Here is a 115,343-nt window from a genome sequence, read left to right as displayed (position 1 = left end):
TGTTGTCGGTGGGGCTAACTCAGCTGGTCAAGGGGCGATGTTTTTCTCTCGTTATGCCAGTAAGGTGACGATGCTCGTGCGCGGCAGTGCTTTGAATAAGGGGATGTCGCAATATTTAGTGGATCAGATCGATAGCACAGAAAATATTGAAGTCTGCGTGCGGACGAGTGTCATTGAGGTAAAAGGCGCGGATCGGCTTGAAGCGCTGGTTATCCAAAATAACGACACGGGTGAAACAGAAACTGTATCGGCCGCAGCTCTTTTTGCTTTTATTGGTGCCAAACCGCATACGGATTTTGTTGCCAATATTGTGGAGCGAAATCGGGTGGGCTTCATTTTGACTGGATCAGATTTAACGCGTAACGGCCGTCGCCCTCAAAACTGGCGGCTGAAACGAGACCCCTTTTTGCTGGAGACCAATGTGCCAGGCATTTTTGCAGTGGGTGATGTGCGGCAAGGGGCTATCCGGCGGGTGGCTTCGGCGGTGGGACAAGGTTCAACGGCCGTTAGTTTTGTCCACCAATATTTAAAAACTGTCTAGCTTTCCTATCATTCTAATTATTTGAAACGGTGAAGGTGGGGGAAAACGTCCATTTTTCCTACCTTTTCTCACTTTGCCAACCCATCCTCCAAATCCATCAAGCCCTTCCCAATTGAAATGTGAAAGACCTCTGAGGTTTAACAAATCTCAGAGGTCTAGATTATGCCGATGAGCCAACAAATTTAGAGGAGCTGGCTGACCAAAAAGCCGAGAATGTTGGTGTAGCCGCGCTGCACAAAGCTGGGCCAGCCATCACCCGGTACCAGTGGCGGGAACGACGATGCGCTTTCTTCGTTGAAGCGATTATTCATGCCCGTACCGTCCCACAAAATATCGGCCGTAGGAATCCCCAAATCACGCACGAACGGGTCAGCATCGTAGCCGTTGTTTTCGTAGATGTTGTCGTGTACCCAATTATTTTCGGGTAATGGGCCAACGTCTACTTCGTTGGTGTCAAACGCCCCTGTGCTAGTGAGGCTAAAGACGGCCACGCCCGTGGTTTTGTTGTTGCGAATTTCGTTGTTGTATACCTCGGCATTGTCTGTGGCTAGTAGCAGAATGCCCACGCCGGAGGGGGCAATGCCAGCAATGGCTCCGGGCGGCGCGAAGTTTTCATGGTTGTTGTCTTCCACGATGTTGTCGTAGACGAGAGTGTTGGCCGAAATTTTAGAGGTGAGTTGGGGCAGTAGCACCACAAAGATGCCAACGGTGTTATCGTAAGCGTGGTTGCTGTAAATTTCGCCATTGATGGTGTTTTCTAGCTCGATGCCCAGCACGTTGCCATACACCACGCTGTCGCGCACGATGACGTTTTCGCACTGCCCAGCATACACGCCTGCATCGTCCACGCCGGTGACTTCCACGCGCTCAATCAGCACGTCGGTGCTACGAACAGGGTAAACGCCGTAGGTACCCACGTTTTCGGCAAAAATATCGTGGAAGTGTACGCCAGTGACGCCCTCCACCAGAACGCCATTATCCGTGTAGTTGCGAACGTGTAGGTTGCCCACGGTGAAGTTATTGCCAGAGGCGATGACGGCTTCAGTAAGTTTGCCTTCGCCGTCAAAAATGGGCCACTCGCCCGCCTCGTTGGGGATGCCGCGCAGGGTGATGTTGTTGATATCTACGACGACGCGCTCGTGGTAGATGCCGTAGGGTATTTCGATGATGTCACCAGGGCGGGCGCGATCGACGGCCGTTTGCACACTTTCCCCTTCCTGCACCACAATTGTCATCGGTTCACGGTCACCTAAATCAATGCCTGTATTGCCACCTACGTTATGCGCCGCTACCTCAGCGCGTGCCGGGTTTTCAGTTGGAGAAATGACCGGGAGGCCGGAGGGAACGGCCGTTGGTACAGCAGGTATCCCACTCTCATCCGTCAGGGCATACAGGAAGGCCACCAAATCGAGCCGTTCCTGGTCCGTCAGGTCAAATCCTTGCACAAAAACGTCCACATTTTCTTGCCCGTGCAGGCGGCCGCCGCCGTCGGCGTAAAAATCAACCACATCCTCCAATGTTTCTAGTGAGCCGTTGTGCATGTATGGGGCCGTCAGGGCAATGTTCCGCAGTGATGGCACCTTGAACGCGCCCGTTGCGCCATCTTCCGAGATGGCAGCACGTCCTGGATCCTCACTTGGCACACCCACCACGCGGAAGGTGTCATTGGCAAAGGTGGGGGCGGTGTGACACTCAAAGCAGCGCGTCGCGCCAGAGCGGAACAGCGCCAGGCCGCGTCGCTGGCTTGGGGTCAGGGCGTCCACGTTGCCCGCTGCATACTGGTCGAACGGGCTGTTGTTGGTGATGAGGGTGCGCTGAAACGCCGCCAGCGCGTTTTCGATGTTGATCAGCGTCACGCCATCTTCAAAAGCGGCGTCGAACATGGTGGCATAGTCGCTGATCGCTGCTACTTCAGCCACCAGCGCGTCCGTGTCTATCACCCCCATCTCATCCGGGTGGGTAAGAGGAATTTCGGATTGGGCTTCGAGAGAGTCGAGACGGCCGTCCCAAAACAGATTTTGCGCGTAGCCAACGTTCCACAAGCCAGGCGTGTTGCGGCTAAGAACTGTTCCATCGGCACCAATGGCTAATTCCAGGCCGTCCGCAAAGCCCAAATCTGGCTGGTGGCAGGTGGCGCAGGCAATGTCGTTGTTTTCTGAGAGGATTGGATCGAAGAAGAGCAGATAGCCCAGTTCGGCTTTGGCATCGGTGGTGGGATTTGCGGCCGTTTCATTCAAAGCCGGAAATTCCCGCTGTAGCCCAGTGTACGACGGCTGCACGCTGCTGGCGCCCGCACCGTGATTATCCCCAACATTGGGGTCAGCTTTGGCAGGGATGGCAGATGCGACCAAAAAAATGATCAGCAGCACGCCAATCAGCACACCAAAAATACGAACGATCCATTTTAGAGCAGTGGACATGGGATTCTCCTCTTCACCGATGGTTTTAGTTTGCTAGTTATTAGCGAATTGTACCAGCAATTATCCCCCAATAACCAACGTGTTGTGAATGAACCCCGCTTATACGAAATCCGGTGGGTCTAGTTTGCTACATATTTTGATGCGTTTGTTGTGCAGAGTTGTTTCTCTGTTGTTCTCTTAGCAGTTGAACACAGACCAGCAGAGGTGGTTCCGCAATCGTTGGTCATCAAGCACGAGTTCGCGGATCGCCTTCGGAAGCTGGTCGCGCTGCCATTGGCATTCGAGGCGCCCTGCGCTTTCACCCTCCTCTTCCGGCACAGCAGCGCGAGCGGCCTTGATCGCATAGGCGGCTGCGCCAAGCTCATGCGCTGCGACGTGTGCGACGGCTGCAGCCTGACCAGCAGCGTACGCAGCATACCGTGCTGATCCACTCAGGCCTCTGGCTGCGGCGTTTGCATGAAAAGCTGCTCTGCGAGCCTGGGTCATTGTGATCTCGCCACGTACCCAGGCGCGAGTCTGTTCAACCGCTTGCCTCGGTCGTGTATCTTCAGGCTGAACGGACTCAAAGAAGGTAAGTACATGCTCGGCGCACAATGCCGCCCACAGGGCAAGGAGCTGGTGATCCGAATCGGTTAGGGTCCCGCCCCGGCGGATTGTCACGAACCGAGGGTCGCGGCGTTTTGGGAGGATCATGCTTATCACTCCTTCCGTTTGCCTAGCAATTATTTGAGGGTTTGCAGATAGGCAATGACAGCATCCAGTTCTTCACCAGTGAGCTGCTTGCTAAGGGAGGCTGGCATCAGGTTTTCGTACCCTTCCACCAAATAGGCTTCGGGCTGCATCACCGAGGTGAGCAAGTAAGTGTAAGCATCTTGCCCGTCAACGCGTGTTTCGGCAAGGCTAGCGATGCCCGCTAGTGAAGGGCCAACGATGATTGTGTCTTGAGAGGTGCTGTGGCAGGCACCACAATCGCGGGAAAAAACCTGCTTGCCCAGTTGGGCTTGTGGGCTCAGGGTAGGCAAGAAGGGTGGAGCAGACTCGGCTTCACCACCGCAAGCAACTAAAACCAGCAGGCAGAGAATGAGGAAATGTTTGAGGCGAACTGACATTTGGGGAGATGTAATTGAGTAATTAAGCAATTTGCTCACTATTTACACAATCACCTAATTGCTTTTTACGGACCGAACATGTCTAGCACAGGGGCATAGAAACAACGGCAGCCGTCAGGGTGGGAACAACCCTCCAGGGGAAGTTCGGGGGTCTCGTCAAATTCGTAGGCTCCTTCGGCAGCGCGACAGGCGGGGCAGCAATCCCGGTTGGCCATGATGCGAACGCGGGTTGCCAGCCCGTTTTTGATATTTTCCAACGCCTTCTTTTGCTCGGCGCGTTTGGTTGCAATTGCGTCCATGAATGGTTCCTCTAGCAGTAGGTCAATTTTACAAAATTGACTTACAAAGTTGGTATGTGACGCAGGGATTTTACGGGTAAGCGGCAGGGATGGCAAGGTGAAAAATGAACTTTACGAAATGAGAGCAGCGGGGGTGGCGCGGCGGCGAGTGGCGATGAGACGGCCGCTTCCGATCTGCTCTACGTAATGGGTCATTCGCTCGCAGGTGGCAACGAGGTTGTCAAAGGTGGGTTCGTCCAGCAGCAGTAGACGACTGTCTACCAGAGCGCGGACGCTAGCATGGTAGGGCGTATCGGCAAAGAGGGCGTACTCGCCAAAATGCTCGCCTGGCCCCAGCTTGCCAATGATCCGCTCCGTGCCATCTTCTATCACAAACACCTCAACTTCCCCCTCGGCGATGATGTAAAGGTGGCTACGGGGTGCGCCTTGCTCCACAAATTGCTCGGCGGTGGCCACCCGGCGTGGCTGTAGGCGGGCATCTACCGAGGCTAGTTCCTGCGGACTGAGGCTGCTGAAGAGCGGCATCTGCCGCAGCAGGCTGCGGGCCTGTGCGCCAGAGCTGACCTGCTGGGCCAGTGTCGTGTCGGCACGAAGCAGCGGATCGAAGTTGTCACGGTCAATGACCAGAGCCGTAACTGGGGTGAGGGCGCGGTAGGTAAACTGGTAGTCGCCGGTGCCTGCCAAAGCCGCATTGCCAAAGTAGCCGCCCACCGACAAGGTTGCCATCTGCACACCGTCGTGCAATACGCCGACTTCTCCTTCTTCAATAAGGTAAAAATGGGATGCTTCTCGTCCAGCGGTAGCGATGGTTTGGTTGGGGCGGGCTTTCCAGCGGCGCAGCACTTTGAGCAGTTCGCCAATGCCATCCTGGTCGAAGCCGGCAAAGATTTCTGCCTGGCGGATGAGTTCGCTGCGCTTGTCGCGGGCCAGGATGAAACCCTGGGCTAGCTGGGCTCCCCACTCCGTTTCGGCGAGGACGTGGCGGGCCAACGTTTCGGCATCTAGCCAATCGAGGCTGTCGTAGGCGGCTTGCCCGGCTTTGCGGGTGAAGGGGGTGCCAGCCAGATCATCAAGGCGGTCTACGGCCAGGAGAAGGGCGCGTTGGGCGTGCTGCCCAAGCTCCAAAATGGTGGCATCGGGGTCGAGGGCACCCAGCGCGGCCATCTGGGTTTGGATGACTCCCAACCGCCGCTGGCCAAATATGGTTTCGTAGCTGGTGAAAAGGGCATACATGAACTGATTGAAGCTGCTAATGAGCCGCTGCCGCTCGCTGAAGATGCCGGGTTCGCTGGATTCATCAATTTCGGCGCGGGTAAACTGGGCCAGCGTACCCAGCAGCAAATAGAGCAGGGCAGCGTAGAGCCAGACGGTGATGAGGGTGAAGTCTAGCTGGGGGTAAAGCTGCAGCCAGGGGGTGATGAGGATGGCAAGGCTGAACAACGCCCAGGGGATGGCAAAACGAGAGCGGGCAAAGTTGATGAGTAGGGGAGCCATCAGTGCCAGACCCAACGTAGTGCCTAAACAGATGATGGCGGTGGCAAGCCAGCGGCCGTTTCCCGCCAAATCTTCTACGCCTAAAAAGTAAGTCATCCCAGTGTAGGTGCCAATGCCTAGCAGGGCAAAAAGCGCCATCAGCAGCCTGTCGTTGGCAGCGAGGAAGCCAGGATTGATGGTGAACCAGGCAACGATGCCTGCGGCAAAAATTGCGCTTGCAGTGGCAATGAGGGCCAAATCGCGGCCAAACGTGCTGGGGCTAATCCAGGCGAGGGCAAGGGTGAGGGGAACGGCCGTTAACGCCCATACTGCCCACTGAAAGCGAGACCCAGGTAGCTGCCGCGCCACGCCGATTAGGGTCGCCGCCGTGCCGATATGCAGTAGCCAGGTAAAAATGCCCTGCCACAGGTTAATTTGCGTGGGCGTGAGCCAATTCAGCAGGAAGAAAACCAGTGGTGCGCCAAGAATAATGGGCAGGCCAAGCAACAGGGCGAGCACATCTGTGCGAGCAAGTAGCTGGCGGCGGGCTAGCCATTCCAACCCTGCCTGAATGCGGCTCCAGCCATACAAACCGAGATAGTAAAGGGCGGGGAGGATAAATACGGCCGTCATTAACCCCACAGCTAATTTGCCCCACCATTGGCCATTGTCCCACAGGCCCAGGAAGAAGCCGCGCAGGTATCCTTCCCAAAAAGTAAAGGCCAGCCAAAGTGCAAATATGGAGTAGATCAGCGCCAAGATACCAAAAAGTAAGAAGATGCGTTCTGGGCGCGAAAGCGATTGCCAAAATTTTTGGAGCGAGCCTGTTTCGCGCAAGCGGGGCCACGCTTCGTGGCGCAAAAATTGGAAGGCGCGGTCACGAAGGCCGGGCATTTCCAGCCAATCCATCAGCATAAAGTAGCCATCTAGCTCTAGCAGCGGGTTCAAATTTACAAGCACGCTGAGGTAGGCTAAAAAACCAACCTGAAAAAGAAATGTAGCCACCAGGGATTGTTGCAAGCCGTTGTCGTAGGCAGTAATTGCCATCAGCAAAATACCCATTAGCCCGCCAACTATCAGGCCGGAATATGGTCCAGCCCAGGAAACTTTGATGCGATCCAGCCGGGGCGAGAGCCAGGTGTCGCGGGTGTCTACAAAAAAGGCAGGCAGCCCCCAGTAGAGTAAAAAACCACCCCGATCCAGCTCGCGTCCGACGTGCTTGGTCATCAGGCCATGAGCAATTTCGTGTAGGCCAATGACAATCAGGTTGGCAATGATGAGGGTGACGACGCCGATGCCGCTACCAGTGATATTGAAGTTGCCGCCAAAATAACTAAGCCCAAAGAAAAATGCGCCAACCAATATTAATAAAAAGAGCAACGTTTGGCCGACGGGCCAAAAGAGTGGTTTGAGACGTTGGTAAAGTGGGGTAAAGAAATCGTCCAGGCCAGAGGTGGCGATTTCGGTATAGAGGAAGCTTTGCAGCAGTTTTTGCCCGCGGCTGGCGGGGGTGCGGGCGGCAAGTTCAGCTTCGATCTGATCGTACACTTTCACGTTGGGAGCTTGCAGGAAACGGCCGTCTTTCAATTCACCAATTAAGCTGTTGAGGTGACCAATGGGCAGGGTTTTGTAGCGTTTGAGGCTGTAAAAGAGCAGGTCTTTAATGGATTTACGGCCGTTCATTTGCCACCAAAGCGCATAATCCTCTTCACCCAGGCGCAAATATGATTTTGTTTCTGGCTCTTTGATGACGTAATAAATCTCTGAGCGAGATTGCAGCCGAGAAACGACAATGCGTGGATTGCGGAGTGGTTTGTAAGCGGTTGGATTGGTTGCTTCTTCCAGTGACTGCCAAAATTGCTCAGTGGGCATAACGTAAGTTTAGCATGTCTGGAAGGTCTGGTGAAGGGGGAAGTTGTGGCAAAAAAAGTTGAGTATAATTAATATGCGGTAGTAAAAGTGAAAAGGAGAAAATAAGATGGGATTCCTAAAAAAATTATTTGGTGGCGGTGAGCCAAAGAAGTACGTGGATAAGCAAGGTGTCTATTTTTATGTGGCTTGCGACAATTGTGGTTCCCGCGTGAAGGTGCGTGCCGACAAGCAGCATGATTTACAAAACACGGGTAGCGGCTATGAATGGCATAAAACCATTGTAGACAATCGCTGTTTTCGGCGGATTCGCACGGTAGTTCAGCTAAATGGTAATTATCAGATGACAAGCCACGAGATTACGGGCGGCCGTTTTATGACGCAAGAGGAGTTTGATGCAGCAGAAGCCGCTGCTGCCGCTGAGAACTAGATTATCCTACTTGGGCATTTAGAGGCTGTGTGAACTGTAGAATTTGTGTTAGCGCTTCCACTTTCACTGGCTTGCTGATGTAATCATCCATGCCGTTGGCTAAATAAGTTTCCCGGTCGCCAGCTAGCGCGTTGGCCGTAACAGCCACAATGTATGGCTGTGAATGAGGGGGCCAGGTTTCTCGTATTTTTCGGGTGGCCTGAATGCCGTCCATTTCTGGCATCTGTATATCCATCAGGATGAGATCGTACTGCTGATGGGCAAGTGCCTGAACTGCCTCTAACCCATTGTTGACCAAATCTGCCGAGTAGCCGAGGCGCTCTAGCATACGCAGCAGCACTTTCTGATTGATTACATTGTCTTCGGCCAACAAAATACGGAGTGGGTGGTTTGCTCCCAGTTGCTCATCGAACATGGGTTGCTTGTTGCCTCGGGCAGCTAAACGGCCGTGCTTTTCAAAAGTAGCTAGCAGCGCGTGAAGTTGCTGATGCAGCCCATTGAGGTGGTATGGCCGGCTTAGACAGTTCCTTTTAGGAATAGGATATGGTTTGCCAAAGGGTGTTAGCAGCAAAATAGGCAGGTTGGGTACGGCCGTTTGCATCCTTTGAAAAAATAGTTCAGGCTTTTGATCCATAAAAGTTGAATCCAAAATGAATATATCAAATGCTGGCCTTTGTTCTAAAATGGTGTTGAGCTCCTGAACATTGTTGGCACAGGCGACGGTTGCACCCCAGCTAATGAGTTGGCGACTTAAAACAAGGCGACTAGTTAGATTGGGATGAGCAATTAAAATGTGTTTATCCGAAAATGATTGAATTGACGTTACGGTTGCAGCCGAGTAAGAGGCCAAATTATTTGGTGTGATGGTGAAGTAGAAAGAGCTTCCTTTTCCCAGCTTGCTTTCTGCCCAAATTTCACCACCCATCATAGTGACTAGCTGTTTGCTAATTGCCAGCCCCAGACCTGTTCCCCCAAATTTTCGTGTTGTAGAAGAATCTACCTGGTTAAACGCTTCAAACAAATGGGCGATTTTTTCTTTTGGAATGCCAATGCCTGTATCGCGCACCATAAATTGAAGCTGATCACCGAAGGCAGTTTTTGTGACTCCCGCCCAAAGATTGATCTCGCCTTCGTGGGTAAATTTTACGCTGTTGTTTAGCAAGTTCAACAAAATTTGGCGCAGACGGGTGACATCACTTTGAATGATGGTTGGTACATCCGGCTCGATGTAGGTGTTGATGTGCAGGTTTTTTGCTGTTGCCTGGGCTGCTATCAGATCAATTGCTTCTTCAACACAATCTCGCAGAATGAAGGGCTGATTTTCCAATTCTAGCTTGCCAGAATCAATTTTGGAGAAGTCAAGTATATCGTTGATGATGGCGAGCAGCCCGTTGCCGCTGGAACGGGCTGTTTGTACATAGTCTTCTTGCTCATTAGAGAGAGAGGTGTCTAGCAGAAGGCTGGTCATGCCAATGACGGCATTAAGTGGTGTGCGTATCTCATGGCTCATGCTGGCCAAAAATTCAGATTTCACTCTGGCGGCCTCTTCTGCTGCAACTTTGGCGGTTTGGAGCTCTATTTCAGACTGTTTGCGCTGGGTGATGTCGTTAGCCACGCAGACGATGCTAGGTTGGTTGTTATTTTCTGTGTCGGGCATGATGCTGGTGGAAACGGCCGTATAAATCACATCGCCCGTTTTTGTGACAAACTTGATCTCCTTATCTCGCAGAGCAAATAAAGAGGAATCTAGCGCGGTTGGCATCTGCCAACTTGCACGATCTTCAGGTGCAGTGACAATTTGTAAAGGCTGCCCTAATAAATCTGCTTCTTCGTAGCCCAATATATCGGTTACAGCTTTGTTTATTTTTTCGATGCGTGTGTCTGGGGTGATAACAAAAAGCATATCCTGCATTGAGGCAATGATGTTGTCCACATATGTTTTAGACACTGTGGTGCGACGGAGCGTTTGCAGGGCATCATTTAACAAGGAATAACCGCGATCTATGCTGCCTACGGCCGTATACAGCAAAATCCCGGCTACAGTCACCGTAAAGAAAAGAATAGAAAAATCAGAAATCCGTGATGGTGGTGGAATGTAATTGGAAGTGATGCCAACCTGTTCCAAATAATACATTACCAGGAGGGTCATCAGGGTCAAGGCAAGGAAGCGTATTAGGGCTCTTTTTCCTAAAATGAGGCCTGATGTAATGAGCAACAAAATAAATGCAGCACCGTTGTTGTCCAGAATTCCCCCATACAACCAAGCATTTACAACCAGCCCTTGATAATAATTTGCCAGCATAAAATAGCCAGCAACTTTGAACCTGTTGGTATGCAGCAAAAATAAGGAAATAGAGCTTAAAGTGGCAACAACTATAAAAATGGTGACTGATTTTATCCAGTCATAAGGAAACAGGTATATAAACAGCGCACAGATAAGAAAGGCACTGACGACCAGAATGAGATTCATGGTCCAGGTAAGGTGCGCTGCCCGCGTTTTTTCTGAATCTGCGTATTGTGGTTTTTGCAAGAATATTCTAAATATCGTTTGCAGCATGTCTCGCTCCCATCCTACAAAAGTTAGCTACTAAACTTTTGCCCAGATGAGGTCTTGAAGTAGTTTTAGAGGCGGTGTCTACTGTCCAGATAAGTTAGAGGGGTATGTACACACAGCCTTTGTAAATATTAGATGATTGCTGTGCGTTAAGATATAGTCCATTCTCACTAGATGCGTGGGTTAATGATTTTCTTTTTAGGGCATGATGATTAATGGTTCTTTTACTCAAAGTGAGCTAGTCGAACGCCGTTGAGCGTTACCAGCAAGGATGCACCCATGTCGGCCAGAACCGCCAGCCACATTGTGCCGAAGCCAAACAAAACGGCAACCAAAAAGGCAGCCTTTAGCCCTAAGCTGAGGGCGATGTTGGTACGCACGGTGGCCATCGCTGCCCGGCTGAGGTGAATGGCGTAGGGGAGCTTGTTCAAATCGTCGTGCATTAGGGCAATGTCGGCCGTTTCCATTGCTTGGTCGGTGCCTGCTGCGCCCATGGCAATGCCTACTGTAGCGGAGGCCAGGGCTGGGGCGTCATTGATTCCGTCGCCCAGCATGGCCACACGGCCGTATTCCCCCCGCAACTGTTCAATTTTCTCCACCTTTTCTTCGGGCAGCAGGCTGGCAAATACGCGCTGGATGCCCGTTTGCCCGGCAATATTTTGGGCTGTTGCTTCATTGTCTCCCGTAAGCATGGCGGTTTGGATGTTGAGATTGTGCAGGTGGGCAACGGCCGTAGCTGCCTCCTCTCGTACCTGATCAGCCACCGTCAGATAGCCCAAATAGTGATCATTGACCGTGACCAACATAGCCGTCAAGCCATCGGCTTCGGCAGCGGAGATGTCGGCGCAGTGGGCATCGTGGGGCAGCGTACCGAAGGCGCGATGGTTGCCAATCATCACCTGCTGCCCTGCCACCGTGCCAGAGATGCCTGCGCCAATCTGCGCCTGCACATTTTTAGCAGGCGGGTACAAGTTTTGTACCTGATGCGACCCAGCAGCTTGCGCCACTGCTTGTGCCAGCGGATGCTCGCTAGATTGCTCAACGGCGTGGGTTAAGCCAAGCAAATCAATACATGGTGGGCAGCCGTTGCCTTCACAGTTGATTGATTGAAAGTGGGTGATAGCTGGTTTGCCCTGCGTGAGCGTCCCTGTTTTATCAAAGGCCACCAATTTGACCTGGCTGAGCGCTTCCAAATACGCACCGCCTTTGATAAGCACGCCATTTTTGGCAGCGTTGCTTAAGGCACTCACCAAACTCACAGGGATGCTAATGACTAGGGCGCAGGGGCAGGCAACTACCAGCAACGCCAGGGCGCGGTAGAGCCAGCCATTGGTGGGTGTGGCAGCATCAATAAACGGCTGCTGCCAAATGAGCGGCGGCAAAATTGCCACCAGCAGTGCAAGGATAACGACAGCGGGCGTGTAAACGCGGGCAAAGCGATCAATGAACCGCTGGGCAGGGGCACGGCGTTCTTGCGCTTCCTCGACCAGACGGATGAGGCGGCTGATGGTGCTGTCTTCGGCCAGATGGGTTACTTCCAGGTGCAGCGCGCCCGCACCGTTGATGCTGCTGGCGAATATATTGTCTCCCTGGTGCACGGCAACTGGGGCACTCTCGCCAGTGATCGTGGCCTGGTTCATTGTGGAGTTGCCGCTGAGGATACGGCCGTCTACCGGCACACGTTCTCCGGGTTTCACCACTACCGTTTCACCTAGCTTTAATTCAGCCACTGGCACTCGCTGTGGCTCATTTTCGTCACGCAACACGGTAGCGATTTGGGGCGTAACGCTCATTAGACTGCGTATGCTGTTGCGGGCGCGTACGGCCGTAAACCCTTCCAGTGCCTCGCCAATGGCAAACAACACCATCACCAACCCTGCTTCGGTGTAGGCGCCAATGAACAGTGCACCAACGGCAGCGATGGTCATCAGGGCGTTGATGGTGAGTTCGTGGTTGATGCGTAAGGAACGCCAGCCGCTGCGGGCGATGGGCACACCTGCCAGCACCAGCGCCGCCACCGAGGTGACGTTGAGCAGGGGATGCTCCCAGCCAAGCATGGGCAGCAGTTCATTAAAAAGCAGGCCGGGCAAAATGAGCAAGGCGCCCACCAGTGCCAGCGTTGTTTCTTGCCGCTGGCGCATAAATTGCCAAAAGTTGAGCGGAACGGCCGTTTCTGACCTAGTTTCCGGGGCAGCCACATCGTAGCCTAGCTCTTGAATGCGGCCAATGATTTGTTGGGGAACGGCCGTACCCACCACGCGCAAAGTTTCAGTTGTGAAGTTTAACTGGCAGCTTTCTACACCAGCCAGCTTGGCGACACCATTTTCCACCGTTTGGGCGCAGCTAGCGCAATCCATACCCGTGACGCGGTATGTTTGTTGGTTGCTCATTGAGGTTGACTCCTTTTAATAGTGGCTGATTGCTAGTGGTTAGTTATTTGTTGCTAATACTAACCTAAGTTGCTACCTTAACAGTCAAAAATGGTGAAGTCCATGAAAGCCAAGTAAAGTGGGTTTGAACCACCAAACCATTTTTACGAGGACAATCATGGACGAACAAATTGTAGCGATTTACACGCTGGTTAACGACCTTTTGCTTGGTTTAGGTCATCATGAAAACAGTCAATGCCGCATGAACGATTCCGAGGTCATCACCACAGCAATCGTGGCTGCTCTGTTTTTTAGCGGCAATTATGAACTTGCCCGTGCCTTCTTGCATCAAGGCGGCTACATACCAACCATGTTGAGCAAAAGTCGGTATTCACGTCGTCTGCATCGAGTGAGCCATTACATCGTGACCTTTATCGAGATGTTGGGCGCCCACTGGAAAGGGGTCAGTAGCGATTCGATTTACGTGATCGATACCTTTCCTATTGTGGTGTGTGACAATTGGCGCATTCGCCGCTGTCGTCTCTATCGAGAAGAGAAGTATCGCGGCAAGATTGCGAGCAAACGCCGCTACTTCTATGGACTCAAACTACATTTGATGGTCACCAGTCAGGGTCAACCAGTTGAGTTCTTCCTAACACCGGGTTCTGAAAGCGATGTGACTCACCTGCGCTCCTTTCAGTTTGACCTACCGACGGGTTCAGAAATCTATGCGGACAAAATCTACAATGATTACACCATGGAAGACTTAATCAATGAGACAAGACAGGTGAAACTATGTCCTGTACGCAAGAAAAACAGCAAACGGCCGTATCCACCGTGGCGCGCTTATTGGATAAAACTGCATCGCAAGATTGTGGAGACGACAGGGTCATCCATTGCACGCAGGATGCCGAGGAGCATTCATGCAGTCACAGCCGCAGGCTTTGAGCTGAAAATCGCATTATTTGTTCTGGCTGAGAGTGTCAGCCATATTTTTAAGGTAGCAACTTGAGTTAATACTAATTACCAGCTACTAACCACCAGCCACCATTATGTTACACCTTAAAGTCGGGTTGAAGGTCAAGAGGGGGTTTGGTAATCGGTGACCCGAAACGGTAATCGGTTTACCGATTACTGATTACCGTTCACTTTCCAGGGCGAGGAAGAGGCGTGCCAAAATGAAGGCGCTGTCGCCTGTGGCGATGAGGAGGTAGCCTTCGTCGTTGTGGAAAAACCGGGGAGCGGCGTTGGTATGCAGGTCGCAGCTGGCTTCTAGCTGGGTGAGCTGACGCAGGGCATCGCCAATGGCTGGGTCGCTGCTGACAACGAGAATGTGGTAGGCGTCACCCTCTTGCCAAATGTGGACGTGCTGGCCGCGCAGAGTGTTGAGTAGCTGATGACCAACGGCCGTATTCAACACACAGCCGCCATAATGCCCTAGCCAATCCAGCAGGGTGCTGGGTGGGGTTTGCGCCGCTGGGTGGGCGCAGAGCCGCGCCAGGAGCGCACTAATTTCATCTTGTGGCAAGGCGCTGTGCCGCGATTGCACATCTTGCAAAAAAAGATCGAGTTCGTGTCGCAACACCAATAGTTCGGTGAGCTGCTTTTCCAGGGCAATAAACCGATTCTCCGCTAGCTGGCTTAGCGTTTGGCTGTCAATCTTGCCCTCGTCCCAGCCTGCTAGCAGGGTGCGAATGTCTGCGAGCGAAAAACCTAGCCTCTGGGCGCGCTGGATGAGGTGGAGGCGTTCGGCCGTTTCTGGTTTGTATAGTCGGTAGCCTGCGGGGGAACGGCCGTTTGGCTGCAACAGACCCTCTTTTTCATAGTAGCGCAGGGCGGACGGGCGCGTTTGTGTCAGGTTGGCAAGCTGACCAATCGTGAGCATTGAATTTTTGGGCATAAGAGGATGATAACACGATCACACTCCACAGACATGAATGTTGATTTTAGATATATCTAAATATTTATTGACAGAGAGCTAAAAAGCATTATAATTGCGATTTATATATAACTGGAGGATACAATAAATATGTATTATCGTAATTTGTTTCGCTTCCTCACACTGCTCACTATTTTGCTGGTGGGGGCTGCTTGCAGCGGCGCAGAAGAGCCGCCCCAAAATGAGCCAGAAGTGGCAAACGAAACGGCCGAAAATTTGCCCGATGCCGGGGCCGGTGTTAGGGAAGATGGCGCGTTTCGCATCGTGGCAACCACTACTCAGGCAATGGACATAGCCCAAATTCTAACCGCAGGTGTAGACGGTGTTGAAATAATTGGCCTGATGGGCGCCGGTGTTGATCCCCATCTTTACCAGCCCACAGAGTCCGACATTGCGGCCATGAACGAAGCAGACATGGTTGTCTACAGCGGACTCCATCTGGAAGGCCAATTTGACGCCGTTTTCGAGGCGCTTGGTCAGCAGGGCGTATTCATTTATGCCATGAGCGATCCCGTTAAAAATGGGGGATTTACCATTGGTGGCTTTGATTTGTCGGAGGAGCTGGTGAATGTAGACGACCCTCATTACTGGTTCGATCCGCGCAATTGGGAGTTGACCGTTACTGATCTTGCGGATGAGCTGGCCGAGATTGATCCCGACAATGCAGCCACCTATGCGGCAAACGCCGAAGCATACACAGAACAGTTAGCCATCCTGTATGAATGGGCAGACACGGGGATGAAATCTGTGGCTGGCGGGCAGCGTTACCTGGTGACCTCGCACGATGCCTTTCAATATTTTGGCGCCGCCTTTGGCTGGCGCATGGCCGCCATTCAGGGGTTGAGTACGGAAGATGAAGCTGGCGTGGGCGATATTCAGGGCGTTGTTGACTTTATTATTGAGAATGAGATTCCCGTCGTTTTTGTAGAAAGCAGCATTCCGCCAGACACCATTGAGGCAGTGATTGAAGCGGTTAAAGCAGAAGATGAAACGGTGCGTATTGGCGTCCGAGAGATGTATTCTGACGCGATGGGGGAGCCGGGTACCTTTGGCGGCACCTACATCGGCATGATTGCCGAAAATGTTTACACGATTTTGCAATCCTACCAATGTGAAGGGGCTGAGGTGACCATTCCAGACTGGCCAGAAAGCTTAACGCCGACACCGCCTGATGAATTATTAAATGTAGACTGTAGTACGGGGTAACGAGGTAACTGAGTAATTGAGTAATTAAAGCAGTCAATTACCCAATTACTGATTACCCAATTACTGCACAAATATTAAGGAACGGCCGTTATGACCCAAAACGAAGCACAACAACCAGACAGTACCACCACAACCGCCCTGGTAATTGACGATCTCACCGTAGCCTACAATAGCAAGCCTGCCATTTGGGACGTTGACCTGGAAGTGCCGGAAGGGGTGCTCATGGCCATCGTAGGGCCAAATGGTGCCGGCAAAAGCACCCTTATCAAAGCAGCGCTCAAATTGATTCCCCGCGCTGCCGGTACGGTACGGTTTTACGGGCTGCCTTATGAAAAAGCCCGCTCTTTTGTCGGGTACGTGCCGCAGCGGGGCACCGTCGATTGGGACTTTCCCACGTCGGTGATTGATGTCGTGACGATGGGGCTCTATGGCAAATTGGGTTGGTTCCGGCGACCCGGCCGTCGTGAACATGAGCTGGCCATGCACGCCTTGGAACAGGTTGGCCTGCAAGATTTTGCCAATCGGCAAATCAGCCAGCTTTCTGGCGGACAGCAGCAGCGCACTTTTTTGGCAAGGGCATTGGTGCAAGATGCCCAAATTTACTTTATGGATGAGCCATTTGCGGCCGTTGATGCCGTCACCGAACGCGCCATCATCGCCATCATGCGCGAACTGCGGGCGCGAGGCAAAACCGTCCTGGTGGTGCATCACGATTTGCAAACGGTTGAAGAATATTTCGACTGGGTGACGCTGCTGAATGTGGAAGTGGTTGCCAGCGGCCCGGTGGGCACCACCTTTACGGCCGAAAAGCTGCGGCAAACCTACGGCGGTCGGGTCTCTTATTTGCACGAAGACAAGGCCGAACTGCTGCTGGAGGGTGAATGATGAGTCGTCATCTTTCCGTAGAAGACCGGCGGGTCTGGCTGCTGATTGGCGCGATTACGATTCTGGCGCTGCTGTTTTTGCCTTTTAGCCAACTCGTTCTGCAAGTGAATTACGATTACACCTTACGAACGGTTGCTTTAGGCGGTGCTTTGTTGGGGATTGTCAGCGGAGTGCTTGGCTGTTTTGCTGTCTTGCGCCAGCAAAGCCTGATGGGCGACGCGCTTTCTCATGCAGCGCTGCCGGGCGTGGCGATCGCCTTTTTAGTGGCTGGGCGGGAGCTAGGTTTTTTGTTGATTGGGGCGGGCATTGCCAGTTGGTTGGGCGTGCAATTTATTCAGTCTGTCACCAAAACCACCCGCATCAAGCAAGATACGGCGATGGGTGTGGTGCTGGCAGCCTGGTTTGCCGCCGGTATTGCGCTGCTGGCCTACATCCAGGCCAGGCCAGACGCCAGCCAGGCGGGTTTAGACACCTTTATTTTTGGGCAGGCGGCTGCCATTATTGAACGGGATGTGCGGCTGATTGCCGTGGTGGGAGCAGCTTCCTTTGTGGTGCTGGGGCTGTTTTGGAAGGAGTTCAAACTGGTCACCTTTGATGTTGAGTTTGCTGGTGCCAATGGGTTTAGGGTGAATCTGTTCAACATTTTGCTCTCTACGTTAATTGTCATAGCCATTGTGCTAGGCTTGCAATTAGCGGGGGTCATTTTGATGGTAGGCATGTTGATTGCACCCGGGATCGCAGCCCGCCAGTGGACAAATAAGCTAACGCAAATGGTGATTTTAGCGGCCGTTTTTGGCGCATTTGCGGGCGGTACAGGGGCGATTCTTAGCGCAGTTGATACCGATATACCCACGGGGCCGATGATTATCGTCGTTGCCTTTTTGTTGGTGGTGCTTTCCATTGCCTTTGCGCCCGGGCGTGGTCTGGCCTGGACATTGCTGCGTCAGCGCGGCGACCGCAGACGTTTTGCCGCTCAAACGGTGCTAAACGATCTGTTTCATTATGCCTATGATCATGGTTCTCTGGAAACGGCCGTTCCTGAAGAGTTCCTCTTAGGCGTTAGTGGCACAGTGGCTAAAGCGGGGCTGGATCAATTGCAAAGCCAGGGTTATGTGCAAAACATGGGCGACAAATGGCAGCTAACGCCCCACGGGACAGAGGTTGCTTCCCAAACCGCGCAAAATGCCTTGTTGTGGGACATTTACCGTCAATATAGCGATGAGCTGAATTTGCCGTTGATTGCTGAAGACCGCCAGCGAAATATCCGGGAACTTTTGCCTGCAGCAGCCGTTGCCCAGCTAGAGCAAAAGCTAGGGGAGGGCATCACCTAATGGTTCAGCTAGAACAACTTTTTATCACCTTGCTATTAAACTTTTTTTCGCGGGAGGAAATAAACAGTTTTCTACGCGACCCACAAAATACAGCCACCATTATTGGCAGCCTCATTGCCATATCTGGCGCATTGTTGGGCACTTTCTTGCTGCTGCGCGGCATGTCGCTCACCAGCGACGCCATTAGCCACACCGTACTGCTGGGCATTGTGGTGGCTTTTTTGGTTTTAACTTCGCTGTTCCAGCGGGAGCCTGATTTATCGTCGCCCTGGTTGATTATTGGCGCAGCAGCGGCAGGCGTGATCACCGTCGTTTTAACCGAAGCCATTTACCGTTCTGGATTAGTGAAGCAAGATGCCGCCTTGGGTTTGGCCTTTCCCCTGCTGTTTGCCGTGGCCGTGATTTTAATTTCCCGCGTTGTGGATGATGTCCATTTGGATGAAGATGCCGTCATGGTGGGCGAAATCGGCGTTGCCTGGGCAAACACAAACAGCCACTGCCTGGAGAATTGCGAGACAGTTATCATCACTCAAGATGATCCTCGCGCTGAGATTGCCCGACAATGCACCAACTGCCGCGATCTAGCCATTAGCCCGCGTGATGAAAGGGCAGAGTTTACCGAAATTTGCGCCAACTGTGGCAGCTACAGTCCAGCACAAGCCTGGCAGGCCGGGTTATTAGAAAATGAGCCGGTGCTTATCTTCTGGCCTAAATCGATCACCGTTATGGCGCTTATCACCTTCTTAACGATTTTGTTTGTGGTTCTTTTTTATAAAGAGTTGAAGCTCTCAACCTTTGATTCAGCGCTAGCGGCAGCGTTGGGCTTTCGGCCGACGTTGTTGAATTATGCCTTGATGGTGGTTGTGAGCCTGGTTGCAGTGGGTGCTTTTGATGCGGTCGGGTCAATTTTAGTGATTGCCTTTTTCATTATTCCCCCGGCGGCCGCTTATTTGCTCACCGATAATTTGGCGCGGATGCTGCTGTACAGCTCCGCTATCGGCGCGGCGGGGGCTTATTTTGGCTACGATCTGGCACGCGGTACTATCTTGGGCGTATTGCAAGTGGATGATCTGCTGGCAGCCTTAAATCGTTTGTTTAACCTGGGTTTGTTGGAACGCTGGGATTCATCCATTTCGGCCTCGATGGTGTTGATGATTTTCTTCTTTTTCCTGGCGGCCTGGGTGTTTTCGCCTAAATATGGCCTGGTCTCCACTTTGATTCGGCGCAGTCACCAGCGGCGCAGCTTTGATAATCAGGTTGTTCTTGGTCATATTCACAACCACACGGGAACGGCCGTTGAAACCGAAGAATTAACTATCTCTACTTTGTACCGCCACTTTCGCTGGTCGCCCGGCAAAACTAAACGCATTCTGAGCCACTTGCAGACGCGTAACTTTGTTCATGTCAAAGCAGATAAGGTTTATCTGACGGCCAAGGGTAGGAATCAAGTTAGAACGTTCCGCGAAACAAAGTTGGCCAGGGAAACGACTATACCCTGAAATTCGATCTGGCGATTCCGGAAGCATAAACAATGTCTTTGTACGAGAAGCCTAGGGAAAAAGCGCGGTTGGTTAAACAGCATCGCAATATGCTAAAAATTGCACGGCCGTTTTTCGCTGAAATGTTCAATGAAGAGGCAGCAGTAGTTATTAGTGAAATTGATGCCGAACTTGAACGGCTCATCCCCGAAATTCCCTACATTGGCAGCAAAAACAATGCGCTCACCGACACGATGGAGCAGATGACAACGTTGTTAGCCATCTATTACGTTCTTAAGCGACATGGCTATTCAACAGAAGAGATTGGCTCGCTGGCGCAAAGAATGGGGCGAGCCTGGACAGAGCAGTTTCCCCGGTTGGCGCGGCGGTTAATTGGCCGTTTTTATATGTCAGTTTGGAATCGCAAACGAGCGGCAAAAAAAGCGGCCGTATCGCAAGAGCGTCGTTATGCAGGTGATTTTGTAACAGAGGTGGTGGCGGGAGACGGCCGTACCTACGATTGGGGCGTTAACTACATCGAATGTGGCATTGTCAAATTCTTTCGTCAGCAAGGTGCCGAGGAGTTTGCGCCCTATATGTGCGAAATTGATAATTTGCTCTTCCCTGCCATTGGCATCGAGCTAATCCGCACAGGAACCATTGCCAACGGCCAAACCCACTGCGATTTTCGCTTCAAGAAATAAACTTGGCCTTCTGCACCCAAACAGCATATACTGGCATATTGTGCCTGTGATACGCTACAGGCAAGATGACCATCGGGCTGAGAATGTGACTTGGCTCTAACCGTCAAGGAGCATTTCAGTGAGCTTTACCCAATTTTCGCTTGATCCCCGCCTGGAAGCAGGCATTAAAGAGATGGGCTTTACCGAGCCTACACCCATTCAACAGCAAGCCATTCCTCATGTTTTGGCCGAATCTGATCTGCTTGGTTTGGCACAAACGGGTACAGGGAAAACGGCCGCATTCATGCTGCCCATCCTCCAACGCCTCACCCGTGGCCCGCTGCGCCAGGTACGCGCCCTGATTGTGGCGCCGACCCGCGAATTGGCTGAACAGATTCACCAAACAGCCGTTGATCTAGGCAAATTCACCAAAGTCCGCAGTGCCACTGTGTATGGGGGTGTTGGCAAAAAAGCACAAATTGATGCCCTGCAACGCGGCGTAGAAATTGTGGTTGCCTGCCCTGGTCGCCTGCTCGATTTGGCCGGCGACAAATTGATCGATCTCTCCAAAGTCGAAGTGCTGGTTTTGGATGAGGCAGACCGCATGTGCGACATGGGCTTCTTGCCAGACATTCGTCGCATTCTCAAGCTAGTGCCACAGCGGCAGCAAACCCTCTTTTTCTCGGCCACCATGCCCGACGATATTCGGGAACTCGCCGACGACATTTTGAACGATCCCATCACCGTGCAAATTGGCATGATTGCGCCTGCCAAAACGGTTTCCCATGCCCTGTACCCAGTGCCCCAAGGGATGAAGAAAAAGCTGCTGTTTACCATGCTGGACGGGATGGCAACCGGGCGGGTGCTGGTATTTACGCGCACCAAGCGACGCGCCCGATTTTTGGCGCGTGATTTGGCAAAAAAGGGGTTCAAGGCAGAAGCGTTGCAGGGCAATATGTCCCAAAATCGGCGGCAGAAGGCGATGGACGGTTTTCGCAACGGCAAATATGACATTTTGGTGGCGACGGATATTGCAGCCAGGGGCATAGACGTGGCGGAGATATCGCATGTGATCAACTTCGACATGCCCGATACGGTAGATGCTTACACACACAGAATCGGTCGTACCGGACGTGCGGCCTTAGAGGGAGATGCTTTCACCTTTGCCACTGATGATGACGCGGCTATGGTACGAGATATTGAGCGAGCCTTGAAGCTGCGGCTGGCGCGACGCCGCTGGCCAGATTTTGATTACGGTAACTTCGACCCAGAAAAAGCAGTCCGGCCATCGCAAAACAAAAAACCTGAGCGGGCCAGCGGGGGCAAATCGCACGGCAATTATTCACGCCGTTCAGGGGAGAAGCGCGGCTCGGCCAGGCGACGACGGGGTGGCCAACGTCGGAACCGAGGTGGCACAAGATAATCTATAGCCAGTGTAAGCCGTACTGTCGGAACAAGATGAGTACCAGAGCCAATAAGATAAAATCCAGCAGTAGGATAAGAAAATCGAAGAAGCCAAATTGGTCGGGGATTGTCAATATGATATTTACCAACAGAACCGTTAGTACAGCAAAGCGATACCAGTTCGCTTGCTTTTGTACAGCCCAACCACACCAGAGAAATACTGCTGCATTCCCTAGCATCAAAATACCGATAATCAGAAATGTAAGAGCGTCGCGTGCCCCATTGTTAAAGAACCCTGTCATTGTCCAGATAGCAAATCCCAGCCAAACGGCTGCATTTAACCAAAAAAGCCACTTACTGAACTGAGTTAGTTTGTCTGTCTGCATGATGGATTACTTTTTGAGAGCCAAATACGCCATGCCGAGGAACATTTTTTGCACACCTTGCCCGGTGCTGGCGCTAGTGGTGAGGTAGGGTGCTTTGATGGACGCGGCAAAGCGTTTGGCTTCGCTCGTGTCGTAATTGGGCTGTAAATCTATCTTGTTGCCAACCACCAAAAAGCGCTGGTTGGGCACTACAGCGATGATTTCCTCGTACCAGCCCTGCAAATGCGTTAATGATTCTGGATTGGTGATGTCGTGGACGAGTGCGGCCGTTCGGCTGCCGCGATAAAGTCCTGTACGTACCGACTGGAAATGGATCTGCCCCGCCATGTCCCAAATGGATAGCTTGATGATGTGCCCTTTAATCTCGACGGTTTTGGTTTGAAAATCCACCCCAATGGTGGCCACGCGGGATTGCTCGAAGCGCCCCTCACAATATTGGCGAATGAGTGAAGTTTTGCCTACATTGCCATCCCCCGCCACGACAATTTTCACCAATGGTACTGTCTTATTCATAGCCAACTATCGCTTCCACTTGCCCAGGAAATGCTCATGCGGAAACAAAAGTTCGCTGGGGTCAACTGGTGGATTCTTGAGCATTTTTCGGTTGGCTTTTTCAAAAAGGCGGTGTAGCTGCTCTAAAAAGTCTAGCTGCTTATTGGCTGGTTCGGCCGTGAAAATTGCCATTAGTGTGGTCATCTCGCCAGGCACAAAGCACAGCCAGCGGCCACCCTCGATGGCAGTTGCCTGCATCCCACCGCCAAAAATCTCTTCTGTTGCTGAGCGAAATGAGGAGAGCATGGGGACAAACAGTGCGGGATCAACTTCAAATTTGCCCAACGTACTCAGGGGCATCCCGGAGTTGTTTTCATAGATGGCATACCCTTTGGCTTTAGCGGCGTGCTGCTGCCGAATGAGGACGCTTTCACCTTCTTGAAACGCATCACCCAATTCGCTTTGCCCTTGATCTGTTTCGATGAGTGTTTCCACAGCGCGTATTTCGCGCTGGTAGTGGGTATATAGCTTTTGGAACTGCTGCCGATTGATGTTGCCAGTGGCGAAATCATCGGCTAATTTGCTGATTTTGTCTTGCAGCTTGTCTAAAAATTGTTGAGCGGCCGTTTGCCCAGATGTGACGGTTTCGGGGTGGGGTGTGGGAGACGGCCGTTCTGCAACGGCAGCTTGGGTTTGGGGAACGGCCGTTTTTTCACGCACCGGTGGTTGGGTTGGGGGCGGCAAAGGTTTTTTTTCTTGCGGTGAAGGTGTGCCATTCAGCACCCGTTTTAACCAATCTAACATAGTTTCCATACGCTCCAGTAGTATCACAGTACTATGAGTATAGCAGGCAACGGCCAAAGCGGGCAGTTAAATTGGCGTAAAACAAAGCGTTAGCTAATTGACAGGGTCATACCAGATATTCATCTGGAACCGGATGATGGCCTTCCCACACAACCTGACGAAAATAGTGGGGATCGGTATTGCCCTCTGTGTTGATAAAGAGCACAACAGAATCTTCGTCTAACTGGAGCTGTTGTTTTAGTGATCGGTACGCCTCGTGCTGCATGATAAAGGTTAGGCTACCCAGCGTGACGGCTCCTGATTCGCCAGAAATGATGATTGGATCCCCCTGTAACGGCACGCCGTAGATTCGCATTCCCTTGGCTGCTACATAATCGGGGGAAGTCAAAAAAAAGTCGGCGCAATCCCACAGGGTTTGCCAAGCGAGTGGGCTAGGTTCCCCACAGGCTAAGCCCGCCATGATGGTTTGCAGGTCGCCATCAATAGTATGTGGCTGTCCGTCCCCCATTTGGGCGGAATAATAAAGGCAAGCGGCCGTCGCTGGCTCCACCACAACAGAAATAGGTGCTTCTAAACCAAATAGCCGATGATAAAAGCCCAATGTGGCAGCAGCAAAAGCCCCCACGCCAGCTTGTACAAACACGTGCGTGGGCTTCACGATGCCCTGCGCTGCAAATTGTTCCTGCGTTTCTGCCAGCAAGGTGGTATAGCCTTGCATGACCCAAGCGGGGATTTCTTCATACCCCGGCCAGGAAGTATCAGAGATGACTTGCCAGCCGTTTGCCTGTGCGTCTGCGTTGCACTGACGCACAGCATCGTCATAGTTACCTTGAACCACGCGTACTTCTGCGCCGTATTCGGTAATAGCGTCTACCCGTGCCTGCGAGGTATCTTTGTGAACGTAAATGACGCAGGGAAAGCGCAATTTTTTGGTCGCCCAGGCAAGACCTTTGCCGTGGTTGCCGTCAGTTGCACTGGTGAAGGTAATTTCCCCCAGCTTGTCTCTGACAGTGTCAGACATCAACTCTTTGTAGGAAAGTTCAGCAACGCCAAGCCGCTTGCGAATAAATTGGTAGATGGCAAATGATCCACCTAACGATTTGAAAGCATTGAGCCCCATTCTTTGCGATTCGTCTTTGACCCAAATACTGTCCACACCCAAATAATTTGCTAAGTTTGGTAGGCTTTTGAGCGGGGTTATTTTGTAGCCAGGAATTTGGGCATGGAAACGGCGGGTTGCTTTGGAAATACCTGGTGGAAGGAGTTGAGAAACGGCCGTACTCTCTGCCGTTTGCCGTGCATGCTTATTTGCCACCCAGGAGATTGGCTCTAATTCACTCATAATTCAGTGATCAGTATTCAGCAGTTCAGTAATCAGTGAGCTAGAAAACGACCCACTGATTACCGTTTACTGATTACTCGTCTTTAACTGTAGCCGTCGGCAAAAATATCAATCATCAAATAGGGATCGCCTAGTGGGTAGAGGATGGGGCAGGTACAGCCATTATCTACATACTCACGCACTTTGGCTTTTACCTCTTCTGGTGAGCCACTGGCGGTACACATTTGCACCACATCGTCTGGTACCAGGTGCATTGCGCCTTCAATCTCTTCTTCGGTGGCCGGCCAGGTGAGTACCTGGTGGATTTCATCCAGTAGTTCCTGGCTCACGCCACTGGCTTTCATCAGGTGCGGCTGCTGACCCAGGTATTGCGTCATCATCTTGCGCGCCCCGTCCAGTGCTTTTTTGCGATCATTGTCTACCGAGCAAATCATCAGTTGGGGCCGATCAATATCGTCGATAGAGCGGCCTGCTTTCTTAGCTCCACGCTCCAGCGCATCCATGGCTCGCAGATTGTAGTCTGGATGCACTAAATAGTTGAGGCAGGCACCATCAGCCACCTCGCCAGTCAGTTCCATCATTTTCATACCCGTGGCGCCGATATAGATGGGGACGTTGCGTGGGGTTTTACGGCCGTGTACCACATCGAGCTGAATCCCATCTACATGATGAAAATCGCCAAAGTGGGTTACGGTTTCCATGTTGAGCAGCTTGCGTAAAACTTCAACCGTTTCCCGCATGGCGGAAAGCGGTTTGCGCCGATTGATACCCACCTTGCTGGCCAGCGGATCCCACCAGGCACCAATGCCGCAAATGATCCGGTCTTCTGCCAGATCGTCCAATGTTAGAAAAGTAGCCGCCAATAGTCCAATATTGCGTGTCCAATTGTTGGTGACGCCGCTGGCAATCTTCAACGTGGTGGTGTGGGCGGCAAAGGCCGCCATGGGCACAATGGCATCCCGCACCAGACGGCTTTCGGCTTGCCATACGGCTTCAAAGCCTTTGGATTCGGCATATTTACACAGTTCAATACCTTCACGAATGTCGTGGGCATCTTGCAAATAAAGTGCTACGCGGTCTTTTGACATGAGTTTCTCCTTACTTACTGTTTACTGGAATGACCGTTCACGCGCTTCTTCAAGCCGCGTCTCGGAATTCGCATAGGCAATTTGTGGCGACGAACACCATCATACTGGTAGAGTGCATTGGCTACCGCACCGGCTGTTGGCACCAAGCCAATTTCGCCCACGCCTTTGGCACCGTAAGGACCGTAGGGGTCAGGCACTTCCACGCCAATGATCTCCATTTCTGGCATCTCTTTGGCGCGGAGGATGCCGCAGTCGCGCAGGCGGGTGGTTTTGGGACGGCCGTCTACCATCACCAGCTCTTCACTAATCGCATAACCCAGTCCCATGTGGATAGAGCCTTCTAGCTGGCCTTCAAACAGGGTGGGGTTGAAGATTTTACCAGCATCGTGAGCGGCGGTGATTTTTTGGATACGGCCGTCATCATCCAGCGTTACAAGCTGCGTGGCATAGCTGTAAGAATAATGCGTATAAACCTTCTCCACCATTGCCCCAGGCTTCGTTGTCCAATCAACGCAAAAATGACCCTCATAGCTGCGCCCAACCAGTTCATCGAGTGAATGGGTCTGCAAATCTTCCTTTAGCTGCTGGCAGGCATCAATAAGCGCATTGCCCACCAGCGAGGTGGCTCGGGAGGCAGTGGTCATGCCAGCTTCCTGCTCAGAGACGGTATCCACGCGCACCTCAATAAAATTGGGGTCAATGCCCGTTTCATTGCAGACGACCTGCTGGGCAACCGTGTTGACACCCTGTCCCATCTCCGTCCAGCCGTGGTCTACCAGCACCTTGTCTGGTGCCAAAATTTGTACCCGCGCCTTCGACTCATCGGGCATGCCGTTACCAATGCCCGTGTTTTTAATGCCGCAAGCGATGCCTTTGTATACGGTCGTATCATACTCTTCCTTCACGGCCAACAGCGTTTCGCGTGCGCCTGCGCCACCTTCGATAACTTGCCCGGTGGCGGTCATGTCACCGTCTTGCAGGGCGTTGTCGTAGCGGAACTGCCAACGGTCGAAGCCGCCCTTTTCACAAAGCTCATCAATGAGCGATTCCAGACCAAAGGCACTTTGGTTAACGCCAAAGCCGCGCATGGCACCGCAGGGCAGATTATTCGTGTAGACAGCGATAGCTTCCACATCGGTGACGGGTACGTTATAGGCACCGGTGGCGTGCCCGGCCGAGCGTTCCAGCACCTTCATGCCCACTGAGGCGTAGGCGCCGGTGTCACCCACGAATTTCACTTTGACAAAGGTGAATTTGCCATTTTCATCACAGCCAACCTTGTAATCCATCCAAATAGGATGCCGTTTGGGGTGCATGGCGATGGATTCGTCACGGGTGAGCCGTACTTTTACAGGAACCTGCATAAGATAAGCGGCCATTGCCGCGTGACCTTGCGTCGTCAAATCCTCTTTGCCGCCAAAGCCGCCACCGTTGGGCACCAGAATGACCCGCACCTTTTCTATTGGCAGTCCCAAAATCTTGGCAACCTGGTTGCGGTCATCAAAAACGCCCTGGCCGCTGGAGTAGACCTTTACGCCATCGTCCAAAGGCTCGGCCACCGTGCATTCTGGCTCCATGAAGCCATGTTCAATCATTTGGGTTTCGAAGACACCTTGGGCAATGTAGGCAGCGTTAGCCTCAGCGGCGGCCATGTCGCCCCGGCTGGTGTAGCTGCGGGAAAGCTGGTTGCCCTGCGGATGAATCTTGGGCGCATCTGGTTTAAGGGCTTCGTGCATGTCGGTGACAGGTTCCAGCACTTCGTAATCCACATTGATTTCGGCAACAGCTTTGCGGGCGATGGCATCTGTTTCGGCGACGACGAGGGCGAGTACGTCACCCACGTAGCGGGTGGTTTCGCCTTCGGCAACCATCAGCGGCCAATCTTGCTTAATCAGGCCAATTTGGCGGTCACCAGGCACATCCTGGGCGGTGAAAATGCGAATGACGCCATCCATTTTTTCGGCTGCGCTGGTGTCAATTTTGCGGACTTTGGCACGGGGATGCTCGCTGAATTTTAGCGCACCTTCTTTCATACCGGGCAGGCGGATGTCGTCTGTGTAGTGATGCTGACCTAAAACGAGATCGGCGGCGTGGTATTTGGGTTGACGGGAACCGATACGGCCGTTCCCCTCTGGCAGCTTCACCTCTTCTTCTTTGCGAATCGCTTCCGCCGCCATCTCAACCGAATCCACAATCTTTTTGTAGCCGGTGCAGCGGCACAGATTGGGTGTGAGGGCTTTTTCAATGTCGGCGCGGCTGGGTTCGGCATTTTTGTTGATCAGCACATTGGACTGCATGACAATGCCGGGGATGCAGAAGCCACACTGTACGCCGCCGCAGGAGACAAAGGAGTTGGCAAAGACTTCTTGCCGATATTCGCCTAGCCCCTCGGTGGTGGTGACAGCTTTGCCCTTGACGCGGCTCATTTTAGTAACGCAAGAAAGCACCGCTTTGTCGTCTAGCTGCACGGTGCAACAGCCACAGGCCGCCTGGGGGGCACAGCCATCTTTGGCGGAGAGAATGCCCACATCCTCACGCAAGTAGGTGAGCAGGGGCAACTCTGGATCGCCGTTGTATTCTATTACTTCGCCATTGAGTGTAAATTTCATTTATACCTCCAATTTTAGGCGAATAAATTCGCGACCACAGCTACGAAGTCGGCCTTCGCCGACTGATTTCTAGCCCGCGTTCGTGGGCTTTGTAAATGTAGATGCAGATTTATCTGCCCGAAATGAATTCCCCACTCGATGGCTGGCAGATGAGGAGGTGTCGGGGATGCACACCTCGCCCTCGCCAGTTCGCCAGCCTCATTTTGTCCACACTTCTGGCGTGACTATGTGATTTTAGCTACAGAGAACATAGAGGAGCAAGAGGTTTTTCTCTTTTCTCAATGCACCTTGTAGCGATTAAATTACGCTGGTTCAAGCCGCCGTTCACCTGCCATCATCAGCCCTAGCTCTTCGGTGGTTACTTCGTCGCTGTTGACAATGCCCATAATTTCGCCGTGGAACAGCACAACGATGCGGTCTGAGAGGGCTTTGACCTCATCTAAATCTTCTGAGATGAGCAGGGTTGCCAATCCCTTGCTTCGTTCAAGCAAAAGCTGGTTGTGAATGTATTCGATGGCGCCAATATCAACGCCGCGTGTAGGCTGGGCAGCAATGAGGAAGCGCGGCTTACGAGACAGCTCTCGCGCCAGAATCACTTTTTGGATATTGCCACCAGAGAGGTTTTTGACGGCCGTATCCTTCGTGGGCGTCTTAACGGTGAACTCTCTTATTCGCTGAGAGGCGTGCTCGGCAATCTGCTTGAATGCTAAAAAGATGCCATTGCTAAACGGCCGTCTCACATAATCTTGCAGGATGAGGTTTTCTTCGACTGAAAAATCTTTTACCACGCCATCGTGCATACGCTCTTCGGGAATGTAGGAGAGGCCGATTTTGTACAGTTCGGCAGGCAGCAAGTCGGTAACGTCTGTGTCTTCCAGGGTGATTTTGCCACTTTCAACCGCCTGTAGCCCCATGATGGTGCGGGCTAACGGCCGTTGCCCATTGCCCGATACACCGGCTACGCCCACAATTTCGCCGCTGTGAACCTCGAAGGAGATATTTTTCAGGATGGGGTTGCCGTCGTCATTATCCGCGCTCACGTTGTCAAACTTCAGCCGTACCTCGCCCCGTTCTGCGGGTGGGCGGTGTCGTTCCAGAAGCACTTCGCGGCCAACCATCATGCTGGCAAGTTGCGCTTTGTCCACGTCGGCGGTGTTCACTGTGCCCACCATACGGCCGTCGCGCAGCACCGACACACGGTCAGTTAGGGCAAAAATCTCGTGCAGCTTGTGAGAGATGAAGATGAGGGCATGGCCGTCAGCGGCCATTTGGCGCAAAATAACAAAGATGTCGTCCACTTCTTGCGGGGTGAGAACGGCCGTTGGTTCATCTAGCACCAGTAGAGCCGCACCACGATACAGCGCCTTCACAATCTCCACCCGCTGCCTTTCACCCACGGCCAGGTTGCCAATGACGGCATCGGGATCAACTTGCAAGCCATACTTTTGAGACAGGTCGCGGATGCGTTCAGAGACAATATCCAAATCCATGCGCGGCTCACGAGAAGAGGGCAGACCCAATGCTACATTCTCGGCCACCGTCATGGTGTCTACCAGCATAAAGTGCTGATGAATCATGCCAATGCCGTACTTGAGCGAATCGGTGGGCGTGTTGATCTGAATGGGCTGGCCGTTGAGCAAAATTTCGCCTTCATTTGGCTGGTAAAGGCCATACAAAATCTTCATGAGCGTGCTTTTACCCGCGCCATTTTCGCCCAAAAGCGCATGAATCTCGCCCGTTTTCACCTCGAAATTGACGCGATCATTGGCCAGCACACCAGGAAATCGCTTGGTAATGCCGCGCATTTCCAACGACTCAATCCGGGGTAAGCCGGAGGGGAGTAGGTTTTTGTTTTCGCCGTTTTTTGTACCGTTTTGATTCATGAGCTCTCTCGATTTGAAGTAATTGGATATTAGTAATCGGTAATTGGTTTGTTTTGCAGTCCAATTACTAATTACCAATCCCTAATTACGATCACGCCACACAGTCTCCACTTTCCGCTCTGTTAACACACGGCCGTTCCGAATCACGGTTCTGTTTGCTGGTTGGCGGCGCAGGGCGGAGACGGCCGAATCTGCATCCAGAATCACCAGATTGGCCGCTGCGCCCACGGCCACGCCGTAATTTTGCAAGCCCCACATGCGGGCGGCGTTGTAGCGCGGCATGTCAAAGGCTGCTTCGATTTCGTGCGGTGCGCCGAGATGGGCGAGATGGGCGGTAATCACGGCCACTTCCAGCGGATCCATCTTGCCAAAGGGGTAAAACATATTTTGCAGATCGTCTTGGCCGCAGACCACATTCACCCCCGCTTCCAGCAATTCTTTCACACGGGCAATACCTCGTGGCTTGGGGTAGCCACTGTGCCGTCCCTCCAACATGCTGTTGATTGGCGCGTTGGTAATGATATGAATGTTCGCCGCTTTCACCTTATCAATGATGCGTGCGGCCGTTGCATCATCCCAGGCAGACATGGCGCAGCAGTGCCCAGCCGTGACGCGCCCTTGCCAGCCCGTTTCAATCGTTTTCTCGGCCAGCAGCTCTAGCGATTGCCAGTAGGGATCGTCGGTTTCGTCAATGTGCATATCAACGTCCACATCATATTTTTGGGCAATCTCAAAGGCTATTTCGATGTGGCGAGCCGCATCCTCCATCGTTTTTTCGCCGTGGGGCATCCCGCCCACCAGGTCGCAGCCATTTTCCATCGCCTGCCACATCATCTCCACCGCTTCGGGATTTTGCGCCAGGCCAAGCTGCGGGAAGGCAATGAGCTGAATCTCTATCAGGTGGCGGTAGGCGTCTCGCGCTGCTGCCACACCTTTGAGAATGCTCAATTTGGCAATATGGTCAATATCCACATGGCTGCGAAGCCAGAGCGTGCCATTGGCAACGGCCGTCTCTACCACATAGCCCGACCGCCGCACAATATCTTCCACAGTGAGATCGTGCTTCACCTTCGCATAAATCTCAATCGCTTCTTCCAGCGTCCCACTTTGGTTAATTAGTCCATCCCATAGCAGCGCATTTTCCAAATGGAAATGGGACTCAATAAACGCAGGCGAAACCATCCTACCCTGGGCATCAATTTCCTGGTTGGCGGCAGGGAGTGAGTGGGGTGGAGCAACGGCCGTAATCAACCCAGCCTCAATACCCACCTCAATGGGTTCGTTTGTGCGGTCGGAACGGCCGTTGCGAATGATTAAATCCATAGTGAAAAGTGATAAGTAAAAAGTGAAAAGTGATTGACTACTTTTCACTTTTTACTCTCTTACTTGCCGTTAATTACGCGGTTCAGCCACAATCTCAATGCTGCCATCAATAATGCCTGCTTCCGCTGCTTGGGCGGCGGCCACGGCATCGGCTGGTAAGCTGTCGTCGTAAACCAACGTCTGGCCACCGTTGGCCAGCGTCAATTGCAGCACGCGGCCACCATAATCACCTGCCTGGTTCGAGGTAATCATCTCTAGCAACGTAGGCGTCCAGTTGTACAGAACGGTAGAAACCACCACATCCGGGCCTGCTGGGCTTTGGTCTGCCTGAATGCCCAGCCAGGGGATGCCCGCCTCGGCAGCCACGCCAATCGCGCCAACCACCTGCTGTGAAGAACCCGTCAGCACGTCCGCACCGGCTGAGATGTGGGTGTTAGCTGCCTCTGCCGCCAGCGCCGTATCGCCAAATGAACCGGTGAAAGAAACATTCACCTGAATATCTGGGTCAGTATCCCGCACACCAGCAACAAAACCATCAACATGCAGCTTGGCATCGCCAGCATCTACCGGGCCAACCAGGCCAATAATGCCGACTTCGGTCATATTTGCTGCCAGAACGCCCTGCACATAGCCACCTTCCTCGGCGCGTGGTTCATAGGCAAAGACGTTGGTCACGCCTTCGTCTGCGCCCGTGTTGGTGGTTGTGCCCCAGGCAAAGCTGGTTTCGGGGAAGTCGGGCGCAAGTTCAAACAAGGATGTGCCGTACTGTGCCCCGTGAGCGATTACCAGATTGTAGCCACTGTCGGCATAGTCCCGAATGGCAGCGGCCGCATCCGTCACGTTGAACATACTCTCAGAGATGGCAATTTCCACCATATCTTCGCCGTAATGCTCTTGAATTTCTACCAGCGAATCATAGATGGATTGGCTCCAAGCCAGGTCGGTGGTGGTGCTGGGCATCACCAGGGCAATGCGTACAGGCTCGATGTCCGGGTACTCCATGTCGCCCATTGCTTCATCGTCCATCGTTTCGCCTTCAATCACGGCCATCACGTCCAAACTGCCGCCAGAGATGTCCCCAGCAGCGGATTCAGCAGCGGCCACAGCGTCAGCGTCAACGCCGTCAGCATAAGTCATCACTAAGCCACCATTGGATAGTGTGAGGGCATACGCTGCACCGCCAAACTCACCTGCTAAATGCTTGTTGATCATGTCGCTGAGAACGCCATCCCAAACGTAAAGCTGGGAAGCAATCACAATGTCCGGAGCCAGCGAGCTTTGGTCAGATTGGGTACCAATCCAGGGGATGCCCTGCTCGTTGGCGACGCCAATCGCGCCCACAACTTGTTGGGCAGAGCCTGTCAGCACGTCTGCACCTGCTGAGATGTGGGTGTTGGCGGCTTCGGCGGCTAGAGCGGTGTCACCAAAGGAACCCGTGTAGGAAACGTTGACCTGGGCATCGGGGTTGGCAGCCATCACGCCTGCCACAAAGCCATCAATGTACAGTTTGGCATCACCAGCCTCCACAGGGCCAACCACGCCAACCACGCCACTTTCTGTTAAATTGCCAGCCAAAACGCCAGCGGCGTAACCACCTTCTTCGGCGCGTGCTTCATAGGCGAAGACATTGGTTAAGCCTTCACCTTGGCCAGTATCGGTGGCCGTGCCCCAGGCAAAGCTGGTTTCTGGGAAGTCGGGGGCAATCTCAAAGAGGGAGGTGCCATATTGTGTGCCGTGAGCAATCACCAGATCGTACTCCTCTTCGGCGTAGTCACGAATGGCGGCCGAGGCATCGGTAACGTTGAACATGCTCTCTGAGAAGGCAATTTCAAAGTTATCCGGGCCACCTGCTTCTGCCTGGATGCGGAGCAGCGCATCGTAAATTGCCTGGCTCCAGGCGAGGTCGGTGATGGTGCTGGGCATGACGACGGCTACACGGAATTGCTCAATGCCCTCTACGTCGGCCTCGGCGGAAACATCTTCTACGACCGTTTCAGGCTCGTCGGCTTCTTCGGTGGTGCCCTCATCAGTGGTCGTTGTATCCTCGGTATCGGCGTCTGTGTCCGCATCGCCGCCACCGCAGCTTACAACAAGCAAGCTGAGTAACAGAAACATAACAATCAGTAACCATTTTTTGCGATTCATATTCTTCTCCTTAAAGATTTGAAGCGGTTAAAACCGCGTCTACGATTTACAAAGACCGCCTTTGCGGTCTAACCCTAAGTCGGCGGAGGCCGACTTCGTAAATGTTGCAGCGAATTTATTCGCTAGACGACAAATATTTAATTTTCACCACGCGCATAAGGCTTGGTTAAAGCCTTGGGCTGCGAGGCACGCCGGAAGGGCAGAGCCAGCGCGATGATGGTTAACAAATAGGGCAGCATGACGGCCACATCAGAGGGAATGTTCAGGCCAAGTACCTGAACCCAAAGCTGTAGGGCATTAACCAGGCTAAAGAGCAAAGCCCCAACCAAAACGCCTCTGGCCCGCCAGCTGCCAAAGTAGACCAGGGCAACGGCAATAAAGCCAATGCCATTGGTCATGTTCTCTTGAAAAATATTGAGGAGCGAGATGGAGAGGGAAGCTCCAGCAACGCCCGCCAACATGCCGCCAACGGTTACGGCCGCATACCGTACCCGATTCACATTAACCCCAACAGAGTCAGCAGCTTCCGGGTTTTGCCCCACGGCGCGAATCTTCAAACCCCAGGTGGTGCGGTTGAAGACGTACCAGGTGATGGGAATGAGCGCGTAAGCACCATAGGTAAGCAGGCTGTAGCTAAAAAATATCTCACCCAGGACGGGAATATCGGCTAGACAAAAGCTGCCTAGACAAAATTCCAGGGGGAGAAAGCCGCGCACACCCTCAACAGAACCGATTAAGGTCTTAAACAGTAGGCTAGACATGCCCAGGCCAAACATATAAAGGCCAATGCCGCTAATGCCCTGCTCTGCCTGGAAAGTGATGCTGACCACGCAAAGAATTAGCCCCATCAGTGCCCCAACAACCATTGCTGCCAGCAAGCCCAGCCAGGGGCTGCCAGTTTCAAAGACGGCATAAAAGCCGAAGAAAGCCCCCATCAGCATAATGCCATCTACACCCAAATTTAGAACGCCGGATCGTTGAGAAAAGGTTTCGCCGATAGCGGCGTAGATGTAGGGGGTGGCTAAACGGATGCCGGAGTGGAGCATACCCAGGATGATGGCCATGGTGGTTAGGTCTTCGTTCATGCGCTTGCCTCCGGGGTGGAAACGGCCGTTGCCTCATCAGGTGGCGTGTCATCTGTCTCCACCCGCACCCGTCGATTGGCTCGTTTCTTGACAAAGTAGTCGGTGGTAATGACCAGCAGCACCACCAAGCCTAAGATGGCGGTAATTAGCACTTGAGGTACTTGGGTAGCTCGCTGCATCTTGTCACCACCCACGAGCAAGCCGCCAAAGAAGATGGAGGCGGGAATAATGCCCAACGGATGCAGTTTGCCAAACAGAGCTGCCACGATGCCAGAAAAGCCGTAGCCAGCCGAGACAGCCAACGGCTCAAACATGCGATGGTGCAAACCCAAAATCTCCACCGCGCCAGCCATCCCGGCCATCATACCGCTGAGCGTCATAGAAAGCACGACGGTTCGTTGGACTTGCATGCCGGCATAGCGGGAAGCGGCCGTATTCAAACCGACGGCTCGAATGCGGTAGCCAATGGTGGTGCGCCAGAGGAAGATGTAAATCAAGATTGCCATAACAATGGCGACAATCAAACCACTGTGCAGGCGAGATGGCTCCACCAAAACCGCGTACAGCTCGCCCAGGTAGCCGCTTATGCCCGCTTCTTCGGCCGATTGGGTCAGGCCGATTGATTCAGCCATGTCGGTAAAGCGGGGCATGTCAACGGTTCGGGGAAGTCTGGCTGAGTGAGGAATATTTGTGCCTGCTTCCACTTCGGCGGGATCAATCATCGGCCCCCGCAGCAGAAAAAAGCCAATCTGGATGGCAATCTGATTCATCATCACGGTGCTAAGTATTTCATTCACTTGCAACCGGGCTTTCAGGAAGCCGGGAATGGCTCCCCACAGGCCACCAGCCAACGTACCACCGAGAATCCCTAAGAGAATACCCAGAAATCCGGGAATTTGTTCGCCAATTTGAATGCCAATGAAGGCGGAGAATAAAGCACCGACAATAATTTGCCCCTCAGCCCCAATGTTGATGACCCCGCCGCGAAAGGCAATGGCAATGCCCAAACCAACCAGCATTAGAGGGATTGCCTTGACTAGCGTGTCGGCAAGCCCGTTTTTGCTGCCAAAGGCACCCACAATCATCGCCTGGTAGGCTTCTATCGGGTTTACACCTTGCAGCAGGAGGATAATAGCCCCAATAAGAAAGGCGACCAGCACTGCCAGAAGCGGCATGAGGGCGGCAAACAGCCTCTCAAAGAATTGCCGATCCAATCTTCCAATTCGCATATCTCCTCCTCAGTTGTGTAATGATCGTAAAGGTAGCTGTGGGAAACTAGAGATTTGCCAATCTCCAATCTCTAGTCTCCAATTGCGTATCTTTTAATTTAGCCCAACTCGTTCATTAAACTCGTCAATCAGGGCATCAATTTCGGCAGCTTTGGCGGGGATGCTTTCCCAGTAGCTGTCGTCGTACCATTGGGCTTGAATTTCTTCGTAGGTTTTGCCTTGTTGCTCGACCCAGGTGTAATATTTTAGGTTGTGGATGCGTTTACGGCCGTAATACGTCAACTCTTCCATGTAATCTATCGTTGTGCCTTTTAGATAACGTTGGTCGGCGATGGCGGCGTCAACGGCCGTAAATGCCCCATCCGCCTCGTTTAGCTCTTGCAAGCGACTCTGGTACATCTCCATAGAGTCAGTCGCCACTGTCACCACCACATCCTGTACTGTTAGCTCATAGTATTTGGCAAACTTAATTGCAGACAGCATATTGGCAATACCAGAAATACCCAACAAGTCTAGTTGAGCTACTAAGTCAGCAGAAATGCCCTGTTCTACCAAATATTCCTGCCCAGCAGGTTCATTAAACAATCGAATTAAAGCCATGCTGGCGGCATCATCAATGGCAATCACCATATCCGTGTTTTTCACATTATGAATCCACGGCACGTGTTTATCACCAATACCTTCAATTCGGTGTGCGCCAAAGCCATTGTTAAGCAGGGTGGGGCATTGAAGTGCTTCACTCGCACCGATTTTGCTTTGCGGGTAGAGTTTCTTTAGATAATCTCCTGTGGCAATCGTTCCAGCGGAACCAGTTGTTACCACAAAACCCCGATACTGATCGTTTGCACGCATAATGCTTTTTAACACTTCTTCAACTGCGGGTCCTGTCACCTCATGGTGCCACAAATAATTACCAAGCTGATCAAACTGGTTAAAAATCACCAAATCTTCGCCTGAATTGCTGAGTTCCCAGCATTTGTCGAAGATTTCCTTTACATTGCTTTCTGAGCCAGGGGTTTTAATGGTTTCTCCGGCTACCTGCGCCAACCAATCAAAACGCTCTTGGCTCATCCCCTCTGGTAAAATGGCAATAGATTCGCAAGCAAGCAAATTTGAATCGTACGCACCACCGCGGCAATAATTGCCGGTTGAGGGCCAGACTGCTTTTTGTGTTGTCGGGTCAAATTGGCCAGTAACCAGGGGCGGAGCCAAACAGCCAAACGCAGCCCCAACTTTGTGTGCACCTGTTGGAAACCATTTGCCAACAATTAAAACGATACGAGCATCCACGCCAGTTAGCGCTGGTGGGAGTTCTAAATAGTTGACACCACCAAAATCGCCGCCTTGAGCCTTTGGCTCATTGTGCCAGGTAATGCGGAAAAGGTTAAGTGGATTCAAATCCCAAAGGCCGACTTGATGCAATTTTTGCCGAATGGGTTCAGGCACAAGCTGCGGGTTCCGCATTTGGCGGAAGGTGGGAATGATAATATTGCGTTCTTTCGCGCGCTCAACGGTTCGCGCTAACGCTTCTTCATTGTGGGTTTGTAAATCAATCATAGTATTAAGTGATTGGGTAATTGAGTAAGTGGATAATTGATGCTCACTTACTCAATTAGATATTTTTAAGACATGGTCAAAGCCATGACGGCTTTCTGCACATGTAGACGATTTTCAGCTTCATCGTAAACCACACTGTTGGGGCCATCAATGACGCCATCTGTCACCTCAATATTTCGGTCAGCAGGCAAACAATGCATGTAAATTGCATCATCTTTGGCCATTGCCATACGTCGTTCATCGGTGATCCAATTGGAATATTTTTTGCTGATTTCAGCAGATTCAGCGTGATCTTCAGTCGTTAGCATACAGCCCCATGCCTTAGGGTAAACAATGTCGGCATCTTTAAAGCCAGCATCAAAGTCATCCAAAATTTCAAAAGAACCGTGTGAATGACGAGCATTTTCTTTAGCCTGCTCTACATATTCTGGAATGAGATTGAATTCCGGCGGATGGGTAAGACGGACATTCATGCCGAACCGAGTCATTAACAAGATGAGGCTAATTGGAACGCTCATTGGTTTTTGGTAGCTTTTAGCATAGGCATAGCTTACGTTAATTGTTTTACCCCGAGGATCGCCCTTGTGCTCAATGATGGTAAGCATATCGGCCAAGATTTGGAATGGATGGAAATGGTCGCACTGCATGTTGAGAATCGGCACGCGGCTAGCGTCAGCGACACCCCGAATGTAGTCATTGCCAACACCCCAATCACATTGGCGAATGGCAATGCCATCGTTGTAACGGCCTAAAATTTCGCCAATTTCTTTGCCAGTGTCGCCGTGGCTAATTTGGGTGGTCTTCTCATCAATGAATTGGGCGTGGCCGCCAAGTTGCGCCATACCAGCCTCAAAGCTGTTGCGGGTGCGGGTGCTGGTAAAGAAGAACAGCATGGATAATACTTTGTCACGCAAAACGGCATGAGGAACTCCCATAGCCCGTTTGCGCTTTAAATCAAGTGCGACATCGATGATTGTGTCAATTTCGCTTTTTGTCCATTCTTGGGTGGTGATCATGTCGCGTCCGCGAAGGTATGTTTGCATAATTTGTCCTCCAAATGAAAGGTTATTGTTAAATCCTTATTTAATCATCGCTGGTAGCAGTGCATAAAATTTTGTTGCTTCTACAACATCTTTAAGTGGCACATGCTCGTTAACAGCATGTGCATAAATTTCGTTACCCGGCCCAAAGCCAATACAGGGAATTCCCAATTTGCCAGCCCAATAGTTGCCGTTGGTTGAGAAGTCCCACATTCCTTGGCCAAATGGGTCTTCGGAAGACCATAGTGCTTTCATGGTATTTACGCCAGCTTGTACATAGGGATGGCTTTCTTCTAGAGCCCAAGCAGGGAAATATTGTTCATATTCATAAACGGCTCCGGTGTGGCTGGGTTCTGTGTAAACGAGTTTGCGGATTTCAAAATCATCTTTGTGTTCTTCTGGAATAATTGATTCCAAGGCGTTGCGCCAATAGGCTTTGGTCTCGCCAAAGGTTACGCGGCGGTCAATAAAGATGGTGCATTCATCGGGGACGGCGTTGGTGCTGGGGCTAACGCTGGAGATGCGGGTGACTGTGACGCGCCCTTGACCAAGAAATTCGTGCGGCACGAAATCTTTTTCCATTTTGGAAATGGCATCAATAACCGGGAGCATTTTGTAAACGGCGTTATCGCCCATGTAGTTGCTGGCGGCGTGGGCACTTTTGCCCTTGCAGGTGATTTCCATCTCAATGCGCCCTTTATGACCGCGATAAACCTTCATGTTGGTGGGTTCGCCAATCACCACGAAGTCGGGATGAACGCCTTCCCAGTCGTGGAAGGCGGCGCAGCCAACGCCATCGCACCACTCTTCTATGTTGCCGAGGACGTAGCAGGTGAAACCTTCTAATAAACCCAGGTCGCGGGCCATGGCTAAGCCATAGACCATGCCCGGGGTGCTATTTTTTTCGTCTAGTGCCCCACGCGCGTAGAGCATCCCGTCTTCTACTTTGCCTTCAAAGGGATCCCATTCCCATTGGTCTGGGTCGCCAATGCCAACGGTGTCTATGTGGGTGTCGTAGAGCAAGATTTTGGAGCCGTTGCCGATTTTCCCGACGATAGAGCCATATTTGTCTACGTAGACTTCATCATAGTTGAGCTTTCGCATTTCTTCGCCAATGCGCTTGCCGACTTCTTCGATGTCGCTGTCCATGCTGGGAATGGCAACGATTTCGCGGAAGAAACGCAAAATATCCTCTTCCGCCGCGGCTACGCGTTGGTTGAGGTGATGGATGGTATCTTTCATTTTTATCCTCGTTAACTTTTATTTTTTGTGGGAGCGCGGGGAAGCGGTTCATGGATGCGCTTTGGCTAACAGGTGAGCTTGCCCCTGATTGCACAACAATTTGTGTTGGGTTGTCGCCGGGTTCGTTGGCGTTGTGCGATTATATTTATGGAAATTTGCAGTTTACCAAATTTGTCTGACAAATTCTGTGCTTTTTTATCACACTATTGCTGCATGGACAAGCAATTTTCTAATAATTTGGTACAATGTTTGATAATGATACCTTGAAAAGGTCTGACAATTGTCATGGTTTGTTGTGATATTTGTCACAAGTTACTTGGTGTGATGGCATGATGAATGGCATAAAGTTGAGCATTGAGCAAGTTGAAGTTGCGCTGCGGGATCGAATTCGACGCAGAGTGTATTTACCGGGAGAGCAGCTACCGACGGAGCTAAGTTTGACGGCCGAATTTGGCGTAAGTCGGGCTACCGTTAGAACAGTGCTAACGCGCCTGGCCAGTGAAGGTTTGATTATTCGGCGACAGGGGGCGGGGACGTATGTGAACCAGCGCGTGGGTGAGGTAAACACATTGGGTGGGTTATTGGATTACGGCCGTCTCATTTCAGAATCCGGACATAAGCCAACAATCCAGCCAATCTCAATGTTGCAGCGGGGGGCGACGGCTGACGAGGCTTCGTGGCTGAATCTGGAGCTTGGAGAACCTGTGCTGGTGTTGGTGCGGCTCTTTTTGGCAGATGAACGGCCGTTTATTTTGGCAACCAACTTGATCCCACAGGCACTTTTTACGAGAGAGACTGATTTTTATGACGGCCGTTTATCATTGCACAGCTTTTTACAGGAATATTGCCAGCAAACCATTGCGTATGCCATTTATGAAATTAGCCCTGTACTTGCGGAAGATGAGAAAACAACCCAGCTTCTAGCCTGCCAGCCAGGGCAACCATTATTGCAGTTTGCCACCACCTTTTATAATCAGGATGATCATCCAATTGTATGGGGATACAGTACCTACGATGACACGGTTGTGAAGCTTCGTTTTATGCAGAGCTGGGTGTAACTATGGGTTTCCAGTTGGCAGAGCAGTTTGTGGAAGCAATTCGGCACAAATGCCCTGGTACTTTAGCTTCTATGAAAAATATGGATACGAAGCAGTTTGCACAATGAATTTGCCGGTTCTTGTAAACCCTCCAGATTCGCATAGCGATTAAAACTAATCCACTACAACACAGTAACAAATTGATCCAATGTCTTTTTTTCCAGTGCGTGGGTGGGAACTTGTGCGTTTTCTGCCGGATAGCCAACTACCAGGTTAATGTAGGCGCGTTCATTCTTGGGACGTTGCAAAATTTCGCCCAAAAAGCCCATGGGGCTGGGGGTGTGGGTGAGGCAAGCCAGGCCCGCATTGTGCAACGCTGCAATCAAAAAGCCAGTGGCAATGCCCACTGATTCCTGTACGTAATAATGTTTGATGCGCGAGCCATCGTCTGCCAGCCCGTAAGATTGGGCAAAAATGACGATGAGGCAGCCAGCTTGGTCAATGAATGATTTATCGGCATCGGTGCCCAGCGGCGCAAGTGCTTCCAGCCATTCATCGGAAGCGCGACCCGCATAAAAGGCGCGCTCTTCTTCTTCAGCGGCCAGCCGGATTTTGTGCTTGATCTCTGGATTGGTGACGACAGCAAAATGCCAGGGCTGCTGATTTGCCCCGCTGGGGGCGCGTCCGGCCGTTTCTAGACATTTCATGATGACATCGAGCGGTACAGGCTTATCAGCAAAGTCGCGGGTGCTGTGCCGCTGTTGCATCAGGTCAAAAAATTGTTTAGCGCGGATTTGCATTTCAGTAAGGGGATATGTTTGCATTGCGAGGGGGACAGAAGGGATTGGTTTCATGCTTTTTCTCCAGTGAAAATTATGAATTATGGTGCTCTAGATAAACTGGATTGCCACAGAACCCAGCTTGCCAAAATCGGCGCGGATGGTGTCGCCAATATTAGCCCAAACGGGGCGCACAAAGGAACCTGCCAGCAGCATTTGTCCTGGTTCCAGGGCGTACCCTAGTGTAGACAGCTTGTTGGCCAACCAGGCAACGCCATTGGCAGGATGCCCCATGACGCCACAAGAAAGCCCTGTTTCTTCGATGTCGGTATTGCGGTAAAGGATGCCCGGCACCATGCGTAAATCGAGGTCACGGGGGTGATACGGCCGTCCCCCCAACACAATTCCCGCACCAGCCCCGTTGTCTGCAATCGTGTCATAAATCTGGCGCGGCTCATCTACCCGCGTATCTATAATTTCGATGGACGGCAAAACAAATTCTGTGGCGCGCAGCACGTCTAGCAGGGTGATGCCGGGCCCTTGCAGCGGTGCACCCAAAATGAAGGCTAGCTCCAGCTCCACACGCGGCACGCAGTAGTTGGCATGTGGCACTTTTGCACCGTCTTCAATGAGAAAATGATCGTACAAAAAGCCAAAATCTGGTTCATCAATTTTCGATGATCTTCGCATAGCGATTGAAGTCAACCCCACCTTATACCCAATAAGCCTAGCACCTACAGCAACTGTACGCTTGGCTACTTCAGCAGAAATGGCGTAGGCATCTTCAAATTCAATGTGCGGAAACAGGGCAGACGGCCGTGTGGTTTGCACTTTGGTTTTGTTGGCTGCTAACAAGGCTTCCACAACCTGAGTGCGTTCAATTTCTGTGAGCATATTGCCTCCATTTGCGTGTTCTACCGCAAGGGTATGCGATTTTTGGCGATTTGCACAGAACCTAGCAAAATACCATTATGCCTACGCACGCAATTTCTGTTGCTTTTCAAACTGACAAGCCGCTGAATGAGTACGGCCGTCTCGCTCAAATTGCCGAAAATTATGGATTTGACGGGGTGACTGTTTACAACGATCTGCTTTACCAACCTGCTTGGCTACCCCTGTTAGAAATCGCCCGCGCCACCAACCAGGTGCGAATTGGTCCGGCGGCGGTGAACCCTTTTACCTGCCATCCGATCAATATTGCTGCCCACATTGCTTTGATTGATGAGATGAGCAACGGCCGTACCTACCTTGGTTTTGTGCGGGGAGCCTGGCTGGATTTTGTTGGCCTGCAGCCCCAAAACACCCTGCAGCAGCTGCGAGAGGCTATGGCCTGCGTACGCCATCTGCTGCAAAAACGGTCTGAGCCGCTGCCAGGAGACTATTTTCCACTAGCGGGTGGAGAGGTGTTCCGGTGGACGGCCGTCAATCCCGACATTCCATTTCTGCTTGGCAGTTGGGGAGTCAAAACGATAGCCAACTGCCGTCCATTCGTTGCTGAGATTAAGCTGGGCGGCACGGCCAATCCAGGGGTGGTGCGCTGGCTGCGGCAGCAGTTGGCCACCGATGGCAATGCGCCGGGTATTGTGGAGGGGGCAGTCACGATGGTGGCAGAAGATCGTGCCGAGGCATTGGCGCTAGCGCGGCGGGAAGTGGCGCTGTATCTGCCCATCGTGGCAACATTAGACCCTACGCTAGACCTTGATTTAGAATTGGTAGCACGGTTGGAAACGGCCGTCACCGAGCATAATTGGCGAACGGCCGTTTCGCTCATTTCTGATGACCTGCTAAAAACTTTTGCCTTCGCTGGTACACCAGCAGAAGTTGCCCAGCAAACGCTGGCGTTATTTGCGGCAGGAGCCAGCCGAGTTGAATTTGGCACGCCGCATGGTATAACAAACCATGAAGGGTTGCATCTGCTCGGTGAAAAAGTGTTGCCCGCCATTCAGGAAGAACTCAAATAATCTATGAACTTCAATATGAAAGATAAGGTTGCATTAATTACGGGGGGGAGTTCCGGGATTGGTGAAGCAACGGCCGTTGCGTTTGCGAATGCAGGTGCGTCTGTCGTCATTGCCAGTCGGCGCAAAACCAAAGCCCTACAAGTTGTTAAAAAAATTGAAAAAGCAGGGAATGAGGCCGTTTGGTTGCAGGTGGATGTGTCGGAGGAAACGGCCGTTCAACAGATGATCGCCGAAATTGATAGTCGTTGGGGACGGCTCGATATCGCCTTCAACAATGCTGGCAGCGGTGGTAGGGGAGGAAAAACAGCCGAAATTAGCGCCGCCGATTGGCAAAAAACATTAGATGGTTACCTCACCAGCGTCTGGTTTTGCCTGAAGTATGAAATTCCGCTCATGCAAAAAAATGGAGGCGGGGTTATTGTCAACAATGCGTCGGTAGATGGCAAACGAGCGTATCCTTTCCCCACTGGCTCAGCCTACGCAGCTGCCAAACATGGTGTCATTGGATTAACCAAGTCTGCTGCGCTGGAATACATTCAGGATGGCATTCGTATCAACGCCGTTTGCCCAGGTTGGGTCGCAACCCCGGCAATAACTCGCTGGATGGAACGCCAGCCCGAAGTTGGTAAGCAAATTATAGCGCAGGAGCCAATCGGCCGCTTAGCCCAGCCCGAAGAAATTGCAGCGGCCGTTTTGTGGCTCTGTTCAGATCAGGCATCTTACGTGGTAGGAACAGCGTTCAATGTTGATGGAGGCTACCTCGCCTGATGGAACCAGACGAATTTCAACTGTACGATCTCACCATCGAGGTAGAAGCGATTGAAGGCCACTGTACCTGCAATATGGCCATCGGCGATCGCTTTTTCTTGCGTGGTGGCAAGTTCTCCTTGCCCGATGGCACAGATTTTTGCCTGTATGCGCTGCAAGCAGCAATTCCGCTGCTGCCTGCCAAGCAGCGGCAAAACCATCCGGCGGATTGGATAGAAACAGACGCCCGCGTTGTTTGCCCAGACCCCGCCTGCCGCCTAATTATGCAAATTAGGCGAGACAAAATTCGCACCCTGCGCCACGACGACGTGAGCTCCATCCCCTGGGATGAAATTTCTTGAATTTGCCACAGAGGTCACAGAGTATTTAGAGGTTTCCTCTTTTCTCTCTGTGGCTTAAAAGTTTGGAAAATCATATGATAGAATTGCAGCAGGGTGATTTGCTATGGCAACCATCCGCAGAGACAGTAGAAAATGCGAACCTAACGCGCTTCATGCGCTGGCTGGCGGCTGAGAAAGACCTGCACTTTGGCAGCTACGACGCGCTTTGGCAATGGTCAGTAACGGAGCTAGGCGCGTTTTGGCAAGCGATTTGGGATTTTTGCGAAGTGAAAGCCTCTCGGCAGGGTGCCTTTGCCCTGGCAAACGCCCAGATGCCCGGCGCAGTTTGGTTCCCAGAGGCGCGGCTGAATTACGCCGAAAACATCTTTGCCCAAATGACCAATTCGCGCCCAGCGTTTTTGTGCGAGGATGAAGACGGCCCGTTGGTTGAATGGCGTTGGGCAGAGGTTTATCGGCAAACGGCCGTTCTCCAGCATCATCTCAAGCAGCTCGGCATTGGGCAGGGGGATCGCGTGGTTGCCTATTTGCCCAATATTCCAGAGGCAATCATTGCTTGCCTGGCGACGGTGAGTTTGGGAGCGATCTGGTCGAGTGCGTCGCCCGATTTTGGCAGTAAAGCGGTGCTGGATCGCTTTGCCCAAATTGAGCCCAAGTTGCTCATTGCCGTGGATGGGTATCGTTATAACGGACGGCCGTTCGACCGCCGCGACATTGTAAACCAACTGCAAGCTGGCTTGCCCACATTAGAAAACAGCATCGTCATTCCATTGCTCGATGACACACCATTGCCCAATACATTCGCCTGGCCAGACCTGCTGAATAGCGTGGATGAACCGCCGGAACTAACCTTTGCCCAACTGCCATTTGATTATCCACTGTGGATTTTGTACTCCTCCGGCACAACTGGCTTGCCCAAACCAATTGTGCATGGACATGGGGGGAATTTACTGGAGCACAAAAAGGCCGTCATTTTTCACAACGATTTGCGACCGGGCGACCGTTTTTTTTGGTACACCAGCACCGGTTGGATGATGTGGAATTATCAGCTAGGCGCGCTGCTGAGTGGCAGCAGCATCATCTTGTACAACGGCAGCCCATCGTACCCTATGCTAGACCGCCTGTGGGCGTTGGCCGAGCGCAGCGGCATGACCTACTTTGGTCTATCGCCTGCCTTTGTAGCCGCTTGCATGAACGCGGGCATTCAGCCCAACCAGCAGCACGATTTGAGCAAATTGCGTGGCATTGGCTCTACTGGTGCGCCGCTGCCGGTGGCAGCGTTTGAATGGCTCTACCAATATGTGCACGATGATTTTGCCCTGGAATCCCTTAGCGGTGGCACGGATTTATGTACGGCCTTTGTCGGTGGCTGCCGCATCAAGCCGGTATATGCTGGTGAAATCCAGGGAGCGTCGCTGGGGGCAAAGGTACAGGCGTGGAACGGCAGCGGCGAGCCCGTTGTGGGGGAGGTGGGCGAATTGGTCATTGCCGCGCCCATGCCCTCGATGCCAATTCGCTTCTGGAATGATCCAGATGGCGCACGTTACCAAGCCAGCTATTTTGAGACGTTCCCCAGCGCGTGGCGGCACGGCGACTGGATACAGTTTAACGAGCGGGGTGGGTGTGTGATTTACGGCCGTTCCGATGCTACCATCAACCGCAAAGGCATCCGCATGGGCACCAGCGAAATTTATGCCTGTGTAGAGGCCATTGCTGGCGTGCTGGATAGCCTGGTGGTTGATTTGGAACTGCTAGATCGTGATTCCTTCATGCCCCTGTTTGTCATTTTAGCTGAAGGCCGTACGCTAGATGACAACCTTCGGCAACAAATTGAACAGGCATTGCGAACGCAGCTTTCCCCGCGCCACGTACCAGACGCCATTTACCAGGTGCAGGAAATACCGTACACGCTCAGTAGCAAAAAGCTGGAAATTCCCGTGCGGCGCATTTTATTGGGGCATCCAGTAGAAAAAGCAGCCAATCTGGGTGCCATGCGTAATCCAGAATCAATTAATTTCTTTGTCGAGCTGGCTCAGACGTTGTCACAATAAATTTAACCGCGGAGAGCGCAGAGGACGCTGAGATTTTTCTTCCCCCTGCGTTTTCCGCGGCCTCTGCGGTTAAAATGAGCAAACGAACGATTATTGATGCTGACAAACCCTTGTCCCAGTCGCTGCTGTGGGAGATTCAGCGGGGTTATTTTTTGCAGGCTGGCATGAAAGCGTGGCAAGATGACGTGGTGCCGAGCGACATCAGCAGCAATCCGGTGATGGCGCGAACGTATAGCCATATTCTGTTTGGCTACCTGCGTGATTGTTTTGCTGCGGCACAGCGTGGCGAGTTTGCGCTCAATCCGAGTGAGCCAATCAACATCGTTGAGCTGGGGGCGGGTTCGGGGCGGCTCGCATACCACTTTTTGCAAACGTTTTTACCTCGTTACCAGCAATCCCCTTTTGCCGACCAGCCCATTCGCTACATCATGACGGACTTTGTGCCGCAGGTTTTGGATTTTTGGCGTGGACACGGCCGTTTCCAACCATTTTTTGAGTCTGGCATGTTGGATGTGGCCTTGTTTGATGTGATGGCGCGGGAACGGCCGTTCACCCTGCAGCTATCCGGCCAAACCCTCACGCCAGAAACCACTACGAACCCCGTCATTCTCATCGCCAACTACTTTTTCGACAGCATTCCGCAAGATAGCTTTGTTATTGCAGATGGGCAACTCTGCCAAAATTTGCTCACGCTCACCAGCAGCCAGCCGGAGCCAGATTTGGCCGACCCAGCCCTTTGGGAGCGCCTGGAGCTACATTACGAACCCATTCCGCTGGAAAAAGCAATGTATGCCGAGCCGCTTTACAACCAGATTTTGAATGATTATGAAGTCGTGCTGCCGGATTGTACTTTTTCATTTCCTAATGTGGGGCTGGATTGCATCCGGCATTGGCAGCGGTTTGGCAACGGCCGTCTCCTCATTCTCACCAGCGATCGGGGCTACCGCTCACTTGATGCGCTCATAAACCAGCCTGATCCGCTGCCCAATTTGCACGGCAGCTTCTCACTCATGGTCAATTATCACGCAATTAGCGAGTACGCTTCGCGTAGCGATGGAGTAGTACAACAAACAACCCACTATCAAAACAATATCCAGATACTAGCCTACGGGCTGGGGCAAATTCCACAGCAAGCGCAGGAAACACAGCTTGCCTTTGCCCAGGCAGTGGGGGAGGGTGGTAGTCCAGATGATTTTTACGCGCTGAAATCAATTGTGGAGAAGCAGTATGGGGCAATGAGTTTGCCAGAACTATTGAGCTTTTTGAGATTATCCGGGTGGGATACGGTCGTCTTCACCGATATGTTCCCTCATTTACAACAAACTTTGGAAACGGCCGATCCCACCTGGTATCCAGACATAGCCGACGCCCTGCATTGCATTTGGCAATGTTACCTACCTCTGCGCCAAGACGATCATTTGTACACAAAAATCAGCCACCTACTCGATCTGATGGGTTATGAATCGCTTTTAAATTAAATTTGGTGATTCTAAGGCAAGTACTGAAGGAACTTGCTCAGGATGGCTCAAGCGCAGCAGCTGGAAACCAATTCCAGCTAACCCAGTCATAAGTCCTGGTTCTTCAACTTGCAGCCCATTGCCACAAAGCCAGCCATATGAGTGAATACTAGCTATTGTTCCCAATGCTAGCAGTTCAATTGGCTCATCCATGTGCAGGTTTAAATATGTATTGGCGCTTATCAGAAAATCCAAACTGCCAAAATCTCCATGACACAAACAATGTCCTTGGCCAAAGCCTTCTCTTAAAGTTGTATGGAATGCTGTTTCTACCTCAACCGCAATCAATGGATCATCTGTTAGCCGCTCTTTCAAAGTAAATAACCGAGCATGTCCAATACCGGTAGCTCCATGACACCAAAAGCTAAGATATCCAGGTTCAGTTGGTGTCTGGAAATTCTGGTATATTGAGAAGTTACGCAAATCTGGCCAATTGTGAGTAGCCTCTGAGAACATTTCTCTTTCATAGCTCAGGCTTTTTTGAGCAGTCTCTTTATATTTTGGATCATTAACTGCCTTTGAAAGGCGCATCAAAGACCAAGCAATGCCAGCAACTCCATGAGAAAAACCTGTCAGCGGGCGGTCAATCATCGGATTACCCTGCTGTAGCCATGCAGGTCTGCCATCCTCTAGTAAGACGTTGTCAATTAAGTGTTGGCCACAAGAATTGGCAATGTGGAGAAGATCAGTTTGCGAAGTTACCTTGTACAAAACAAGCAAAGAAGCGATACAGCCGGCAGAGCCAGAAATGATGTCAAACTTTGTGTCTTTTTCGATATATTGTTCAAGCGAGTTTGCAATCTCCATCCCTTTCTCCAATAATTCTTTATCTTTCCAAAGGATTCCAACGTGTGCAGTGAGATAAAGCATTCCCCCAAGACCTTCAAAAGCACCAATATCATTTAAAAAATATTCATCATTATCGAAACAATAAAGAATGGTTTTAACCGTTTTTTGAGCCAAATCTGTATATGATTTGTCATTTGTTGTTTTGCCTAGATAAGCCAGAAACAATGCTATCCCTGACAGACCACTGTATAATGAAATATCTAAAGGGACAATTGTCCAATAACTACCTTCCTCCGTGTATCTTACACCTAGCCACCACACATGTTCATCATCCTCAAAAGCCATAGTCTTAAGGTGCTCTCCAATTTTAATGGCTTCACTTAAAAAAATATCTCCCTTTAACATAGATGCTGAGCCAATTTTTTCGGGATTGTAAAATGTCTTATCGTTTTCTCTACTATTAGCTCTTTCCTTAGTCTTCAGAGAGGTGCTAATTAACCAGCACTGTTTTACTAAATCTGCCTCTGAGAGATGCTTAATTTTATTCATCGCCTGTTCTAGACCCGACCTTCTAAAAAAGTCGTCTATCCTTGCATAATTGCTGGTTTCTAGGCAGGTACTCGAAGCCTTTGTAGTGAAAATAGGAATGTCAAATCGCCACAAATCAGCGTGTTCAAAAGTAACCGAAGAACGAAGGCTATCACTTTGATAAGCACCTGCCCAAAGGCGATCAAAATGTTTGTCCATTTCTACCGCATCTTGCATCAAATCGGGATGTAAGCTTTCTTGCAGTAGGAGACTATACACCCTGGTAGGCCGTAATAACATCCTGATTTCTGTATCTGCAAATTTCACTAAAGGGCCATTTTTTGCCAACAGAGCCGCTCTTTGCGTCATTAATAATCTATACATCAAGGTAAATCCCTCAATAATCTCTGAGCTGAATTGAACTGCTTCAACTGGCTTACCTTTTAGTAAAGGTTGATGTGAACCACCTAAAATGGGTCTGCGTGCCCGTGACAAATGCATGTTATCAGTATGAACTTGTTCCCAAATTGGAATCGGACTAGGAGTCAATTGTCCATCCTCCATTCCAAGACCACTGATATCCACCCCTCCAGACTGACCCTCCGTCCAGACCCGATGAGGGAGCAACCCAACAGCCATGACAGAGTCGGCCAAGAAAGAATGTGCAGGCAGATGATAAGGTGTTTTTTCGGCTTTTACAGGCGAAAAGAGCGTCTCAATATCAATAAGGACAGGATTCACCCCTTCTGCAATAATATTTTCAAAGTGAAAATCTGTAGCACCAAACGAATAAAGGAGGGCAAGATAGGCACCGAGGTGTAAATAGAATTGTTTGATTTCTCTTTTCGATTTACAAGGAAGCGCTTCAACAAATTCAACCCAGCCATAAGTTTCGCAATCAATAATCGATAATGGACGAAAAGTTGCAAAATCGTTTCGTTTGTTCAACCAAAGCAATAGTTCCTGGAATTCTTTATCAATAGCTAAAGAACGTGGCTTATACACAAGCCGTGTGCCAGATTTAAATCTGGCAAGTATAACTGAACGCCCATTCCGATGTCTGTCACCAGCACCAATATGTATTTCGTCTAAAGTATCTACTTTGTTTAAGCCAAACTGAACTTGGATGTTTTCCCAATCCTGGCATAAGTGCGTACAAAAATCCAGAACATTAACATACCATTGATAGAAAATTGTTGTGAGGGTACGGGATAGCACCGGATATTCTTCCATTAAGCATCGCAACTTTTGAGGTTGCCGGTACAGGTCAAGAAACTCCTCGAATCTTTCACGCGGCGTATCGGCTTGCAAGTCTCCTTGTAGGCGAGCCACATGAAGTTCCAATACTAAGGTGCGACTCGTTGCCCAGATCAATAATGAAGGTACATTCATCAAAAACGTTTTTACAATATTGTTTTGTTCAAATGGCATGGTGGGATATTTTCGAGATAAATTAGTAATGCCTTTTTCAAATTTGAGTAATGTATGCTGTAGAAATGGTTGGAATATTTCCAAAAACCGAGTTTCTGGCCATCGAGCGGATAGCTCAGAAGGAAAACTCACATGATCTTTGTCTGGGTCAAAGGACTCCCATATTTTTTCAATTCTTTTTACCCATTCCGGCTCATTTGAAAAACGAAGTGAAGAACGTTGAACTAAGTAGTGGAGTAGGTCTTCTTCTGCTATGCCTACCGCCTCCAAGCGCTGGCTGAATGCCCCTTCTTCTGAGAAAGGGTAAGTTTGCTTCCAGTCAGAAATTACAACATCTAAACTTGAGTCGGGGAAGCTCTCAATTTGTGAATTAGTTTTAGAGGCGTGAAAAACACGCTCAGCAAGATTCATGGCTTGAAAATAGTGAGATTTTTCATTATCAAGACTTATTACAATTTGATTGTTCATCCTTTTCCTCCATAACTGCTGTGGTGGCGTGTATACCAGGTAACCACGGTACCTGGTATAGCCTAGATCGCAGGCATAAATAATTGGTTGGCTAGTCTAGTGATAAATTTCTTGGTCTGAATAAATCACATGACGTTACAGCTAAAGATATTGCTTCCACCACCACTTCCACCGCATGACCAATCAAGGCAAGCAGACGCTGGGGTCCCGTTGCAGCTATAGGTACCAGTACCGCCAGCCACAGTGTCCAAAGCATCTTCAGGTATCTCGATCAACCCTGATGGATGAGGTGGTAAATTTTGCATTAGCTCTTCTGAGAGAGAGGCACGAAACCTTTTATCCTTCCAAGCACGAACAATTGTAGATTTTGTTAACATTTGACATTCTCCTTGTTAAATTAGTTGAGTAAGCTTTGGCGTTTATGCTCGGCAAAATTCACTCGATATCTTTGATTGATAGCACCTACCGTGGTTAGGTGTGTATCTCAAATAAATGTACGGAGCTAATTAGCTCTCCGAGCAGTAATTTATAAGGCGCAATAGTTTCCATGATATGTAGGACCACCACACATACAGCTATAGGTACATTCAAGTGTATATGCAGTAGTGCCGCCGGAAGCACCGCTTAAAACATCATCCGGTATTTCAATTAAGCCAGAGGGATGTGGTGGAAGATTTTCATGTTCTTCTTTTGAGAGAGAATTACGAAAATCCTTGTTTTTCCAAGCGCGAATAACATCTATTTGTGACATTCTGATCTCCTTTACTTAACGTGCGTGAATTGTTTAATTACTTGGCAGCCAAATACGATTTAGCTGGATATCCCATATTATTACAATGGAAAGTTCTCCATGATTTTTTCTTCCTGTTCTACTTGATCCGCAATTAGGGCGGCATAGAAACCATTTTGGGTCACAAGCTGGTGGTGTGTGCCGCGCTCTGCAATTTGCCCTCCATCTAGTACCAGGATGAGGTCAGCGTTACGGATGGTGCTGAGGCGGTGGGCAATGACGATGCGTGTGCAGGCCAGGGAACTGAGGTGTTGCTCAACCAAATTTTCGGTGGAGACGTCCAGATGGCTTGTGGCTTCATCTAGAATCAGGATGGCTGGTTGGTTGGCTAAGGCGCGAGCCAGGGATAAGCGCTGGCGCTGACCGCCCGACAGGGCATCGCCGCCTTCAGAAACCATTGTTTCGTACTGCATGGGCATTTGGACGATGTCGTCATGGATGGCGGCTAATTTTGCGGCTTGCATTGTTTCGTCTAATGACAAAGCAGGGTTGCCAAAGGCAATGTTCTGGCGAATGGAGGTGTTGAACAGGAAGGATTCTTGCAAAACAACGCCAAATTGTTGCCGAAGCGAACCATAGTTTAGTTGGTTGTGAGGCAAGCCATCGTAAAAAATTGCGCCGGATGTGGGCGTGTACAGTCCAACCAACAATTTTGCCAGGGTACTTTTACCAGAGCCAGTACGGCCGACTATGGCGACTTTTTGTCCGGGCAAAATGGTGGCGGATATGCCCTGCAAAATGAAGGGGGCGTTTTCATCGTAGCGAAAGCTGACGTTTTCGATTGAAATGTGTCCTTGTAAAATTGGCGCTATTTGCACTTGTGAAAGGTCTTGCTCTGGTTTTGCGTCTAACACATCCGCCACACGATCCAGGTGGGCAGTAACTAGCTGTAGTTGGCGGCCTGACGAGACAAGTGAACTTAGTGGAACTAGGAAGGCAACGGCCAGAGTGTTGAGGGCAAGCATGGTTCCTAAACTCATCTCGCCTGCCAAAACGTGCCGTGCGCCCACCCAGAGGAGTAGTAACGGAGAAAAGGTGCGGATATTGGTCATGATGATTTCGATAACGGCCGTTACATAATTCTGCCTGATCGTGGCATTGAGCTGCTTAAAAAAGAGGTTGGACCATTTATCAAAAGCGATGTTTTCTGCGCCCGCTGCCTTTAGCGTTTCAATACCAGAAAGCGCTTCTACTAAATAACCTTGCTCTTTTGATTGTTCGGCCAACTGCCGCTGTACCAGTCGCTGCACTGGCCTATGCGTAGCCAGAAGCATTCCGGCTTGAAGAAGGCCAATCGCTAGCACGATGATTCCAAATTGCGATGACTGAAATAGAATGATCAGCAAATAAATGAGGATAAACGAGCTATCTAGAAACAATGAAATTGTCTGGTTTGTCAATATTTCGCGGATGAGCGTATTGCTGTTCAGGCGCATGAGCAAATCGCCAGTTGAACGCTGCTGGAAAAACTGAAAAGGCAAAGAAAGAACATGCTCAAAAAAGCCCATCATCATTTGTGAATCAAGCCTAGCTTGCAAATAAACCAGGATAGTTGCTCTTAAGTAACTGGCGGTAAGCTGTGCCAACAACAATACGATGATACCCACACCCAAATAGGCCATGAGACCATCCCTTTTGAACGGCAAAATATCGTCAATTAGCAGTTTTGTTATGATGGGGATCAGCAAGCCGAGCAGTTGCAGCAATAAAGAGGCACCCAAAACCTGGGTAATAAGCCGAGGCGTGCCTGGAGATAGCAGTAAATATTTACTGTACTGTTTCCACGGGGCAGTTGTTGTTTCGGAGCGCTGTTCAAAGTGAATGCTGGGTTCAAAAGTTAAGATGACACCTGTAAATTCGGCCGAAAATTCGGCATTTGTTAAGCGGCGACGGCCTGAGCCTGGATCCACAATATCAACAAATTCAGGTGACCATTGCTCGACAACCACAAAATGGTTGAACCCCCAATGGGCGATGGCGGGTAGCGTAACGTATTGTAGAGCTTCTGGCTCTAAAGAGTATGCTTTTACACGCAAGCCATGCTGACGACCAGCACGGGCAATGGTTTGGGCTGTAAGGCCATCACGACCAACGCTGCATTGCTCCCGAATTTCAGCCACGCGTGCTTTACGGCCGTAATAACTCAAAATCATGGCCAAACAGGCTGCACCACACTCGATAGCGCTTAACTGTAACAGCACGGGTACTCTGCGCCGGTTGTATGACTGCTGCAAACCTTTAAGCCGTTCCCAACGGTTAAGCAACTGCCCATTCATTTTTTTGAAAAATAACGTAGGTATTGAGCTACGCATGGACGTTCCTATGGGAATAAGGAGATTAGCCGACGTGAGTCAACTTCTACTTGGGCAAAATACCTGCTGCCCAGAAAAGTGTCCGTTGGGTAAGATGACTGTTCTGGCAAATTAAAATCAGCTAGGGCAACGGCCGTTGGCCCAGCAACTAATTCTGCATCAACTCCGTAAACGGCCGTTGCTACCGTTGGGCTGACAACATCTGGCGAAATTGCTATAATCGTTTGTTGAATTGGCACATCATTCAATGCAGATTGAATATAAACAGCTTGCCCTTCTTGAAGCTGAGTGAGATACTGCGGTGGGAAAAATATGACCAGAACAGCGCTTTCTGGCAAGGATGTGCCTGGTGCCTCTACAATCACCGCTTGCCCAGAAACAAATATGGGGATTCTTACCAGCCACATTAGGCAAAGCGTGGTGATTAACAAACAAATCAACATCCAGAAGTATGGAAAAGCGTACGGCGATACAAATTTGGGGATGACTGATTCTTGCTGGCTTTGGACATAATGCTGCACTGCCTCAGCCCGAAAAATTGATCGTTTCCTGTTTTCCCATTCTTCCATATTTCCATTCCTAACAAAGCAGGTGATGTTCAAGATAAAACAAAAGTTGATTTGAATCTGCCCTCTGGCTGGATCATAATCATCCCTTCATTGGATCAATTTGGATCAATATATGGAAACAACCGCTTCCTTGGCCATTTTGTTACGCCAATATATGGACGAAGTAGGGTGGAGTGAGCGCCAATTAGCTGAGAGGGCGAACATCCCACGCGGTACTATTCGCAATTGGTTGCGCGGCGTCGTGAAGAAACCGCGTAACTGGCGCGACCTGATTCAAACTGCTGCCGCAATGCGGCTCGAAATTAGCCAAGTCAATCAGTTACTTGCATCCGCGAACCACCCCCCCTTTGTTGACCTTTGGCACCAAACACAAAGCGAATCAGACAAGAAATGGCTGCGTCCCTGGATGACAAAGCTACAAGAGCAGCAAACGAGAGCCCCTTTTCAGGTTATTCCCGACATACCATATTTTGTTGGGCGTGAACGTGAATTGGCTGCGTTGCGCGCTAAGCTACGGCAAGAAAGCCATACAACGCTTTATGTGCTTCACGGCATGGGTGGGGTGGGCAAAACAACATTGGCAGCACGGCTAGCATATGAATGCCGCCATCACTTTCCAGACGGTGTCCTCTGGGCGCGCGTAGACACTTCATCCGTGATGTCAATTTTAAGTCTATTTGCTGATGCATATAATGTTTCGGTTCATCAATACAGCGATGAAGCAACGCGCAGCCAGGCGGTACGCAACTTGCTGGCAGGCAAGCAAGCGCTGATTATTCTAGATAATGTGGAGCGAAGTGAGCAGGTTCGCTCTTTGCTGCCCCCAACAGGCAATTGTGCTGTGCTGTTAACCACACGCAATCGCAATCTGCGGGTTGCCAGAGGAGCGTCTCATTTCCACATACGGCCGTTGTCTACAAAACGCAAAGAAGCCCTGATACTTTTCTCTCGTATCATTGGTGATTCAGTCGTGCATACAAAAAAAGAATCATTTGGGGATATTGCTGCTTTGTTAGGGCATCTGCCCCTGGCAATTGCTATCATTGCTGGACGTTTAGCATATGAACCAGGTTGGACAACTGCGCGGATTTTGCAACAGCTCAAAGAGACAAAAAGGCGGTTAGATGCCGTTTCCGATGAAGATCAATCTATTCATGCGACATTCAAGGTTAGTTATGCTGCCCTTCCAGTTCGTTTGCAATCTTTTTTTGCGGCACTTGGCATTTTTGAGGGAGATGATTTTGATCTGGATGCTATAACGGCCGTTACCAACACTACCTTAGAGGAAGCACATACCAACGTTATACAGCTATGCAGTTTATCCTTAATGCAACACGGAAAAAATGATCGTTTCTATTTGCACCCTTTATTAAAAGATTATGCCAAATTGCAACTCAACGATCCCCATGTTCATGAGCGAGCCGTCCGGCATTTTCTGGCCTACCTACAAAAGCACAAAAATGATTACGATGCCGTTGAGCTGGAATTTCAAAATACAATAGGTGTTCTGGAACAAGCGTATGAACATGGACATTATTCATTATATGTTGAAGGTGTTCGTGATATTTCCCAATATTTATCTATTCGCGGCCTTTATGATATTGCTGCGTTCCATCTAACACGCGCCTGCCAAGTAGCTGGCAAAACCGATGATTTGCCAAATCTTGTTAAGTTAAGCAATCGTCTGGGTCAGCTAGAAATTCGTTGGGGCAATGTGCAAAAAGGGATAGAGTCGCACCAAAAAAGCCTTCAACTGGCATATACCTCAGAGGAACCGGAGCTCATTGGCGAAGCCTACAAATATTTGGGTATGGCATATCATCAGCAAGGTGAATATGAGCAAGCAGAACGATTTTGGTCTGACGGTGTAGAACTGGCGCAAAAACACCAATTGACACAACTGCATTGCACTTTACTCAACGGCTTAGGTGCCTTAGCTGTTAATGACAAGGCAGATTTTGAGCAGGCAAAACGATTATATGAAGAAGGCTTAGCGCTAGCACAACAGCTTGAGGATAAGCCGACAAGTGCGCTCATTTTGATGAATTTGGGATTTTTAGCCTTTCGTGCTGGCGACTACAAGCAAACAAAGCGATGCTACGATGAAAGTTGCGACTTAGCCAACGCAGTTGGCTTTCGTCTGTTGCAGGCAATTTTGAGCCAGAGACAAGCCCATTTGCATATGGCACACATTGGTGATTACGGTCAAGCAGGCCAAACCTTAATTGCCGGGGAGGCAATTGCTCAAGAGCTAAATAACCCGAGAGTTTTGACTTTGCTCGTAACTGCATTGGGAGAATGCTCATGGCAGCTACGTGACTTACCTCAGGCAGAGGCATATTTCTCCCGAGCACTTGAGCTGACAAAGTCAGTAGGGGATGCAGATTTACTCATTGATGTGTTGCGACACAAGGCGAACTTAGCTATCCTGCAAAACGAATTTCTGCAGGCAGGGTCCTATCTTGAGCAAGCAACTGCTTTAGCAGAGCAAGTGCGTGACCCATGGTACCATTGCCACATCCTGCTAAGTAAAGGGAGCTTATCACTTGCTCAAGAGAAGTTATCTTTTGCGGATTCCAATTGGCATATGGCACTAGAAATGGCAGAAAAATACGCTTTTAAAGCGCAAGTAGGCTTTGCCCAATTTGGCTTGGCTCTACTTGCCTTCGCCAATGGTGATAAAGATGCGATGCTGACGTATGGGCAAAACAGTCTGGCAACTTTTACGAAAATAGATCATGTGCATCAAAAAGCTGTGCAGCAGTGGCTTTCAGACCCGCGACATATTCGGTTTTTGTAACATAGACCACCGATGTTTGAATATATGGAAACCCGTTCGCAAGAACCAGAACAATGCAAATATAATAGCGAATACAATGTAGGTCTCCATAATTATCTGTTCTAAAAAAGCAAAGGATAAGGTATCTGTTTTTGTGGTTAGCCGCTGTAGAAGATCAAAAATGAGAGATGGATAGGCAAGAATGTGAGGCCACCTTAAAGCCAGTCCCTGTGTGAGAAAGTAAACGGCCGTAACCACGCTCACCAGCGTGTAACTAAAAACAGCAACAGAAATCAAGGTGGGCCAGGGTAATGCTTTTGTTGTACGGTCGTTTATCTTGTGCCACAAATGAGTTAAAATAGTGAGTCGCTGCTGATCTAGGTTTGTAACCCCCAGCAAATCGGAGATGATCCAGTAACCGTCCATCTTGAACACCGGAAGTAACGTAAATAGCGAACTGACCAGAATGGCCACAACGGCGGCGTGCAACGGTTCCCACTTTGTAACTAAGTAGAGGCCCCCGTAAGCACCACACACAATAATTTGAAAATAAAGGCCGCCCAATGCAACCACAATGCGCTGCAAACGGGGAAGACGCCAGCCGGCCGAAACGTCGCTGAAGAATACTGGCACGATCCAGTAAGCAGCTATACCAATGCCCCCTGGCTTTTCCCCGAAAGAAAGCAGAGCAGTGGCATGCCCAACCTCATGGAAAAAAAAGCCCAACAGTAGCAGGGCAAATGAGGCAAATGATGGCATGAAGCGCCACGAATCTGGTTGATTGAGAAACGCGGCAATAATGGCTGCCACACTTATGAGCAGCAAAGCCGCATTGATGGGATAAAACAACCGAGTCAGCGGTCGGCCTACTTTTTTCACAAATGCCTTTGGCAAAATTGTCCATGTAAACCAAAAGCCAGTTAACCGGGTTGTTGAAGATATTTCCTGAGATTTTATCTTCTTTACCAACTTTTCATAGGCAACAGCGACGTCTTGAGCAGCAACAGATTTGTTCTGTTGTGTGGTCATTATTGCTGCGATTTCAGCAAAAGTTAGCCCATTATTCACTGCTTGAAGCAAAGCATGGGCGCTGGCAGACAGCTTAACATATGCACCATTTTTTGTTTTTAGTGCGTATTGCTGAACATTTTCAGAGGTTGCCAAGCGAAAAGAAGTTAAAGCCTGCTCATCCTTGTCCACGAAGCATCTCCTACATTAAAATTTATAAACAGGTTGCCCATTTGTATCAATGACACAACCAGCGCCAGACAAATTTAGACGCTCTTCAAGGGATTCCACATGCAATTCATCGAGGTCAAGCAAAGCGAGGTCTTTTTGCAGTTGCAAGAGATTCATTTCTGTTTCTTTAAGGCTCTTTTTCAAGTGGGGATTCCGCTTCTGGTTCATGATTAGGTTTTCTCCTTTTAGCCTAAATACCAATATTATTGCCAATTTATCAGGTTCTGAAAATAGAAACTAGCCCCAATTTGGATCAATCACTAATGTTATGTGTGTTACGCGCTTGCTTTGGTCGGTATCTTCATCGTAAAAGGTACGCAAATACTTTAAGAAGATTTAAATCCCTTGACAGAGGTGGATTTTTTATCTACACTTACTTTATTCAATGATTAAAGTAACTTTGTTTGCTTTCAAGGAAAATAAGACTCTGTGGCTCGTTTACGAAAAGGCAACCGCGATCTAATTAAAGACATCAACCGCAGCTTGGTATTGAATCTCATCAAAAACCGAGGGCCGATCTCGCGCACAGATCTCATTCGTCAATCTAACCTGAGCGCGGGTACAATTTCCAACATCGCCAGCAGCCTCATCGCCGACGGGATTGTGCAGGAAATGGGGGAGGGTGAATCTAGCGGCGGGCGTCGCCCCGTTTTCTTGCGGCTGAACCACCGAGCCGGTTTTGTTATCGGCTTGAAGCTCATGGAAGAGGCAATTATGGTTGCCGTCACCGACCTTGACGCGAAGGTGATCTTCCATCAAGTGCTTCCTCTCAACATAGATAGCCCCTCGCCTAGCCCTGAAGATGTGTTAACGGCCGTTATCCAAGCCATTGAAAACACGCTCGCTGCATCGGCCGTTGAACGCTCGCGGGTCGTTGGCATTGGTATTGGCATGGCCGGGGTGATTGACGGCGAAAAAGGCATTTGCCATTACTCCCCTTATTTCGCCTGGCGCGATGTAGACATTGCCAGCCCTATTGCCACCCATTTTGACTTACCTGTTTACGTAGAAAATGATGTTAATACTTTGACCATTGTGGAGAGATGGTTTGGATACGGCCGTGACATTCCCCATTTCATCGTTGTCACCATCGGCCGAGGTGTTGGCGCAGGGATTGTCATGAACGGGCAATTTTATCGCGGCGCGTTTGGCGGTGCGGGCGAATTTGGTCATATCACCATGCTTGACGGCGACCCGCCCGTTACGTTGGAGCAACTGGCCTCCGACAATGCTATTTTGCATTATGCTCAGGAACTGGTTGCACAAGGAAGTGACACCGCCTTATCTTCTGTAGAAAACCTAAATTTAGCGACAATTGTACAGGCTGCTGATGAAGGCGACTTGTTAGCCCAAAATTTGCTGGCTGATGCCGGTCGTTGGCTGGGCATTGGCATATCCACGCTGGTCAACCTCCTCAATCCGCAATTAATCATTGTCGGCGGCGAGGGGGTGCAGGCCGGAAATTGGCGATTAGAACCGATGCGGGAGGCGATTCATAAGCATGGGTTTAACGGTTTGGCAAGTAGTTTGGAAATTGTTATTGAGCCGTTAGGCGATAAAACTTGGGCTAGAGGCGCGGCCAGCCTCGTTCTAGGCGAGTTATTCAAGTCCCCGGTGTTGAAATAAGGGTGTAGTTATATTTTTTTGCCCCTCTTTCTTCATTCAGTGAATTAAGTTGATTAGAGCTCGGTGATTCGCTCAGTCTCTAATCTCTGGCAAAAGGAGAAAAACCTATGGCAGGAGATAAAGGATGGAACAAATATCTTTGGGTGAGCGTGTTTCTTTTACCCAGCCTAATTGGGCTGCTGCTTTTTACAGTGATGCCCATTTTATCCTCGCTAGGGCTGACACTCTTTGAATGGGACTTGTTGACCGCGCCCAACTTTGTGGGGACGAACAATTTTAAGCGTTTGTTTGCCGATGAGGATTTCTGGCGGGCGTTAAAAAACACGCTGACCTACATTGTCTCTTACATCCCCTTTGTGATGGCCGGCTCGCTGGCGATTGCCATCATCCTCAATCAAAAGCTGAAAGGGGTGATGTTTTTCCGAGCTTCATTTTTTATCCCCGTTGTTTCTGCATGGGTAGCGATTGCCTTGCTGTGGAAATGGATTTTCAATCCCCGTTTTGGCCTTTTGAACTTTGCCCTCAGTCTGGTGGGGATTGAGGGGCCGGCATGGTTGTTCGATCCGCAGTGGGCGATGTCAGCGGTGGTGATTACGAGTGTGTGGAAAGACCTCGGCTTCTTGATGGTGATGTTTTTGGCCGGATTGCAGGGCATCCCCAATGTGTATTACGAAGCGGCCTCGATAGACGGGGCCAGCAAATGGCAAACGTTCTGGCGGATTACGCTTCCCTTGCTGTCACCAACAGCCTTTTTTGCCCTGATTATTTCGTTGATTAACTCGTTCCAAGTATTCGATCAGGTGTGGATTATGACGGAAGGGGGGCCAGCCGGAGCCACAAGTGTGTTGGTGGAATTGATTGTGAAAAATGCATTCAGCTATAGCCGGATGGGATACGCCTCGGCATTGTCTTGGATTCTTTTCTTGCTGGTTTTTGCGGTGACGGTGGTGCAAATGCGTTTGCAAAGGAAGTGGGTAGCATATGAGTGATTTAACTTTGAAACGGGAAGATGCAGCGGGTAAAAAACTGCTTTTTTACACCTTGCTGTTGGCAGCGGCTCTTATGATGTTGATCCCGTTTTTCTGGATGATTTCCACCTCATTGAAGACCGACGAATATGTGTTGTCCATTCCGCTGCAATTCATCCCGCGCCCGTTGACTTTTGATAGTTACACGCGCTTGACAGAAATTTTCCCCATGCCGCGCATGTTTTGGAACAGCCTTGTGGTCGCTGTTTTGACCACTGCTGGACAACTTATTGTTAGCGCAATGGCGGCGTATGCTTTTGCCCGAATTGAATTTCGTGGTCGCAACGCATTGTTTGTGCTTTATCTGGCAACATTGATGATCCCTTCCCAAGTAACCATCATTCCCCTGTTTATCCTGATGCGTTACTTAGGCTGGATTAACACCTATCCAGGGTTGATTATTCCCGGCGTTTTTAGTGCGTTTGGCACGTTTTTGTTGCGGCAATTTTTCCTGACCCTGCCCAAAGAGTTGGAAGAGGCTGCTTTTATTGATGGCGCGTCACGCTGGACGATTTTCTGGCGCATCATTATGCCTTTGTCACGGCCGTCTTTAGCGACGTTGGGTGTTTTTGCTTTCATGGGGTCGTGGAATGCCTTTTTGTGGCCGCTCTTTATTGTGCGGAATGAGCAGTTGATGACGTTGCCGGTTGGGTTGGCGACCTTACACGGCCGTTGGTTAACCCAATGGAATCTCGTCATGGCGGGAGCTGTTATCACCATCATTCCCATGCTGATTGTGTACCTGTTTGCCCAACGTTACTTTGTGCAAGGCGTAGTAACGACTGGACTAAAGGGGTAGGTGCTGTGATGCAAAGAGGTGCTTATGGTTAGATACGCAATTTATTGATCAAACAGTAACTGTTCAGTCCCAGAGGTGACAGTCACTTCAAAATGGCTTGGATGTTGCCATCGCCTTTGGAAAAAAGTGACTGTCACCTGAACGCTCACGTCAAACATAACTATTTTATCAAATTTCTAATGAGGAGAATGAAATGAAACAAAAATCTACTTTTCTATTTATTGTGATGATTTTATTAGTTGCATTGCTGGCTATTGGTTGTTCATCTGGGGAAACTGCCACCCCTAGTGAAGAAAGTAGCGCTGCCGAATCTGTAGCTGATACAGATGATTCAACGGCCGAGGAACCGTCAGCAGAACCGATAACAATTACTTACTTTACTTTTTCGGCCGCGCCAGACCACCTGGGTGAACTGGATCAGATGATTGCCATTTTTGAGGAGCAAAATCCGGGCATTAACGTTGAGGTTGAAACAGCCCCATTTGACGAATATTTCACCAAATTGCAAGCGCTCATTGCTGGTGGTGAAGCCCCCGATGTGTTTGAGCTGAACTATGAAAACTTTGTCACCTTTGCCGCAAAAGGGGTTTTGGCCGATTTAACACCACTGGCGGAAGCCGATGCAGATTATTCGGCCGATGTTTTTTACCCTCGCTCATTGGAGGCATTTAACTATAACGGCCGTCAACTAGCCCTCCCCGCTACCTTCTCCACCGTCGTCATGTTCTACAACAAAGATATGTTCGATGCCGCCGGTGTGGATTACCCCACAAACGACTGGTCATGGGATGATGCCGTCGCCGCCGCCGCGCCAATGACCGATGCCAATGCTGGCGTTTGGGGCTTGCATTCAGGCATTCAGTTCTGGGAATTCTATAAAAAAGCAGCGCAAAACGGCTGTGAATTCTTCAATGAAGATATGACCGAAGTGACGATTGATTCCCCCGCTTGTGTGGAAACGCTGCAAACGATGATTGACTTCATTGAAACCGACGGCGTGATGCCCAGCGATACCGATATGGCCGGTTTGTCCGATGGCGACATGTTCACCTCGCAACAAATCGCCATGACTGTAACCGGTATCTGGATGTTTGCGGCCTTTGCTGATGCGCCGTTTGAGTGGGATATTGCCGTTGAGCCGGGGATGGAAACGCAGGCTACCCATTTCTTCTCCAACGGGGTTTCTGTTTTTGCAGCCACCGAACAGCGGGAGGCGGCATGGGCATGGGCGAGATTCTTCACCTCTAGCTCCGACATGGCGAACATTCGTATTGAGTCGGGCTGGGAACTGCCGACGCTGAATAACCCGGAATATGTGGAAGGGTATTTGGCACAGACGCCGCCCAACAGTCGTCAAGTTGTTTTCGATTCGCTGAACTACGCCATTGTGCCGCCCGTGATTGAACGGCAAAACGAAATGCAAGATGCCGTGAATCAGCTTTTGGATCAGGTCAAGTTGGGTGAATTAACGCCAGAAGAAGCATTGGCTGAAGCGAAAGTACAAATCGAAGAGTTGTTACCGTAGGAAATAATGAATTGTGAATAATTAACAATGAATTGTGAAGTGAAGTGCTTTCGCAATTCACAATTCATTGTTCACAATTCGTTATTCATTATTATGAACCTTTACCAACACAGTATTCAGGTTCTTTTAGACAGCCAGGCAGAAAGTGGCGCATTTATTGCTTCACACGCTTTTCCATCTTACCAGTACAGTTGGTTTCGGGACAGCAGTTTTGTTGCTTATGCACTGTGTCGGGTAGGGCATCCTGAGAAAGCCCGCAGATATTTTCTGTGGTCAGCGCAAACGATTCAGCAATACGGCTGGAAGGCAGAGCAGGCAGTTGCCAGAATTCAGAATGGCGAGCGGCTGGGGTCTGATGAGTATTTGCATACGCGGTATACGGCCGTTGGCAAAGAAGCGGACGGCTTGTGGTGGGATTTTCAGCTTGATGGGTTTGGAACGTGGCTGTGGGCGCTGGCTGAATACGTCAAATGGACGGGAGACAACGCCATCGTTGCCAAAGTGGCCGACGAACTGCGACTGGTTCATCGTTATCTCAGCCATTTGTGGCAGCAACCTAATTATGACTGTTGGGAAGAGTTATCTCAACATCTTCATTCCTATACGTTGGCGGCTATTCATGCGGGGCTTTGTGGTGCCGCGGTTTTGCTGCCCGAACTGGAATCGCAGGTGGCGGAAACGACAGCGGATATTCGGGAGTTGATGTTGACGGTTGGGGTGGAAAACGGCCGTTTCTCCAAATCATTCACCCTCGTCCAACCACCGCAAAGTGCCCTGCAAGCGCCGCAAAACGTTTTTCACGATGCGGTAGAAACCGACCAGCTACGGCACAGTGCCGAAGCCAGCCTGATTGGCATTGCTACCCCTTACAACCTTTTCCCAGCCGATGAACCGCATCTGAAAGCCACCATCACCCAAATAGAAGCCGATTTGCACCGACCAAACGGCGGCGTTTATCGTTATTTGGGAGATACTTATTATGGCGGCGGCGAATGGGTACTTTTGGGCGCGTGGTTGGGCTGGCATTATGCGAGAAACGGCCGTATCGTCCAAGCCCAGGTGCTAAGAAACTGGGTCGAAGCGCAAGCTGATCAAAATGGCAATTTGCCAGAACAAGTTTCCGATCATCTGTTGGCTCCAGATCGTTTTGCCGAATGGTGTGAACGATGGGGGGCAATTGCCAAACCGTTGGCTTGGTCGCACGCCATGTACTTGATTTTGTGTGAGGAATTGAAAGTATATGAGCAAAACTGCTGAACTGATTCATCGCCCTTTAGGTGATCGGCATCCGTATGAAAATGCGGCCGATGAGCGCGTTCCCAGACATCCCCGCTCCCACGACACGGTAGAGATTCGGGTACTAACGCGCCCCATTGGAGCCATCCAGAAAGCGCAAGTTGCCTATTGGGACACAGACCATCCAGAACAGGTAAGGAGAAAAGAACTCACCTTCTTGGAAAGCGTAGCTAAAGAAGGTGCTTTTACCGAAGATGGTCATCTCAGCGAAGCGGCCGCTCGCGCCGGGCTGGTCGTGGGGGTGGATAGATGGCAGGCCAAACTGCCGCCTTTCCCCGCTGGAACCAAAGTCTGTTATCAGATAACGGCCGTAACTGAAAACCAATCGCTCACCAGCCCAATTTATGCCTACACAGTCCGCAAACTGGTTCCCCTCCACGAAATTGTGGGCATTTATCAGGGCGCAAATTCTGTGACGATTGTTTTGCAAAATGCAGAAGCTGGCGGCGATGGCTACCTGCATTTGCGAGTCGCCGGTGAAAGTCATGTACAGGTTGAAGCAGGCCACGGCAATTGCCCACAACTCGAAAAAAATAAACTTATTCAACTAGAAGATGCTGTGTCTACGCTCCGGTTTGGAACTGTAGGCGTTCAAGTAGAAGCCAACCCGTTCAACCTGCAACTATTTTATCAAGACAAATTACTCTTTTCCGGCATGAAAGCCCCTCAACTAATCATTGGCGATGATGAAATGGCCGAAGCAATCATTTTTTCCTTTGATAGTCCACAAGATGAGGCATTCTACGGTTTTGGCGAACGGTTCAACGCCCTCAATCAGCGCGATCAACGGCTCGATGTGCGCGTTTATGAGCAGTATAAAAATCATGGGCGGCGAACGTACCTGCCCATGCCGTTGCTTATTTCATCAAGAGGTTATGGACTGCTGGTAAACAGCCTGCGTTATTCCGTCTTCGATCTGGCTCATGACGATCCGGAACGCTGGACGCTGCAAACAGAATTAGGCGCAGAGACACAGATTACGCTCGATATTCTGCTGGGTGACGACACGCAACTGCTCGATCTCGTTGCTCGTTTGAATGCGCTGACTGGTCGCCCTGTTTTGCCCCCCAATTGGGCTTTTGGCTTATGGATGAGCAGCAATGAGTGGAACAGTCAGGCGCGTGTTGAAGAAATCATGCGGCAAAATGAACAGCACAAAATTCCAACCTCGGTTATTGTGCTGGAAGCATGGAGCGATGAGAACAGTTTCTACATTTGGAATGATGCACAATATGAGCCGAAACCAGGGTGTGAATGCTTTCAGTACGCAGATTTTGATTTCCTCTCTGATGGATTGTGGCCTGATCCCAAAGGGATGATTGAAAACCTCCACCAACAGGGCTTGCGGGTTTTGCTCTGGCAGATTCCGGTTCTCAAGATGAACGAGGATAGCCATGCTCAACTGGCGAATGACAGGGAATATATGCTGGAGCAAGGATATTGTGTGCGGCGTGAGGATGGGGAGGCTTATGAGATACGGCCGTTTTGGTTCCAAAATGGTTTGCTAATGGATTTCACTCATCCTCAAGGTGTTGAGTGGTGGATGCAGAAGCGCAAATATCTGTTGACTGAACTGGGCATTGATGGCTTCAAAACCGATGGCGGCGAGCATATTTGGGGACGCGATTTACTTTTTGCCGATGGTCGCGGCAGCGATGAAACCTGGAACGAGTATCCAAACCTTTATGCTGGTGCTTACTTCAATTTTGCTCGCAAACACAAGCCCGACGCAATCACCTTCAGTCGTGCCGGCTACACAGGAGCACAATCATTCCCCTGTCATTGGGCAGGCGATGAAAACTCAACTTGGGAAGCGTTCCGACACTCGATTTTGGCTGGGCTAAACGCGGGCATCTCCGGTGTGCCCTTTTGGGGGTGGGATTTTGCTGGCTTTAGTGGTGAAATTCCAACGGCCGAACTCTATCTACGCGCCACTGCAATGGCCACCTTCTGCCCCATCATGCAATATCATTCTGAGTACAATCATCACCGTCGGCCATCTAATGATCGCACGCCGTGGAATATCCAGGAACGCACCGGCGATACAGATGTCATTCCCACCTTTCGCTTCTTTGCCAACCTACGCATGAACCTGCTCCCCTACATCATTAGCGAAGCCTGGCTTTCTAGCCAAACCGGCATTCCCATGATGCGTGCCTTGTCGCTGGCCTTCCCCACAGATGCCCAATGCCATCAATTTCCCTACCAATACCTGTTTGGTTCCGCTTTGCTCGTTGCGCCAGTGGTTGAGGAAGGCGTGAGCCAATGGCCTGTATATCTGCCTGCCGGAGATTGGTACGACTTTTGGATGGGCGAGGATTATGCAGGCGATCAAACGCTTGACTATACCGTTCCCAAAGAGCGCATCCCCGTGTTTGTGCGCGGCGGAACCATTCTACCACTCAATTTAGATGATTCGTTTGCGCTGGGTGGCGATGTCGGCAATATAGTTGATCAGTGCCACAATCTATGTTTCAGAATTTACCCCGACCAAGCGGGCTTCGTAGAAGTATGACAACATCAAGGCTGTGGCGGGGAACCTGCATTGGCAGGAATTGTATTGCCATCTGGCACTGCTCGTAACTCCTCACACGGAACAAAGTTGACATCTTCCCACATATACCCTCGCTCATTAAATGTTTCGATGTTATCAATCCATCGCTTCTCACCATTATCGAGCAGGTAGATGTGGGGGCTGCGATGACATTTAAGAAGCACAGGGCTCGGCTCTTCAAACACAACGCGCTGAACTGTTAAAGGCAGCGTCTCGATTTGCCCCTGATTGACATTAAAAAACCACGGGGTGGTCAGGATAATGATTATTACCCAGGCGGTGTAAACGGCCGTTCCCAAACTAAACGTCCGGTACAGCCCTTCTAACCACTGGTTGGCCCTGGCTTGCCACTGCATTGCCAGCACCAGCGCCAGCAGACCAATGTTGATCACATTCCAACCAATAAAAGCCATACGATTTGGGGTCAGACGGTCATTGATCGTGCGAAAAATGATGGCTGATAGCGCGTAAAGGCTTACAACCAGCGTCAAAACCGTTACGCCTAGAACTAGCCGTCGTAGCCAGCGGTCTCGTTCAGGGGGGCTGTCTGTTGGATGCAAAATGGTTGCGCCAACCAGCAGACCCACCACGGCAAACAGCATGACGTTGTATGTGATGAGAACATCACGATTGTCGAACGGCGCACGGAAATTTGCTGGTATAAAGCCAATGTAGATGATCAATACCAGGAAGGTTAAGGGCAATAGCACCTGCATCACAGCCGAAATCAGCCGCTGAAACCCCTGGAAAGAAGATTGCTCCTTTGGCGGCAGCGTAGGATTGTAAATAATGGCTGGCGCAATCACCGAAACAATGCCAAGGCCGCCCCCAAACAGAAGCTGCATCAAACTTTCAGAAAAATCCACATTCAGCGCATCAAAAAGGTCAATGGTGATGCCAAAAAATGCAAACAGCACTCCTACGAAAATGCCACCCACTACAATGACCTCGGCAGATTTAAGCAAAAACTGAAGGCGGCTCTTTGCATCTCGGTGGCGGAATAGGAAGAAGATGCCCACGCAGACCCAGGCTAAAATTGGCAGGTGGATGAGAGCGAGGGTGAGATATTGTTCCTGAAACGGCCGTACCCCCGTGCGTCCATAAATAAAATAGACATAGCCTGCAGCAATCAGCGGAATGGTGGCGGAAACGGCCGTTATTCGCCAATTTTGCTTGTTCATATGGGCAAAATAAATAAGCAGGAAAAGTGCGGTTAGCGGCGCACCGACTAGAAACACAATTGGTAAGAAATCCTGCGGGGCATTGGGGCCACCGACGAGTTGCATCGTAAATTGCTCCTCCTGAAGCAACCACCAAAAAAGCAAGCCATTTAAAAGCGCCAGGGGAAGCACCCAGGACCATTCAACAATGAGCTGCTTGGCCTTTTTGGCAGCAAATTGCAGCCGATGGAACCAGCCCGCCAACAACAAATTGCTGGGTGCATCCTGGAAATTGGCATCAATTGCCTGCTGGAACGCCTTTTTTTGCCCAGCTTTTACAGCATCCTGATAAAGTTGTTCCAATTCTGCTGGATTTTCAGAAAGTGCCTTCACTGCGTCGTGATAAGACATAATTTCTCCTTCAATGTGTAAATTGAAAAGTGCTGCAATATGCTCAATGAACACTGTTTTTGTTAGGTCAAGAGCGGTTTGCAGAAGAAAATGGAGCAGAACGGCCGTGTTGCCATCCTGCAAAATCACCCGCACCTCATCCCGAAATAGCTGAACCATCCATATGCCATACTCTTGCCGAAAATGTGTTGGGTAAGCGTAAAGCAGCAGCCGGTAACAGCGGATGAGCCACTCCAAAATGGTGGATTGTGCCGAGACGCCGCGTTGCATTAATAGCTCACTGCTGCCTGTGCCGGATTGTCTCCCGGAATGAATTGTTTGCTGTGAGCTTGCCGAAGCTGCTCTTCTAATCGTGCCACTTCGGCCGTTAGCACCCGCTGGCCAAAATCAGTGAGCCGGTAGTAGCGGCGACGCTCATCATCTAGTTCGGGGTCTGGCCTGTCGTCTGTTTCTTGGATGAGTCCGCGTTCAAGTAGTCGCTTAATGGCACCGTACAGCGTACCGGCCATAATGCGGATACGGCCGTTCGTCCGTGCCTCAATCTCTTTAATGATGCCGTAGCCGTGCCGCTCTTTGTCGGCCAGGGCCAGCAGAATGTGGAAGACGGTAGGGGTAAGGGGAAGATGGTTTTCGGGGGTCGGTGTCGCTGAACTCATAAGCAGATGCCTCCAAAATTATAACGCGTCACTATATAGTGACGCTATATAGTTTATGAAAGCAGCAGCCAGATGTCAAGCTACACGGCTAGCAGGGTGGGGGAGATTCCTATTTCTTCTTGAAATTATTGATCAAGGCTTGTTTTCGCTCCCACAAATTTTGTGAAAGCGAAACGTGGTAAATGTGGGGGTTAATTAAGCGGCGCACGCCAGAATCTAGTCGATCAATATCGGCGCGGCGCTGCTGACGAATTTGCTCCAGCGTGGGCAGTTCGTAAACCAGATTCCCTTCTTCCCAAACAGTTGTAAGCAGCGGCTCAATGTTGGAAACGGCCGTTCCCGCCAACGAGCGGTTTATGCGTGAATCCACCGGATGTTGCAAAACGAGCGGATCCATTTCAGTGGGGTTTTCATCATCGAGCGTGAGTAAATCGGCCGTGGCCAAACCACGCTTATCATAAACGCGCCAAACGTTTTTATGGCCAGGATTTGGCGTTTTGACCGGGTTTTCTGACATTTTGATCGCAGGAACCCACTCATCCTGCTCCTGAACAGCCACCAATTTATACACACCGTCCAGCGCACCATCGCCAGCCGAGGTAATGAGACTGGTGCCAACGCCATAAACCAAGCGCTTCATAACCTTCCGGGCGTCCATGCCGCTGCGTGCTGCCTCATCCCGGATTTGCGCCAAAATTTGCAAAATTGCCAGCTCATCAAGCTGGTTAGACAGTACAATGCTCGCATCAGGGTAACCAGCCTGGTTTAGCAGCTTAGCAGACTGCACCGACAAATAAGCCAGATCGCCAGAATCCAACCGAATGCCAATCGGTTCATGCCCCTTTTGCCGCAGTTCATCAAAAACGGTGATGGCGTTGGGCAAGCCGCTTTCTAGGGTGTTGATCGTATCTACAAGCAGCAGGCAATCATCTGGATAAACGTCCGCATAGGCGCGGAAGGCGGCAAGTTCACCTTCGCCGAGGGCCATAAACAACTGCACCATGCTATGGGCGTGGGTACCTTTTGGCTCAAAGCCCAACACGCCAGAAATGCCAGTGTTGGAACTGAAATCTGCGCCACCAATTAAAGCCGCTCTGGCACCAGCGTTTACGCCACGTTCCTGCCCGCGCCGCATGCCAAATTCCAGCATGAGTTGGCCACGCCCCGCATGGTGAATGCGGGCGGCGCGGGTGGCGATGAGGGTGGGGTAGTTGAGCATGTTGAGCAAGGGCGTTTCCAAGATTTGCGCCATCGCTAGTGAGCCTTGGACGGTTGTTAATGGCACATTTGGATGAACGACTCGGCCTTCGGGAATGGCCCGCAAGGTTAAACTACTAAAATGCCCATTTTGGCGCAGCCAATCCAGAAAATCATCTTCAAAGAGGCGTTTGCCCGTTTGCCCGGTTTGATGGCGTAGAAACGTGATTTCTCTATCGCCGAAGCGGGCTTCCCGCATCCAATCAATTAGCCATTCAAGGCCAGCACTGATGCAATATCCGGCCTTGTGCGCGCCATAATCCGGGTAGCTGCGGAAAAAATGGTCAAACTGAACTGTTTTTTCGTGCAGACCCATCCGAAAATAGAGATGGGCCATGGTGAGTTGGTACATGTCGGTGAACAAGATGCCTTCGGCGATTGATTTGTCTAAGGTTTTCATGCGGGGATTATAGCATGGGGTTTCGTATTCTTAGACAACAATGCGGTAAGTCTCGTAGCTGCCTTCTTCCCCATAGAAAAACGGCCGTCCCACACGTTGGATCAACATCCGCATACCCGTATTTTGCGGCAAAACATATGCTTCCAGGAAGGTAACGCTTGCTTTTTTAGCGCGTTTCAGCAGTTGTTTTAGCAAGATTTTGCCCAAGCCCAGTCGCTGACAATTATCTACGATGCTCATTGCAAACTCTGGTAGCTGGTCGCCATGTTGCACGTAGTAGGCAAAGCCCAACGGCCGTATGCCATCTTCACGGCTATCATCCAACACGTAGGCCAGCAGCCCAAAGCCAGATTCTTCACATTGAACGGCCGTTTGCTGGGCAAACTCTGTACATAAGGCATCTGTCAGGTGGGTATTGAAGCGCAGAAAGCGGCTGTTAGCGCTCATGTTGGTGTAGATTTCACAAATTAGCTTGGCATCACAGCTGCAAATTTGGCGCAAGCGAACGGCTGTACCATCTTTTAGCAGGGCGGTCTGATTGTCGAAGCGGCGCAGAACGCGAGGCAGCCATTGTGGCGTTTGGATAATTTGAAAGATTGGCGTTGTGATTGTGGATAGCATGTCACTGTCTCCTGTTGAGTTGTGATTGATAACTGCATTGTTGCCCATCTACGTGACACAAACGTGACAAATCGCACCACTTTTGCCGAAAAATAACCGTACATATTTTATAGGTATGTACAGAATGTGCATTTTGTTGTATACTTACAGCATGAGTTCACCAAGTGAGGCTTCAAACGAAAGCGGTTTGATTTTGAGTACAGAAGTTGAGGAGATGCGAGGGATACGGCCGTTCCCCAACACATCACTCGAAACCGCCGGACAACTGGCCAATCAAGTTGCTGGTCACGCCATCTATAACCGCTACCTCAGCCAAAAGTCTGCCAACACGCTCAAGCGCCACGCCCGCGATTTGGAGCTTTTTGCCGAATATTTACTGGATGTGGGGATCATGCCAGAGCACGGTGCGGATTTTCAGACCAATCCTAAGGCGTGGCTCGGCGTGACGTGGGGCATTGTCGAAGGATTCATCGCTTGGCAACTACAGGAGGGCTATGCCGTGACAACTGTCAATGCCCGGCTGTCCACCGTGAAGGTCTACGCGCAAATGGCGGTCAAGGCTGGCACAGTTCCCCGCGAAGAAGGCATGTTGATTCAATCAGTCAAAGGGTTTTCGCGCTCTGGGGCTGCCAATGTGGATGCAAAACGGCCGCAAACCCGAATTAAGGACGTGACTTACACTTACAAACCAGATGGCCAAAAGCAAACCGTTGTAGTGAGTCGTCGCAACACAAAAAAACGCCACCCCGTCCTGCTTACCAGGCAAGATGCTCATTTGCTGCGGCAGGTGCGTAATGATTCTCCACAGGCAGTGCGCGATGCCTTGCTGGTTAGCTTGTTGCTGGACCACGGTTTACGCGCCAGCGAGTTGGCACTGCTCAAAGCGAGCGATATAAATTTAACTCGCGGCACCATTCATTTTTACCGCCCTAAAGTGAAAGGCACTGCCCACGAATGGACAACGCACAAATTAACTCAAAAAGCACATGAACTTTGTCGGGAATACCTCAACCAGCATTACCCCCCCACCCTGTTACCAGATGGCCCATTAATTTTGACCACGACAAGGCTCAAGCGTAATGGTGCGGGTGGTCAGCTTCTTCAAAAAGGGATGAACCGAGTGCGGCTAAGCGAGCGAGTGGCCTGGCTGGGTAAGCAAATTGGCTTGTCTAAGCTCTCAGCGCATGATTGCCGCCACTTTTGCGCTACGCAAATGGCCCAAATGGGTTACGGTGTGGATGAGTTGATGGCCTGGTTTGGCTGGACGAGCGCACAAACGGCCGTTCGTTACATCGCCTCGGCAGAAGTACAAAAACGTTACAAAGGATGAGCTTCATGGAATTTCCCTGGGCAGCAGAAGATGTTCCCTTTGTAGACACCAAGCAGATGATTGAAGTCGATCGCGCTATGATTGAAGATTTCCACATCGAGCTCATCCAGATGATGGAAAATGCCGGACGTAATCTGGCACATTTGGCTCGTCATCGTTTCTTAGACGGCGATCCGCGCGGCAAAACCGTTATTGTGCTGGCTGGAACGGGCGGCAACGGCGGCGGTGCGTTGGTTGCTGCTCGTCGCTTGCATAATTATGGCGCAACGGTGCAGGTATTCCTCACAAAACCAGATGAAGCCTTTACACCGGTTCCTGGCCACCAACTGGATATCTTGCGCCGCATGAACCTGCCAATTGGGTTTGTAGCTGATTTGGAAAAGCCTGTGGTGAGTGGAGTCGAAGCGGCCGTTTCCGCAGACCTCATCCTTGATGGCATCATTGGATACAGTTTGCAAGGTGCGCCACGCGGCGCTGCCACTGAACTAATTCGCTGGGCTAACCAGCAAAATGCACCTATCTTAGCCCTTGATGCACCTTCTGGTGTGGGCACAACCAGCGGTACCGTTTTCACCCCTGCCATTCAGGCCACGGCAACTATGACCCTAGCGTTGCCCAAAGCGGGCTTGCTAGCCAACGGCGTTGCCGCGCAGGTTGGCGAACTATATCTGGCAGATATCAGCGTCCCACCAGACCTTTATTCAGAACCAGCTTTGCAGCTTAATGTAGGGCAGCTTTTCGCCCAAAGTGACATCATTCGCCTTAAATAAATTGTCATATGGGTAAAGAGATGGAGCATTCACAAGAACAAGGCAATCTTTGGGGAGCACAGGCCTGGGATTGGACATATTTGTTTGAACCAATGAGCAAACCGTTGTGGACAGCCATGCTGGATTCAGCAAATGTTCAAGCTGGAACAGAATTTATTGATCTTGGCTGTGGTGGCGGGGGAGCTAGCCTATTGGCCGCGCAGCGGGGAGCGCATGTTTCAGGATTAGATGCTGCAGACGCTTTAATCCAAATTGCTCATAAACGCCTTCCCCGTGGAGATTTTCGCGTTGGCGATTTGGAGTCGCTGCCTTTTAATGACAATCGTTTTGACGTAACCTTTTCATCCCTGTCGCTAATGTTTGCCAACAATTGGGCAACTGCACTTTCTGAGATGAAGCGCGTCACTTCTTCGGGAGAACGTGTGACGATTGGTATTTGGGGAGTTCCAGAGGATTGTGAATACCGACACATTCTAAAGGCAATAGCCAACACGCTGCCATTCCTACCAACCGGCAGTGGGCCTTTTGCCCTCTCTGAACGCAATCTCCTAGAAAATATGATGATAACTGCAGGGCTAGAAATTCTAGAACGTGGTGATGTGAGTGTCCCCTTCCAATTTTCGGACTTTGAAACAATGTGGCGGACAGTAAACTCTGTAGGGCCAATGCAAGCTGCGAAGCAATTGGTAAGTGAAGAAACGTTAAAAACTGCTATTTTGCAGGCCACACAACCATTCCAAGCTGATAACGGCAATATTCTCTTTAATAATCGACTCAAATATGTGACGGCCGTTGCCTGAAGGGTTTTTACTATGAATGAATCGTCACCCGAACCGGAAACAATTACCCGCCTCCTTGATGCAGTTTATCCATCATTTGCCCTGCTGGCCGGGATGGAGCTTGATCTATTTACATCTTTGAGGGATAGCCCCCTAACTGCTAAACAACTTGCCAACCAGCTTGGTGTGCAAACCACCAAACTTAGGCCGCTGCTCTACGCGTTGGTCGTTGCAGGCTTATTAATTGTCGAAGACGATCTGTTTTCTAATACGCCCGAATCTGACCATTACTTGGTGCGTGGACAGCCCACCTACCTCGGCGGACGACAGCAGCTTACTAAAGGCAACTGGCGCAGGGTGCTCAGAACCGCAGAAACCATCCGCGCTGGCGCGCCGCAAGAAAATGTCGATTATCATCAACCGTCGCAGGCAGAAATGGTGGCATTCTTTCGCGGACTTTATCCAGGTGCTGTGGCAGATGCCTATGCGCTGATGGCGCATGTTGATTTCTCAACTTACGACACGCTGCTCGATGTTGGCGGTGGGTCGGGTGCGTTAGCAATCACGATTGCCCAGGCCAATCCTCAGCTCAAAGCCACTGTTCTGGAGCTACATTCAATCACGTCTATTACCCAAAACTTCATTGATGAAGCCAACATTGCTGACCGTGTGGCAGTCCTGGCTGGGGATGCAGTTCATGATTCGCTACCTGGATTATATGATTGTGTTGTGCTGCGCCACGTTATACAGGTTCTCTCAGAACATGAAAATCGTGCCCTTTTAAAAAATCTAGCGACTGTGCTTAAACCAGGCGGTACGATCTATCTAATTGGGTGGATGCTTGACAACTCGCGTCTATCGCCGCAAAACATAGTAGGTTACAATCTGGTGCTCTTGTCTGCCTACAAAGATGGACAAGCGTATACTGAAGAGGAACTTCATGCTTGGCTAGTTGAGGCAGGTTATGTAGGTTTCGAGCGTGTTGTGATGGCAAATGGGGCTAGCATTGTCAAGTCCACAGTGAACTCCAAATAAGTGTAAACAAAGATGAGGCAACAAAGATGAACAATTTAGAAGCAAACAAGAAAAATGCAATTGCGTTTTACAAAGCTGCCTATTTGGGCAATCCGGCAGACGCTGTAGCAAAATATGTGGGAGATGTCTACATTCAACACAACCCACTCGTTGGCGATGGAAAGCAGGCCTTTATCGACTATTTTGAGGAAATGGCTAGGGATTACCCGGAAAAAGGCATTGAGTTTGTCCGGGCAGTGGCTGAAGGCAACTTGGTAGCCCTTCACACGCACCAAACTTGGCCGGGTGATGAGCAGTACGTCACGATGGATTTTTTCCGATTTGATGATAACGGGAAAATTGTTGAGCATTGGGATGCCATGCAGAAAATACCGGAAACAACGAAAAACGGGAACACGATGTACTAAATGTCTATCGCCCAACTTTACCCAACTAGCGGCACGTTCCCGCTAAAAAATCTTTATCTTAACCACAATTTACGCCAGATTGCCCAGGAGCAAGAACGGCCGTACGTCTACGCCAACTTTGTGCAAAGTCTAGACGGCCGTATCGCCATCCCCTACTCCACCAGACCCGGACTAAAAGTGCCAGAAAACGTTGCCAACGACCGCGACTGGCGACTGTTCCAGGAGTTGGCCGCCCAGGCAGATTTGATCATCAGCAGCGGCCGTTACTTGCGAGATTGGGCAGACGGCCGTGCCCAGGAAATCTTGCGGATGGATGACCCCAACTTTGCCGATTTACGAGAGTGGCGCAAGGCACAAGGTTTGAAACCTCAACCAGACATTGCCATTATCAGCGGCAGCTTAAGCTTCCCGATTCCAGAGGTGCTGACGGCAAACGGTCGTAAAGTCATCATCTTCACCACAGCCAACCCAGACCCAGCTAGAGCTGCAGAAATCAAAGCACAGGCAGGCGATTTGTATATTGTTGGTGATGAGTCAGTTTCTGGAAAACAAATGGCGGCAAAAATGGCCGAATTAGGCTACCAAGTGGTTTATTCTGCCGCCGGACCAAAGATTTTGCATTTGTTGTTGGCCGGTGGCGTGCTCGACCGACTGTACTTGACCCAGGTTGGGCGGCTGCTGGGTGGCTCCCCGTTTTCTTCTATTTTGGAGGGGGATTTGTTAGAAACGGCCGTTAACGCCCAACTCCACACCATTTACCATGATCCCAAAGCAATGGATGGTTTGGGTCAGATTTTGCTAGCCTACAACATAGCCTGATGTGAGCCATATTTCTAGCGATAACGGCCGTTTCATTACAGCCTGCAACCAACACTCAAAACCGCCTGCACCGCTTGTGGAACACTTTCATACACGGTAACAAAACGGCCTTCATAGTAGCTTCCTTCCAGCACAATTTCCAGCGTTCCATCACCATTTAGGTCAAGAATGCCCAGCACACTGTATTGCACCGGGTCGGCCAATTCGACCGTCTCCGGGAACAATCGCATTTCCAGCGGAATTGTCACCAGTGTGCCATGCACGATTTTACGCAACAAAACTAGCGAATAATCACCAGCGTTGGCTGTGGGTAGACCGTTGCCCAGCCCGGTAAGGTGAGTGGCAGTAATGAGAACTTCGTCCAAACCGTCCCCTTCCAGGTCAATTTTTTGCAGGCTGGTCAGGTGAACCTCCGGATTGGCAAGGCTCTGGGTTTGCAGGAACTCAGCGACGGCTTGTTGGTAAATGTCCGTGTCCAGCGGCAACAGTTGTGGCTGGCGTGGTGCCGCTTCCCAGCCCACTGCAAGGGCAACCAGGCCTGATAGGTCGCTCTCCGGTGGGAATGGAACGCCAGGCGTACCACCACACGGGCCATCAAATGGCGTTGTTGGTGGTTGCCCGGTGATTGTTCCCTGGAATGTGCTGTTGGCGTAGAGTTGATACGGCCGTTCACCATCTTGCAGTGACTTCATTGCTACAAATGGGTCTACCCATTGGCCATTGTGCGAACCGCCCAGCAAAAAGCCGGTCATGCCGTCCACGATGGGATAGATTGGTTGCAAGACATCCGTCAGCGGCTCGATAGTCAAGATGAGGGTGTAATCTGCCTCGGTCAGCGTGTGAATGCGAATCAGGTAATCCTGCGCCAACGGTAATGAACCATCCCAAAAACGGCGTTCATTTTCCAACCGTTTCAGCGGCTGGCCGTCTTTTACGCCTACCATAGAGAAGTTGGCGACGTTGTTGGGTGAACTGATTTCGACGGTTGCCCACTGCCCAGCGGCAGCCCAGGCCAGATACTCAATGGATTGACCAGCAGCAAGCGTGCCGTTTATGGTGGCCGACGTTGCTCCTGGTGCGAACTGAATCCGAATTGGCTCCGATTGGGCGGGTGGTTCAGTCGGCACCGGTGTTGCTGGCGGTGGCATGGCTGTTTCTGTTTCCGTAGGTGGAACGGCCGTTGTCGGGTTTTCAGCGATAGGTGTGCTGGGAACAGGCGTTGCTTCCTCTGTTGGGAAGAAGACCGTCGGCATCGCATCCCCATCTTCAATAATTGGGACTGTACAGGCTGATAACCATAACAGTGGCAAAAATAAAATTAGCTTGTTCATCTTGTTACCCTTTTTTGGCACTCATCTGCAGCAGAAAAGTATCCATCATCATTACGTCATTTTCTTGCCAGGGAAAGGCAATCGTGTCTTCAAGAAGCCGCCCCAGTGGTGAGACAAACGCTTGCTGGGCGTTTGCTTTATGCAAAATAGCTTGACTGTCTTGTTCAGTTGTTATTGGATTTATATTCATATTCATTGATACACCTCATTTTTATTGATTGATAAAATTTCATTATTCAGACAGGCGTCCAAGCACCCGCATCAATTTATTGTTGGCCAGGGCAGCCATCTTTTGCAGGCCGGGTGCGCCAGTGATATTTAGCATGGCAATGGGGTCGGCGATGGAAACGGCCGTTTCCCCCTCATCTGTCTCATACACAATCACGTTGCAGGGCATGAGCAAGCCAATTTCCAGCTCGTTTTGCAGGGCGTGATACGCCAGGGGCGGATTGCACGCGCCTAAAATTGTGTAGCGGCGGAAGCTCACATCGAGCTTCTCCCTCAGGGTTTCCTGCACGTTGATTTCGGTTAAGACGCCAAAACCTTCTGTTTTGAGCGCGTCTGTGACGGCCTCAACTGTTTTGGCAAAGGGCAGATTAAGAACGGTACGCATACCGTATTTATTTTGGATCATGAGATACTCCAATACTTATTTGTTGGTACGAATATAGGCGAAGCTTTATTGGTGGCTTGTCCGGGTCAGGTGTTTAATAACCGCAAAAAGTGATGCAGCGCAGCTTCGTTTTCAAAACGCCAATGGGATGACCAAACGGCCGTTATATTCAATCGCTCTTGCTGGATGACATTGTCAATCCACTGTGCCTGTTCTGGGTAGCGGGGACGGCCGTTTGCATCTCGGTGTGGCTGTTCGGGAATCCGCAGAATAATTTTGCTATTCCCCGGCAAGTGGGCTGGGTAACCAAACCAAAATGTATACTCCTGCTCTGGGTGCAAGCGACGGCCGTCTGCCTGGGGTAGCCCGCGCATTGTCACTGTTTTGGGCAGCTTCATGGCGACAACAGCCGACTCATGACCAAACCGACAGGCGCACTTTGTCCCACATGCAATATCTCTGTGCCTATGGGACGGAAATCCCAGCGGTGATAAAACTCAATGGCACGGCCGTTTCTTTCCCAAACAGAAAGCCAGCAGCTTTTAAAACCAGCCGCCGGTACTGTTCCCAATGCTTGCAGCATGAGCGCAGACCCCACACCCTGTCCCGTCCACTGCGGGTACAGGTAAAGACGTGACAACTCCATTGGTGCGGGTAAGCGTATAGGGTGCGGCGGCGGCTTCTTGCTTAGACGGACTGTGCCGACGATCTTATTTCTAACTTCAGCCACCAGGAAGCGGATGTGTGGGTTGCCCATTTCCGCAATGATTTGTTGTGGATTGAAAGTCTCCGAAAGGTAATAGCGCATATCCCGTTCAGTAAAGGCTTGCTGGTGTGCGGCCAAAAATCCGCGGTGGCTGATCTCGGCAATGGCGATGGCGTCTGCACCCGTTGCTGCCCGGCGCACAGAAACGCCCATTTTTTTAATGTCAGGCGTTCCAATCCCAATCACAGGCAAAGTTTGCGGTGTTGTGTTTAAGCTATTCAACATGATGCACCCCTACTCACTAAGCTTCGCCCACCAGGGGCAAAACGATGTAGGTGTAGACAACACAGCCGACGCAAAAGTCAAAGACGGATTCGAGCAGGGCAAAGGCCATCAGGGTTGCACCCACAATAAGGCTGGCGGGTGGCGCGATGAAGTAGAGAACGGCCGTTCCTACCGCAAACAACCACCCCACCCGCGCCGCAAAAATCTTGGGCGCTTTGTCAATCTGCTTGGGCGGCCAGTTGGCCTGCCGGGTTATTTGCATTGCCACCCAGCTAAACGGACTATAAGGTAGCGTCGTAAACGCTCGGATGAAATAATCAACCACAATGGCCATGATGAAGGCAATGTTTCCGGTGAGCAGATAGAGTGCAATCATCGTTGCCATCATCAAACCAGTTAGCCGAACAACGTGACGGCTAATTCGTTGCGTAGATATTGGACAAATCAGGGTTCTCATAATAGTTTCCTTCTATACGATTTCTTTTTGCAGCCGCCACAGCCAAATATGGGTACGGATGTTGTCAACCAATCCGACGATGGCTGCAAGGGCAAACAAGATAACGCCAATCAATCGAGTGTAATCGGCCGTTTCCAGATAAAGCGGGATACGAGTTGCCGCCGCTGCGGCGAAGAGACAAAGCATGGCGCAGACAAAACTCATCACCCATGCTTGCAATCGGGCAAATTGTTGTAATTGTGATTCAGTCACTTTTTGTTTCTTAGTCATTTGAAATCTCCGTTTGGAATCGGCATGAGGCAGTGCAGACTTCGGCAAGGACTCCTTTTTGAGCTTGAATAATCTGGAACGCTGGGCTGGAGTCAGATCGAAACCAGCTAAGGCTCGCTCCGGATCCTCTCGCAGTTGTTGGCGAAATTGCCTATCAATAAACCAGCGATTTAAAACTTCATCAATTGCTTGAATTGACATGGTTAAGCTCCTTTTGTGTTATCTGCTGTAAAAATTCAAGCAACGTGTCTAAATCGGCAAAGCCGCGACGTTGCTTATCACGTACCCCCTCCAAGCTAAAGCGCCATGAGGGAGTGTCACTTTTGGCATCGTTTTCCTGCCAGCAGCGCAACAGATATGCATGATAGAGGTGTTGTTTTTTCATATGCCATGTGCCTTTCATTTCGTGATGGTGCTATACTAATTTGCGGGTGCGAAAAAAGTGCGAAAAGAAAAGAGTGGAAAAGATTTCAAAAGTCTTCTTGGCGATTTGTTCAACACCTGAGAAGAACAAGACTTTTGAAATCTAAGCTGCATATGAATGAAAACGGCCGTTTACTAATCAACCTGCTCGGCAAACCAGAAGTGTGGCTAGATGGGGAACAGCTCACCAGCTTCAGCACGGCAAAAACAGAAGCCCTGCTTTACTACTTGGCGGCAACTAGTCAAACACACAGTCGAGAAACGCTGGCCGGGCTGCTGTGGAGCGAAATGCCAGAGGCAAAGGCGCGGCGCAATCTGACCAAATCGCTGTCGGTGCTGCGCCGCCTGCTCAAGCCATTTTTGATCATTGAGCCGCAACGGGTGGGCTTTGACCAAAGTATCGCGTTTGAATTGGATGTAACTCGGCTTGAATCGGCTGCGGCACCCTCCCCAGACATCATCAAACTGTATCGCGGTGATTTTCTCGAAGGTTTCTTCGTCAAGGATGCGCTGGCCTTTGAAGAGTGGCAGTTGACTCAGCGGGAGCGGCTGCGGGAAATGGGGATTGACTTGCTGGAGACGGCCGTGCAGCAAGCAATCGATCAGCAAAATTATGCCACCGGAATTGGATACGGCCGTCAACTCCTCGCCTTAGACCCGTGGCGCGAATCGGCTCACCGTCAGCTTATGCTCCTGCTGGCGCGGAACGACCAAGCCGCCGCTGCGCTAGCGCAATACGAACAATGCCAGCAACTGTTGGCGGATGAGTTAGGCGTGGAACCCATGCCGGAAACCACCGGACTGTATCGGCGCATTCAGCAGAGCCGCACCGCCCGAACCTACCAACTGCCCGCCACCGCCACGCCGTTTGTGGGGCGCGAGGAAGAATTGGCGCAAATTGGTCAGCGGCTGGCAAGCTCAGAATGTCGTTTGCTGACGCTGGTTGGTTTGGGTGGCATGGGCAAAACGCGACTGGCGTTGGCGGTGGCGCAGCAGGTTAATCGAGAACAGGCGCGCCAATTTTTGCAGGGTGTGATTTATGTTTCGCTCACTGGCGTTGCCACCCCGGAGCTGCTCCCCACTACCCTGGCCGATGCGATGGATTTGAACTTAAACGGCCGTCAAGACCCAACAACGCAGCTAGGCCACTTCCTGCGGGACAAGGAGATGCTGCTGGTACTGGATAATTTTGAGCACCTGCTAAAAACGCCACACAGTACAAATATTCTCACTCGCCTCCTGCAAGCCGCCCCCGACATCAAATTCCTCATCACCAGCCGCCAACCCCTGCAAATTGAAGCTGAACATCGTTTTGATGTCGCTGGCCTACCGTTTCCGGTAAACAGTATTCAGTATCCAGCGAACAATGGCTCACTGATTACTGATAACCGGTCACCGATTACCAACTACCCCGCCGTTCAGCTTTTCCTGCAAACTGCTCGCCAAGTCCGTTCCCAGTTTGATTTGACACCGGAAAATGAGGCGGATGTGATCCATATTTGCCGTATGCTTTCTGGGATTCCGTTGGCAATTAAGCTGGCGGCGGCGTGGCTGCGAATATTGGACTGTGCTGAAATTGTGGTCGAGATTGAACGGGGGCTGGATTTGCTGGCCACGACCATGCGAGACTTGCCACCACGCCAGCGCAGTATGACGGCCGTTTTTGACCACAGTTGGCAGATGCTAACAAAAACTGAGCAAACTAGCCTCGCCGCGCTTTCTGTGTTTCAGGATGGCTTTACCGTTCGCGCTGCACGGGAAGTGGTAGGCGTATCCTTGCCCGTTTTGGCCGGATTAGTGGATCGTGCTCTGCTCCATCTACACAAAACGCCGAACGGCTCACGCTACCATTTACATGAACTAACCCGCCAATACGCAGCTGAAAAATTGGGGCAAAACACAGAAGCCGCTTCTGCAATTCGTACTGCCCACACAAACTATTATGCCCAGCAGATGGCCGCTCTCACGCCGCAGATGTCTGGTGAGGCGCCTCAGGAGGCCTATGCTGACATTCACCAGGAAATTGGCAATGTGCGTCAAGCATGGCAGCAAGCGATTGACCAACTCAATTTGGACAGCCTGCGCCAGATGCTAGAGCCGCTCTACCATTTTTATTCGCGGCAGGGCTGGATAACGGAGGGGCAAGAGCGGTTGGCAACGGCCGTATCCGCCATTCAAAATGGTGGGCGTGATGATAAAACGGCCGTGCAACTTATGAGCGGTCTGCTAGCTCGGCAGGGTGCGCTCATTGGGCGCGTCGGCAAGTACGAGGCTGCTGAAACCGCGCTGCGCCAGAGCAGTGAATTGGCACGAAAAGTGGCAGATCCGCATCAGTTGGCCTTTGCCCTGCTGGAATTGGGCGCGGTGCTGCGAGACCAATCCCGCTTTGCTGAAGCGGCCGAGATGTTTCAGGAATGTTTCGATATTGCGACGGAGTTAAACGGCCGTCATCTAATCGCCAGAGCCACCGAAAAGCTGGGTGTCATCACCTGGGATCAGGGCAGCCATCGGCAAGCGCAGGAAAAATTAAACGAAGCACTGTCCTTGTTTCGAGAACTAAAAGATGCGCGGCGCACTGCCAACGCCCTGAATAGCCTGGGTAATGTGCTGATGTCTGCGGGGAGCCACCAGGAGGCATTGGCCCATTATCAAGAAGCGCTCCCCATTGTCCGCCGGCTGAAAAATTGGCTCCTTTTGGATACTGTCCTCATCAATTTGGGCATGATTAGCAATGAGTTGGGCGATCAAACCCAGTCACGCCGTTATTACGAAGAAAGCCTGGCAATTTGCCGCCGCATTGGGGATGAGATTGGCGTTGCGTACTGCCTGACGGGGCTGGGGCAGGCCAACATGGGCGAAGGTGATCTCGCTACAGCACGTGACTTTTTTGAGCAAGGCCTCGCGCTAAACCGGGAGATGGGGCGCGACCGGTACGTGGGCATCAATCTGGATTTGTTGGGGGATGTGAACGTGCTGGAGGAAAAATGGTCAGCGGCGCGAGCGCATTACGAAGAAAGTTTGGCCGTCTGTGCCAAAATTGAACATCCGTGGGGTGTAGCCTCCAGCCATCTGCGGCTTGGCGATTTGGAGATAGCTCAGGGAAATGAAACGGCCGCTACGGATCATTATCAAGCAGCTTTGTCACTAGGCCAGAAGATTGAAGCGCAAGGGATTGTGTTGACGGCGTTAATCAATCTGGCAACCATTTTGTTGGGGCAAGCGGACGGGGATGATGTTGAAACGGCAGTGTTTGTCCTGAAAACTGTCCTAAAACAACCGTCAATAAGCGATTCACAGCGGCAAGCCATAACAGCTCTGTTGGCTCAGCATGATCGGGTACAGGAAGAGGTGAGCGAGGCTGGGTTGGCAACGGCCGTTGCCAAGATACTACAGCAAAAGTAACAGTTCCCATACAAGGCTTTTCAGTAATCGCTTTCAAAATGGCGGTAGGACGCGGACAAGCGCGGAAAACGCGGATTATTTACTTCTATCCGCGGCATCTACGTTAATCCGCGTCCCATTTAGTGACAACTGAAAAACGATGCAATTCCATATGATTGTGTATTACAATTGGTTTAAAATTGTCGAGGGTGGACGGCCGTCTGAAGATAAAGTCGCTGCCGTGCCTAAAACTACCAAAATTGTAACCCCAGAAAGTGAGTAAGCATGATGCTGACCAGAAAATACCTTGAGATCAATTTACCAACGCAGGCAATAAGTGAAGAAATTTGGCAGGGGGAGGCGCTGGTGAAAGCAGGTCGCTATCTGATTGCCAAAAAGCTGGTTGAGGCGGGTACTGCCGTTGTTGATCCCCTCGGTGCTGAAAATCCACTCATCTTTTCGGTTGGTCCATTTGCCGGAACAACCTTTTCCAATGCCAACCGAACGAGCGTGGGCTGCAAAAGCCCGCTCACCGGCGGCATTAAAGAGGCCAATGGCGGCGGTACTTTTGCCTATGCTCTGGGGCGGCTCGGCATTTGCGGCTTCACCCTGCATGGGCAAGCGTCCGACTGGATTGTGATCCACATCCAGAAAGATGGTCAAATTCGCTTTGAAGATGCTAGCCCTTACCTGGGCAAAGATAATTATGTGGTTGCAAACATGCTGCACCAGAAATATGGTAAAAAAGTGAGCCTGGCGCTTTGCGGCCCGGTGGGTGAATACCAGGGTTTGCTGGCGGGTGTTGCCTTTAGCGACACTGACAATCGGCCATCTCGCCTGGCGGCACGCGGAGGCGTGGGGGCTGTTATGGGCAGCAAGAAGGTGAAAGCCATTGTGGTGGATCTGCACACAATGCCCCAACTGCATGACCGTAAGAAAACGTTAACGGCCGTAAAACAGTATGCCACCTGGGTACGCGAAGATCCAATCATCCAGACAACCTACAATCCCGTTGGCACCATGGGTATGGCCGACTTTACCAACCACATCGGCGGAATCCCGGTTAACAACTTTACCAGCGGCTCTCAGCCGTTAACAAATGATCAGTTCCCGCTGGGCGGCACGTTTATAACAGAGTTGAACAATTCACGCGGGGGCAAGCAAACCCATGCCTGTATGCCCGGCTGCGTCATCCAGTGTAGTAATGTGTATGCCGACGAGAACGGCCAAGAGCTCACCTCGCCAGTGGAGTATGAAACAATCGCCCTACTGGGTACCAATTGTGGCTTAACCCATCCCGATAACCTGGCCAGAATGAACCAATGGTGCAATGAGTTGGGCATAGACACCATCGAAACCGGGGCGACGATTGGCGTTTTGATGGACGCTGGACTGGCCGATTTTGGGGACACGGCCTTTATGGAAGATGTGTTCCAGCAGATGCTGCAGGGTACGGAGAGTGGCCAACTGTATGCCCAGGGTACCTACCGGGTTGGGCAGCATTTGGGTTTTCAGCGCGTGCCTACCATTAAAAAACAGGCCATCAGCGCCTACGACCCGCGCGTCATTGAAGTGACGGGCATCTCGATGATGATGACGGCTCAGGGGGCCGATCATACGGCTGGCAATGTGCCTAAGATGAAAACCAGAGACAAGGCACTCTCTGAATTGATCGTTGTTAGCCTAGAAGCCCAGATTGCAACTGCCGCCACTGATTCGATTGGTTTGTGTGTTTTCGGCCGTTCTGTGACTAACCCCCATATTGATTTCTTGGCTAATGCCATTAACCACGCTTTAGGAACTAACCTGCAACCCACCTTTTTCCATAAAATTGGCCGGGAAACATTGCGGCTGGAGCGGGAATTTAGTCTGGCTAGTGGGTTTACGGCCGTAGACGACGATCTCCCCCAATTCTTCTACGATGAACCATTGCCCCCTTCGCAGCAGACGGCGCGGTTTAGGGGGGTAGATGTGCATGAGATGTATGAGCGACTGCCGGAAGTCGGCGCAGAGCGCGTTCCTGAAGCCTTTGGTGGGGCAACGCCATGAGCGACCAGACCGCTTAGGCTACATACGTACGGAGCAAGGTTGTGGCCGATACGGCCGTAACTGTAAACGGGCCCATCGCTGCCGGCAACAGCACAAACTGTACGGCCGTCAAAGAGAGATCATTTACGGCCGCTTCCCCCTCAATCACGCCCCAAATCTCTAAGGTTTCGCCACTGCACGTACCCTGATACGTTGATCCGGCAACTATCTCTACCCGCTCCGTTACAAAATAATCATTTTGGCACAGCAGCGAGCGTTTGACGCCATCTTCCTCAGAAATTGGCTCCGGTAGACACAGCTTGGGAGCAATCTGCTCAAAATTAATCACATCCAGCGCTTTCTCCACGTGCAGCGGTCGCGGACGGCCGTCTGCCCCCACCCGCCCCCAATCGTAAACGCGGTAAGTGGTGTTGGAATTTTGCTGAATCTCGGCAATGAGCAGCCCACCCATGATGGCGTGCAGCGAACCAGCCGGGACGCAAATGTGGTCGCCAGCCTTCACTGGCATTCTGTGAAGATGGGGTTCTAGTTGGCTTGATTCAATCGCTACGCGAAATTCTTCTTGACTAATTGCCTGGGACACTCCCAAAATAACCTCAGCCTCCGGTGCTGCCCTCAACACAACCCACATTTCGGTTTTGCCCAGTTCATTTCCCTCATTCTCCAAAGCGTAATCGTCCTGCGGGTGTACCTGCACAGAAAGTGGCCGATTGGCATCCAACAGCTTAATCAACAGCGGAAACTTCCCCCGCGCCTGCGCCCAGGCGGAGCGACTGCCAATTAAATCCAGCCCCAGTTCATCGTGGAGTTCGGTGAGAAGTTTGCCAGCGAAACGGCCGTTCGCTACCCGCGTTGTCCCATCTTCATGCCCGGCAATCTCCCAGCTCTCGGCAATCACACCCTCGACGGGCAGTTTACGTCCCAAATTCTCCAAATTACGCCCTCCCCAGATGTAATCCTTTAGCACAGGCTCAAACAGCAGCGGGTATAAATCAGTTGTCATGGTGTTTTCTCCGTAGTTCTTTTGTCACGAATATGACAAATAAAACAAATGACACGAATATTTTTCTGCAAATATTCGTGTCATTTGTCCATCACTATCTTTGCAGATTTCAACCTTGCCAGAGGCCATGTCATACCCGCGTAGGCGGGTATCCATCTTGTTCACCAGTGTGGATTCCCGCATTCGCGGGAATGACAAGCCAAAAGTGCAAACATAGTGGTCCATTCGTCCCATTCGTGTTTTGCTTTTTAGTGGATCATTGCCTTGAGACTCGCTTCATCCAAAACAGGGACACCTAACGCTTCTGCTTTGGTGAGTTTGCTGCCTGCTTTTTCACCCGCCAGCAAATAATCGGTCTTTTTGCTGACAGAGCCGGTAACTTTGCCGCCATTGGCCTGGATGAGTGTTTTGGCGTCATTGCGGGACATGGTGGGCAGCGTGCCGGTAATGACAAACGTCAGCCCGGCCAGCTTGTCGCTGCCGCTCTCATCTTCGGCTTCTTCAACTTTAAAAGGCAAGCCAGCAGCGCGGAATTTTTCCAGCAAGGCACGATGTCGCTCATCGGCAAACCAAGTTGTTACGGAAACGGCCGTTCCCGGCCCAATCCCCTCAATCTCCTCCAAACGCTCCTGGCTGGCCGCTGCCAGCGCATCAATCGAGCCAAATTCGTCCATTAGCAATCCAGCCACCACGTTGCCTACAAACCGAATGCCCAACGCCGTCAGGAAGCGCACGGGCGACTGATTTTTGCTAGCGGCCAAACCATTCAGCAAGTTATCAACCTTTTTATCTTTGAACCCTTCTAAATCCAGCAGTTCATCTCGATTGAGGTAATAAATGTCGGCCAAATCTTTGACCATTCCCACCTCGGCCAGCAGTGCGCCTGTTTTGCTGCCGAAGCCATCCACATCCATCGCCCCCCGGCTCACAAAATATTCCACGCGGCGCACCAACTGCTCTGGGCAGCTTGGATTGTCACAGTAAATGGCCACTTCACCCGGAATGCGCAGGGCAGGCTCGCCGCAAACGGGACAGTGGGTTGGCGGTTCAATTGGCTGCTCCGAGCCATCGCGCAAATCTGGCACGGGGCCAACGATGTACGGAATCACGTCCCCAGCGCGTTTCACAATCACCGTGTCGCCAATGCGAATATCTTTGCGGGCAATTTCATCATAATTGTGCAGCGTAGCGTTGCGCACGGTGACGCCGCCGATTTCAACCGGTTCCAAAACGGCCGCAGGTGCCAAAATGCCCGTTCGCCCCACATTTACCTGCACGTCCAGCAGCTTCGTGGTTTTCTCCTGCGCGGGGAACTTCATGGCCACCGCGCCGCGCGGATCTTTACCCACAAAGCCCAAGCTGTCAGCCAAAGGCCGATCATTGATCTTCACCACCACCCCATCCACTTCATAATTAATTTGGTTGCGCTTTTCAATCCACTGCTCGTAGGTGGCAGCGACGGCCTCGATATTGGCACAATATTGACTATCCGAAGTGACCGGGAAACCAAGCTGGCGCAAATAATCCAGCCGCTGCCACTGCTCATCCGGCACCTCAATGCCCTCCCAGGCGATGAGATCGTAGCAGAAGATGGTAAGCGGCCGTTCCCCGGTAATCTTGGGGTCTAGCTGCCGCAAAGAACCAGAGGCGGCGTTGCGGGGGTTCATGTAGACCTGCTTTTCCTCCACCCGCTGCCGCTCGTTGAACTGCTCAAATTTATCTAGCGGAAAGAACACTTCGCCACGCACCACCAAAAATGGCGGCACAGGCAGTTCACTGTTAGGGTCTACGGGGATGCGCTGGGGAACGGCCGTAATCGTCCGAAGATTCTGCGTAATGTTCTCCCCCACTTCGCCGTTGCCGCGCGTGGCTCCCTGGGTGAAACGGCCGTTTTCATACGTCAGCACCACCGTAAGGCCATCCAGCTTTGGCTCCGCCACATAATCCAGCTTCATCTCTGGGTCTGGCAAGTAGCGGCCAATGCGCTGCCGCCAGGCAAATAAATCTTCAGCGTTAAACGCGTTGGACAGGCTGAGAATGGGTGCCGGATGCTGCACCTTTTGGAAAGCATCCAGCGGCTCGGCCCCCGCCCGCTGCGTAGGTGAATCTGGCGTGATCAACTCTGGATTTTCCTGCTCCAGAGCCACCAGTTCATGATAAAGCGCGTCATATTCGGCATCGGTGATGACCGGGCTGTCTAAAACGTGGTAGCGGTACAGATGAAAGTTAAGTTCGTCGCGCAGTTGGGCAATTCGTTCTTGAAGTATCATACCCCAAGTTTACTCGTGGTTAGAACATTTGGACAATCTTTTCGCCAGCAAATGTTGTTTGTCTAAGTCAGTCACAAACTTTATACTCTTCTTTATGGCTGGTTATTCAAAAACTCCTCTGGTTAAAAAGCTCGGCATCAAGCCCGGCTACAAGATGTATGTTAAAAATCCGCCTCCAAATTATCGAACGCTAATCGCCCCACTGCCCGAAGCGGTAATTAGCCTCTCCCGTCTTTCAACCAACCTGGACTTCATTCACTTCTTCACCAAATCCAAAAAGGAACTAGCAACCAACATTGAAAATTATGCTGCACGGATCAAACCCAACGGCATGATTTGGGTCTCCTGGCCAAAAAAATCTTCCAAAGTACCCACAGATGTAACGGAAGATGTGATCAGAGAGGTTATTTTGCCTTTAGGCTTGGTAGATGTGAAGGTATGTGCAGTTGACGAAGTGTGGTCGGGCCTTAAGCTGGTTATTCGTCGAGAAAATCGCCCCTGATTCGGAAGGCAGAAGAAGGCAAAATAAGGAGGTTTTGATGAAAGCGGCCGTTTACGAACAATTCCAACAACCCATCACCATCCAAACTGTGCCAGACCCTGCGCCGACGCCGGATGGTGTGGTGCTGGGAGTAAAAGCCACTGGCCTATGCCGCAGCGATTGGCACGGCTGGATGGGCCACGATCCGGACATCACCGTGCCGCATGTGCCGGGGCATGAGCTGGCGGGGGTCGTCGTGGCGGTGGGTAGAGATGTAACCCGCTGGCAGGAAGGTGACCGGGTGACGCTGCCCTTTGTTTGTGGCTGCGGCCGTTGCCCCCAGTGCCAATCCGGCAATCAGCAGGTGTGCGATTTTCAGTTCCAGCCCGGATTTACCCACTGGGGTTCATTTGCTGAGTACGTCGCTATTCAATATGCGGACGTGAATTTGGTACGACTGCCGGAGGGTGTGGGGTTTGAAACGGCCGCTTCCCTTGGCTGTCGCTTTGTTACTTCATTCCGCGCTGTGGTAGATCAGGGGAAGGTGCGCGCTGGGGAGTGGGTGGCCATCCACGGCTGCGGCGGCGTGGGTCTCTCCGCCATCATGATTGCCAACGCGCTGGGAGCCAAGGTCATCGCCATTGATATTGCCGATGACAAGCTGGAGTTTGCCCGCCAGATGGGAGCCGTCGCCACCGTCAACGCCACCAAAACCCCAAAAGTGGTGAAGGAAGTCAAAATCATCAGCGACGGCGGCGCGCACCTCTCGATTGATGCGCTGGGCAGCCCCACCACCTGCTACAACTCCATTTCCAACCTGCGAAAGCGGGGTCGCCACGTGCAAATTGGCCTCATGCTGGGCGACCACGCCGCCCCCGCCATTCCTATGAGCAAAGTCATCGCCTACGAGCTAGAAATTTATGGCAGCCACGGAATGCAGGCGCACAATTACCCTGCCCTCCTGCGGATGATCGAAGCGGGCCAGCTACAGCCGCAAAAGCTCATTGGGAATATGATTAGTTTGGAGGAAACGGCCGTTGCCCTTCCCAAAATGGATCAATTTCCCACCCTCGGCATCCAAATCATCAACGAGTTTAGCAACTGAAGAAAAGCAACCATTTCCAACAATGATTTAACAAACAAAAACCTGTATACTATCTTTGCAAGCGTGCCTAATGATAATGTTAAAATTTCCCAAGCAGTTCACTTGAAACCACTAAAACCAATGAAATGAGGTACTCGTATGCAGTTTACTAAATTCCGAATCAAGAATTTTAAAGGAATTAAAAACACGGAGTTGAGGCTAGATAAAACAGATGGAAGAATTTTTACCCTTGTGGGTCTCAATGAATGTGGGAAAACTACTGTTCTTGAAGCGATTAACAGCTTCTCACCGGATTTAGAAGCAGAACCAATTTTTCAGAGCGATGTATTTCGAAAGGTCGAACATCGTGATTTAGTACCCAAACATAGAAAAGATAATTTTACCGGCAATGTTGAAATTGAAGCTCACTTTAAATTATCGGATAGAGACATACAAAGTCTTCATGACTATTTATTGAAGGAGTATGAAGTTCAATTAAACCTAGATTTATTGGGCTCAACATTTTCCGTGACAAAGGTGTTCAAATTTGAGCAATCGGACTTCATAAAGAAGCAAACCCTTTGGAATATTTCTTTATTTGTCAAGACTAGAAGGGCAAAAAGATACAAGTCGCTTTTGGATGAAGACCCTGCCTGGCAAGATGCTGTAGGGCATTTACAGACTCGCATTCCAAGTATTTGCTACTTTCCAACATTTCTATTTGAATTTCCCTTGCGTGTTTACTTATCCCACACACCTGAACAATATGAACCTCAGAATGCCTATTATCGACAAATCATCCAGGATGTTTTGGATTCATTAGATCGTGGACTAACAATAGAAGAACATATCGTTGAGCGCGTTGAAAGAATTGATGATGGCAAACCTTGGGATTTCTTTAGTTTTTGGAAAAGTGACCGGAAAGAGCAAGTTGACGCAGTAATGAGCCATTTAGGAAACGCAATTACCAAAAATGTCTTCACACGATGGAATGAGATATTTGGTTCTAGGTTTTCAAAAAACATAAACATTGAGTGGAATGTTGATAGCGCAAAGCCTAATCCTCCAATTTACTTGAGCTTTAGCATTCAGGACGGCACATCAACTTACAGCATTGCTGAAAGATCTCTAGGATTCCGATGGTTTTTCTGCTTTCTCTTGTTTACGCAATTTAGAAAATCAAGAAAGGGAAGCGGAACTTTGTTCCTGTTAGATGAGCCAGCTTCAAACTTACATGCTACTGCACAGAAACAACTTCTTGCTAGTTTTGATTCGGTAACTGAAGGCAATAACAGCTTAATATATTCAACACATTCTCATTACATGATTAATCCAAAATGGCTGGAAGGTGCATTCATTGTTCAGAATGGTGCCATTGAATACGAGAAAGAATTATCAGGAATGCACGAGTATGAATTTCATGAAACCGATATTAAAGTTTCTCTTTACCGTCAATTCGTTGGTGAGAATCCCGATAAATCAACTTATTATCAACCGATTTTGGATGCACTAGACTATATACCTAGTGTTCTAGAACACCAATCACATACTGTGATGGTTGAAGGAAAAGGAGATTATTATATCTTTTCCTACTTTAAAGAAGTCGTCTTTGAAGATGACAGTAATTTAAGATTTTTACCATCCTCAGGTGCGAACAGGCTAGGGCCACTAATTTCCTTATATTTAGGATGGGGATATTCTTTCCGAATCCTTTTAGATGATGACAAAGCTGGAAGAGAAGCTAAAGAAAAATATATGAGCGAATGGTATCTCGATTCCTCAAACGTCAGCACAATATCGGATCACCACAATACACTAAATGGCAAAAAACTTGAAAATCTTGTTTCCAAACAAGGGAAAAAAATCATTAAGGATGAATTAAATCTTCAAAGACTTACCAAAAAACGCCTCATTCGCTATTTCCAAGACAAGCATGCTCTCAATCAAAAAGTAAAATTTGATGATGCAACCGAAAACAATTTTAAGAAAGTAATAGAAAGCCTGCACAATTGCTTTGAAAATTCCGCGGAATAAGTTTCATGCTTCAAAGGGGTTCAATAATCAAAAGAGAAGCGAGATGAAGCAAAAAACAATAATTGGGGAGCATGGCTCCGTGCATTACTGGGTGGGTGGTCAAGGTGAGCCATGCGTTGTGTTCACGCACGGCGCTACGATGGATCATGGCCTCTTTGAGCATCAAATTGATTATTTTGCCCCAAATTACAAGCTGATTGTCTGGGATGTGCCCAAGCACGGCCGTTCCAGGCCGTATGAGCAATTTTCATTGAAAAATGCGGCTGATGCGTTGGTTGGCATCCTTGATGATGAAAAGGTTGAGAAGGCGCATCTTGTGGGGCAATCGATGGGTGGCTACATCAGCCAAATTATGGCACGGGATTATCCCGAAAGGGTCAAAAGTTTGGTGGCAGTAGACTCTTCCCCGATGCAGCCATCATATTATTCAGCATTAGATAAATGGCTCCTTTCAATCACATCGCCACTGTTACGCCTCTATCCATACAACAGTTTAATCAAAGCAATTGCCAAGCAGATTGCGGTTCAAGCGTCGGCGCAAAAATATGCGCTGGAAACCTTAAAACAGCTATCGAAAACTGAGATCGCAGACATCATGGGCGCAGTTTACGAAGGTGTGATTGAGTTTGGCCAAGAGGAGCGGTTACCGGTGCCTATCCTGATCATTTACGGAGAAGCAGATCGAACAGGAAAAGTCCGAACCTATTCTAAGCAATGGGCAGAACGAGAGAAACGGCCGTTGCAAATCATCCCAAACGCAGCCCACAATGCCAACATGGACAATCCCGACGCATTCAATCGAATTCTGGAGGCGTTTTTGCAACAAGTAGAGCAAGGGGAGCTACTAGCATAATATTTCGCAGCAAGTCATGCAGCACACCACTTCCCACAAAACAACACTTTGGTGTCTACACGGCCGTACACACAGCAGCTATCATTCACCCATATTCACTGAGCAATGGAGAAAATGATGCAAGCAATTTTGTTTGAAAAATATGGCTCGCCCGATGTTCTTCAACTTAAGGAAGTAGCCAAACCGACCCCCAAAGAAAATGAAGTTCTCATAAAAGTGCAGGCTGCTGGCACCAATCCGCTGGATTGGCACAAGATGCGCGGCGAACCCATCGTGGTGCGTCTGACGGATGGTTTGCTCAAGCCCAAAGATAGCCGTCTGGGAGCCGACGTGGCCGGGATGGTGGAAGCAGTGGGCAGTGCAGTGACGTCGTTCCAAATTGGAGATGCGGTATTTGGCGAACGGGGCGTAGGCGGTTTTGCCGAGTACGTTTGTGTGCCAGAGAAAGTGCTGGCACACAAGCCAGACAATCTCTCTTTTGCAGAGGCGGCAGCCGTGCCAGTGGCGGCACTCACCGCACTCCAGGCTTTGCGAGACAGCGGTCAGGTTCAGGCGGGACAAGCGGTGTTGGTCAACGGGGCATCTGGTGGCGTAGGCACGTTTATGGTGCAGTTGGCGAAGCATTTTGGGGCAGAGGTTACGGCCGTATCCTCCACCCGCAATATCGAACTCGTCCAAACGCTGGGGGCAGATCACGTCATTGATTACACGAAAGAGCAAATTGTTGGCAATGGCCGTCAATACAACATCGTTCTGGATAATGTGGGCAACCTCAAAGCGTCCCAATTCCGGCGGCTGCTCAAACCACAGGGCATTGGCGTGCTGGTTGGCTTTACCTCCCTGAGCCGGATGCTGGGCAACATAGTGGCAGGTCGCTGGTCTGCCTTTCGCGGCGGGCCAACCATCAGCCCCATGCTGGCGCATCCCAACAAAGAAGATATGGAACTGCTGCACGAGCTTTTGGCTGAAGGCGTGCTGAAACCAATCATTGATCGCACGTATACTTTGGCAGAAACGGCCGTAGCCATCCGCTACCTGGAAACTGGACGAGCGCGTGGCAAAGTTGTCGTCACTGTGGACTGATCAATCCCCTTCCTCAAACTCTCCCCAAAAAAGGGAAGGAATCTCTGGCAAATTTTGGCAAGCCGCTTACAATTTGCCCATGACAAACCAACCCGAATTTGTACCAGAATGGGCCAAAGGAATCGTTTGGTACCAGATTTTCCCGGAGCGGTTCCGCAATGGCGACCCCAGCAACGATCCCACGATTGACGACATCCAGGGCGCGTACCCACATGGCCACAACCCACAGCGGCAAATCCATCCCTGGACGGCCGACTGGTACACCCAGCAGCCTTACGAGCAGCAAACCGGCGAATCCATCTGGACCCACCTGCAGCGGCGGCGCTACGGTGGCGATTTGCAGGGCATTATTGACAGCCTTGATTATTTGGCTGATTTAGGCATCGGTGCGCTCTACCTGAATCCGGTATTCACCTCCCCCTCGCTGCACAAATACGACGGCGCGACCTACCACCACATAGACCCCACCCTGGGACCCGACCCGGCGGGTGACCGGGCGCTCATCGCCACGGAAACCCCAGATGATCCCAGCACCTGGGTGTGGACCGCCGCCGACAAATTGATGCTGGAACTGATTACGGCCGTTCACCAACGCAACATGCACATCATCATAGATGGCGTCTTTAACCACATGGGTCTCAACAGTTGGGCCTTCCGGGACGTCGTGGAAAAGCAACAGCAATCGAAATTTAAGGATTGGTTCAAAATCAAGTCGTGGGACGATCCTGAAACGGGCGAAGGATTTGCCCACCAGGGCTGGTACGATTGTTACGAACTGCCGGAGCTAAATCAGGACGAAAATGGCATCGTCAGCGGGCCAAAAGCGTACATTTTTGCCGCTACGCAACGCTGGATGGACCCCAACGGCGATGGTGATCCCAGCGACGGTATTGACGGCTGGCGGCTGGACGTGGCCTTTTGCGTCGCCCACCCTTTTTGGAAAGATTGGCGTAAGCATGTGCGTCAAATCAACCCACAAGCCTACCTGGTGGCAGAAATTTTTGAGATGCTGCACGACATACGGCCGTACCTGCAAGGGGATGAATTTGACGCGGCGATGAACTACGGCTTTGCTGTCGCCGCTGCCGAATTTTTTGTGCAGGAACAGCAGCGGCTCACCGCCAGCCAATTTGATGCGGAACTGCGCCGGATGCGCGAGATGCACCCGCCCGGCGTGCCGCATGTGATGCAAAACCTGTTTGGCAGCCACGACACTGCCCGGCTGGCCAGCCACATCGTCAACCGCGACAAAATTGTCTACCGCGATTGGAATGCGTACCATCACATGGTTAAAATCGGCGAGAGCGGCGCACAGCTCAACCTGGACGCCCCCACCTCCACCGACGTCGCCCTGCAAAAACTGTTTGTCATCTTCCAGATGACCTACCTGGGTGCGCCAATGGTTTACTACGGCGACGAGGCGGGCATGTGGGGAGCCAACGACCCTTGCTGCCGCAAACCAATGGTCTGGCCCGATCTCACCTACGAGCCAGAAGTTGTGCTGCCAGATGGGACGCAACGGGAAACGGCCGTTCCTGTCCAGTTCAATCACGATTTGCACGATCATTACCGTCGCCTCATCGCCATCCGCAACGGCTCTCCAGCCTTGCAGCGCGGCAGCTTCAACACCCTGCTCACCGACGATGCCCGCCAGCTTTTTGCCTTCCGGCGCGATTTTGTGGGCGAGCAAGTTATCGTCATCCTCAACCGCAGCAACGAAACACAAACGGTCTCGCTCGATTCAGTGACGAACGGCCGTTGGCTGGATCTGTTGAATGAGGGTGAGGTGGCGGTGGTGGACGGCCGTTTCACCACCCAAATCCCACCACTTTGGGGAAAAATTCTTTCCCCACAATCGCCAGAACCCAAAACTTTGCTATAATCCCAGCCGCCGGTAGCAGAAAAGGGCACCACGCCCGTACCCGGCAGCGCATTTAGCGCAACCAAAACTGCGGGATCCAAACCCGCCAAGTTATTAACGAACAGCATAATGCTTACCAGAACAGACCTTCGGGTCTGTTTTGCTGCTGTGTGCTGCGGGAGAATTTTTATGACTGTTTTAACGCAAACAAAAGGAAAAGAAGAGGCAGCGAGGGCGATGGCAACGGCCGTTCCCATTGCGGCCGTCATCGTGGTAGCAAGCTACATCGGGGCGCAAATGCTGTCTGACATCACCAGCTTGAAAATTGGCCTGATTGCAGGCTACGCGGTAGACATGGGCACCTTCATCTACCCCATCACCTTCACCCTGCGCGACTTGGTACATAAAACACTGGGCAAACGGAACGCCCAAGCACTGATTGTGATGGCCGCCGCTATCAACCTGTTCATGGCCGCGTACCTGGCCTGGGCCGCCAGCGTCCCCAGCGATCCAGCCTGGGGGCTGGGAGCCGAGTTCAGCGCCATTTTGGGGCCGCTGTGGCGTATCGTCATCGCTTCTATTCTAGCTGAACTGGTGAGTGAACTTGTGGACACGGAGGTATATCACTGGTTTGTCACCCGCATCACCAAGAAATACCAGTGGGCGCGGGTGCTTCTTAGCAACAGCATCAGCGTGCCAATTGACAATATTATTTTTGCCGTCGGTGCATTTGGCGCACTTCCCTTTCTGCAAGACCATTTTCTTACCCTGCCCTGGGAAATTGTGTGGCAAATTTTTGTCTTCAACCTCATTGTGAAGTACGGTATGACGCTCATCAGCCTGCCGCTGATTTATCTGTCGCCGAATAAATCGTAACCACTAACTACGTCGCAGTAATCTATGATTTGCGCCAATGTGACAGTCACTTTGGAAGTGACTGTCACATCCAGACAAGGATGGAAAGATGCCAAATTTATCCATTGCTTCACAGATTACGTTTTTGTATTATAAAGATTTGGCCGCTGCCCAACAATTTTACGAGGGTATTCTGGGGCTAGAACTGGTGGAAGACCAGGGCTGGGCCAAGATCTACTGGGTCAACGGCACCGCCTTTTTGGGATTAGTGGATGAAGCGCACGGGTCGCTAAAAACCCAGCCAGAAAACGCGGTGATGATCACCTTTGTGGTGGACGATGTGCTGAGTTGGTATGACCACCTTCGCCAGCACAATGTAACCATTTTGCGCGAGTACGGCCGTTCCGAATCCATCCAAATCGAATACTTCTTTGCTGAAGACCCAGGTGGCTACGTGCTGGAATTTGAACGCTTTTTGAAGCCTGAGTTAACGGCCGTGTTCAATCTGAAAAAGTAGCACTACCTTCAATAACGGCCAGATCTTCATCCACATCTAACTTTCCTATGTGACAGTCACTTTGAAAGTGACTGTCACATTTCGACCCTACTCCACCGTCACGCTTTTGGCCAAGTTACGTGGTTGATCCACATCGCAACCGCGCCAAACGGCGATGTGGTAGCTTAATAGCTGCATGGGGATGGTATTCAGAATGGGTTGGAGCAACTCCGATGTTTCTGGCACTTCAATCACGTAATCGGCCTCGCGGCGAATTGCCTCGTTGCCTTGCGTAGCGATGGCCAGCACTACCCCGCCCCGCGTTTTGGCCTGCTGAATGTTGCTCACCATCTTCTCATACAGGCGATCATTTGTGGCCAAAGCCACCACCGGCATCGTCTCATCAATGAGGGCAATGGGGCCATGCTTCATTTCGCCCGCTGGGTAGCCCTCGGCGTGGATGTAGCTAATTTCTTTCAGCTTCAACGCCCCCTCTAGTGCAATTGGATAATTGATCCCCCGCCCCAAAAAGAGAAAATCCTGCGCATTGTGGAAAACATTGGCTAAATTTTCGTACACCGTCTCATCTTCCAGCAGCTGCCCGGCCAAATTGGGAATGTGTGCCAGATCGTCTACCAGTCGGCACATTTTTTCTGGCGAAATTGTGCCGCGCAGTTCGCCCAAAGCACAGCCCAGCATGTACAAATCGGCCAGCGAGGTGATGAACGCTTTGGTGGAAGCCACACCAATTTCTGGCCCAGCGTGCATGGGGATGTACCCATCAGAAATCCGCATGGCTTGGCTGCCGATGACGTTGACAATTGACCAGAGCGTAGCCCCCTTCGCTTTAGCTTGTTCGCACGCCACCAGAGTATCGGCCGTTTCTCCAGATTGGGTGATGGCCAGTACGGCCGTCCGCTCATCCAAAATCGGGTCATAATAGCGAAACTCTGAACCATACTCCACCTCAACGGGAATCCGCGCCAGCGACTCAATCATAAATTTGCCAACTAACCCAGAGTAGTAGCTGGTACCGCAGGCTACAATGATGATTTTGTTGAGGCTATTAACCAATTCGGCCGTCAGGTTCATCTCTGGTAGCGAAATACTCCCCTGTTCAAAATTCACCCGCCCCCGCATCGTGTCAATGAGCGCCTGGGGCTGATCGTGAATCTCTTTTTCCATGAAATGCTTGAACTCCCCCTTCACCGCGCTCACCGGATCCCAGTTGATTTGGTGTATTTCCGGCTCGATGGGATTGCCCGCCAAATCAGTTAATTGGTAACTGTGCCGCGTGACCACTGCCAGTTGGCGGTTCTCTAAAAAGACCATGCTGCGCGTGTATTCCAAAATGGCGGGAATGTCAGAAGCAACAAACATTTCGTCCCGGCCAATGCCCAGCGTGATGCCTCCGGCGTTGCCCAGACGAGCGCAGATGATCTGGTCTGGCTGGTCTACGCTCATCACTACCACAGCGTTGGCACCTTCTAGCTGCATCAGCGTTTGGCGCACGGCCGTTTCAAATGGCAATCCACTCTCCAAATACCGCTCCACCAACTGTACAATCACTTCCGTGTCGGTCTCAGACTCAAAGTTGATGCCTTCAGCCATCAACTCCTCCCGCAAAGGCAAAAAGTTTTCTACGATGCCGTTGTGGACGACAACCACACGGCCGTTCATGCCAATATGGGGATGTGCATTCCGCTGGCTGGGCTCTCCATGCGTGGCCCAGCGCGTATGCCCAATGCCAATTTGCCCCCCTAGCGGCGACTGAGCCAGCAAACCACCCAGGTTGTTTAGCTTGCCCACGTCGCGCCGAATAGCAATACGGCCGTTTTGCTCCAAAACCGCAATCCCTGCCGAATCATACCCCCGATATTCGAGCCGCTTTAGCCCTCCATAGACCACGTCTGCTGCGTCACGCGCACCAATATAACCAACAATGCCACACATAGCGTTTAACCTCCGCTAAGCGATTTGCGCTCTGGCAAATCGCGCAGGCAGGCGGCATGGCAGCACCAAGCACGCCTGCTGGCGAACGCATCCAAATCCAATTGCCAAAGATGGAGGTGTCCCTTCGATAAATTGAAAATTGGCCAATGCCAGATGAACTGTGCAGGCAGTTACCCACCTGTTTTGACATCTTGCTCTCATTTGAAGGGATAAAGCCGCTTGCCGGGGAAAATCATGGCAATTAGCTCGACTCAGGATATGACCAACCCTGGGAGGCACCCGCTGAACTTTCGCTTTTCCGAGACAAAACCCTTTTTCCCTAATGTCACTCCTGCGAAGGCAGGAATGACAAGTAAGGTTCTGACCGTTAGCATCCACCTGAAGTGGAGAACCTCCTCCGCGTCTCCCGATTTCAGTATTCAGTAGGTCGGTAATCAGCGACCAGTAACAAAATGCTTTTTCTGATTACCGTTTACCGAAAACTGATTACTAAACCGGGTCATGCGCTATCGATCCCTGGGCAAAATATTGCCCCTATGCAATTGTGCGCGGTTTTTATCTTTTTTGATGAAAGATAGCAATAGAAATTGTGGAATTGGTTGGAAATCGGCCGTTTTCATTAACCTTTGCTAAGTCCCATGACTATTTTCTGCCTAAGCCGGGTTGACGCATGCTCAATGCGTCGCGTAAAATTAGCCAGCCTAATCATTAGGCTGTCGAACTATTTTTAATTTCAACTCGCGGGAAGATGGAGTCAACAACGGCCGTTCCCCACGCAAGAATTTCTAATTTATGGATACCAACCGTCACCAGATTGCAGTGGCAATCCTGCAAATCATACCGTCTGTCATGCGCCTGCTGGCTGCCGAACTGCGCCAGGGCAACACGCCCATGCAGCCACCCCAGCTAGGCGTGCTCACGCTGCTGGCAGAAAAGTCGCGCAACCTCAGCGAATTGGCTGAGCAGCACGCCGTTAGTTTGCCCACCATGTCTAGCACGGTCAGCAAACTGGTTGCCGCTGGCTGGATTGAACGGCAGCGCTCCCAACAAGATCGCCGGGTGGTGATGCTAGCACTGACCCCAACGGGGCAAGCCATCGTACAAGAAATTGGCCAAAAATTGGTTGCACAAGTCGCAGACCACCTCTCGGCCATATCTGACAACGACTTGAAAACATTAGAAGATGGTCTAGCCATTTTGCAAACCGTCTATGTTCCTTTTTCACTCAAAAACAGTGGGGCAACGAGCGAATTCTCACCCCCAAACACCGAAAAACTACCCTGATTCTGTAGGAGAAGAGTTATGCTTTCAAACTTTTTTGACCGGATTACGCGCCTCTCTTTGCGCTTCCGCTGGATTACGATCGCGCTAACGGCCGTTATTCTCGGTTTAGGCATCTACGCATCTACGCAGCTCAACCTGGAGTTGCTGCCTCGCGTAGAATTTCCGCAAACATTCATCATTGTGCAGTGGGGAGACAGTGAATCTTCCACCGAAGTGCTAAACGAAGTCACCATTCCTCTGGAAGACCAGCTAGCGGAAGTGGAGGGCGTTCTCAATGTTGAATCTACCACCAACAATGGCTTCGCGGTGGTGATTGTTCAGTACGATTTCGGGCTGGATCAGGAACGATTGTCGGCAGATATTGAAGCGGCCGTCACCAACGCCAATCTCCCCGAAACGGCCGAACCCGACATCTTCGACTTTAGCCTGAGCGACCTGCCTGTTGTGGTCGCCAGCGTTTCCTCAGCAGACCTCACGCTTCCAGAGCTGAAAACGCTAGTAGAAAGTGACCTGCAACCGTCGCTAACTGAGGTGAGTGACGTAAGCGAAGTGCAAATTGGCGGTGGCCAGGAGCTACCCGAAGAAGTGGTGGTGGAAGCTGAAGAAGAGACCGAGCCAGAAGAGGATGAAGATCCAGGCCGCTTGCCGATTACGGTCGTGCAAGGGGCACGACTGCTGGACGTAGAAATTGAGTACGCACAAGAGATTACGGTTGATCTGCTCCGCAGCCTAACTAGCTACGAAAATGCGGAAGAGCAGGTGCTGCTGGTGCTAAATCTGCTGCCAGAAGATTTGCTTGTTTACATCCAGCCAGAAGCACTTTCTTATTTGCCTCAGGAATATATTGAAGAGCTCGATGACGCGCTTGTTGCCGAGCTGGACACGCTAGCGGCCGAATTTGGCGGTGTGGGCCAGTACACCGTAGATGAAGCTGTCGCTGCACTGTCTGAAGGCACTGAAGAAGTAGCCGAGGCTGAACCAACCCCAGAGCCAACGGCCGTTCCAGAACCAGAACCAGCAGCAGACCCAGAACCCGTGGCCGAGTTGCCGACTGTGAAACCCGTGCCATTGCCAGAAACGTGGATTGAAGGAGCGGCACTGGCAGGCCAAGTCATCACCGATACCAGCGACATCTCCCCCGAATTTATGGCAGGAATTGCTGCCATCTCTTCAGAGGTGTTTGCCGAGCTAATGCCGGAAATGTGGCGGGCGATTGATCCCGAAGCAGTGGCAGTTGTGCTGCCTGACCTGGCCGAAACGCTAGAGCCAATGCTGGCAAATCAGCTCATCGCCATCCAAAACGCGGCCAATGGCCAAGCGCCAGAGCCAGTGGCCCTGCCAGAAAGCTGGGTAGCTGCTGCGGCCGCCAACGGCCAAGAACTCGCCACCACCGCCGACCTCAACGCGCCAGCCCTGGGGCTCATTGCCTCGGCTGCGCCGGAACTGCTGGCAGACCTGACGCCGGAAGTGGTGCTGGCCTTGCCGCCAGAGCTGCAAGCCGCGCTGCCAGCCGAGTTTGTAGAAACCCTGGATGAAGGCACGGCACAAACGCTCACCAACATTGCCATTTACGCAGCACGATATAAAGCAACGGCCGTTGCCACTGCCGACGTGCCCCAATTTGAACCCGTGCCCCTGCCTGAAACCTGGATTGCAGGTGCAGCCCAGCTTGGCCAAGTCATCACCGACACCAGCGACCTGACCACTGAATCTATGGCTGGCATCCTCAACTTTGCCCCAGAAACATTGGCTGAGCTAACGCCAGAAATGTGGCGGGCTCTGAATCCAGATGTGGCTGCCCTTGCCCTGGAAGCCGTTGGCGACACGCTTGAGCCTGAATTAGTGGCTCAACTAACCGCTATCCAAAATGCGGCCAATGGCATCGAGCCAGAGCCAGTGGCCTTGCCAGAAGCGTGGGTGGCAGCGGCTACTGAGGCGGGCTTCCCCATGGAAACCACAGCGGACATTCCGCCCACTGCGCTGGGACTAATCACAAATTTTGACCCAGAGCTTGCGGCGACCCTAACGCCAGAAATTCTGTTGGCTCTCCCGGCAGAAACGTTGGCAGCCGCGCCAGAAGCGCTGCTCAACCAGCTAGACCCGGCCATACAGCAAACCATCGCCAATATCATCATTGCCGATGCCCAGTTTAAGGCAGCAACGGCCGTTGCCAGCGAAGGTGATGGCGAACCAACTGCCGAGGCTGAGCCGGAACCAGTTGATCCTTCTCGCCTGCCTGATTTGCTCATTCAAATTACGTCCCAATTCGGCTTTCCGCTGGAGAACGTTCAGGACATCACGCCAGAAGTCATGCGGCAGATTGGCGGCTTTGGCGCACAGGCCAATCAAATATTGCAGCTACTCACCCCAGACAATCTGCGGCTGCTGCAACCAGAAGTGATTGCCTTGCTGCCCGTGGAATTCCTGGACACCCTGCCCGAAGATTTACGTGCTGAATTGGATGAGCTGGCGGCTGAATTTGGTGGCGCAGGCCAGCTTGCCATCGCCGAAGCGGAAGAAGCCGCTGCGCTGGCCGAAGGCGCACCTGCTCTCAGCGGCATTTGGCTAGAACCCACGCCTGAAGGGGAGCCACCGCTCTTTGAAAATGCGGCCGACCTGCTGAACAACTCGTTTGCGCCCGGTGCAGCCGCCTTCCTCAACTTCTTCCCCACTGCGCCCGGTGTAGAAAATCCGGCCGAATGGATGGGTGCGCTAACGCCGGAGGTGATTCAATTCCTGGCTGATAATGAAGAAGGTTTTGTGGAAAATCTGTCACCCATCGTCCTGGATCTGTTTGCGCCAGAAACGCTAACCTTCATGCTAGAAACCTACCCGGATGCGTTCGATGCGGAGCTAACGGAGCGGCTGGCTGGCATTGCGCTGGGTGACATCGAAGTGTTCGTGCCTGAAGCGTCAGTGACCCGCACCGACGGCAATCCCAGCGTGCTGGTGAGCATTTATAAAGCCGGTGACGCCAACACGGTGAACGTGGCACATGGCGTGTTTGACGCGATGGACGCCTTCACGACCTCTAATCCAAACACAAGCGTCAATCTGGTATTCGAGCAAGCCACCTTTATCGAAGATTCGATTGCTGGCGTTTCCCGCGAGGGTGCGTTGGGTGGTGTGTTTGCAGTTATTGTTATTTTGATCTTTTTAAGCGGCCGTGTGGGGCGGAAATATCAGGTGAGTTGGCAAGCGACGTTGGTAACGGCCGTTTCCATCCCCCTCTCCATCTTTACCGCCTTTTTGCTCATGAACTGGGTACCACCCACCATTGGTGAGTGGCTGCAGGGTTTGGTGCAATCAACCGGCAATGGGGTGTTGCGCTTTATTTCGCAACTTTTCCCCACAGAAGTAACGCTCAACATCATGACCCTTAGCGGGCTCACTGTGGCCATTGGCCGCGTGGTAGATGACTCGATTGTGGTGCTAGAAAACTCATATCGCTACATTCAGCGTGGGGATGATCCGAAAGCGGCCGTTATTCAAGGTACGCGTGAAGTAGCCATCGCAATCTTCTCGGCCACGGTCACCACCATGGCCGTCTTCCTGCCACTGGGTCTCATCGGCGGCATCGTCGGCTCCTTCTTCTTACCATTTGGTCTGACGGTAGCTTACGCACTTGCAGCCAGCTACATTGTCTCCATCACTGTCGTCCCGGCGCTGACCTACCTACTCATCCGCAAGGAAAACATTCCAGAGGAGCGCGAGACGACGATGCAACGTTGGTACACGCCAGCATTGGAGTGGGCACTGCAGCACCGTTTTGTCACGATGCTGATTGCCACGCTCATCTTTGTTGGGAGTTTGTTCCTGCTAACGCAGCTACCGCAGAGCTTTATCCCCGGCTTTGGTGAACCAACCATCAACGTGTCCGTTTCATTGCCACCCGGCACGGGCATGGTGGAAACAAATGAATTAGTGGAAGAGGTGGAAACGGCCGTGCGTCAGTTTGAAGATGTAGAAACGATCCAAACTGAAATTGGCAGCGGCGGCGGCTTTGAGGCCTTGTTTGGCAGCGGCATCAGCCAAAATCGAGCGAACCTCACCCTGAGCGTCAGCGAGGAGATAGTGCAAGACCTCGATGCCCTGAATGACCTGACGAATGAAGTGCGCCAGGAAGCAATTGCCATTTTGGGCGAAGACGCGGTGACAATCTCCGCGGCCTCGCAAACTGGCTTTAGCGGCTTTGCTATCATCATCACCGGGGAATCTCAGGAAGAGCTGGAAGTCCTGGTGGAGGATGTGAAAGCGGCCATTGGCTCTGTGGATGTGGATGCCGACGGCGTGCCGGATATTGCCAATGTCTCTAGCAATGTAGATGGCGTAGAGGAAGGCGATGCTTCTAACGAGGCCATTCTGCGGATAGACGGCCGTTCTGCCATTAGCTTTAGCGGTGAACTGGAAACCCAAAACACGCTGGGCGTCACCGAGGCTGCCAAGCAAGCCATCAATGAGCTGGGCAGTTTACCCGCCGGTGTAGAAGTAACCGAAGGGTTCGACTCACAACAGCAAGTTGAAGGCTTCCAATCCATGGTGACAGCCATTGGCTACTCAATTGTGATTGTGTATCTCATCATGGCCCTCACCTTCCGCAGCCTGATCCATCCCTTTACCATTCTGTTTAGCCTGCCGTTTGCTCTGGTAGGGGCAGCCATTGCCCTCTTCATCACCAACAGCGTGCTGGGCATCTCGGCCATGATTGGGCTGATGATGCTAGTGGGAATTGTGGTGACCAATGGTATTGTGCTCATGGAGTTGGTGCAGCAGCTACGCGCCAAAGGTCAAAATGTATACGACGCCCTGGTAGAAGGCGGGCGTACCCGCCTGCGCCCCATCTGGATGACAGCACTCACCGCCATTCTGGCACTAATTCCATTGGCAGCTAGCAATGAGGCAGGTGCCATCATCGCTTCAGAACTAGCCCGTGCGGTGATGGGTGGTCTGCTGGTGAGTACGGCACTGACGTTAATTGTAGTTCCTGTTGTATACAGTTTGTCGGATTGGTACTGGGGGTTCTTGGTAGACTTTGCTGAACCTTTATGGAAACCAATTGCCAACTTGCTCAAGCGATCATAGGCAATCTTCGTCAACCATTTGTAAAGCGCCGCTGTCAATTGGCAGCGGCGCTTTTTGGTAGCAAAGTATTAACACAACTACATCTCATTAGATATAGCCCGAATCGTGGATACGGGAACGGCCGTAACATTTCCATACGTCTTCGTTAAATTTTCGATGGCTATGATTGGGTTCACGCGCTTGCCTCCATTTGGATTAACTGTTTGGGAACAGCAGCTTCCTCAGGCATGAGAACGTCGGTAACGCCGCTTCCTTTTTTGAACATTGTATGCCGATTTAGCACAACGATGATTACGGCCGTCAGGGCGACGAAGAGGCTGTCCCAGGGCTGTGCATCAGGAAAGATGGGGTTCATCATCTGAAAGTGGTACAGGTAAGCGATCAACAGACTGCCTCGGGCGCTATTGAAGAGGGGGGTCAGGATAACGGAGAGAGCGATGACCCCGCCGAAATAAGGCACAGCAGACCAGGCTTCATATTGCAGTCCGCTGATAAAGAAAGCAGGGACGTGCCAAGCTGCCCAAATGATGCCCAGGATCAAACCCGCCCAGAAGGGGGAGAACTTGCGCTGTAGAAGCGGGAGTGCAAGCCCACGCCAGCCGAATTCCTCGTTCGTACCCAGTAAGAATAAGGACATCAACAGTGCTGGAAATACTTCATACCAGGGGGAAAAAGGAAAGGGATCACCGATGGTTCCATTCAGCACGGCACCAAGGTAAACGATGGCAGGAAAGCCCACGAGCAAGTACAACCACCACGCCAGAGGCATCCGCCATAAGGTAAATCGTCGGAAGAAGCTTTTCAGCCCTTGCCGGCCGTAATGTCGCCAGACCAAGAATATGCCAGCGATGCCAGGCGCCCATACCGCAAGAAGAAATACGGGCGTGCTAAATGATACAAAGATCAGCACTGCGGCGAGACTCCAGGTTAGACCAAAAGAAAGGGCTAAGAACATGCCGAGCGTTTTGGTTGTCATTGGTGTTGATTTTCTCATGTTGATATTCATTGTTATTCCTCCAATTAGGGTTATGCTTACTCGCTCTATCGGTAAGCTGCGAGTAACAGTATTGACAACATGGTGAGGAATGTTGGCTTTCACCACATCGGCTTTTTGCCCATTGTCCAACTTGCTCTTTCGGGCATTGCCCATCTGGACTATTGACCCGTTTGCCTTTTTGGACAATGTCTAATCGGGCAATGGCAATCGCCCTTAGAAAGAGTAAAATAATTGCATGATGACTCGCTTACGGACTCGTTTTAGACGGCTGCGCTGGAAATTAACTTGGAGCTACACTTGGGTAGCGGCCTTGACCTTTCTGATCATAGAAACGGTGCTGCTTTTTTTGCTGCTATTTGTGATTGGATTCAATCCCCTGCAAGGAGACATCGCGTTCTATAATGAAATCGTTGCCCCAGTTTTGGCTGACGATATACGGCCGATTACCCAAGCCCATATACGCAACCAACCCGTAGATACGGCCGCTCTGCAAGCTGATTTGGAGCAAATTTTAGGCATTGAGCCGTTGACAACCTCCCGTTCTCCGTATGAAATTGAGCAGTTTGCCTCTGTTTTTGTGCTGGATGTCCAACAGAACCTGTTGGCTTCTACACCCCAATACACGGCAGTGCCGCCAGACGGCCGTTTCTTTGATCCCACCCTCCTTACTGGTGACGACAGCCTTGTGCCCCTTGTTGCAGCCGCTTATGATGGAGACACTAGCATTGACCAGCCCTACACGCAAGAAACACCTGATGGACTTTATCTTGTCTTCGCTGAACCACTGGCAGATGAGGCTGGGCGCTTACTCGGTGTTGAGATTGCCATCATTCGCACGCCGACACCAGCGACCGTACTGCTGCTGGCGTTGAGCGTGGTCATTGGTGGCCTAACTATCTTTTCTTTGGCAGCGGCGATGATTGGCACGCTGTTTGGCTGGCGCACGGCGCGGAAGTTCAGCGGGCGGCTGGCGCATCTGTCACAAACAACGAACGCTTGGGGACAAGGCAATTTCGTCCAGCAAATCGAGGACGATGAGGCGGATGAGATCGGTGAATTGGGACAAAATCTAAATCGTGTGGCCGCCGAATTGCAGGCTTTATTAGCCGACAAACAGCAAATTGCCGTTCTGGAGGAGCGAGATCGCATGGCGCGAGAGTTGCACGATACGCTGGCGCAAGGGGTGGCTGGCTTGGTGCTACAGTTAGAAGCTGTCAAACATCTTCTTAATGAAGGCGAGGTTACTGAAACGCAGCAAATTGTCACAGAAGCCACCATGCAAGCGCGGGATGCGTTACACAAGGCTCGCGCAGCGATTGATGATTTACGGGCTGAAGCGGTGTTTGCGCCGGATTTTGTAACGGCCGTTTCCCAACGAGTCAATAATTTTAGCACCACAAACAATATAACCTGCCAATTGGATGCCCAACTACCCGACTCCCTGCTGCTGCCCCCGGCTCTCCACCTCCATGCGCGGCGTGCTTTGAAGGAGATTTTGACAAATATAGCCCAACACGCCCGAGCCACGACGGCTTCGGCAAGGCTGCGCTTGGTGGATAACTGCTTGCTAATTGAGGTGGCAGATGACGGCGTGGGTTTTGATGTGGCAACGGCCGTTCGCCCCGGACATTATGGCCTTATCGGTCTAAAAGAGCGGGCACAGCTTACTGGCGGTCACTTTGCCGTCGAGAGTTCTACGGAAGAAGGCACAACCATCCGGCTGCACTTACCCTTGGAGAACAACCATGTCTGAGACAATTCGTGTCCTGATAACCGACGATCATTTTATTGTGCGTCAGGGATTGCGGCTGATTTTGAAAACGGCTGCCGATATCGAGCTGGTGGGTGAGGCAACGAACGGAGAAGAAGCTATCCAGTTAACGGCCGCTCACCAACCCCATGTTGTCCTCATGGATTTGCGAATGCCCGTGATGGACGGCTTAACCGCTATCGAACAGCTAGGGCAACTGCACCCCAAAATCGCCGTCATCATCCTCACCACCTACAACGAAGATGAGATGATGTTGCGCGGCTTGCAATTGGGGGCGCGAGGTTATTTGCTAAAGGATACAGAGCGAGAAACGTTGCTCAACACCATTCGGGCAGCCGCGCGAGGTGAATCCCTCTTCAAACCAGATATATTGCAACGTGCCTTGTCCGTGCAAGCCACAGCAACGCCTCCTACTAAACTCACGTCTTCTTCTAGTGCCGATGAACTCACGCCGCGTGAATTGGAGGTGTTGCAAGCAGCTGCTACTGGAGAGCGTAATAAGGAGATTGCCTTCCGGCTAGGTATTTCCGCCCGGACAGTGAAGGCACATCTAACCAGTGTCTACAACAAGCTCGGTGTAGATTCACGGGCGGCAGCCATTGCCATTGCTGCCCAAAGGGGCTGGCTATAATTTTTTCCTCAGTCTCATAGCCACTTTTTGCTACATATTGCCACAAACGGGGGATATACCGTAAGATTATGCACTTATCCTTCTGACAGCTATCAAGCATAAGGCAAATTTGGAGGCGTCTTTGACTGGTGAAATTAGCTTAGTATTGCTTATTTTGGGGGCATCCATTGTGTTGTTTGCCTCTGAAAGAATCCGAGTTGATGTGGTCTCGATGATGGTGCTGCTGGCGCTGCTGCTAACAGGCTTACTCACCACGGAGGAAGCGTTTTCTGGCTTCTCGAATCCGGCAGTCATCACAGTTTGGGCAATCTATATTGTAAGTGCTAGCCTGACCTATACAGGCATTGCTGATGTAATAGGCAGATACCTTGAGCGAATCGCTGGCACCGGGGAAGCACGGCTTATCTTTGTCACAATGGCCTCGGTGGGAATCATGTCTGCCTTTATGAACAATATTGGGGCAACGGCCGTCTTATTGCCAGTAACAATTGGGTTAGGCCGAAAAGCAGGCATCCCCGCCTCTAAATTGCTCATCCCGCTGGCGTTTGGCTCGCTGCTAGGGGGCATTACTACCCTCATTGGTACGCCGCCAAACCTACTGGCCAGCGACGCGCTGCAAGAGGTTGGACTAGACCCATTTCGCCTGTTCGATTTTACAGCGATGGGCCTCATTATCTTTGGCACCAGCCTGGTATACATGACCTTCATCGGTCGCCGTTTGCTGCCCCATTACGAAGAAACGCTACACAAAGACCCGCAAGAGCTTAACCGTGAATACAAGCTCAAGGATTATCTGGCAGAGCTGCATGTGTGGCCAGAATCTCCGCTGATTGGCAAGACAATTATAGAGAGCCGCCTGGGTGAGCAGTATGACTTGACGGTGATGGGCGTGATAAGGGACGGCCGTATGCGTCTGGGTATCTTGCCCAATGCCCACATCCGTGCAGGTGATATGCTGCTGGTAAAGGGAGCCACCGAGAAAATGCTTTCCGCACCGCGCGAACTGGGCGTCACCCTGTCGCCAGAAGGCGAACTTGATGAGCATGATTGGCAAAATGAAGAAGTCTCTGTAGCGGAACTGGTGGTGAGCCAAAAAGCCCCCTTCATTGGCAAAACGCTCAAAGAGGCCAATTTCCGGGCGCGGTATGGGCTATCTGTTTTGGCCATTTGGCGCGAGGAGACATCTATTGCGGGTCGTTTGGATGCCGTTAGCCTGCGTCTGGGCGACACGCTGATGGTTCAAGGCCGCAAAGAGCGCATTGAAGAAGCTGGGAAAGACTTTTCATTTTTGCTGCTGACAGAGCATGAAGAGGAGACAAAAAGAATTAGCAAAGCACCGCTCAACCTGATCATTTTTGTGTCGATGATTACGATGGTGGGCTTGGGATGGCTGCATATTTCGGTAGCGGCCGTTTTGGGCGCAATCTTGTCTGTTGTTACAGGCTGCCTGACGATGGATGAAGCATACAAATCAATCGAGTGGAAATCGGTATACCTGATTGCAGGCATGTTGCCAATGGGCATTGCCATGGAAAAAACGGGCACGGCACTCTTCTTGTCGGAACAGATCATCAGCGTGGTAGGATCGCTAGGGCCGCGAGGTATTATGATTGGACTGTTTGTGCTGACGACGGTGCTAACGGCGTTCATGTCCAATGCGGCAGCGGCCGTTTTGGTTGCACCCATCGCCATTCAGAGTTCAGTCACTTTGGGCATTGACCCACACGCCTTTGTAATGGGCACAGCCATCGCAGCCTCAAACTCATTTGTCACCCCAATTGGGCACCAAGCGTGCGTACTGGTATACGGCCCTGGCGGCTATCGCTTTTTCGACTTTGCCAAAGTTGGTTTACCATTAACGTTTATCATTTGGATTTTAATGGTCATATTCTTGCCAATCTTCTTTCCCTTTTAGTTAGGAGCAAACGCGCAAAATAAAGTAAAATCTGCCCCATGAACTACCAAGCTTCCTTCCGATGTTTCCAGGGTTGCCCCGGCAGCTATTCCATTTACGATGTTGTCTACACCTGCCCCACCTGCGGCAGTTTGCTAGAAGTTCACCACGAGCTAGAACCGCTACGCCAACGCAGTGCCAAGCAGTGGCAAACCCTGCTAGACAAGCGAGCTGGCAGTACCCACTGGCCCTACGGCAGCGGCGTCTGGGCCATGAAAGAGTGGGTCATCCCCGACCTGGCCGATGACAATGTGGTCAGCATGTTTGAGGGTAACTCCAATTTATTTTGGGCAGAACGTTTAGGGAAGCAAATTGGCCTGTCTGACCTGTGGATTAAGCTCTGCGGCAACAGCCACACCGGCAGCTTTAAAGATTTGGGCATGACCGTCCTCGTCAGCGTCGTCAAGCAGATGATGACGATGCCAGATAGTCCGGTAACGGCCGTTGCTTGCGCCAGCACGGGGGACACCAGTGCAGCTTTGGCCGCTTACGCCGCTGCCGCAGGCATCCCGGCAATTGTCTTTTTGCCACAAAACAAGGTGAGCGCCGCCCAGCTCATCCAGCCCATCGCCAATGGCGCACACGTCCTGGCACTAGACACCGACTTCGATGGCTGTATGCAGATCGTCAAGGAATTAACGAAAGACAACAGTATCTATTTGGCCAACTCGATGAACAGCTTACGCATTGAGGGGCAGAAGACAGTGGGAATCGAAATTGTGCGTCAGTTTGATTGGGAAGTGCCGGATTGGATCATCCTGCCGGTGGGCAATCTGGGCAACATCAGTGCTACCTATAAGGGGCTCAAGCTACTGCTCGACTTGGGAATCATTAGCAAAATGCCCCGCTTGGTGGCAGCACAAGCTGCCAAAGCAAATCCGTTCTACCAAAGCTACCTCAACGGCTTTGAGGCAAAAGTCTCTCTGGCCGCTCAGGACACGCAAGCGTCGGCTATTCGCATTGGCGACCCGGTGAGCTACGAAAAGGCGGTGCAGGCCATTCAGGCAACCAACGGCATCGTGGAACAAGCCTCGGAGCATGAGTTAGCAAATGCGGCCGCTTTGGCTGATCAAACTGGGATGTATACTTGTCCGCATACGGCCGTTGCCCTCGCCACCCTCTTCAAATTAGTCAACAAAGGCATCATCCACAAAGATGACCGCACTGTCGCCATCAGCACCGCCCACGGCCTCAAATTTACTCAGTTCAAAGTGCAGTATCACGAAGGCACCCTGCCCGAAGCCGAAAGCCAATACGCCAACCCGCCCGTGAACCTGCCTGCGGATGTAGAATTGGTAAAAGACACCATCGCCCGCCGTTTAGCCATCGCCCGCTGGTAAACGGGCTGGCTACTTATGGAAGCCCCGATGGGGCTTTGCCCAACTAGCCGGGGGATTCATTCCCCGGCGAGCCCCAACCGGAGAAATCTTCATGACCAAACCATTCGAAATCGGACTCTACTCCTTTGCTGAACTCACCCCCGACCCCCAAACTGGCGAATTGATCACCCCTGCCCAGCGGCTGGATAAGCTAATAGAAACCATCGAGCTAGCCGACCAGGTAGGGCTAGACGTCTTTGGCCTGGGCGAACATCACCGCCCTGACTTTGTCTCTTCGGCTCCAGCAGTGATTTTGGCAGCCGCCGCTGCCCGCACCAAACGCATACGCCTCAGCAGCGCCGTTTCTGTGCTGAGTTCCGACGACCCGGTGCGCGTTTTTCAACGGTTTACCACGCTGGATTTGCTTTCGAACGGCCGTGCCGAAATCATGGCAGGGCGCGGCTCGTTCATCGAATCATTCCCGCTCTTTGGCTACGACTTGCGTGACTACCACACGCTTTTTGCCGAGAAGTTGGAGCTGCTGCTAGAAATTCGGGAAAATGTCGAAGTACATTGGTCTGGCAAGCACCGCGCCCCGTTGACGGGACAAGGCGTTTACCCACGCCCCGTGCAAAACCCGCTACCAATCTGGGTTGCTGTCGGTGGCACGCCACAATCTGTAGTGCGAACGGCCACGCTGGGCTTGCCGCTGGCGCTAGCCATTATTGGTGGCCTGCCAGAGCAGTTTGTGCCGATGGTAGATTTGTACAACC

At 51.1% G+C, this 115,343-nt stretch carries 92 protein-coding genes (2 of these 92 cut by a window edge); 45 read left to right on the top strand and 47 right to left on the bottom strand.

Annotated features, from left to right (window positions below):
- Positions 1–541, top strand: partial view of an FAD-dependent oxidoreductase gene (locus ACOQPM_RS04560; RefSeq protein ID WP_420628046.1) — the 3' end only. It extends 1,121 nt beyond the left edge of the window; only the last 541 of its 1,662 coding nucleotides appear in the window; the start codon falls outside the window, past its left edge; it ends in the stop codon at positions 539–541.
- A gap of 182 nt (positions 542–723) precedes the next feature.
- Here ACOQPM_RS04560 and ACOQPM_RS04555 read toward each other — a convergent pair whose 3' ends face one another.
- The 5 genes from ACOQPM_RS04555 to ACOQPM_RS04535 form a co-directional block, all read right to left on the bottom strand.
- A complete protein-coding gene (locus ACOQPM_RS04555; protein WP_420628045.1) occupies positions 724–2,961 on the bottom strand; it encodes a parallel beta-helix domain-containing protein in 2,238 nt (745 codons plus the stop codon).
- Between the two features lie 177 nt (positions 2,962–3,138).
- A complete protein-coding gene (locus ACOQPM_RS04550; RefSeq protein WP_420628044.1) occupies positions 3,139–3,654 on the bottom strand; it encodes a putative immunity protein in 516 nt (171 codons plus the stop codon).
- Positions 3,655–3,683: 29 nt separating this feature from the next.
- Positions 3,684–4,109: a c-type cytochrome gene (locus tag ACOQPM_RS04545; protein WP_420628043.1), complete on the bottom strand. Its 426-nt coding sequence runs from the start codon at positions 4,107–4,109 to the stop codon at positions 3,684–3,686.
- A 26-nt stretch (positions 4,110–4,135) separates the two neighbouring features.
- Positions 4,136–4,369, bottom strand: coding sequence for a hypothetical protein (locus ACOQPM_RS04540; RefSeq protein WP_420628042.1), 234 nt, complete (start codon positions 4,367–4,369; stop codon positions 4,136–4,138).
- A gap of 111 nt (positions 4,370–4,480) precedes the next feature.
- Positions 4,481–7,714 carry a cyclic nucleotide-binding domain-containing protein gene (locus ACOQPM_RS04535; protein ID WP_420628041.1) on the bottom strand — a complete coding sequence of 1,078 codons (3,234 nt, stop codon included), beginning with the start codon at positions 7,712–7,714 and terminating at the stop codon, positions 4,481–4,483.
- 106 nt (positions 7,715–7,820) lie between these two features.
- Here ACOQPM_RS04535 and ACOQPM_RS04530 point away from each other — a divergent pair, with 106 nt between their 5' ends.
- Positions 7,821–8,141, top strand: coding sequence for a hypothetical protein (locus tag ACOQPM_RS04530; RefSeq protein ID WP_420628040.1), 321 nt, complete (start codon positions 7,821–7,823; stop codon positions 8,139–8,141).
- 1 nt (position 8,142) lies between these two features.
- Here ACOQPM_RS04530 and ACOQPM_RS04525 read toward each other — a convergent pair whose 3' ends face one another.
- Entirely contained in the window at positions 8,143–10,698 is a 2,556-nt protein-coding gene (locus ACOQPM_RS04525; protein ID WP_420628039.1) for a response regulator, read from the bottom strand.
- Positions 10,699–10,919: 221 nt separating this feature from the next.
- A complete protein-coding gene (locus tag ACOQPM_RS04520) occupies positions 10,920–13,085 on the bottom strand; it encodes a heavy metal translocating P-type ATPase (protein ID WP_420628038.1) in 2,166 nt (721 codons plus the stop codon).
- A 157-nt stretch (positions 13,086–13,242) separates the two neighbouring features.
- Here ACOQPM_RS04520 and ACOQPM_RS04515 point away from each other — a divergent pair, with 157 nt between their 5' ends.
- Positions 13,243–14,076 carry an IS982 family transposase gene (locus tag ACOQPM_RS04515; RefSeq protein ID WP_420627656.1) on the top strand — a complete coding sequence of 278 codons (834 nt, stop codon included), beginning with the start codon at positions 13,243–13,245 and terminating at the stop codon, positions 14,074–14,076.
- A gap of 126 nt (positions 14,077–14,202) precedes the next feature.
- Here ACOQPM_RS04515 and ACOQPM_RS04510 read toward each other — a convergent pair whose 3' ends face one another.
- Complete coding sequence (locus ACOQPM_RS04510; protein ID WP_420628037.1) at positions 14,203–14,964, bottom strand: MerR family transcriptional regulator; 762 nt, start codon at positions 14,962–14,964, stop codon at positions 14,203–14,205.
- A gap of 129 nt (positions 14,965–15,093) precedes the next feature.
- Here ACOQPM_RS04510 and ACOQPM_RS04505 point away from each other — a divergent pair, with 129 nt between their 5' ends.
- The 6 genes from ACOQPM_RS04505 (at position 15,094) to ACOQPM_RS04480 (ending at position 22,009) form a co-directional block, all read left to right on the top strand.
- Positions 15,094–16,209, top strand: a complete 1,116-nt coding sequence (locus ACOQPM_RS04505; protein WP_420628036.1) for a metal ABC transporter solute-binding protein, Zn/Mn family — start codon at positions 15,094–15,096, stop codon at positions 16,207–16,209.
- A gap of 90 nt (positions 16,210–16,299) precedes the next feature.
- Positions 16,300–17,094, top strand: coding sequence for a metal ABC transporter ATP-binding protein (locus tag ACOQPM_RS04500; RefSeq protein ID WP_420628035.1), 795 nt, complete (start codon positions 16,300–16,302; stop codon positions 17,092–17,094).
- Complete coding sequence (locus ACOQPM_RS04495; RefSeq protein WP_420628034.1) at positions 17,091–18,425, top strand: metal ABC transporter permease; 1,335 nt, start codon at positions 17,091–17,093, stop codon at positions 18,423–18,425. Before ACOQPM_RS04500 ends, ACOQPM_RS04495 begins: the two co-directional genes overlap by 4 nt.
- On the top strand, positions 18,425–19,924 hold the full coding sequence (locus ACOQPM_RS04490) for a metal ABC transporter permease (protein WP_420628033.1): 1,500 nt from the start codon (positions 18,425–18,427) through the stop codon (positions 19,922–19,924). The genes ACOQPM_RS04495 and ACOQPM_RS04490 overlap by 1 nt, the downstream gene beginning before the upstream one ends.
- A gap of 89 nt (positions 19,925–20,013) precedes the next feature.
- Positions 20,014–20,607 (top strand): L-2-amino-thiazoline-4-carboxylic acid hydrolase, encoded by a 594-nt coding sequence (locus ACOQPM_RS04485; protein WP_420628032.1) that lies wholly within the window; start codon positions 20,014–20,016, stop codon positions 20,605–20,607.
- A gap of 118 nt (positions 20,608–20,725) precedes the next feature.
- Positions 20,726–22,009, top strand: coding sequence for a DEAD/DEAH box helicase (locus tag ACOQPM_RS04480; RefSeq protein WP_420628031.1), 1,284 nt, complete (start codon positions 20,726–20,728; stop codon positions 22,007–22,009).
- 1 nt (position 22,010) lies between these two features.
- Here the strand turns inward: ACOQPM_RS04480 and ACOQPM_RS04475 are convergent, their stop codons facing one another.
- From ACOQPM_RS04475 to ACOQPM_RS04410, 14 genes are all read right to left on the bottom strand, one after another.
- Complete coding sequence (locus ACOQPM_RS04475) at positions 22,011–22,376, bottom strand: hypothetical protein (RefSeq protein WP_420628030.1); 366 nt, start codon at positions 22,374–22,376, stop codon at positions 22,011–22,013.
- Positions 22,377–22,382: 6 nt separating this feature from the next.
- Positions 22,383–22,889, bottom strand: coding sequence for a Rab family GTPase (locus tag ACOQPM_RS04470; protein WP_420628029.1), 507 nt, complete (start codon positions 22,887–22,889; stop codon positions 22,383–22,385).
- A 6-nt stretch (positions 22,890–22,895) separates the two neighbouring features.
- A complete protein-coding gene (locus ACOQPM_RS04465) occupies positions 22,896–23,672 on the bottom strand; it encodes a hypothetical protein (RefSeq protein ID WP_420628028.1) in 777 nt (258 codons plus the stop codon).
- A 106-nt stretch (positions 23,673–23,778) separates the two neighbouring features.
- Positions 23,779–25,014, bottom strand: a complete 1,236-nt coding sequence (locus ACOQPM_RS04460) for a diaminopropionate ammonia-lyase (RefSeq protein ID WP_420628027.1) — start codon at positions 25,012–25,014, stop codon at positions 23,779–23,781.
- An 83-nt stretch (positions 25,015–25,097) separates the two neighbouring features.
- A complete protein-coding gene (locus ACOQPM_RS04455; protein WP_420628026.1) occupies positions 25,098–26,102 on the bottom strand; it encodes an LLM class flavin-dependent oxidoreductase in 1,005 nt (334 codons plus the stop codon).
- 14 nt (positions 26,103–26,116) lie between these two features.
- Positions 26,117–28,711 carry a selenium-dependent xanthine dehydrogenase gene (gene xdh / locus ACOQPM_RS04450; RefSeq protein ID WP_420628025.1) on the bottom strand — a complete coding sequence of 865 codons (2,595 nt, stop codon included), beginning with the start codon at positions 28,709–28,711 and terminating at the stop codon, positions 26,117–26,119.
- Between the two features lie 302 nt (positions 28,712–29,013).
- Positions 29,014–30,594, bottom strand: a complete 1,581-nt coding sequence (locus ACOQPM_RS04445) for an ABC transporter ATP-binding protein (protein WP_420628024.1) — start codon at positions 30,592–30,594, stop codon at positions 29,014–29,016.
- Between the two features lie 81 nt (positions 30,595–30,675).
- The gene (locus ACOQPM_RS04440; RefSeq protein WP_420628023.1) at positions 30,676–31,965 is read right to left on the bottom strand and encodes an amidohydrolase family protein; all 1,290 of its coding nucleotides are present in this window, start codon (positions 31,963–31,965) and stop codon (positions 30,676–30,678) included.
- A 21-nt stretch (positions 31,966–31,986) separates the two neighbouring features.
- Positions 31,987–34,062 (bottom strand): BMP family protein, encoded by a 2,076-nt coding sequence (locus ACOQPM_RS04435; protein WP_420628022.1) that lies wholly within the window; start codon positions 34,060–34,062, stop codon positions 31,987–31,989.
- A 137-nt stretch (positions 34,063–34,199) separates the two neighbouring features.
- Positions 34,200–35,147 carry an ABC transporter permease gene (locus tag ACOQPM_RS04430; RefSeq protein WP_420628021.1) on the bottom strand — a complete coding sequence of 316 codons (948 nt, stop codon included), beginning with the start codon at positions 35,145–35,147 and terminating at the stop codon, positions 34,200–34,202.
- Complete coding sequence (locus ACOQPM_RS04425; RefSeq protein WP_420628020.1) at positions 35,144–36,376, bottom strand: ABC transporter permease; 1,233 nt, start codon at positions 36,374–36,376, stop codon at positions 35,144–35,146. Before ACOQPM_RS04425 ends, ACOQPM_RS04430 begins: the two co-directional genes overlap by 4 nt.
- A 93-nt stretch (positions 36,377–36,469) precedes the next feature.
- On the bottom strand, positions 36,470–37,933 hold the full coding sequence (locus ACOQPM_RS04420) for a pyridoxal-phosphate dependent enzyme (protein WP_420628019.1): 1,464 nt from the start codon (positions 37,931–37,933) through the stop codon (positions 36,470–36,472).
- Between the two features lie 65 nt (positions 37,934–37,998).
- Complete coding sequence (locus ACOQPM_RS04415; protein WP_420628018.1) at positions 37,999–38,976, bottom strand: ornithine carbamoyltransferase; 978 nt, start codon at positions 38,974–38,976, stop codon at positions 37,999–38,001.
- A gap of 36 nt (positions 38,977–39,012) precedes the next feature.
- Positions 39,013–40,215 (bottom strand): YgeY family selenium metabolism-linked hydrolase, encoded by a 1,203-nt coding sequence (locus ACOQPM_RS04410; protein WP_420628017.1) that lies wholly within the window; start codon positions 40,213–40,215, stop codon positions 39,013–39,015.
- Positions 40,216–40,544: 329 nt separating this feature from the next.
- On the opposite strand from ACOQPM_RS04410, the gene ACOQPM_RS04405 reads away from it, so the two are divergent.
- Complete coding sequence (locus ACOQPM_RS04405) at positions 40,545–41,273, top strand: GntR family transcriptional regulator (protein WP_420628016.1); 729 nt, start codon at positions 40,545–40,547, stop codon at positions 41,271–41,273.
- Positions 41,274–41,434: 161 nt separating this feature from the next.
- Here ACOQPM_RS04405 and ACOQPM_RS04400 read toward each other — a convergent pair whose 3' ends face one another.
- Together ACOQPM_RS04400 and ACOQPM_RS04395 are read right to left on the bottom strand one after the other, a co-directional pair.
- A complete protein-coding gene (locus tag ACOQPM_RS04400) occupies positions 41,435–42,106 on the bottom strand; it encodes a nitroreductase family protein (protein ID WP_420628015.1) in 672 nt (223 codons plus the stop codon).
- 36 nt (positions 42,107–42,142) lie between these two features.
- On the bottom strand, positions 42,143–42,925 hold the full coding sequence (locus ACOQPM_RS04395) for a 2-oxo-hepta-3-ene-1,7-dioate hydratase (RefSeq protein ID WP_420628014.1): 783 nt from the start codon (positions 42,923–42,925) through the stop codon (positions 42,143–42,145).
- 77 nt (positions 42,926–43,002) lie between these two features.
- Between ACOQPM_RS04395 and ACOQPM_RS04390 the strand changes: the two genes are divergently transcribed.
- The 5 genes from ACOQPM_RS04390 (at position 43,003) to ACOQPM_RS04370 (ending at position 48,627) form a co-directional block, all read left to right on the top strand.
- Positions 43,003–43,992 carry an LLM class flavin-dependent oxidoreductase gene (locus ACOQPM_RS04390; RefSeq protein WP_420628013.1) on the top strand — a complete coding sequence of 330 codons (990 nt, stop codon included), beginning with the start codon at positions 43,003–43,005 and terminating at the stop codon, positions 43,990–43,992.
- 15 nt (positions 43,993–44,007) lie between these two features.
- Positions 44,008–44,760, top strand: coding sequence for an SDR family NAD(P)-dependent oxidoreductase (locus ACOQPM_RS04385; protein ID WP_420628012.1), 753 nt, complete (start codon positions 44,008–44,010; stop codon positions 44,758–44,760).
- Complete coding sequence (locus ACOQPM_RS04380; protein WP_420628011.1) at positions 44,760–45,101, top strand: TIGR04076 family protein; 342 nt, start codon at positions 44,760–44,762, stop codon at positions 45,099–45,101. Before ACOQPM_RS04385 ends, ACOQPM_RS04380 begins: the two co-directional genes overlap by 1 nt.
- A 74-nt stretch (positions 45,102–45,175) precedes the next feature.
- On the top strand, positions 45,176–47,149 hold the full coding sequence (locus ACOQPM_RS04375; RefSeq protein WP_420628010.1) for an acetoacetate--CoA ligase: 1,974 nt from the start codon (positions 45,176–45,178) through the stop codon (positions 47,147–47,149).
- A 74-nt stretch (positions 47,150–47,223) separates the two neighbouring features.
- On the top strand, positions 47,224–48,627 hold the full coding sequence (locus tag ACOQPM_RS04370; RefSeq protein ID WP_420628009.1) for a hypothetical protein: 1,404 nt from the start codon (positions 47,224–47,226) through the stop codon (positions 48,625–48,627).
- Here the strand turns inward: ACOQPM_RS04370 and ACOQPM_RS04365 are convergent.
- The 5 genes from ACOQPM_RS04365 to ACOQPM_RS04345 all read right to left on the bottom strand — a co-directional run bounded on the left by ACOQPM_RS04365 (position 48,619) and on the right by ACOQPM_RS04345 (position 55,553).
- The gene (locus tag ACOQPM_RS04365; RefSeq protein WP_420628008.1) at positions 48,619–51,882 is read right to left on the bottom strand and encodes a type 2 lanthipeptide synthetase LanM family protein; all 3,264 of its coding nucleotides are present in this window, start codon (positions 51,880–51,882) and stop codon (positions 48,619–48,621) included. The two genes, ACOQPM_RS04370 and ACOQPM_RS04365, sit on opposite strands and share 9 nt — an antisense overlap.
- 125 nt (positions 51,883–52,007) lie before the next feature.
- On the bottom strand, positions 52,008–52,259 hold the full coding sequence (locus tag ACOQPM_RS04360) for a mersacidin/lichenicidin family type 2 lantibiotic (protein ID WP_420628007.1): 252 nt from the start codon (positions 52,257–52,259) through the stop codon (positions 52,008–52,010).
- A gap of 149 nt (positions 52,260–52,408) precedes the next feature.
- Complete coding sequence (locus ACOQPM_RS04355; protein WP_420628006.1) at positions 52,409–52,633, bottom strand: mersacidin/lichenicidin family type 2 lantibiotic; 225 nt, start codon at positions 52,631–52,633, stop codon at positions 52,409–52,411.
- Positions 52,634–52,713: 80 nt separating this feature from the next.
- On the bottom strand, positions 52,714–54,984 hold the full coding sequence (locus ACOQPM_RS04350; RefSeq protein ID WP_420628005.1) for a peptidase domain-containing ABC transporter: 2,271 nt from the start codon (positions 54,982–54,984) through the stop codon (positions 52,714–52,716).
- Between the two features lie 8 nt (positions 54,985–54,992).
- Positions 54,993–55,553 (bottom strand): hypothetical protein, encoded by a 561-nt coding sequence (locus ACOQPM_RS04345; protein WP_420628004.1) that lies wholly within the window; start codon positions 55,551–55,553, stop codon positions 54,993–54,995.
- Between the two features lie 112 nt (positions 55,554–55,665).
- On the opposite strand from ACOQPM_RS04345, the gene ACOQPM_RS04340 reads away from it, so the two are divergent.
- Positions 55,666–58,353 (top strand): NB-ARC domain-containing protein, encoded by a 2,688-nt coding sequence (locus ACOQPM_RS04340; RefSeq protein ID WP_420628003.1) that lies wholly within the window; start codon positions 55,666–55,668, stop codon positions 58,351–58,353.
- Here the strand turns inward: ACOQPM_RS04340 and ACOQPM_RS04335 are convergent.
- A complete protein-coding gene (locus tag ACOQPM_RS04335) occupies positions 58,324–59,532 on the bottom strand; it encodes a hypothetical protein (protein ID WP_420628002.1) in 1,209 nt (402 codons plus the stop codon). The genes ACOQPM_RS04340 and ACOQPM_RS04335 overlap by 30 nt on opposite strands.
- A gap of 15 nt (positions 59,533–59,547) precedes the next feature.
- The gene (locus tag ACOQPM_RS04330) at positions 59,548–59,739 is read right to left on the bottom strand and encodes a hypothetical protein (RefSeq protein WP_420628001.1); all 192 of its coding nucleotides are present in this window, start codon (positions 59,737–59,739) and stop codon (positions 59,548–59,550) included.
- Positions 59,740–60,000: 261 nt separating this feature from the next.
- On the opposite strand from ACOQPM_RS04330, the gene ACOQPM_RS04325 reads away from it, so the two are divergent.
- The 6 genes from ACOQPM_RS04325 to ACOQPM_RS04300 all read left to right on the top strand — a co-directional run bounded on the left by ACOQPM_RS04325 (position 60,001) and on the right by ACOQPM_RS04300 (position 68,360).
- Positions 60,001–61,197 carry an ROK family transcriptional regulator gene (locus ACOQPM_RS04325; RefSeq protein WP_420628000.1) on the top strand — a complete coding sequence of 399 codons (1,197 nt, stop codon included), beginning with the start codon at positions 60,001–60,003 and terminating at the stop codon, positions 61,195–61,197.
- Positions 61,198–61,304: 107 nt separating this feature from the next.
- Entirely contained in the window at positions 61,305–62,186 is an 882-nt protein-coding gene (locus ACOQPM_RS04320) for a carbohydrate ABC transporter permease (RefSeq protein WP_420627999.1), read from the top strand.
- Positions 62,179–63,024: a carbohydrate ABC transporter permease gene (locus tag ACOQPM_RS04315; RefSeq protein ID WP_420627998.1), complete on the top strand. Its 846-nt coding sequence runs from the start codon at positions 62,179–62,181 to the stop codon at positions 63,022–63,024. Before ACOQPM_RS04320 ends, ACOQPM_RS04315 begins: the two co-directional genes overlap by 8 nt.
- 193 nt (positions 63,025–63,217) lie before the next feature.
- A complete protein-coding gene (locus ACOQPM_RS04310) occupies positions 63,218–64,549 on the top strand; it encodes an ABC transporter substrate-binding protein (protein WP_420627997.1) in 1,332 nt (443 codons plus the stop codon).
- A 93-nt stretch (positions 64,550–64,642) separates the two neighbouring features.
- Positions 64,643–65,806: a glycoside hydrolase family 15 protein gene (locus ACOQPM_RS04305; RefSeq protein WP_420627996.1), complete on the top strand. Its 1,164-nt coding sequence runs from the start codon at positions 64,643–64,645 to the stop codon at positions 65,804–65,806.
- Positions 65,790–68,360 (top strand): TIM-barrel domain-containing protein, encoded by a 2,571-nt coding sequence (locus tag ACOQPM_RS04300; RefSeq protein WP_420627995.1) that lies wholly within the window; start codon positions 65,790–65,792, stop codon positions 68,358–68,360. The genes ACOQPM_RS04305 and ACOQPM_RS04300 overlap by 17 nt, the downstream gene beginning before the upstream one ends.
- Before the next feature lie 5 nt (positions 68,361–68,365).
- Here the strand turns inward: ACOQPM_RS04300 and ACOQPM_RS04295 are convergent, their stop codons facing one another.
- From ACOQPM_RS04295 to ACOQPM_RS04280, 4 genes are all read right to left on the bottom strand, one after another.
- Positions 68,366–70,240: a hypothetical protein gene (locus tag ACOQPM_RS04295; protein WP_420627994.1), complete on the bottom strand. Its 1,875-nt coding sequence runs from the start codon at positions 70,238–70,240 to the stop codon at positions 68,366–68,368.
- Positions 70,240–70,626, bottom strand: a complete 387-nt coding sequence (locus ACOQPM_RS04290; RefSeq protein WP_420627993.1) for a PadR family transcriptional regulator — start codon at positions 70,624–70,626, stop codon at positions 70,240–70,242. Before ACOQPM_RS04290 ends, ACOQPM_RS04295 begins: the two co-directional genes overlap by 1 nt.
- Positions 70,627–70,735: 109 nt before the next feature.
- On the bottom strand, positions 70,736–72,283 hold the full coding sequence (locus tag ACOQPM_RS04285; protein WP_420627992.1) for a nicotinate phosphoribosyltransferase: 1,548 nt from the start codon (positions 72,281–72,283) through the stop codon (positions 70,736–70,738).
- Between the two features lie 30 nt (positions 72,284–72,313).
- The gene (locus ACOQPM_RS04280) at positions 72,314–72,904 is read right to left on the bottom strand and encodes a GNAT family N-acetyltransferase (protein WP_420627991.1); all 591 of its coding nucleotides are present in this window, start codon (positions 72,902–72,904) and stop codon (positions 72,314–72,316) included.
- A 151-nt stretch (positions 72,905–73,055) separates the two neighbouring features.
- On the opposite strand from ACOQPM_RS04280, the gene ACOQPM_RS04275 reads away from it, so the two are divergent.
- Genes ACOQPM_RS04275 through ACOQPM_RS04250 form a run of 6 tightly spaced genes read left to right on the top strand, consistent with a single transcriptional unit; the run spans position 73,056 to position 78,044 of the window.
- Positions 73,056–74,234 (top strand): tyrosine-type recombinase/integrase, encoded by a 1,179-nt coding sequence (locus ACOQPM_RS04275; protein ID WP_420627990.1) that lies wholly within the window; start codon positions 73,056–73,058, stop codon positions 74,232–74,234.
- A gap of 5 nt (positions 74,235–74,239) precedes the next feature.
- The gene (locus ACOQPM_RS04270; protein WP_420627989.1) at positions 74,240–75,004 is read left to right on the top strand and encodes an NAD(P)H-hydrate epimerase; all 765 of its coding nucleotides are present in this window, start codon (positions 74,240–74,242) and stop codon (positions 75,002–75,004) included.
- 8 nt (positions 75,005–75,012) lie between these two features.
- Positions 75,013–75,804 carry a class I SAM-dependent methyltransferase gene (locus ACOQPM_RS04265; protein WP_420627988.1) on the top strand — a complete coding sequence of 264 codons (792 nt, stop codon included), beginning with the start codon at positions 75,013–75,015 and terminating at the stop codon, positions 75,802–75,804.
- Positions 75,805–75,816: 12 nt separating this feature from the next.
- A complete protein-coding gene (locus ACOQPM_RS04260; protein ID WP_420627987.1) occupies positions 75,817–76,818 on the top strand; it encodes a methyltransferase in 1,002 nt (333 codons plus the stop codon).
- A gap of 26 nt (positions 76,819–76,844) precedes the next feature.
- A complete protein-coding gene (locus ACOQPM_RS04255; RefSeq protein ID WP_420627986.1) occupies positions 76,845–77,225 on the top strand; it encodes a nuclear transport factor 2 family protein in 381 nt (126 codons plus the stop codon).
- Positions 77,226–78,044: a RibD family protein gene (locus ACOQPM_RS04250; protein ID WP_420627985.1), complete on the top strand. Its 819-nt coding sequence runs from the start codon at positions 77,226–77,228 to the stop codon at positions 78,042–78,044.
- Between the two features lie 35 nt (positions 78,045–78,079).
- Here ACOQPM_RS04250 and ACOQPM_RS04245 read toward each other — a convergent pair whose 3' ends face one another.
- The 8 genes from ACOQPM_RS04245 to ACOQPM_RS04210 all read right to left on the bottom strand — a co-directional run bounded on the left by ACOQPM_RS04245 (position 78,080) and on the right by ACOQPM_RS04210 (position 82,091).
- Entirely contained in the window at positions 78,080–79,375 is a 1,296-nt protein-coding gene (locus ACOQPM_RS04245; protein ID WP_420627984.1) for a hypothetical protein, read from the bottom strand.
- A gap of 4 nt (positions 79,376–79,379) precedes the next feature.
- Positions 79,380–79,571 carry a hypothetical protein gene (locus ACOQPM_RS04240; RefSeq protein WP_420627983.1) on the bottom strand — a complete coding sequence of 64 codons (192 nt, stop codon included), beginning with the start codon at positions 79,569–79,571 and terminating at the stop codon, positions 79,380–79,382.
- Between the two features lie 36 nt (positions 79,572–79,607).
- Positions 79,608–80,009, bottom strand: coding sequence for a DUF302 domain-containing protein (locus ACOQPM_RS04235; protein ID WP_420627982.1), 402 nt, complete (start codon positions 80,007–80,009; stop codon positions 79,608–79,610).
- Between the two features lie 65 nt (positions 80,010–80,074).
- On the bottom strand, positions 80,075–80,386 hold the full coding sequence (locus tag ACOQPM_RS04230; RefSeq protein ID WP_420627981.1) for a hypothetical protein: 312 nt from the start codon (positions 80,384–80,386) through the stop codon (positions 80,075–80,077).
- Positions 80,383–80,979 carry a GNAT family N-acetyltransferase gene (locus ACOQPM_RS04225; protein WP_420627980.1) on the bottom strand — a complete coding sequence of 199 codons (597 nt, stop codon included), beginning with the start codon at positions 80,977–80,979 and terminating at the stop codon, positions 80,383–80,385. The genes ACOQPM_RS04230 and ACOQPM_RS04225 overlap by 4 nt, the downstream gene beginning before the upstream one ends.
- A gap of 16 nt (positions 80,980–80,995) precedes the next feature.
- Positions 80,996–81,436 (bottom strand): DUF4395 domain-containing protein, encoded by a 441-nt coding sequence (locus tag ACOQPM_RS04220; RefSeq protein WP_420627979.1) that lies wholly within the window; start codon positions 81,434–81,436, stop codon positions 80,996–80,998.
- A 12-nt stretch (positions 81,437–81,448) separates the two neighbouring features.
- A complete protein-coding gene (locus ACOQPM_RS04215) occupies positions 81,449–81,907 on the bottom strand; it encodes an Os1348 family NHLP clan protein (protein ID WP_420627978.1) in 459 nt (152 codons plus the stop codon).
- Positions 81,888–82,091 carry a hypothetical protein gene (locus ACOQPM_RS04210; RefSeq protein ID WP_420627977.1) on the bottom strand — a complete coding sequence of 68 codons (204 nt, stop codon included), beginning with the start codon at positions 82,089–82,091 and terminating at the stop codon, positions 81,888–81,890. Before ACOQPM_RS04210 ends, ACOQPM_RS04215 begins: the two co-directional genes overlap by 20 nt.
- A gap of 134 nt (positions 82,092–82,225) precedes the next feature.
- Here ACOQPM_RS04210 and ACOQPM_RS04205 point away from each other — a divergent pair, with 134 nt between their 5' ends.
- Both ACOQPM_RS04205 and ACOQPM_RS04200 read left to right on the top strand, forming a co-directional pair.
- Positions 82,226–85,531, top strand: coding sequence for an AfsR/SARP family transcriptional regulator (locus tag ACOQPM_RS04205; protein WP_420627976.1), 3,306 nt, complete (start codon positions 82,226–82,228; stop codon positions 85,529–85,531).
- Positions 85,532–85,795: 264 nt separating this feature from the next.
- Positions 85,796–87,559, top strand: a complete 1,764-nt coding sequence (locus tag ACOQPM_RS04200; protein ID WP_420627975.1) for an aldehyde ferredoxin oxidoreductase C-terminal domain-containing protein — start codon at positions 85,796–85,798, stop codon at positions 87,557–87,559.
- Positions 87,560–87,572: 13 nt separating this feature from the next.
- Here ACOQPM_RS04200 and ACOQPM_RS04195 read toward each other — a convergent pair whose 3' ends face one another.
- On the bottom strand, positions 87,573–88,562 hold the full coding sequence (locus ACOQPM_RS04195) for a type I phosphomannose isomerase catalytic subunit (protein WP_420627974.1): 990 nt from the start codon (positions 88,560–88,562) through the stop codon (positions 87,573–87,575).
- Between the two features lie 248 nt (positions 88,563–88,810).
- Complete coding sequence (gene ligA, locus ACOQPM_RS04190) at positions 88,811–90,832, bottom strand: NAD-dependent DNA ligase LigA (protein WP_420627973.1); 2,022 nt, start codon at positions 90,830–90,832, stop codon at positions 88,811–88,813.
- Between the two features lie 94 nt (positions 90,833–90,926).
- Between ligA and ACOQPM_RS04185 the strand changes: the two genes are divergently transcribed.
- From ACOQPM_RS04185 to ACOQPM_RS04150, 8 genes are all read left to right on the top strand, one after another.
- Positions 90,927–91,334, top strand: a complete 408-nt coding sequence (locus ACOQPM_RS04185) for a DUF3052 domain-containing protein (RefSeq protein ID WP_420628250.1) — start codon at positions 90,927–90,929, stop codon at positions 91,332–91,334.
- 37 nt (positions 91,335–91,371) lie between these two features.
- Positions 91,372–92,418 (top strand): zinc-dependent alcohol dehydrogenase family protein, encoded by a 1,047-nt coding sequence (locus ACOQPM_RS04180; RefSeq protein WP_420627972.1) that lies wholly within the window; start codon positions 91,372–91,374, stop codon positions 92,416–92,418.
- 138 nt (positions 92,419–92,556) lie between these two features.
- Entirely contained in the window at positions 92,557–94,431 is a 1,875-nt protein-coding gene (locus ACOQPM_RS04175) for an AAA family ATPase (protein WP_420627971.1), read from the top strand.
- 43 nt (positions 94,432–94,474) lie between these two features.
- A complete protein-coding gene (locus ACOQPM_RS04170; protein ID WP_420627970.1) occupies positions 94,475–95,284 on the top strand; it encodes an alpha/beta fold hydrolase in 810 nt (269 codons plus the stop codon).
- A 114-nt stretch (positions 95,285–95,398) separates the two neighbouring features.
- Positions 95,399–96,367: an NAD(P)-dependent alcohol dehydrogenase gene (locus tag ACOQPM_RS04165; RefSeq protein WP_420627969.1), complete on the top strand. Its 969-nt coding sequence runs from the start codon at positions 95,399–95,401 to the stop codon at positions 96,365–96,367.
- A gap of 79 nt (positions 96,368–96,446) precedes the next feature.
- Entirely contained in the window at positions 96,447–98,249 is a 1,803-nt protein-coding gene (locus tag ACOQPM_RS04160) for a glycoside hydrolase family 13 protein (protein ID WP_420627968.1), read from the top strand.
- Positions 98,250–98,417: 168 nt separating this feature from the next.
- Complete coding sequence (locus ACOQPM_RS04155) at positions 98,418–99,104, top strand: queuosine precursor transporter (protein WP_420627967.1); 687 nt, start codon at positions 98,418–98,420, stop codon at positions 99,102–99,104.
- 88 nt (positions 99,105–99,192) lie between these two features.
- A complete protein-coding gene (locus ACOQPM_RS04150; RefSeq protein ID WP_420627966.1) occupies positions 99,193–99,600 on the top strand; it encodes a VOC family protein in 408 nt (135 codons plus the stop codon).
- A gap of 87 nt (positions 99,601–99,687) precedes the next feature.
- Here the strand turns inward: ACOQPM_RS04150 and glmS are convergent, their stop codons facing one another.
- Positions 99,688–101,532, bottom strand: coding sequence for a glutamine--fructose-6-phosphate transaminase (isomerizing) (gene glmS, locus ACOQPM_RS04145; protein ID WP_420627965.1), 1,845 nt, complete (start codon positions 101,530–101,532; stop codon positions 99,688–99,690).
- Between the two features lie 792 nt (positions 101,533–102,324).
- Here glmS and ACOQPM_RS04140 point away from each other — a divergent pair.
- On the top strand, positions 102,325–102,816 hold the full coding sequence (locus tag ACOQPM_RS04140) for a MarR family winged helix-turn-helix transcriptional regulator (RefSeq protein ID WP_420627964.1): 492 nt from the start codon (positions 102,325–102,327) through the stop codon (positions 102,814–102,816).
- Between the two features lie 18 nt (positions 102,817–102,834).
- A complete protein-coding gene (locus tag ACOQPM_RS04135) occupies positions 102,835–107,898 on the top strand; it encodes an efflux RND transporter permease subunit (RefSeq protein WP_420627963.1) in 5,064 nt (1,687 codons plus the stop codon).
- 172 nt (positions 107,899–108,070) lie between these two features.
- On the opposite strand, the gene ACOQPM_RS04130 is transcribed toward ACOQPM_RS04135, so the two are convergent.
- Positions 108,071–108,904, bottom strand: a complete 834-nt coding sequence (locus ACOQPM_RS04130) for a CPBP family intramembrane glutamic endopeptidase (RefSeq protein WP_420627962.1) — start codon at positions 108,902–108,904, stop codon at positions 108,071–108,073.
- A 226-nt stretch (positions 108,905–109,130) separates the two neighbouring features.
- Between ACOQPM_RS04130 and ACOQPM_RS04125 the strand changes: the two genes are divergently transcribed.
- From ACOQPM_RS04125 to ACOQPM_RS04105, 5 genes are all read left to right on the top strand, one after another.
- Positions 109,131–110,648, top strand: a complete 1,518-nt coding sequence (locus ACOQPM_RS04125) for a histidine kinase (RefSeq protein ID WP_420627961.1) — start codon at positions 109,131–109,133, stop codon at positions 110,646–110,648.
- Complete coding sequence (locus ACOQPM_RS04120; protein WP_420627960.1) at positions 110,641–111,297, top strand: response regulator transcription factor; 657 nt, start codon at positions 110,641–110,643, stop codon at positions 111,295–111,297. The genes ACOQPM_RS04125 and ACOQPM_RS04120 overlap by 8 nt, the downstream gene beginning before the upstream one ends.
- A gap of 121 nt (positions 111,298–111,418) precedes the next feature.
- The gene (locus ACOQPM_RS04115; protein WP_420627959.1) at positions 111,419–113,212 is read left to right on the top strand and encodes an SLC13 family permease; all 1,794 of its coding nucleotides are present in this window, start codon (positions 111,419–111,421) and stop codon (positions 113,210–113,212) included.
- A 38-nt stretch (positions 113,213–113,250) separates the two neighbouring features.
- Positions 113,251–114,591, top strand: a complete 1,341-nt coding sequence (gene thrC / locus ACOQPM_RS04110; RefSeq protein ID WP_420627958.1) for a threonine synthase — start codon at positions 113,251–113,253, stop codon at positions 114,589–114,591.
- Positions 114,592–114,682: 91 nt separating this feature from the next.
- Positions 114,683–115,343 carry the 5' portion of an LLM class flavin-dependent oxidoreductase gene (locus ACOQPM_RS04105; protein ID WP_420627957.1) on the top strand. It continues 398 nt past the right edge of the window, so 661 of the gene's 1,059 nt are visible here — the first part of the coding sequence; the start codon lies at positions 114,683–114,685; the stop codon falls past the right edge of the window.

It is taken from the genome of Candidatus Leptofilum sp., from assembly GCF_965223525.1.
In the GTDB taxonomy this organism is placed as follows: Bacteria; Chloroflexota; Anaerolineae; order Promineifilales; family Promineifilaceae; genus Leptofilum.
Note: the sequence above shows the minus strand (reverse complement) of the source record. Positions and strands in the feature narration are given on the sequence as shown.

What these genes read in the sequence shown, in the direction of transcription:
- ACOQPM_RS04435 (WP_420628022.1), bottom strand. Translation starts at nt 34,062, where the DNA reads ATGAATCGCAAAAAATGGTTACTGATTGTTATGTTTCTGTTACTCAGC.
- ACOQPM_RS04285 (WP_420627992.1), bottom strand. Translation starts at nt 72,283, where the DNA reads ATGAAAACCTTAGACAAATCAATCGCCGAAGGCATCTTGTTCACCGAC.
- ACOQPM_RS04395 (WP_420628014.1), bottom strand. Translation starts at nt 42,925, where the DNA reads ATGCTCACAGAAATTGAACGCACTCAGGTTGTGGAAGCCTTGTTAGCA.
- ACOQPM_RS04370 (WP_420628009.1), top strand. Translation starts at nt 47,224, where the DNA reads ATGAGCAAACGAACGATTATTGATGCTGACAAACCCTTGTCCCAGTCG.
- ACOQPM_RS04235 (WP_420627982.1), bottom strand. Translation starts at nt 80,009, where the DNA reads ATGATCCAAAATAAATACGGTATGCGTACCGTTCTTAATCTGCCCTTT.
- ACOQPM_RS04375 (WP_420628010.1), top strand. Translation starts at nt 45,176, where the DNA reads ATGATAGAATTGCAGCAGGGTGATTTGCTATGGCAACCATCCGCAGAG.
- ACOQPM_RS04490 (WP_420628033.1), top strand. Translation starts at nt 18,425, where the DNA reads ATGGTTCAGCTAGAACAACTTTTTATCACCTTGCTATTAAACTTTTTT.
- ACOQPM_RS04415 (WP_420628018.1), bottom strand. Translation starts at nt 38,976, where the DNA reads ATGCAAACATACCTTCGCGGACGCGACATGATCACCACCCAAGAATGG.
- ACOQPM_RS04280 (WP_420627991.1), bottom strand. Translation starts at nt 72,904, where the DNA reads ATGCTATCCACAATCACAACGCCAATCTTTCAAATTATCCAAACGCCA.
- ACOQPM_RS04170 (WP_420627970.1), top strand. Translation starts at nt 94,475, where the DNA reads ATGAAGCAAAAAACAATAATTGGGGAGCATGGCTCCGTGCATTACTGG.
- ACOQPM_RS04465 (WP_420628028.1), bottom strand. Translation starts at nt 23,672, where the DNA reads ATGTTAGATTGGTTAAAACGGGTGCTGAATGGCACACCTTCACCGCAA.
- ACOQPM_RS04240 (WP_420627983.1), bottom strand. Translation starts at nt 79,571, where the DNA reads ATGAATATGAATATAAATCCAATAACAACTGAACAAGACAGTCAAGCT.
- ACOQPM_RS04120 (WP_420627960.1), top strand. Translation starts at nt 110,641, where the DNA reads ATGTCTGAGACAATTCGTGTCCTGATAACCGACGATCATTTTATTGTG.
- ACOQPM_RS04135 (WP_420627963.1), top strand. Translation starts at nt 102,835, where the DNA reads ATGCTTTCAAACTTTTTTGACCGGATTACGCGCCTCTCTTTGCGCTTC.
- ACOQPM_RS04130 (WP_420627962.1), bottom strand. Translation starts at nt 108,904, where the DNA reads ATGAATATCAACATGAGAAAATCAACACCAATGACAACCAAAACGCTC.
- ACOQPM_RS04550 (WP_420628044.1), bottom strand. Translation starts at nt 3,654, where the DNA reads ATGATCCTCCCAAAACGCCGCGACCCTCGGTTCGTGACAATCCGCCGG.
- ACOQPM_RS04330 (WP_420628001.1), bottom strand. Translation starts at nt 59,739, where the DNA reads ATGAACCAGAAGCGGAATCCCCACTTGAAAAAGAGCCTTAAAGAAACA.
- ACOQPM_RS04410 (WP_420628017.1), bottom strand. Translation starts at nt 40,215, where the DNA reads ATGAAAGATACCATCCATCACCTCAACCAACGCGTAGCCGCGGCGGAA.
- ACOQPM_RS04390 (WP_420628013.1), top strand. Translation starts at nt 43,003, where the DNA reads ATGCCTACGCACGCAATTTCTGTTGCTTTTCAAACTGACAAGCCGCTG.
- ACOQPM_RS04525 (WP_420628039.1), bottom strand. Translation starts at nt 10,698, where the DNA reads ATGCTGCAAACGATATTTAGAATATTCTTGCAAAAACCACAATACGCA.
- ACOQPM_RS04500 (WP_420628035.1), top strand. Translation starts at nt 16,300, where the DNA reads ATGACCCAAAACGAAGCACAACAACCAGACAGTACCACCACAACCGCC.
- ACOQPM_RS04155 (WP_420627967.1), top strand. Translation starts at nt 98,418, where the DNA reads ATGACTGTTTTAACGCAAACAAAAGGAAAAGAAGAGGCAGCGAGGGCG.
- ACOQPM_RS04385 (WP_420628012.1), top strand. Translation starts at nt 44,008, where the DNA reads ATGAAAGATAAGGTTGCATTAATTACGGGGGGGAGTTCCGGGATTGGT.
- ACOQPM_RS04535 (WP_420628041.1), bottom strand. Translation starts at nt 7,714, where the DNA reads ATGCCCACTGAGCAATTTTGGCAGTCACTGGAAGAAGCAACCAATCCA.
- ACOQPM_RS04180 (WP_420627972.1), top strand. Translation starts at nt 91,372, where the DNA reads ATGAAAGCGGCCGTTTACGAACAATTCCAACAACCCATCACCATCCAA.
- ACOQPM_RS04185 (WP_420628250.1), top strand. Translation starts at nt 90,927, where the DNA reads ATGGCTGGTTATTCAAAAACTCCTCTGGTTAAAAAGCTCGGCATCAAG.
- ACOQPM_RS04350 (WP_420628005.1), bottom strand. Translation starts at nt 54,984, where the DNA reads ATGCGTAGCTCAATACCTACGTTATTTTTCAAAAAAATGAATGGGCAG.
- ACOQPM_RS04210 (WP_420627977.1), bottom strand. Translation starts at nt 82,091, where the DNA reads ATGAAAAAACAACACCTCTATCATGCATATCTGTTGCGCTGCTGGCAG.
- ACOQPM_RS04460 (WP_420628027.1), bottom strand. Translation starts at nt 25,014, where the DNA reads ATGAGTGAATTAGAGCCAATCTCCTGGGTGGCAAATAAGCATGCACGG.
- ACOQPM_RS04540 (WP_420628042.1), bottom strand. Translation starts at nt 4,369, where the DNA reads ATGGACGCAATTGCAACCAAACGCGCCGAGCAAAAGAAGGCGTTGGAA.
- ACOQPM_RS04215 (WP_420627978.1), bottom strand. Translation starts at nt 81,907, where the DNA reads ATGTCAATTCAAGCAATTGATGAAGTTTTAAATCGCTGGTTTATTGAT.
- ACOQPM_RS04255 (WP_420627986.1), top strand. Translation starts at nt 76,845, where the DNA reads ATGAACAATTTAGAAGCAAACAAGAAAAATGCAATTGCGTTTTACAAA.
- ACOQPM_RS04125 (WP_420627961.1), top strand. Translation starts at nt 109,131, where the DNA reads ATGATGACTCGCTTACGGACTCGTTTTAGACGGCTGCGCTGGAAATTA.
- ACOQPM_RS04380 (WP_420628011.1), top strand. Translation starts at nt 44,760, where the DNA reads ATGGAACCAGACGAATTTCAACTGTACGATCTCACCATCGAGGTAGAA.
- ACOQPM_RS04345 (WP_420628004.1), bottom strand. Translation starts at nt 55,553, where the DNA reads ATGGAAGAATGGGAAAACAGGAAACGATCAATTTTTCGGGCTGAGGCA.
- glmS (WP_420627965.1), bottom strand. Translation starts at nt 101,532, where the DNA reads ATGTGTGGCATTGTTGGTTATATTGGTGCGCGTGACGCAGCAGACGTG.
- ACOQPM_RS04555 (WP_420628045.1), bottom strand. Translation starts at nt 2,961, where the DNA reads ATGTCCACTGCTCTAAAATGGATCGTTCGTATTTTTGGTGTGCTGATT.
- ACOQPM_RS04245 (WP_420627984.1), bottom strand. Translation starts at nt 79,375, where the DNA reads ATGAACAAGCTAATTTTATTTTTGCCACTGTTATGGTTATCAGCCTGT.
- ACOQPM_RS04160 (WP_420627968.1), top strand. Translation starts at nt 96,447, where the DNA reads ATGACAAACCAACCCGAATTTGTACCAGAATGGGCCAAAGGAATCGTT.
- ACOQPM_RS04270 (WP_420627989.1), top strand. Translation starts at nt 74,240, where the DNA reads ATGGAATTTCCCTGGGCAGCAGAAGATGTTCCCTTTGTAGACACCAAG.
- ACOQPM_RS04495 (WP_420628034.1), top strand. Translation starts at nt 17,091, where the DNA reads ATGATGAGTCGTCATCTTTCCGTAGAAGACCGGCGGGTCTGGCTGCTG.
- ACOQPM_RS04320 (WP_420627999.1), top strand. Translation starts at nt 61,305, where the DNA reads ATGGCAGGAGATAAAGGATGGAACAAATATCTTTGGGTGAGCGTGTTT.
- ACOQPM_RS04195 (WP_420627974.1), bottom strand. Translation starts at nt 88,562, where the DNA reads ATGACAACTGATTTATACCCGCTGCTGTTTGAGCCTGTGCTAAAGGAT.
- ACOQPM_RS04510 (WP_420628037.1), bottom strand. Translation starts at nt 14,964, where the DNA reads ATGCCCAAAAATTCAATGCTCACGATTGGTCAGCTTGCCAACCTGACA.
- ACOQPM_RS04360 (WP_420628007.1), bottom strand. Translation starts at nt 52,259, where the DNA reads ATGTTAACAAAATCTACAATTGTTCGTGCTTGGAAGGATAAAAGGTTT.
- ACOQPM_RS04230 (WP_420627981.1), bottom strand. Translation starts at nt 80,386, where the DNA reads ATGAAGCTGCCCAAAACAGTGACAATGCGCGGGCTACCCCAGGCAGAC.
- ACOQPM_RS04220 (WP_420627979.1), bottom strand. Translation starts at nt 81,436, where the DNA reads ATGAGAACCCTGATTTGTCCAATATCTACGCAACGAATTAGCCGTCAC.
- ACOQPM_RS04515 (WP_420627656.1), top strand. Translation starts at nt 13,243, where the DNA reads ATGGACGAACAAATTGTAGCGATTTACACGCTGGTTAACGACCTTTTG.
- ACOQPM_RS04140 (WP_420627964.1), top strand. Translation starts at nt 102,325, where the DNA reads ATGGATACCAACCGTCACCAGATTGCAGTGGCAATCCTGCAAATCATA.
- ACOQPM_RS04300 (WP_420627995.1), top strand. Translation starts at nt 65,790, where the DNA reads ATGAGCAAAACTGCTGAACTGATTCATCGCCCTTTAGGTGATCGGCAT.
- ACOQPM_RS04530 (WP_420628040.1), top strand. Translation starts at nt 7,821, where the DNA reads ATGGGATTCCTAAAAAAATTATTTGGTGGCGGTGAGCCAAAGAAGTAC.
- ACOQPM_RS04250 (WP_420627985.1), top strand. Translation starts at nt 77,226, where the DNA reads ATGTCTATCGCCCAACTTTACCCAACTAGCGGCACGTTCCCGCTAAAA.
- ACOQPM_RS04305 (WP_420627996.1), top strand. Translation starts at nt 64,643, where the DNA reads ATGAACCTTTACCAACACAGTATTCAGGTTCTTTTAGACAGCCAGGCA.
- ACOQPM_RS04260 (WP_420627987.1), top strand. Translation starts at nt 75,817, where the DNA reads ATGAATGAATCGTCACCCGAACCGGAAACAATTACCCGCCTCCTTGAT.
- xdh (WP_420628025.1), bottom strand. Translation starts at nt 28,711, where the DNA reads ATGAAATTTACACTCAATGGCGAAGTAATAGAATACAACGGCGATCCA.
- ACOQPM_RS04445 (WP_420628024.1), bottom strand. Translation starts at nt 30,594, where the DNA reads ATGAATCAAAACGGTACAAAAAACGGCGAAAACAAAAACCTACTCCCC.
- ACOQPM_RS04455 (WP_420628026.1), bottom strand. Translation starts at nt 26,102, where the DNA reads ATGTCAAAAGACCGCGTAGCACTTTATTTGCAAGATGCCCACGACATT.
- ACOQPM_RS04420 (WP_420628019.1), bottom strand. Translation starts at nt 37,933, where the DNA reads ATGATTGATTTACAAACCCACAATGAAGAAGCGTTAGCGCGAACCGTT.
- ACOQPM_RS04150 (WP_420627966.1), top strand. Translation starts at nt 99,193, where the DNA reads ATGCCAAATTTATCCATTGCTTCACAGATTACGTTTTTGTATTATAAA.
- ACOQPM_RS04225 (WP_420627980.1), bottom strand. Translation starts at nt 80,979, where the DNA reads ATGTTGAATAGCTTAAACACAACACCGCAAACTTTGCCTGTGATTGGG.
- ACOQPM_RS04405 (WP_420628016.1), top strand. Translation starts at nt 40,545, where the DNA reads ATGATGAATGGCATAAAGTTGAGCATTGAGCAAGTTGAAGTTGCGCTG.
- ACOQPM_RS04275 (WP_420627990.1), top strand. Translation starts at nt 73,056, where the DNA reads ATGAGTTCACCAAGTGAGGCTTCAAACGAAAGCGGTTTGATTTTGAGT.
- ACOQPM_RS04265 (WP_420627988.1), top strand. Translation starts at nt 75,013, where the DNA reads ATGGGTAAAGAGATGGAGCATTCACAAGAACAAGGCAATCTTTGGGGA.
- ACOQPM_RS04310 (WP_420627997.1), top strand. Translation starts at nt 63,218, where the DNA reads ATGAAACAAAAATCTACTTTTCTATTTATTGTGATGATTTTATTAGTT.
- ACOQPM_RS04430 (WP_420628021.1), bottom strand. Translation starts at nt 35,147, where the DNA reads ATGAACGAAGACCTAACCACCATGGCCATCATCCTGGGTATGCTCCAC.
- ACOQPM_RS04175 (WP_420627971.1), top strand. Translation starts at nt 92,557, where the DNA reads ATGCAGTTTACTAAATTCCGAATCAAGAATTTTAAAGGAATTAAAAAC.
- ACOQPM_RS04340 (WP_420628003.1), top strand. Translation starts at nt 55,666, where the DNA reads ATGGAAACAACCGCTTCCTTGGCCATTTTGTTACGCCAATATATGGAC.
- ACOQPM_RS04355 (WP_420628006.1), bottom strand. Translation starts at nt 52,633, where the DNA reads ATGTCACAAATAGATGTTATTCGCGCTTGGAAAAACAAGGATTTTCGT.
- ACOQPM_RS04505 (WP_420628036.1), top strand. Translation starts at nt 15,094, where the DNA reads ATGTATTATCGTAATTTGTTTCGCTTCCTCACACTGCTCACTATTTTG.
- ACOQPM_RS04290 (WP_420627993.1), bottom strand. Translation starts at nt 70,626, where the DNA reads ATGAGTTCAGCGACACCGACCCCCGAAAACCATCTTCCCCTTACCCCT.
- ligA (WP_420627973.1), bottom strand. Translation starts at nt 90,832, where the DNA reads ATGATACTTCAAGAACGAATTGCCCAACTGCGCGACGAACTTAACTTT.
- ACOQPM_RS04165 (WP_420627969.1), top strand. Translation starts at nt 95,399, where the DNA reads ATGATGCAAGCAATTTTGTTTGAAAAATATGGCTCGCCCGATGTTCTT.
- ACOQPM_RS04425 (WP_420628020.1), bottom strand. Translation starts at nt 36,376, where the DNA reads ATGCGAATTGGAAGATTGGATCGGCAATTCTTTGAGAGGCTGTTTGCC.
- ACOQPM_RS04520 (WP_420628038.1), bottom strand. Translation starts at nt 13,085, where the DNA reads ATGAGCAACCAACAAACATACCGCGTCACGGGTATGGATTGCGCTAGC.
- ACOQPM_RS04400 (WP_420628015.1), bottom strand. Translation starts at nt 42,106, where the DNA reads ATGAAACCAATCCCTTCTGTCCCCCTCGCAATGCAAACATATCCCCTT.
- ACOQPM_RS04315 (WP_420627998.1), top strand. Translation starts at nt 62,179, where the DNA reads ATGAGTGATTTAACTTTGAAACGGGAAGATGCAGCGGGTAAAAAACTG.
- ACOQPM_RS04475 (WP_420628030.1), bottom strand. Translation starts at nt 22,376, where the DNA reads ATGCAGACAGACAAACTAACTCAGTTCAGTAAGTGGCTTTTTTGGTTA.
- ACOQPM_RS04295 (WP_420627994.1), bottom strand. Translation starts at nt 70,240, where the DNA reads ATGCAACGCGGCGTCTCGGCACAATCCACCATTTTGGAGTGGCTCATC.
- ACOQPM_RS04485 (WP_420628032.1), top strand. Translation starts at nt 20,014, where the DNA reads ATGCTAAAAATTGCACGGCCGTTTTTCGCTGAAATGTTCAATGAAGAG.
- ACOQPM_RS04200 (WP_420627975.1), top strand. Translation starts at nt 85,796, where the DNA reads ATGATGCTGACCAGAAAATACCTTGAGATCAATTTACCAACGCAGGCA.
- thrC (WP_420627958.1), top strand. Translation starts at nt 113,251, where the DNA reads ATGAACTACCAAGCTTCCTTCCGATGTTTCCAGGGTTGCCCCGGCAGC.
- ACOQPM_RS04470 (WP_420628029.1), bottom strand. Translation starts at nt 22,889, where the DNA reads ATGAATAAGACAGTACCATTGGTGAAAATTGTCGTGGCGGGGGATGGC.
- ACOQPM_RS04365 (WP_420628008.1), bottom strand. Translation starts at nt 51,882, where the DNA reads ATGAACAATCAAATTGTAATAAGTCTTGATAATGAAAAATCTCACTAT.